Raw genomic sequence first — 112571 nt, forward strand, 5'->3', positions numbered from 1 at the left:
CACGGAGTGCAGGACGACCTCGTTGCCGTCCGCGTCGATCCCGGCGGCGTCGCAGCCGAGGATCATCGGCAGCCGGCCCTCGGGGAGGCCGACGCCACGCAGGGACCACAGGTCGTGATGGTTGAGGGAGGCGGCCCTGACATCGACGACGCTCCAGCCGGGCCGGGCCTCGGGAGCCGGAAGCTCTCCCAACTCCAGGCCGGCCAACGGCTGGTCGCGGTCGATTCGGGCGGCATAGACAGCGAACATGACCTTGACGATAGGTTCCCCACCCCCCAACCGGAACCACAGCCCCGTGTGACACACCCCCTCTTGCCAGCCACCCCCGGCCCCAGCTGCGATCAGCCGCGCCTGCCAGCCCCCACCCTCCTCCCCCCCCAGCTGCGGGCAGTCGTGCCGCTGGGGCGGCACGGGTGGGCGCAGCGGCACCCGCCCAGCGCCGGTCAGCGCCCCACCCCGCGCCCAGCACCAGCGCACCCGCACTCGCACCGGCCCCCGCACCCGCACCGGCCCCCGCACCCGCACCCGCACCCGCACCCAAAAGACAAGCGGCCCCGCCCACCAAGGACGAGACCGCTCACCACACCGCAGGGATCACCCCGCAGGCGTCACACCGTCACCGGCGCGCAACCCCCTCCGCCCGGGCCGCCGCGGCCACCGCCGCCGTCACGGCCGGCGCGACCCGCTCGTCGAACGGGGACGGAATGACATAGTCCGCGGCGAGGTCGTCCCCCACCACGGCGGCCAGCGCCTCGGCCGCCGCCAGCTTCATGCCCTCGGTGATCCGCGACGCCCGCACCTGGAGAGCGCCCGCGAAGATGCCGGGGAACGCCAGCACGTTGTTGATCTGGTTCGGGAAGTCCGAACGCCCGGTCGCGACGACCGCCGCGTACTTGTGGGCGACCTCCGGATGCACCTCCGGGTTCGGGTTGGCCATCGCGAAGACGAAGGCACCCTCGGCCATCGAGGCCACCGCCGGCTCCGGCACCGTACCGCCGGAGACGCCGATGAAGACGTCGGCACCCGCCAGCGCCGCCTCCAGCGGGCCGGAGAGCCCGGCCTTGTTGGTGAAGGAGGCCAACTCCTGCTTGACCGGGGTCAGGTCCTCCCGGTCGGCCGAAACGACACCCTTGCGGTCGGCGACCGCGACGTCCCCGATGCCGGCCTCCACCAGCATCTTGGCGATGGCGACCCCGGCCGCGCCCGCACCCGAGATCACCGCCCGCAGCTCACCCAGTGTCCGCCCGCTCAGCCGCGCCGCGTTCCGCAGGGCGGCCAGCGTCACGACGGCCGTGCCGTGCTGGTCGTCGTGGAAGACCGGGATGTCCAGCCGCTCCTGGAGCTTGCGCTCGATCTCGAAGCACCGCGGCGCCGAGATGTCCTCCAGGTTGACGCCGCCGAAGGAGGGCGCGAGCCGGACCACGGTCTCGACGATCTCGTCGGCGTCCGTGCAGTTCAGGGCGATCGGGACCGCGTCCACACCGCCGAACTGCTTGAAGAGGATGGCCTTGCCCTCCATCACCGGGAGGGACGCCTCGGGCCCGATGTCACCGAGCCCCAGCACCGCCGTGCCGTCCGTCACGACCGCGACGACCGACGACTTCCAGGTGTAGTCGTGGACGAGGTCGGGCTGCTCGGCGATCGCGCTGCACACTTTCGCGACGCCGGGCGTGTACGCCAGGGACAGGTCTTCCTTGTCGCGGACCGGCACGGTGGCCTGCACGGCCATCTTGCCGCCGCGGTGCAGCGCGAACGCGGGGTCGAAGGAGTCGAGCGCCTCGACGCCCGCCCCCTGCTCCGCACCGGCTTCGCTGTCGCTGCGAGGATTGACGATCTCCGCTGCCACTTTGTCTTACCCCTTAAGAGTTCATGGTTTGAGGGTTTGTCCACTCCTGGTGAGGAATGGGCGGGCACCGCACAGGGAGATGGCTGTCTGGGCCACGTGGACCCCCGCGCGACGGGCGCGCCGCACACGCGCCCTGAGCCCCTGATGAGGGGTGTAAAGAACCTTCTTACCCGACGGACGCCCCCGGCGACGAGTCCGATAAGCGCAAGCCCACATGCCGGACCCCGAACGCCGCATGTCGGTGACATGGCTCATAGCCAGGGTTCCGGACAACCTCTCCCGACCCCTTGACAGACCCGCGCACGACACCCGCAACAGCCCTGCTCACCCGCGATCCATGGTCGGATAACGAGAAATTCCGCAGATCTTCCGGCCGGATGGGCAGATTCCCGCAAAGGTTCGGTCGTGATGTACCGACCTGGTGCGGTTCGGGGGGTGACCCGTTATCCGATTTTGACATGGCGGCCCCCCTGAATGGCCGAGTCCGAATGGCAAGATGCCGTAATCACACAAGGTCGCGGCACTCGAAGGTGTGTGCTCTCGTCGACCCACGGCACCGGCCGGACCCCGGCCGGCGTCCCGTCCCACCGGAACTCCACCGTCCCCATCGGCAACTCCCTCATCCGCCGGAGGAACCACCATGACCGCACGCTCCACCCGTCGTACGACCGCCGCGCACTCCCGGCTAGCAGCGGTCGGTGCGATCGCGGTCGCCGGCGCCCTGCTGCTCACCGGATGCGGCGACCAGACCGAGAACGGCGACTCCGGCAGCGGCGACAACCAGTCCGCCGGCGGTGCCCCGCTGGCCGACAAGCTGCCGCAGTCGATCCGCGACAAGGGCACCATCAAGGTCGGCTCGGACATCGCGTACGCGCCCGTCGAGTTCAAGGACGACTCCGGCAAGACGGTCGGTATCGACCCCGACCTCGCGGACGCCCTGGGCAAGCAGCTCGGGGTGAAGTTCGAGTTCGAGAACGGCACCTTCGACACCCTGATCACCGGCCTGCGCTCCAAGCGGTACGACATCGCCATGTCCGCGATGACCGACACCAAGGACCGCCAGGAGGGCATCGACGCCGACACCGGCAAGAAGGTCGGCCAGGGCGTCGACTTCGTCGACTACCTCACCGCCGGTGTCTCGATCTACACCAAGAAGGGCGACGACCAGGGCATCAAGACCTGGTCCGACCTGTGCGGCAAGAAGCTCGTGCTCCAGCGCGGCACGGTCTCCGAGGACCTCGCCAAGGCCGAGAACGAGAAGTGCCCGGCCGGCAAGAAGATCTCCATGGAGGCCTTCGACAACGACCAGCAGGCCCAGACCCGGCTGCGCGCGGGCGGCGCGGACGCCGGTTCCTCCGACTTCCCGGTCGCGGCTTACGCGGTGAAGACCTCCGGCGGCGGCAAGGACTTCGAGCTCGTCGGCGAGCAGGTCGAGGCCGCGCCGTACGGCATCGCGGTCGCCAAGGACAACACGCAGCTGCGCGACGCCCTGAAGGCGGCGCTGGACGCGGTGATCGCGAACGGCGAGTACAAGAAGATCATGGACAAGTGGGGCGTGTCGGAAGGCGCCGTCACCGAGGCCGCCGTCAACGGCGGCAAGTGACCGCGCGGCGGGCGCTGAAAGGCAACATCCGTGACTGTTGACATCGACAAGACGGCGGGCGGCCCGGCCGGCACCCCGCCGACCCCGCCCGAGGCCATCAAGGCCATCCCGGTGAGGCACTACGGGCGGTACGTCTCCGCGGTCGTCGCGATCGCGCTGCTGGCCGCGGTCGTCTACGCCTTCTCCCAGGGCAAGATCAACTGGGGCGCGATCCCGGACTACTTCTTCGACGACCGTGTCCTGACCGGCATGGGCAAGACACTCCTGATCACCGTCCTCGCGATGCTGATCGGTGTCGTCGGCGGCATCCTGCTCGCCGTGATGCGGCTGTCGAAGAACCCGGTGACCTCGTCCATCGCGTGGTTCTACATCTGGTTCTTCCGCGGCACGCCGGTCCTGGTGCAGCTGGTCGTCTGGTTCAACCTCGGCCTGGTCTTCGAGTACATCAACCTCGGCCCGTTCTACCGCGACGAGTGGTCGGACTTCATGACGCCGTTCCTGACGGCGCTGCTCGGCCTCGGCCTCAACGAGGCGGCGTACATGGCGGAGATCTGCCGTGCCGGCCTGCTCGCGGTCGACGAGGGCCAGACCGAGGCGGCGCACGCGCTCGGCATGAGCCACACCAAGACGCTGCGCCGGATCGTGGTCCCGCAGGCGATGCGCGTGATCGTGCCGCCGACGGGCAACGAGGTCATCAACATGCTGAAGACGACCTCGCTGGTGTCGGTCGTCCAGTACGCCGAGTTGTTCAGAGTCGCCCAGGACATCGGCCAGACCTCGGGCGCACCGGCCGAGATGCTGTTCCTCGCGGCGGCCTGGTACCTGCTGCTGACCTCGGTCTTCAGCGTCGGCCAGTACTACCTGGAGCGCTACTACGCCCGCGGCTCCAGCCGCAGCCTGCCGCCCACCCCGATGCAGAAGATCAGGGCGAACCTGTTCTCCCTGTCGAACCGCTCCAGCACGACGGGAGGTGCGGCATGACCGCCATGGTCAAGGCCGAGGGCGTGCACAAGTCCTTCGGTGCCGTCGAGGTCCTCAAGGGCATCGACCTGGAGGTGAAGCAGGGCGAGGTGTTCTGCCTCATCGGCCCCTCCGGCTCCGGCAAGTCCACCTTCCTCAGGTGTATCAACCACCTCGAGAAGATCAACGCCGGACGTCTTTACGTCGACGGGGAGCTGGTCGGCTACCGCCAGAAGGGTGACAAGCTCTACGAGCTGAAGGACAGCGAGGTCGCCCTCAAGCGCCGGGACATCGGCATGGTCTTCCAGCGCTTCAACCTGTTCCCGCACATGACGGCCGTGGAGAACGTCATGGAGGCGCCGGTCCAGGTCAAGGGCATGAGCCGGGGGCAGGCCAGGGACCGCGCACGGGCCCTGCTGGAGCGCGTGGGCCTGGGCGACAAGGCGGGCAACTACCCCTCGCAGCTCTCCGGCGGCCAGCAGCAGCGCGTCGCCATCGCGCGGGCCCTGGCGATGGACCCGAAGCTGATGCTGTTCGACGAGCCGACCTCGGCGCTCGACCCCGAGCTGGTCGGTGACGTCCTCGACGTCATGCGCGACCTCGCGGAGTCCGGCATGACGATGGTCGTCGTCACCCACGAGATGGGCTTCGCCCGCGAGGTCGGCGACAGCCTGGTCTTCATGGACGACGGCGTGGTGGTCGAGTCGGGCAACCCGCGCGACGTGCTGACCGACCCGCAGCACGACCGGACGAAGGCGTTCCTGTCCAAGGTCCTCTGACCGTCCGCACGATTGCGCGCCGAGGGGCGGTACGGATCTCCGTACCGCCCCTCGGCGTGTGGTCCTACTTGACCGCCAGCAGCAGCGTGTCGGACGGCGAGCACCACACCGGCCGCGCCTCGCCGAAGCCCTTCTCGCGCAGCACGCGCGCGTGCCACGCCGCCGAGGGCATCTCGCCGTCGGCGTGCTCGCCGTAGATCTCGAAGCGGCGGGCGGTGGGCCCGGCCAGCACCGGGTCCTCGGCGGCGAGCTGCCACCACTCGGCCCAGTCCAGGGCACCCTGCCCCTTGGCGGCGTCCATCCGCGCGTGCCGCTGCGCGCGCTCGGCCGCGTTGATCCGGGGCGTCGCTTCGTCGATCATGTGGTCCGCGTTCATGAAGACACCGCCGTCGCGGACCAGCTCCGCGGTCCGGCCGTAGAGATCCGCGAGGGGTTCGGCGTGGAACCAGTGCAGGGCCGTCGCGGTCAGCACGGCGTCGTACGCGTCGTACGGCAGCTTCGCCGGCCAGTCGGGGTCCTTGAGGTCGGCGGTGACGAAGGAGACCCGGTCGTCGCCCGCGAAGGTGCCCTCGGCGATGGCGAGGAGCGCGGGGTCGAGGTCCACGCCGGTGCTCGTGGCGTCCGGGAACCGGTCGAGCAGCCGGGCCGTGATGGTGCCGGTGCCGCAGGCCAGGTCCAGCACGCGCGGCGCGGGACCGACGAGCGCCTCGACCATGTCGAGCATGATCCGGAACCGTTCCTCTCGGTCCGGCATGTACCACTCCTGCTGCCGGTCCCAGCTCTGCTGCCAGGCCTGCCAGTCGGCACCGGCCGCGGTGGTCGTGGCCGTGGTGGTGGCCGTGGTGGCCGTGGTCGTGTCCGCGTTCGTCATCGAGCCCCTCCGCACTGCGTCGCGTAATACCCTGGAAGCACGATCAGCTGTTACCTGACCGCAGGCACGACCCTAGAGCCCCGTCGTAAGGACTACAAGTGGAACTGGCCTATTACTCGGATTACGCCGTACGTCTCGTCAACACCGAGGAACCGTCGCGGGGACAGGACTCCCTGACCTCGGTGGAGGCCGTCCGCGAGCTCTTCGGCGCCAACCAGTCGGCGGCCCGGCGCGCGTCCGACGCCGACGTGACGCGGTTCCGCTCGGTCCGGGGACGGCTGCGCGCGGTCTTCGAGGCGGCCGACGGCGGCGACGAGACCCTCGCCGTGGACCTGCTGAACTCACTGCTCCTGGAGTTCCCGGTGAGCCCGCAGATCTCGGGCCACGACCACCGCGCGGAGGACGGCAGCCCGCTGTGGCACATGCACCTGGCGGACCACCCCTCCAACGCGACGGCCGGATTCGCGGCCATCGCGGCGATGGGCCTGGCCTTCCACCTCACCGAGTACGGGGTCGACCGGCTGGGCCTGTGCGAGGCGGCCCCCTGCCGCAACGCCTATCTGGACACCTCCACCAACCGCTCCCGGCGCTACTGCTCCGACCGCTGCGCCACCCGCGCCAACGTGGCGGCCTACCGCGCCCGCAAGCGCCTGGAGGCGGACCGGTCGGCCAGCACCGGCCTGACCGCCGACAGCGCCCAGCGGACCACGGCGAGCGGCGAACGCTGACCCGCCCGCGGCGGCCGGTACCGGAACCGGACCCGGCCGAGGACGAGGTCCTGCGGGACCACCCCGTAGTCGGTACTGTCCCCGCCCGCGAACGCGTTGTCCCCGAGCACCCACCAGCCGGCCCCACGCCGTTCGGCCGCCCGCTTGACCACGAGCAGGTCCTGCTGGAAGGGGTGCCGCAGCACGACTACGTCACCCGGCCGGACCCGGGCCCCCCAGTGCACGAGCAGCACGTCACCGTGGTGCAGCGTGGGCACCATCGACGGCCCGGTCACCTCGGCCGGCCCGAAGGGCAACGCCCCTCTGGCGCGCTCGGTCTCCTGCGACAGTTGCTCCGGCATCACCCGGCACCTCCCCGGTCTTTCCTCCACCAGTCTCAGTCTCACCCCGGACTTTTGTCCTAAGCCCACGGGGGCACCCGCGAAAACAGGTCTCCCAGGGAGTAATGTCCCCCCTGAGAAGACGATCACGAGGAAGGAACGCTTCATGCTTTCCCGCCTGTTTGCCCCCAAGGTCACGGTCAGCGCCCACTGCGACCTGCCCTGCGGCGTGTACGACCCTGCCCAGGCCCGCATCGAGGCGGAGTCGGTGAAGGCCGTCCAGGAGAAGATGGCCGGCAACGACGACCCGCACTTCCAGACGCGCGCCACGGTCATCAAGGAGCAGCGCGCCGAGCTCGCGAAGCACCACGTCTCCGTGCTGTGGAGCGACTACTTCAAGCCCCCGCACTTCGAGAAGTACCCGGAGCTGCACCAGCTGGTCAACGACACCCTGAAGGCCCTGTCGGCCGCCAAGGGCTCGAAGGACCCGGCGACCGGCCAGAAGGCCCTGGACTACATCGCCCAGATCGACAAGATCTTCTGGGAGACCAAGAAGGCCTGACGGACGTCAGCATCCCGGGGCCGGCGATCGGTGCACCATCGCAGGCCGCAGGGCAGCCCGAAGGGGCCCGGCGCCATCCTGGCCGGGCCCCTTCGGCGTTGTCGTGGTCAGGGGTTCTCGGTGACCGGTTCCCGGGAGTGATCCGGCCTCCCGGGCCGTGCCTCGCCTTCGGCGGCCCCGGCGCTCTTCCCGGGACCCGCCTCGCACTCCGGGTTGCCGCACGGGCCCGGGGCCCATTCCGGTACCCATATGCCCAGCGTCTTGTGGCGCCGGACGACCGCTTCGACTGGCTGTCCGCACACGGGACAGGCGTACGTGTCGCTGTCCATACCCCCAGGTTAGAGCGGCAGGCGGCTCAGCGCTTGCGGTGGTACGTACGCACCACGACACCGTTGCCGAAGGTCCGCACCGAGTCCGGCACGAATTCGGCCACCTCGAAGCCGGAGCCGAACATCGGCATACCGGTGCCGAGCACCACGGGATAGGTCTTGACGACCAGTTCGTCGACCTCGTCGACCAGTTCGCCGGCCACGGCCGATCCGCCGCACAGATAGATGCCGAAGGCACTGTCCTCGGCCTTCAGCTCCCGGACCCTGCCGACCAGATCCGTCGAGATGATCTCGACGTTCGGGTCGGGCGACTCCGTGAGCGTGCGCGAGGCGACGTATTCGCGCAGGTGGGCATAGGGGCTGGTGACGCCCTCCTTGAGGGCCAGGTCGTAGCTGGCGCGTCCCTGCACGATCGTGTCGAACCGCTTGTTCGGCAGGTCGTCGATGCCCAGCGGACGACGGCCGTGGGTCGGCAGTGTCTCCGGATACTCCGACTTCAGGAACTCGAAGAACTCCTCGTCGACGAACGGGACCATGAACGACGCGTCGCCGTCCGGGCCGCCGATGAAGCCGTCGATCGAGCAGGCGACGAAGTACGTGAGTTTGCGCAAACCGGTCTCCCCCTTCATGTTGACCACTACGATCACAGTACTCCATGCGTAGTTGTTTGGGGAACGGATTACGAGATCACGGAGTCCGCGGCTCGCGCCACATCGGCCACATGCGAGGGCCGTCCGGCAGATCCAGGGCCCGGCCGGTGAACTCGAAGCCGAGACGTTCGTAGAGCGCCTTCCCGCGGGCGCTGCTCGCCTCCAGATAGGCGGGCAGGCCCTCGCGGTCGCAGCGGTCGAGGACGGTGCCGATCAGCGCGGTTCCCAGGCCCTCGCCCTGCCGCTCCGGGACCACGCCGATCATCCACAGGTACGCGTGCGCCCGGCCGGAGGGGTGGATCCCGTCCGTGAGCCGGGCTATCAGCTCCACGCGCTCGTTCTCCGGGTCGACGGCCTCGCGGATCTGGGCGGGGCCGTCCTCGGCACCCTCGTGCTCCTCCGCCGGGACGGGGAGCCACAGCGCGCAGGCGGCGCCGTCCTCGGTGAGATCGACACGGCCGTCCGCGAAGACGGCGTCTGCGAACGCGGCCATGAGCCGATGATGGGTCCGGCGACGGTACTCCGCACCGGGAAAGACCCAGCTGCTCACCGGATCGTCCTGAAAGGCCTCGTCCAGCAGCCGGACGACCAGCTCCCGGTCACCCTCCCCCGCCGTGCGGATCACCACACCCATGCCTCGCCCCTTCGGCTCAACCCTGCTTGCCTGTACGGCGGTTGAGCCTAGCCGCTGGGCCTGGGCCCCACGGGGAGGGACAGGGGGGCGGGCCCCGCACACCGTGGGGAAGTGCGGGACCCGCCGGACCGGAGCCGTCGGCGGTGCGGCCGTACGTCGGTCAGGTGCCGTACGGCCCTGCACGGGCTCCGGGGTCTTGCGTGGCCGGCCCGGCGATCCACGACGCCGGGGCGGGCGAGGGGGCCGGGGCGGCGCTGAGGTGCTGCGCTCAGGTGCTGCGCCGCGTCACGAACTCGGCCAGGGCGAGGAGGCCGCCCGCCGCCTCCGGCTCGGGCACGGCACGCGCCAGCTCCTGCATGGCCCTTGCCATCCGGTCGGCCGCCTGGGCCTGTGCCCAGTCCCGGCCGCCGGCCCGCTCCACGGCCAGGGCGGTGCGCTCCAGGTCCTCCTTGTTCTCGTCGTACGGGCCGGTGTACAGCTCGGCCAGTTCGGCGGCGGCCGGGGTGCCGGAGGTGAGGGCGGCGACCACCGGCAGTGACTTCTTGCGGGCGGCCAGGTCCGCACCGGCCGGCTTGCCGGTGTGGCGCGGGTCGCCCCATATGCCGATGACGTCGTCGATGAGCTGGAAGGCCATCCCCGCCTCACGGCCGAAGGCGTCCAGGGCCTCGACGTCCTCCGTGGCGGCGCCCGCGTACAACGCGCCGACGGCACAGGCGCAGCCCAGCAGGGCACCCGTCTTGGCCTCGGCCATGACGAGCGTCTCGTCGAGGGTCACCTCACCCGGCGGGCGCCGCTCCATCGCCGTGTCCGCGTGCTGGCCCTCGCACAGCTCCATGACGCAGTCGGCGAGCCGGGTGGCCGCCGCCGCGGACGCCGGATGCGGGTCGGCGGCGAACATCCGCAGGGCGAGCGCCTGAAGTGCGTCCCCGGCGAGGATCGCGTCGGCGTCGCCGAACACGGTCCACGCGGTCGGCCGGTGCCGCCGGGTGGCGTCGCGGTCCATCACGTCGTCGTGCAGCAGGGTGAAGTTGTGGACCAGTTCCACCGCCGCCGCGGCACGGACGGCCGCCGCGCGGGCCGCCGGACCGCCGAGCGCGGCCGCCGCGGTGAGGACGAGGGCGGGGCGGATCGCCTTGCCCGCGTTGCCCGAAGCGGGCGTGCCGTCCGCGTGCTGCCAGCCGAAGTGGTAGAGCGCGACCCGGCGCATCGACTCCGGCAGCGTCGCGATGGCGGACCGCAGTTCGGGATCGACCGACGCTCGTGACTCGCTCAGGAGCAGCGCCGCCTCGTGCCCTTCGACCACCGCCTCCCCCGGTCCGTCGGACGGCTCCCCCGGCTCCTTCTCGCGCTGTGTGCCGATGGGCCCGTGCCTTTCCGGCGTCCCGGTGGGACGGCACGTCGCGGTGGCGCCGCGCCGGGTCTCCGTCATGGACTCACCTTCCCCCTGGGCCCGTCCGTACCCCGGGGGTGTACCCGCCCGGGAGGGCGGGAACACGGCGTTCGGGACAGTGACGTCACCGCCAGCGGCCGATCTCGACGTTCTCCAGCACACCGAGCGCGTCCGGCACGAGGACCGCGGCCGAGTAGTAGGCCGTGACCAGGTACTTGATGATCGCCTGCTCGTTGATCCCCATGAAGCGCACCGACAGACTCGGCTCGATCTCGTCCGGGATGCCGGTGGCCCGCAGGCCGATGACGCCCTGGTCCTGCTCGCCGGTACGCATCGCGATGATCGAGGACGTACGGGCCTCGGTGACCGGGATCTTGTTGCACGGGTAGATGGGCACACCGCGCCAGGTCGGGATGCGGTTCCCGGCGACGTCGATGGTCTCGGGGACGAGGCCGCGCTTGTTGAACTCGCGGCCGATGGCGGCGATGGCGCGCGGGTGGGCGAGGAGCAGCTTGGTGCCGCGCCGGCGGCTCAGCAGTTCGTCGAGGTCGTCGGGACCGGGCACTCCGTCGTGCGGCTGGATGCGCTGGTCGTACTCGCAGTTGTGCAGCAGCCCGAACTCCCGGTTGTTGATGAGTTCGTGCTCCTGGCGTTCCTTCAGCGCCTCGACCGTCAGGCGGATCTGCTGCTCGGTCTGGTTCATCGGCTGGTTGTACAGATCGGCCACGCGCGAGTGGATGCGCAGCACGGTCTGGGCGACGCTCAGTTCGTACTCGCGCGGCCGGGCCTCGTAGTCGACGAACGTGTGCGGGATGTCCGGCTCGCCGCTGTGGCCGGCCGCGAGGTCGATCTCCTTCTCACCGTGCCTGTTGGTGCGCTGCTCCGGGATCGAGCGCCGCTGCTCCAAGTGCTCGCGCAGGGAGTCGGCCCGCTCCGCGACCTGGTCCACCTCCTGGCGGGGCAGCACGAGCACCGTGCAGGCGGTGACGGTGCGGGCGGTGTACTCCCAGATGGCGTCCCCGTCGAGGAGCGCCTGGTCGCCGAAGTAGGCGCCGTCGGCGAGGACGCCGAGCACCGCGTCGTCGCCGTAGGGGCCGGTGCCGATCTTCTCGACCTTGCCATGCGCCAGCAGGTAGACCTCGTCGGCCCGCGCGCCGAACGAGGCGATCACCTCGCCGGGGCCGAACTCCTGCTGCTCGCAGCGCTGCGCGAGTTCCGACAGGACCTCGTCGTCCTCGTACGACCGCAGGGCCGGCAGCTCGCCCAGCTCCGCGGGGACGACCTCGACGCGGTCGCCGGTCTTCACGAACGTCACGCGGCCGTCGCCGACGGCGAAGGTCAGACGCCGGTTGACCCGGTACGTGCCGCCCTGGATGTCCACCCAGGGGAGCGAGCGCAGCAGCCAGCGAGAGCTGATCTCCTGCATCTGAGGAACGGACTTGGTGGTGGTGGCCAGGTTCCGCGCGGCCGCCGTGCCGAGGCTCTGCTGCGGCCTGGTCTGCTCGGTGCGGACCTCTTCGCCTACCGACATAAGGAATTGCCCTCCCGGTCATGCCGGACGGCTGCGCCCGGCATCGATGTGCGTGGACCAGCCTTCCTCACGGAGCGTGCCGGTGCTATTACACGAACGAGCGGGAATGGATCACACGCGGCCGGGGCAGATATGGGGGCTTGTTTCGACTTCGGCACCCCCTGGCCGGGATGAGATTGTCCGAAACGACTCGCACACGGGCCGAACAAGTAATAGGAGTTGGTCCGTTTCGGTACAAGCTCCGTACGAGGCGGTCGCGTCGGGCGGTCGTCGCGGAGCGTGAAGGAGCCCGGCCGTGGCCTCACCCATGTCCGCGAGCAGTTTCCTCAAGGCACTGAAGGCGGAGGGCCTCACCGTCGTCCAGGTCGGCGACTGGCGGGACCACAACCGCAACCACAAGGGCCCGTGGGGTCCCGTGCACGGTGTGATGATCCATCACACGGTCACCAAGGGCAGCGCGCGGACGGTGGACATCTGCCGCAAGGGATACGAAGGTCTGCCGGGCCCCCTGTGCCACGGGGTCGTCACCAAGGACGGCAGGGTCCACCTGGTCGGGTACGGCAGGGCCAACCACGCCGGTCTCGGCGACGACGACGTACTGCGCGCGGTGATCGCGGAGAAGGCGCTGCCCCGGGACAACGAGGCGAACACCGACGGCAACCGGCACTTCTACGGCTTCGAGTGCGAGAACCTGGGCGACGGCGACGACCCGTGGCCGGCGGCACAGCTGGAGGCGATCGAGCGGGCCGCCGCGGCCGTGTGCCGCCACCACGGCTGGAACGAGCGGTCCGTCATCGGCCACCTGGAGTGGCAGCCGGGCAAGGTGGATCCGCGCGGATTCACGATGGCGTCCATGCGAAGCCGCATCCGGGACCGCCTGAAGTGACCCGGGCCGACCGGGGTGGCCGGAACCGGCCGAGGTGCCCGGGACCGGTCGCCGTGCCCCGGGAGCGCGCCGGGGCGAGGTGGCCGGGACGCCCGGTGGCGTGACAATGGCGGGGTGACCGGCACCGATACCCGTGAGCTCGCCCCCCTGCGGCCCCGTCTGCCCTCTCCGCTGCACGAGGTGGCCGACGGACGGTTCGAGCGCCACGGTGTCCGGCTGCTGCTCAAGCGGGACGATCTGATCCATCCCGAGCTGGTCGGCAACAAGTGGCGCAAGCTGGCACCGAATCTCGCCACGGCCGACGGGCGCACCGTCGTCACGTTCGGCGGCGCCTACTCCAACCACCTGCGGGCCGCGGCCGCGGCCGGCCGGCTGCTCGGGCTGCCCACGGTGGGCGTGGTCCGCGGTCAGGAGCTGGCCGGCGCGCCGCTCAACCCCTCACTGGCCCGGTGCGCAGCCGACGGGATGCGGCTGCACTTCGTCGACCGCTCCACGTACCGGCGCAAGTCCGAACCCGAGACCCTGGCGGCCCTGCTGCGCGCGGCGGGCGCCGAGGGCGCCGTCGTCGTCCCCGAGGGCGGAAGCAACGCGGCGGCCGTCCGCGGCTGCCGTGCCCTGGGCGAGGAGCTGGGCACCCACGCCGACGTGGCCGCCGTCGCCTGCGGCACCGGCGGCACGCTCGCCGGCCTCGCCGCCGGGCTTCCCCGGGGGCGGCGGGCCCTCGGCATACCCGTGCTCAAGGGCGGCTTCCTGGAGGGTGACATACGGCGGCTCCAGGAGAGCGCGTTCGGCGGGCCCCGCGGCGACTGGAGCCTGGAGGACCGCTTCCACCACGGCGGCTACGCCCGCACGACGCCCGGGCTGGACGCCTTCGCCGCCGATTTCGAGCACCGCCACGGCCTCCCCGTGGAGCGCGTCTACGTCGCCAAGATGCTGTACGCCCTGCTCGCCCTCACCGAGGAGGGCGCCTTCCCGCGCGGGACGACCCTGGCGGCGGTCGTCACCGGCCGGCCCTTCCCCTGAGCGGGTCGAAACCGCCGCCCCGACGCGCCCGCGTGCCCCGGCGTCCGCTCACGTCGCCTCCCGGTACGCGGCGGCCTCCTCCAGGTCCAGCCGGCGCAGCAGGGTCCGGAGCATCTCGTCGTCGATGTAGCGGCCGTCCCTAAGCCGGACGAAGACCTCGCGCTCGGCGCTGATCATCTCCCGGGAGAGTCGCCGGTAGGTGTCGTCGACGGTCTCGCCGGTGACGGGGTTGACCTGGCCGAGCCGTTCCCAGACGGCGTTGCGCCGGCGCTCCAGGACCATGCGGAGGCGGTCGGCGAGCGGCGCCGGCAGCAGGTTGCGCTCGTCGGCGAGCAGGTCGTCCAGGCGCAGTTCCGCGACCCGCGAGGCCTGCGCCTGGGCGTTGGCCTCCGCCAGCGTCTCGGCCTGCACGTCGTGCCCCGGGAACTTCAGCAGGCGGATCAGCGGCGGCAGGCTGACGCCCTGGACGACCAGCGTGCCGATGACCGTGGTGAAGGTCAGGAACAGGATGAGGTTGCGCTCGGGAAAGGGCTCGCCCCCGTGCACGGTGAGCGGGATGGAGAACGCGATGGCCAGGGAGACCACGCCCCGCATCCCGGCCCAGCCGATCACGAACGGCGCCTTCCAGGAGAGCTCGCCCTCACGCGCGCGTACCCGTGCCGACAGCCGGGGCAGGAACGTCGCCGGGTACACCCACACGAACCTCGCCACGGCGACCACCAGGAAGACGGCGAGGGCGTACCAGGCGGCGTCGGCACCCTCGTACTCCCCCAGGCCCTTGAGGACGACGGGCAGCTGGAGTCCGATGAGGGCGAACACGGCCGACTCCAGGACGAACGCGACCATCTTCCACACCGCCTCCTCCTGGAGCCGGGTGGCGAAGTCGACCTCCCACGCGCGGTGGCCGAGGTAGAGCGCGACGACGACCACCGCGAGCACCCCGGAGGCGTGCACCTGCTCGGCGACCGCGTAGGCGACGAACGGGATCAGCAGGGAGAGCGTGTTCTGCAGCAGCGCCTCCGTCAGGTGGGTGCGCAGCCAGTGCAGCGGCACCATCAGGACCAGCCCGACGCCGACGCCGCCCACCGCCGCGATGAGGAACTCGCCGATCCCGCCGGCCCAGGTCGCCCCCTCGCCGACGGCCGCGGCGAGCGCCACCTTGAAGGCGGTGATCGCGGTGGCGTCGTTCACCAGGGACTCGCCCTGGAGGATCGTGGTGATCCGGGAGGGCAGCCCCACGCGGCGGGCGACCGCCGTGGCCGCGACGGCGTCCGGGGGCGCCACGACCGCGCCGAGGACCAGGGCCGCGGTCAGCGGCAGGCCCGGCACGATGAGGTACGCCGCGCAGCCGACGACGAAGGTGGCGAACAGGACGTAGCCCACGGACAGCAGCGCCACGGGCCGGGCCTGCGCCCGCAGGTCCAGGTAGGAGCTGTCGGTGGCCGCCGTGTAGAGCAGCGGGGGCAGCAGCAGGGGCAGGACGATGTGCGGGTCGAGAGTGTAGTCGGGCACACCGGGCACGTAGCTCACCGCCAGGCCGACCGCGACCAGGAGCAGCGGCACCGGCACCGGTACACGTCGTCCCGCCGCGGCGACCGCGGCGCTGCCCGCCACCAGCAACAGCAGCGGCATCACGTCCATCGTCCTCGCCCGCCCTCGTCTTCCGCGCGGTCATCCGCACTCCCGTCGTAACCTGGCAATCATGAAACAGTGCACGCACGCCGACGCGCTGCCGCACCCGGAACCCGAGCCGTGCGGCGAGACCTGTCCCGAGTGTCTGGCCGAGGGCACGGACCCGGTGCAGCTGAGGCTGTGTCTCATCTGCGGTCATGTCGGCTGCTGCGACTCCTCGCCGAACCGGCACGCGACGGCGCATTACAAGGAGAGCGGCCACCCGGTGATGAGGACCTTCGAACCCGGGGAGAGCTGGCGCTGGTGCTTCGTCGATCACGTCCTGGTGTGACCTGTGCCCGGGACGGTTCGACCGTCTGACGTCTGGGTACGTCAACCCGGCGCGCGCTCTTCCGATTTGAGCCCGCCGACCCCCTAGCCACTGTGCGTGTTCGCGTGTTTACTATGAGTGACAGCACGGGGTTGGGGTCTCGGGGACAGGAAACTTCGGAGCGCGATAACGTCACCGCTGAACCACGTGTCGCGTTATCCCGAGGGGTGTCCCTCGGCCCTGTAACGCTTGTACCACCTTGGAGGTGAGGGTGTCCCAGATCGCAGGCGAGCCCGCGACCCAGGACTTCGTCGAAGTCCGGCTGCCGGCCGCGGGTGCCTACCTGTCGGTGCTGCGTACGGCGACGGCCGGCCTCGCAGCTCGTTTGGACTTCACCCTCGACGAGATCGAGGACCTGCGCATCGCAGTCGACGAGGCCTGCGCGATCCTGCTGCAGCAGGCCGTGCCCGGCTCGGTGCTCAGTTGCGTCTTCCGCCTGGTCGACGACTCGCTCGAGGTCACCGTCTCGGCGCCGACCACGGACGGCCACGCGCCGTCCCGGGACACCTTCGCCTGGACGGTGCTCTCCGCCCTCGCGGGCAAGGTCTCCTCCGCCGTGGACGAGGACAAAACCGTTTCGATCAGCCTCTACAAACAGCGCGGCGCGGGACCCGGGCCGACGTGAGGGACGGGGACGGGCCGGTGCGGGACGAAGAGCGCGGTACACGGGAGCTGCCGGCCGAGGGCACACGTTCTCCGAACGAGGCGCGACGCACGGCGGACGGCACCGACGGCATCCCCGAGCAGGCCCGGCCGCACCCGGAGGACGAGACCTCGCCCGGGGCCGTCGTTCCGGGCGACGGGCCGCGGACCGGGGAGACCCCCGTCCGGCCCGTCCGAGCGGAGGCGCGGGCTCGGGAAAAGGCAACGGGCGGGACGATGAGCGAGCACGAGCGACACTCCGAGAGCCACGCGCCGGGCGCACGGGGCACGCAGGGCACACGGCACGACCCGCAGGACCGCAGCGGCGCGCGCCTCCTCTTCGCCGAGCTGCGCACGCTGACGAAGGACAGCCCGGAGTACGCGGAGCTGCGCAATCGGCTGGTCCGCATGCACCTGCCGCTGGTCGAGCACCTCGCGCGCCGCTTCCGCAACCGCGGCGAGCCGCTGGACGACCTGACCCAGGTCGCCACCATCGGACTGATCAAGTCGGTGGACCGCTTCGACCCGGAGCGCGGCGTGGAGTTCTCCACGTACGCGACGCCCACGGTCGTCGGCGAGATCAAGCGGCACTTCCGGGACAAGGGCTGGGCGGTGCGGGTCCCGCGCCGGCTCCAGGAGCTGCGGCTGGCCCTGACGACGGCCACGGCGGAGCTGTCCCAGCTGCACGGCCGCTCCCCCACGGTCCACGAGCTGGCCGAGAAGCTGTCGATCTCGGAGGAGGAGGTCCTGGAGGGCCTGGAGTCGGCCAACGCGTACTCCACGCTGTCCCTGGACGTCCCGGACACCGACGACGAGTCACCGGCGGTCGCCGACACCCTCGGTGCCGAGGACGAAGCCCTGGAGGGGGTCGAGTACCGGGAGTCGCTCAAGCCGCTCCTCGAGGACCTGCCACCGCGGGAGAAGCGCATCCTGCTGCTGCGCTTCTTCGGCAACATGACCCAGTCCCAGATCGCGCAGGAGGTCGGCATCTCCCAGATGCACGTGTCCCGGCTGCTGGCCCGCACGCTGGCACAGCTGCGCGAGAAGCTGCTCGTCGAGGAGTAACCGCCGGTCGGCGGGTGCCCTACGGCTGCTTCCCCGCGTTGCCGGGCCCGCGGATACCGAGGGCCTGGGTGGTCGTCGGATTGACGAGCAGCACCAGCGCGGTGACGGCCACGACACCGAGCACGATGCCCGCCGGTACGGCCAGGCTGTCGGCCCGCACCATGTTGTAGGCGACCGGCAGCGCCATGATCTGCGTGATCACGGCGGGCCCCCGGCTCCAGCCCCGTCGGGCGATCAGGCCGCGGGCGGCGAGCAGCGGCAGCAGGGCGAGGACGATCAGGGTGACTCCGCCGGTGACGGCCGAGGTCCGGTCGTCGGGGTGTCCGGTGAGGCCCTCCACGAGCATCCAGCCGCCGCCGACGAGGAGCGCCAGCCCCTCCAGTGCGGCGATCGCGGCCGCCGCGGTCAGCCGGCCGGGGCGAGGGCCCGTCTCTTCGGCGGTTGCGGGGGTGGGGGTGGGGGTCTGCTCACTGCTCACCCCGAAAGGGTAGCCCTCGGCGCGCCCGCGTCCGCCGCGGTGTCCCACGTATCACGCGTGCCGTCCGCCGGTGACCATCTTCACCTCGGTCTGGGCCGGGTACCACCCAGTAGGTACCCTGCACACCATGCGTGCACTTCTCGTGGTCAATCCGGCGGCAACCACCACGAGTGCGCGCACGCGCGACGTGCTGATCCACGCGCTCGCGAGCGAGATGAAGCTGGAGGCGGTCACCACCGGGTACCGCGGCCACGCGCGCGACCTCGGCCGGCAGGCGGCACAGAGCGACGACATCGACCTGGTCGTGGCCCTCGGCGGCGACGGCACGGTGAACGAGGTCGTCAACGGTCTGCTGCACGCGGGCCCCGACCCGGAGCACCTGCCCGGTCTCGCGGTGGTCCCGGGCGGTAGCACCAACGTCTTCGCCCGCGCCCTCGGCCTGCCCAACCACGCGGTGGAGGCCACCGGAGCCCTGCTGGACGCCCTGCGCGAGGGCAGCGAGCGGACCGTCGGCCTGGGGCTGGCGTCGGGTACGCCCGGCTCGGAGGACGAAGCGGTTCCGGCCCGCTGGTTCACCTTCAACGCCGGTCTGGGGTTCGACGCCGGGGTGGTCGGCCGGGTCGAGCAGCACCGCGAGCGCGGCAAGAAGTCCACGCACGCCCTCTACGTCCGCCAGGTGGTGCGTCAGCTCATCGGCGAGCCGCACCGCCGCAGCGGGACGATCACTCTGGAGCGGGCGGGCGAGGACCCGGTCACCGATCTGGTCCTGTCCATAGTTTCGAACACCTGCCCCTGGACGTTCCTCGGGAACCGCCCGATCTACGCCTCTCCCGAGGCGTCGTTCGACACCGCACTCGACGTGTTCGGCCTGAGCCGGCTGTCGACGGCCGCGGTTGCCCGGTATGGCACCCAGTTGCTCACTTCGTCCCCCGAGCGCGGGCCGCGGGGCCGCCACGCGGTCTCCCTGCACGATCTGACCGAGTTCACCTTGCATTCGAAGGTGCCCCTGCCCCTTCAGATGGACGGTGACCACCTGGGGTTGCGGACCAGCGTGACGTTCACAGGCGTACGCCGTGCACTGCGTGTGATTGTGTGAGCAGAAGGGGCGAAAGTCCTTTCACTCGAACGTTTAGACCAGGATCCACCCCATGGAAGTACGGCTGTGACCTAGTCGACACCGAAGAATCAAAAAAAACTTTCCGGAAGGGGTTGTATCCGCCGCCGAGGTTTGCGAGTCTCTTCTTGGCGATCGGGACAGCCCGCAGGACCGGCATCCACAGATCACCGGAACCCCTCTTCAAACCACAGGACCACGCCAGGGAACCTGGCGGTAGGCCCTTCCCTTGTTGAGGGATTCGTGAAAGCGTTCACATTCACAAGCATCCCAGCATGTAATACCAAGGAGAGGTAGCAGCCATGGACTGGCGTCACCGCGCCGTTTGCCGCGAGGAAGACCCCGAGCTCTTCTTCCCCATCGGCAACACCGGTCCCGCGCTGCTGCAGATCGAGGAAGCCAAGGCCGTCTGCCGTCGCTGCCCCGTCATGGAGCAGTGCCTGCAGTGGGCGCTCGAGTCCGGCCAGGACTCCGGCGTCTGGGGTGGTCTCAGCGAGGACGAGCGCCGCGCAATGAAGCGCCGTGCCGCCCGCAACCGGGCTCGTCAGGCCTCCGCCTGACAACCCACCCCTACTGACAGCCTCAGCTTGGCGGCGCGTACAGCGAGTACGCATCCCCCGCTCCCGAGCCGCAGCGCGCAGTACCCCCGATGCGCATCGGACGATGTATCGCACGAGCACTGGCCTCGGACCTTCACCGGTCCGGGGCTTTTTGCTGTGCCCACCGCCCGACGGCCGCTACTTCTCGGCGGGCACCGGGATGTCGAGGATCACGCGGCAGCCGCGCTCCGCCGCCTGGACCATGTCGAAGGCGCCGCCCAGCTCGCCCTCGACCAGGGTGCGGACGATCTGCAGGCCGAGGTTGCCGGAGCGGTGCGGGTCGAAGTCCTCGGGCAGGCCGACCCCGTCGTCCTGGACGGTGACCAGCAGCCGGGCCTCCTTGGTGGTGCCGCCGCGGACCGCCGAGACCTCGACCGTGCCGGTGTCGCCGTCCCGGAAGCCGTGCTCCAGGGCGTTCTGCAGCACCTCGGTCAGCACCATGGAGAGCGGGGTGGCGACCTCGGCGTCGAGGATGCCGAAGCGTCCGGTGCGCCGGCCGGTGACCTTGCCCGGCGAGATCTCGGCCACCATCGCCAGTACGCGGTCGGCGATCTCGTCGAACTCCACGCGCTCGTCCAGGTTCTGGGAGAGCGTCTCGTGCACGATCGCGATCGAGCCGACCCGGCGCACGGCCTCTTCCAGCGCCTCGCGGCCCCGGTCGGACTCGATGCGCCGGGCCTGCAGGCGCAGCAGGGCCGCCACCGTCTGGAGGTTGTTCTTCACCCGGTGGTGGATCTCCCGGATGGTGGCGTCCTTGGTGATCAATTCGCGTTCCCGGCGGCGCAGTTCCGTCACGTCGCGCAGGAGGACCAGCGAACCGATGCGGGTGCCCTTGGGTTTGAGCGGGATGGCGCGGAACTGGATCACCCCGTCGTGCGCCTCGATCTCGAACTCGCGCGGCGCCCAGCCGCTGGCCACCTTGGCGAGCGCCTCGTCCACCGGTCCGCGGGAAGGGGCGAGTTCCGCGGTGGTGCGGCCGAGGTGATGCCCCACCAGGTCGGCGGCCAGACCCATGCGGTGGTAGGCGGACAGCGCGTTCGGGGAGGCGTACTGGACGATGCCGTCGCCGTCCACCCGGATCAGGCCGTCGCCGACGCGGGGCGAGGCGTCCATGTCGACCTGCTGGTTCTCGAACGGGAAGGCGCCGGCCGCGATCATCTGGGCGAGGTCGGAGGCGCTCTGCAGGTAGGTGAGCTCCAGCCGGCTCGGCGTACGCACCGTGAGCAGGTTGGTGTTGCGGGCGATGACCCCGAGGACGCGGCCCTGGCGGCGTACGGGGATGGACTCGACGCGGACCGGGACCTCCTCGCGCCACTCGGGGTCGCCCTCGCGCACGATGCGGCCCTCGTCCAGAGCGGCGTCCAGCATGGGGCGCCGGCCGCGCGGGACGAGGTGGCCGACCATGTCGTCCTGGTACGAGGTGGGTCCGGTGTTGGGCCGCATCTGGGCGACGGAGACGTAGCGCGTGCCGTCGCGGGTGGGGACCCAGAGGACCAGGTCGGCGAAGGAGAGGTCGGAGAGGAGCTGCCACTCCGAGACCAGCAGATGGAGCCACTCGAGGTCGGAGTCGTCGAGCGCGGTGTGCTGGCGTACGAGTTCGTTCATGGAGGGCACGGGGCCGAGCGTACCTGGCGGTACGGACAGCGTTCGAAACCAGCCGCTCTCCACGGCGCCCCAGCCTCCGAAGCGGCCGGCGAGCCCCCCGGAAGCACCCGCGGGCCGCGGCGCCTGAGAGGGACCCTCAGCCCTCTCGGCACCGCAGCCCGGAGCAACATCGGCCGTGGGGTGTGCGGTCCCGGTCGGCCGAAGGATGAGGAGCCGGAGCAGTCAGGGCAGAGAGCGCCGGTTCCTCGGTCCGTCCTCCTGTGCGGGGAGGACGGAAGCCTGACGATCACCTTGCGTGAGCGACACGGTCAGTTCCTCAGCAACCATTGTGGACTAGACCACTAACCGTGTCCATGCGGTGGACGTTGTTTGTTGTTGGTACTTGTGCCGACCGCACCGCCGTCCGGGCAGCCGCCAGAAGCCTAACCCCGTTGGCTCAACCTCGGGGCCAGACCGCCAGGGCAATTTCCGCGAGCGCCTCCAGCTCCGCCCGGCTCGCACCGTCGCGCGCCTGCTGGGACATGCCCTGGATCATCGCGCCGGTGTACCGGGCGAGCGCGGCGGCGTCGGTGTCCGGCGGCAGCACTCCCCCGTCCACGTCGGCACCGATCCGGCTCTCGATGGCGGCGATGTTCGCGTTGCGCCGCTCCCGAAGGGACTCCTCCACCTCGGCGGTCGAGCAGTTGGCGGCCGCGTGGATGACGAGGCAGCCGTGCGGCCGGCCCGGGGCCGTGTACTCGGCGGCGGCCTCGCGCAGCATCCTCTCTATGCCCGCACGCGCGGTCGGCTCCTCGGCGAGGGCGCGCTCGCCGAACGAGCCGTACCGCACCCCGTACTCCTGGACGACCTCCTCGAAGAGCGACCGCTTGTCGCCGAAGGCGGCGTAGAGGCTCGGGGCCCCGATGTCCATGACCCGCGTCAGGTCGGAGACGGACGTGGCCTCGTACCCGTGCTCCCAGAAGGCCAGCAGCGCCGCCTCCAGCGCCGTGGCCCGGTCGAAGGAGCGCGGACGGCCGCGGGTCCTGGCCGTGCCGCTCCGAGCAGGCGCTCCGGACCGTTCACTCTTCTCACCGCTCACCATGGAGTGCATTTTATAGCGACCACTAGAAAAAGTCGCCGGGTCGCTGTACGGTCATTTCTGTAGCGACCACTAGTGAAATAAGGGGGCGCCGGGATGGGCGTGCTTGCGGGCAGGACGGCACTCGTCACGGGGGCGAGCAGGGGCATCGGGCGGGGCATCGCGGAGCGGCTGGGCCGCGACGGCGCTCGGGTCGCGGTGCACTACGGGAGGAACGAGGCAGCGGCGAAGGAGACGGTCGCCGCGATCGAGGCCGGGGGCGGCTCGGCGTTCACGATCAGGGCCGACCTGAGCGCTCCGGGTGCCGCCGAGGAGTTGTGGGAGCAGTTCGACAGACACGCCGACGGGCTGGACGTGCTGGTGAACAACGCGGGGATCGGCAGCACCCGCGCCATCGGGGAGATAGGGGAGGCGGAGTACGACGCGGTCTTCACGGTCAACGTGAAGGCACCGTTCTTCATCCTCAAGCACGGCATGGGGCGGCTGCGCGACGGCGGCCGGGTCGTCAACATCTCGTCGGGCCTGGCCCGCACGGCGGTGATGCCGGACAACATGGCGTACGCGATGACGAAGGGCGCGCTGGACGTGTTCTCCCGCGACCTCTCCAAGGTGCTCGGCACCCGGGGCATCACGGTGAACTCGGTGGCGCCCGGCATCATCGACACGGACAACACGGCCGGGATGCTGCACGGGAGCGAGGGCGGCTGGGAGCGGGCCGCGGCGCTCTCCGCGCTGGGCGGGGTGGGGACGACGGCCGAGGTGGCCGACGTGGTCGCGTTCCTCGCCTCGCACGGGGGCCGGTGGGTCACGGGCAGTTGGGTGGACGCCACGGGAGGTTCACTGACCTGACACCACCGCCGGCACAGCACCACTCGCCTGACCGTTTCAGCGCGACCGCGCGGCTCCGCTCTGTTAGATTGGTCTAAACCACATAGCCAGTCCCGGGCCCCGGGTGAGTCCTCTCTTCGAAACGGCAGGCCAGCGTGGAAGTTGTCATCGTTCCCGATGCCAAGGCGGGCGGCGAACTCATAGCCGAAGCCATGGCGCAGCTGCTCCGGCGCAAGCCCGACGCCCTGCTCGGGGTGGCCACCGGCTCGACGCCGCTGCCCGTGTACGAGGCGCTGGCGGCCAAGGTGCGCTCGGGTGCCGTGGACACCGCGCGGGCACGGATCGCCCAGCTCGACGAATACGTGGGGCTGCCCGCGGACCACCCCGAGTCGTACCGCTCGGTGCTGCGGCGCGAGGTGCTCGAACCGCTGGGCATCGACATGGACGCGTTCATGGGCCCCGACGGGACGGCCGCGGACGTGCAGGCCGCGTGCGAGGCCTATGACACGGCGCTGGGCGGGAGCGGCGGGGTCGACCTGCAGCTGCTGGGCATCGGCACGGACGGGCACATCGGCTTCAACGAGCCGTGCTCCTCGCTCGCCTCGCGGACGCGGATCAAGACCCTGACCGAGCAGACCCGGGTCGACAACGCGCGCTTCTTCGACGGCGACATCGAGCAGGTGCCGCACCACGTGATCACCCAGGGCATCGGCACCATCCTGGAGGCGCGGCACGTGGTGCTGCTCGCCACCGGTGAGGGCAAGGCCGACGCGGTCGCCGCGAGCGTCGAGGGTCCGGTCGCGGCCGTGTGCCCGGCCTCCGCGCTGCAACTGCACCCGCACGCCACGGTCGTCGTCGACGAGGCCGCCGCGTCCAAGCTGAAGCTCGCCGACTACTTCCGGCACACCTACGCCCACAAGCCGGACTGGCAGGGCATCTGACCTGTCCCGCCCCCGGTCTGCGGGGCGGACCGACACGCGCGCGGAAGGCGCCGGATCCCGTCACAGGGCCCCGGCGCCTTCGTCGTACCCGCACCACCACCGGCACGGCGCCCACGCCCCAGCCGCACCGTCCCGGGGCCGCGGGCCCGACCGCCGTGCCCGTACTCCCGTCGGCGCCGGGGGGCACCAGCCGCCGTACCCGTACTCCCGTCGGCGCCGGGTCGCGGCACCAGCCGCCGTGTCCGCACTCCCGTCGACGCCGGGGGCACCGACCGCCGTACCCGTACTCCCGTCGGCGCCGGCGCTCGCCCCGCGCCCGCCTGGCGACGGCCCGCCCCGCCCTCCGTCCGGGCCCGCGTGTCCGCCCTTCGCCGGAGCCCCGCGCGGCCACCCACGCTGAAGGCGCCGGCCCCGTCCGGGGACCGGCGCCTTCAGTGGGCGACGGGTGGTCGTCAGACGCCCGCGATGGCCTCCGCCGCCGCTCGGCCGCAGACGCGGGCCGCGCCGTGGGTGGCCAGGTGGAGGGCACCGCGGGGCTCCGCACGCGGGACGCCCATCTCGACGACGACCGTGTCAGGGCGGGCCGCCAGCAGGACGTCGAGGGCCGCCGCCATCCAGGGGTGGCGGTGCTCGTCGCGGACGACGGCGACGATGCGCCGGGAGCCCGCCGCGGCCAGCGCCTCGGACCCCGCGTCGGCGCCGTTGAAGCTGCCGGTCTCCGTGCCCGGGAGCAGACGGCCCAGTTCGGCCGCCACGCCCCACGGGGTCTCGTCGCCGACCGCGATGTTCGCCACCGGGGTGAGCGCGGCGACGTACGGCGCCTCGGTGAGCGGCGCGGGCTCCCCCGCGACGGTGACGCGTAGCGCACGGCGGGCCGCACGCAGGCCGACGTCGCCGTCGGCGGTGTCCGAAGCCCCGTCGGCGGGACGGTTCTCCGCCGCCCACCGGGACAGGGACCGGACGCGTTCGGCCGCGTCGGCCAGGCGCTCCTCGGGCAGTTCGCCCGCGCGGACCGCCTCGACCAACGCGTCGCTCAGCCGCCGTACGGTGCCCTCGTCGTGCAGGCCGCCGCCCACGCAGATCGCGTCGGCACCGGCGGCGATGGCCATGACGGTGCCGCGTTCGATGCCGTAGGTCCCGGCGATGGCCTGCATCTCGATGCCGTCGGTGACGATGAGCCCGTCGTAGCCCAGCTCGCCGCGGAGCAGGTCGGTCAGGATGCGCCGGGACAACGTTGCCGGAAGCTCCGGGTCCAGGGCCGGGACCAGGATGTGGGCGCTCATCACCGCGCGGCTGCCCGCGGCGATGGCGGCCCGGAACGGGACCAGATCGCGTTCGGCCAGCACGTCGGCGCCCACGTCGATGCGCGGCATGGCGTGGTGGGAGTCGATGCCCGTGTCGCCGTGGCCCGGGAAGTGCTTGGCGGAGGTGGCCACGCCCGAGGACTGCATCCCGGTGATGTAGGCGGCGGTGTGCCGGGCGACCAGGTCGGTGTCGGAGCCGAAGGCACGCACCCCGATCACCGGGTTGTCCGGGTTGGAGTTCACGTCGGCGGAGGGCGCCCAGTTGAAGTTGACGCCCGCGGCGGCGAGCCGGCGGCCCAGTTCCGCGGCCACCGCCCGGGTGAGCCCGACGTCGTCCACCGCCCCGAGGGCGTGGTTGCCCGGGAAGGAGGAGCCGGTGCGCACCTCGAGCCGGGTGACGTCGCCGCCCTCCTCGTCGATCGCGACCAGCAGGTCCTCGCGCTCGGCGCGCAGCTGTGCGGTCAGGGCGGCCACCTGCTCGGGCGAGGTGACGTTGCGCCCGAACAGGGCGACGGACGCCAGCCCTTCGCCGATGCGGCGCAGCAGCCAGTCGGGGGCGGTGGTGCCGGCGAAGCCGGGCTGGAGGACGGCGAGCGCGTCGCGCGTGAGGGTGTCGGTGGCCCTGGCGAGGGTCGTCATCGGTGGTGCTATCCCTTCACGGCGCCGGCGGTCAGGCCGCTGACGGCCTTGCGCTGGAGGTAGACGAAGAGGATCAGGATCGGGACGGCGAACAGGGAGGAGGCGGCCATGGTCGCGCCCCAGTTGTCGCCGAAGACGGTCTGGAAGCTGGTCAGCCACAGCGGCAGGGTCTGGGACTCCGCCTCCTTGTTGACGACCAGGACGAGCGGCAGCTCGTTCCAGGCGGTGATGAAGCCGAACATCGAGGTGGACATCAGGCCCGGCGCGAGCAGCGGCAGGATGACGCGGCGGAAGGCCTGGACCCGGGTGCAGCCGTCGACCATCGCCGACTCCTCCAGCTCCTTCGGCACGGCGGCGACGAAGCCGCGCAGCGTCAGGATGGTGAAGGGCAGGATCATCATCATGTAGAAGAGCGTGAGCGGCACCAGGCTGTTCAGCATCGACGCGTCGCGCACGATCATGTAGATCGCGATGACCATGACCTCCCAGGGCGCCATCTGGGCGAGCATGAAGCCGACGATGAAGCCCCGCCGGCCCTTGAACCGCATCCGCGCCAGGGCGAAGGATCCGGCCAGCGCGATGATCAGCGAGAAGACGACCGCGCAGACGGTGACGATGAGCGAGTTGCTCACGTACGTCCAGAAGTGGTCGGCCTCGGTCGCGGTCTTGAAGTGCTCGAAGGTGACGTCGGTCGGGAACCAGACCGGGTTCTCCGAGATGATGTCCCCGGTCGGCTTGAAGGCCGTGGCGAACATCCAGTAGACGGGGAAGACCAGGCCGATGAACAGGACGACGGCTGTGACGTTGGGCCACACGCGGCCGAAGAGCGAGCGCTTCACAGCTCGTCCTCCTCTTGCTTGAGCACGATCCTGAGGTAGTACGCGGTCAGGCCGAGCAGGATCAGGATGGTCAGGACCGCGATCGCCGCACCCATGCCGTAGTGCTGGTTGCCGACGCCCTCGATGTAGGCGTAGACGGGCAGGATCTCGGTGAGACGGTCCGGTCCGCCGCCGTTGAACGTGTAGACCTGGACGAAGGCCTTGAAGATCCAGATGACCTCGAGGAACGTCGTCGCGTAGAGGAACGGGCGCAGGAACGGCAGGGTGACCGAGGTGAAGCTGCGCCACATGCCGGCCCCGTCGAGGGCGGCGGCCTCGTACAGCTCGTCGGGGATGGTGGTGGTCGCGGCGTACAGGTTGATCGCGACGAACGGGACGGACATCCAGACGATCAGCACGGTGACGACGAAGAAGGTCGAGAACTGGCTGCCGGTCCAGCTGAAGTCGGCCATGGAGTGCCAGCCGAGCTTGTCGAGCACCCAGTTGACGACGCCGAAGCGCTGGGCGAAGAGCCACTGGTAGACGGTGGTCGCGGCGACCACGGGCATGGCCCACGCCAGTACCAGGCCGATCATCAGCACGAACCGCATCACCCTGCCGAGGCGGGCGAGCAGCAGGCCGATCAGACCGCCCACCACCATGGTGAGGACGACGTTGACCGCGGTGAAGATGATGGAACGGAGGGTGACGCGCCAGAAGTCCTCGCCGGTGAGGACCTCCTTGTAGTTGTCGAAGCCGGTCCACTCGGTGACGTGCTGGATCAGCTGCGCCATGTTGAGGTTCTGGAAGGACAGCAGGCCGTCCTTCACCAACGGCCAGCCGAGCAGCAGCACGGTGGCCGCGGCGGCGGGCAGCAGCAGCAGATACGGGGCCAGCGCCCCGGCGCGCGACGCGGCTCTCGCTCTGGGCCCGCCGGTTCCCCCACCGTCCGCCTTGCGGACGTCCGACGGGCCTGAGGGCGGCCGTTCGGTCTGCACGGTCATGCTCGCGGTCTCTCTCTTCTCGACCTGTTCACCTCGACGCCGGGGCGGGGGCCGTCGTGTGTCAGCCCCCGCCCCGGCTCACCCGGTGCTACTGCTGCTGCGCCAGGCGCTTGTTGAACTCGCCCTCGACCTGCTTGGCGGCCTCGGCCGGGGACTTACCCTTCATGACGGCCGTCAGGTACGTCTTGATCGGGTTCGGGTCGTTCTCGACGGCGGCCCACTCCGGGATCAGCGGCGTGGTGTCACCGGTACCTGCGGCCGGCGCGGCGGCCTCGGCGGCGGCGTTGCCCTTCAGGTTGCTCTGCAGCGCCTCCTTGTTCGGGATGACGCCGTTGGCCTTGGCCAGCCCGCCCTCGAACTTGTCGGAGAGCGCGATCTTCAGGAACTCCTTGGCCAGCTCCTGCTTCTTGCTGCCCGCGGCGACGGCCAGGTTGGAGCCGCCGAGGAAGACGCCCTCGGGCTTGTCCGCCGTGGGACCGGGGATGGTGAAGTAGCCGAGGTCCTTCTCGATCGCCGGGTTGGTGGCGATCGCGGTGGCGCCCTCCCAGCCCATGCCGATGAACGAGCCGGTCTTGCCCTTGGAGAAGATCTCACCCTGCTGCGGGGTGGCCTCGTCCTTGTCCTTGGGCGCCTTGGACAGGGCCTGGAACTTCTTGTAGGTCTCGGTGGCGGCGGCGACCTTCGGGTCGGCCAGGTTGGAGACGTACTTGTCGCCGTCCTTCTTGACCAGCTCGCCGCCCTCGCCGATGACCAGGCCCACGAAGTGGTACCAGTTCTGGCCGGGCAGGTAGATCGGCTCGGCGTCGGTCTTCTCGCCGATCGTCTTGAGGTCGTTGTAGAACTCGTCGCGGGTCTTGGGCAGTTCCTTGATGCCCGCGTCCGCCCAGATCTTCTTGTTGTAGACGACGACGCGGTTGACCACGAACCACGGGGCCGCGTACTGCTTGCCGTCGAACACGGCGGACTTGTTGAGGGACTCGGACCAGTCGGTGCCGATCTCGCCCTTGAGGTCGCTCAGGTCCGCGAGGCCGCCGGTCTTGGCGTAGGCCGGGGTCTGGGTGTTGCCGATCTCGAAGACGTCGGGCGGGTTCTCCTCGGAGAGGGCGGTGGTCAGCTTCTGCTGGATGCCGTTCCACTTCTGGATCTCGAACTTGACCTTGGCCTTGGTCTTCGCCTCGAACTCCTTGGCGAGGTCCGCCTGCCAGTCGTCCGGGGAGGAGCCGTCCATCACCCAGACGGTGAGCGTCTCGCCGGCGTAGCCGTCGGCGCCGGCCTTCTTGCCGTCGTCGTCGCTGTCGCCCCCGCACGCGGCGATCGAGACCATCATGCCCGCGATACCGATCGCGGCTATAAGCTTGCGCTTCACGCCAACCCTCCTCAGGGATGCCACACAACCCCCCTGCCTCCCCGCGGTTGCTCGTCGACGCGGACCGCCCATGGGGCCGGGACCTGGACCAATGGTGTAGACCAGTACGGGGAGCTTGGCCCAGACCAATAGGACTGTCAAGGGTGTTCAAACCCAGTCGTCGCCTCCGTGATGGGACCGAGATATGCAGGGACCTTTCATTGCGCAAGCGACAGATCGGGCGGACCGGGACCGGGTGTACCACCTCCCACCGAATGACGTGCCGCGACGGCTCCGAACGCGCGTACCAGCGACGCCTGACCACTCTGTGGACTAGACCAAGGGTGTTCCCGCGGGTATACAGAAGGGATCACGGAGCGTGCGGGGGCCATCCCGGCACGAAGCCGTGCCACGATGTGAGCCGTGGCCGACAGGGATAGCGGTCGCTTCGGCACCCGGAGCCGGGAAGGCAGAGCATGAGCACCGACGTCAGCAGTGCGGAGAACGAGGGTGGGGCGACCGTCCGTACCGCGCGCGTGCCCAAGTACTACCGTCTGAAGAAGCATCTGCTCGACATGACCCGGACCCAGACGCCGGGCACGCCGGTCCCGCCGGAGCGCACCCTGGCCGCCGAGTTCGACACCTCGCGCACGACGGTGCGCCAGGCCCTGCAGGAGCTGGTGGTCGAGGGCCGCCTGGAGCGCATCCAGGGCAAGGGCACCTTCGTCGCCAAGCCCAAGGTGTCGCAGGCGCTGCAACTCACCTCGTACACCGAGGACATGCGGGCCCAGGGCCTGGAACCGACCTCTCAGCTGCTGGACATCGGCTACATCACCGCCGACGACCGGCTCGCCGGGCTGCTGGACATCACGGCCGGCGGCCGGGTGCTGCGCATCGAGCGGCTGCGCATGGCCAACGGCGAGCCGATGGCGATCGAGACCACCCACCTCAGCGCGAAGCGCTTCCCGGCCCTGCGCCGCTCCCTGGTGAAGTACACGTCCCTCTACACCGCGCTCGCCGAGGTGTACGACGTCCATCTCGCCGAGGCCGAGGAGACCATCGAGACCTCCCTGGCCACCCCGCGCGAGGCCGGTCTGCTCGGTACCGACGTGGGCCTGCCCATGCTGATGCTCTCCCGGCACTCCCAGGACCGCACCGGCCAGCCGGTGGAGTGGGTGCGCTCGGTGTACCGGGGCGACCGCTACAAGTTCGTGGCCCGCCTCAAGCGGCCCCAGGACTAGACCAGAGCCCGCTCACCCGGGCCCCAGATTGCGGTTGAGGACCGATATACGGACGAGGTCTTCCGCTGTCTTGACACCGTCACCTACATTTCGTGCGCACTGCACGAGGTGATCAGCGAGGGGACGGAGCCGCGCATGTCAGAAGACACAGAAGTGAGCAGAGAGCCGGTGGTGACGCCGGTGCGCGTCGTCATCGGGCTCTGTCTTGTCGCACCGTTCGTCGCCATGCTGTGGGTCGGTTCGTACACCAAGACGGACCCGACCTTCATCGGCATCCCGTTCTTCTACTGGTACCAGATGGCCTGGGTGCTGATCTCCACCCTGCTGACGGTGACCGCGTACAAGCTGTGGCAGCGCGACCAGCGCGGGCGCGCCGCCCACTCCACGGCCGCCCCCGCCGCCCCGAAGGGCGGTGAGTCGCGATGAACGACGGCGTGAACGGCGTCGCACTCGCCGTCTTCATCTTCTTCTTCGTCCTCGTCACCGCCATGGGCTTCCTGGCCGCCCGCTGGCGCCGGGCCGAGAACGAGCACAGCCTCGACGAGTGGGGCCTCGGCGGCCGCTCGTTCGGCACCTGGGTCACCTGGTTCCTGCTGGGCGGCGACCTGTACACCGCGTACACCTTCGTGGCCGTCCCGGCGGCGATCTACGCGGCGGGCGCGTCCGGCTTCTTCGCGGTGCCGTACACGATCCTGGTCTATCCGCTGATCTTCACCTTCCTGCCCCGCCTGTGGTCGGTCTCGCACAAGCACGGGTACGTGACGACCTCGGACTTCGTGCGCGGCCGGTTCGGCTCCAAGGGCCTGTCGCTGGCGGTGGCCGTCACCGGCATCCTGGCGACCATGCCGTACATCGCGCTCCAGCTGGTCGGCATCCAGGCCGTGCTCGACGTGATGGGCGTCGGCGGCGGCGAGGACACCAACTGGTTCGTCAAGGACCTGCCGCTGCTGATCGCCTTCGGCGTGCTCGCGGCGTACACGTACTCGTCGGGACTGCGCGCGCCCGCGCTGATCGCGTTCGTGAAGGACACGCTGATCTACATCGTCATCGCGGTGGCGATCATCTACATCCCGATCAAGCTGGGCGGCTTCGACGACATCTTCGCGTCGGCGAGCGACAAGTTCACCGAGGCGGGCAAGGGCGGGGTGGTGCCGGACGCGGGGGGCCAGTGGACCTACGCGACCCTGGCGCTCGGCTCGGCCCTGGCGCTCTTCATGTACCCGCACTCGATCACCGCCACGCTGTCCTCGCGCAGCCGTGAGGTGATCCGCCGCAACACCACGATCCTGCCGCTGTACTCGCTGATGCTGGGCCTGCTCGCGCTGCTCGGCTTCATGGCGATCGCGGCCGGGGTCAAGGTGGACAACGGCCAGCTGGCGATCCCGCAGCTGTTCGAGAACATGTTCCCGGACTGGTTCGCGGGCGTGGCGTTCGCGGCGATCGGCATCGGCGCCCTGGTCCCGGCGGCGATCATGTCGATCGCGGCCGCCAACCTCTTCACCCGCAACATCTACAAGGACTTCATCAAGCCGGACGCCACGCCGCAGCAGGAGACCAAGGTCTCCAAGCTGGTGTCGCTCCTGGTGAAGGTGGGCGCGCTGATCTTCGTCCTGGGCATGGACAAGACCGTCGCGATCAACTTCCAGCTGCTGGGCGGCATCTGGATCCTGCAGACCTTCCCGGCCCTGGTCGGCGGCCTGTTCACCCGCTGGTTCCACCGCTGGGCGCTGCTCGGCGGCTGGGCGGTCGGCATGGTCTACGGCACGGTCGCCGCCTACGGTGTCGCCTCGCCGACGCAGAAGCACTTCGGCGGCTCCTCCGACGAGATCCCCGGCATCGGCGAGATCGGCTACATCGGCCTCACCGCCTTCGTGCTGAACGTGCTGGTCACCGTGGTCCTGACCTTCGTCCTGAGGGCGGTCAAGGCGCCCGACGGCGTCGACGAGACCAGGCCGAGCGACTACACGGCGGACGCCGGCGACCCCGGCGTCCAGGTGGAACTGCCCCCGGCCACGGCGGGCAGCTCGCACTGATCCCCGGTTCGAGGCGGGCCGCCGGAGAAATCCGGCGGCCCGTTGTCGTACCCGTCGGGCACACTCGGCGTCATGGACTTCACGATCCGGCGGGCGACAGCCGAGGAGTACGACACCCTCGGCGAGATCACCGCGCAGGCCTACCTGCGCGACGGCCTCCTCGACTTCGGGGAGAGCGACTCCTACCTGGACGAGCTGCGCGACGTGGCCAAGCGGGCGGCGGCCGCCGAGGTGCTGGTCGCCGTGGCCGACGGCCGGGTGCTCGGCGGCGTGACCTTCGTGCCGTCCGGCGGCCCCATGGCGGACATAGCGCGACCCGGCGAGGCCGAGATACGCATGCTCGCCGTCGCCCGCGAGGCGCGCGGCCGCGGGGCGGGCGAGGCGCTCGTGCGGGCCTGTGTCGACCGCGCCCGGACGGTGGCCGGTTGCACGGGCGTCGTGCTGTCGACCCAGACCGCCATGCGCACCGCCCACCGCCTCTACGCGCGCCTGGGCTTCGTCCGCACGCCCGACCGCGACTGGAATCCCCTGCCGGAGCTGGACGACATCATGCTGCTCACCTACGAACTGACGCTCTGACACGGCCGCGGCACCCCGTCACTACACCCCGCCGGGACACAACATCTGGGGGTGCTCGCGTCCCCCGGCACAAGATGTATGCTCGTGCTCGCTGTCGCCGCAGGGGAATCCGGTGTGAATCCGGAACTGTCCCGCAACGGTGTACTTGCGTGCATCCGTACGTCTTCGCACGTGCGCGCACGCCTGTCCAGTCCGAGGACCTGCCGACAGTGCGCCCGGCCGCCCTGGCCCGGGTGCCATGACGTCCGGGCCTCGTGGAGTGGGCCGGTGGACGCGACGCCGCGTGCGCTCGTGAGCTGCCCCCCTGCCCTCCCTCCGCCGGGCCCCGTGCCGAGCGAGGGAGTGCTCCACGTGACCATCGCGCCAGCCGATCCGGCTTCAGCGACCCCGGTGACGGCGACCGGGGAACCCGACGGACCCGGTGCCGCCCTGCTGCGGACCCTGACCGGGCTGACCGCCGACCTCCAGGGCGCCGACCCCGGCCGGGTGGCCGCCGCCGTACTGCGCGGCCGGTCCGCCCGCGCCGACGAGGCCGAGCTGCGCGAGCTGGCCACCGAGGCCGCCGCCGGCCTGATCTCCGAGGACCCGGCCTACTCCCGGCTGGCCGCCCGCCTGCTGACCATCGGCATCCGCGCCGAGGCCGCCTCCCAGGGCGTCGTCACCTTCACCGAGTCCGTCGCCACCGGCCACCGCGAGGGCCTGATCGCCGACCGCACCGCCGACTTCGTACGGCTGCACGCGGACCGCCTGGACGCGCTGATCGACCCGGACGCCGACGACCGCTTCGGCTACTTCGGCCTGCGCACCCTCCACAGCCGCTACCTGCTCCGCCACCCGATCACCCGCAAGGCCGTCGAGACGCCCCAGCACTTCCTGCTGCGGGTCGCCGCCGGACTCGCCGAGGACGACACCACCGGGTCCGTGGACGAGGTCGCCGCCCTCTACGGCCTGATGAGCCGCCTGGACTACCTCCCGTCCTCCCCCACCCTCTTCAACTCCGGCACCCGGCACGCCCAGATGTCGTCCTGCTACCTCCTGGACTCCCCCAAGGACGAGCTGGACTCCCTCTACGACCGCCTCCACCAGGTGGCCCGCCTGTCCAAGCACGCCGGCGGCATCGGCATCGCCTACTCCCGCGTCCGCGCCCGGGGTTCGCTGATCCGCGGCACCAACGGGCACTCCAACGGCATCGTCCCGTTCCTGAAGACGCTGGACGCCTCGGTGGCGGCCGTGAACCAGGGCGGCCGGCGCAAGGGCGCGGCCGCGGTCTACCTGGAGACCTGGCACGCGGACGTCGAGGAGTTCCTGGAGCTGCGGGACAACACCGGCGAGGACGCCCGCCGTACGCACAACCTGAACCTCGCGCACTGGGTGCCGGACGAGTTCATGCGCCGGGTGGACGCCGACGGGACCTGGTCGCTGTTCTCCCCCGCCGACGTGCCGGAGCTGACCGACCTGTGGGGCGAGGAGTTCGACGCCGCCTACCGCAGGGCGGAGGAGGCGGGGCTCGCCCGCAGGACGCTGCCCGCCCGTGAGCTGTACGGCCGCATGATGCGCACCCTCGCGCAGACCGGCAACGGCTGGATGACCTTCAAGGACACCGCCAACCGCACGGCCAACCAGACCGCGGCCCCCGGCCACGTCGTCCACTCCTCCAACCTCTGCACGGAGATCCTGGAGGTCACCGACGACGAGGAGACCGCGGTCTGCAACCTGGGCTCGGTCAACCTCGGCGCGTTCGTCGACCCGGCGCACGGGGACATGGACTGGGAGCGCCTGGACGCCACCGTCCGCACCGCGGTCACCTTCCTGGACCGGGTCGTCGACATCAACTTCTACCCGACCGAGCAGGCGGGCCGCTCCAACGCCCGCTGGCGTCCGGTGGGCCTCGGCGCGATGGGTCTCCAGGACGTCTTCTTCCAGCTCCGGCTGCCCTTCGACTCCCCCGAGGCGAAGGCCCTGTCCACCCGCATCGCCGAGCGGATCATGCTCGCCGCGTACGAGACCTCCGCCGACCTCGCCGAGCGCAACGGCCCGCTACCCGCCTGGGAGAAGACCCGTACGGCCCGGGGTGTGCTGCACCCGGACCACTACGGCGTCGAGCCCGCCTGGCCGGAGCGCTGGGCCGCGCTGCGCGAGCGCATGGCGACGACCGGGCTGCGCAACTCCCTGCTCCTGGCCATCGCCCCGACCGCGACCATCGCCTCCATCGCCGGCGTCTACGAGTGCATCGAGCCGCAGGTGTCCAACCTGTTCAAGCGCGAGACGCTGTCGGGCGAGTTCCTCCAGGTCAACTCGTACCTGGTGGACGACCTCAAGCGGCTCGGCGTGTGGGACGCCCGCACCCGTGAGGCGCTGCGCGAGGCGGGCGGCTCGGTGCAGGGCTTCACCTGGATCCCCGAGGACGTGCGGGCGCTGTACCGCACCGCCTGGGAGATCCCGCAGCGCGGCCTGATCGACATGGCCGCCGCCCGCACCCCGTACCTCGACCAGGCCCAGTCGCTGAACCTGTTCCTGGAGACGCCGACCATCGGGAAGCTCTCCTCGATGTACGCGTACGCCTGGAAGCAGGGCCTGAAGACCACCTACTACCTGCGCTCGCGCCCGGCGACCCGGATCGCCCGCGCCGCGGCCCGAACCACCACCGTCCCCGTACAGGCCGCCCCGGACCCCGAAGCGGTCGCCTGCTCCCTGGAAAACCCCGAGTCCTGCGAGGCCTGCCAGTAATGACCACCGAGACCCCCGCACAGCCCACCACGAAGAACCTGCTCGACCCGGGCTTCGAACTGACCCTGCGCCCCATGCGCTACCCGGACTTCTACGAGCGCTACCGGGACGCCATCAAGAACACCTGGCACGTCGAGGAGGTCGACCTCCACTCGGACGTCGCCGACCTGGCGAAGCTCAGCCCCGAGGAGCAGCACCTGATCGGCCGGCTCGTGGCCTTCTTCGCCACCGGTGACTCGATCGTCGCGAACAACCTGGTGCTGACCCTCTACAAGCACATCAACTCCCCCGAGGCGCGGCTGTACCTGTCCCGCCAGCTCTTCGAGGAGGCCGTCCACGTCCAGTTCTATCTGACGCTCCTCGACACCTACCTGCCCGACCCGGAGGACCGCGCCGCCGCCTTCGCGGCCGTGGAGAACATCCCGTCCATCCGGGAGAAGGCCGAGTTCTGCTTCAGGTGGATGGACTCGGTCGAGTCGATCGACCGGCTGGAGACGCAGGCCGACCGGCGCCGCTTCCTGCTCAACCTGATCTGCTTCGCGGCCTGCATCGAGGGCCTGTTCTTCTACGGCGCCTTCGCCTACGTCTACTGGTTCCGCAGCCGGGGCCTGCTGCACGGCCTGGCCACCGGCACCAACTGGGTGTTCCGGGACGAGACGATGCACATGTCCTTCGCCTTCGACGTCGTCGACACCGTGCGCAAGGAGGAGCCGGAGCTGTTCGACGACGCGCTCCGGCAGGAGGTCACCGACATGCTGGGGGAGGCCGTCGAGGCCGAGCTGCAGTTCGCGCGCGACCTGTGCGGTGACGGCCTCCCGGGCATGAACACCGACTCGATGCGGCAGTACCTGGAGTGCGTGGCCGACCAGCGTCTGACGCGGCTCGGCTTCGCCCCGGTGTACGGCTCCGAGAACCCCTTCTCCTTCATGGAGCTGCAGGGCGTTCAGGAGTTGACCAACTTCTTCGAGCGGCGCCCCTCGGCGTACCAGGTGGCGGTGGAGGGCACGGTCGACCTGTCCGAGGACTTCTGAGTGCTCCGGGTCTCCTTCCCGTAGCGGGTCCGGGCCTCCCCGTCCTCCTGGGCCTCCCTGATCTGGCGGTCGATGCGCCGGTCGCGCACGATGCCGATCACCGAGGGGAGGATCATGAGGACGAGGAGTCCGAAGGTCGCGGTCATTCCGACAAGGGCTTCGATCTGGTTTCCGGTCATGACACCACTGTCACGCCGGATACTCCTTACCGTCAGTGGCAGGACTGCCGTAAGGCCTCGATTTCCTGCCACCGGCGAGGCACACTGACGGCATGCTGCAGAACGTGGCCGCCGTCCTGCTGGACGGTGCGCATCCCTTCGAACTAGGCGTGATCTGCGAGGTCTTCGGCATCGACCGGAGCGACGAGGGCCTGCCGGGGTACGACTTCGCGGTGGTCTCCGCGGAGGGCCCCACGCTGGGCACCCACGTCGGCGGGCTGACCGTCTCCACGCCGTACGGTCTGGAGCGGCTGGAGGAGGCCGACCTGATCGCGGTGCCGGCGGGCAGCGACTTCGTCCGCCGGGAGTACCCGCCCGACCTGCTGGACGCCCTGCGCAGGGCGACGGAACGGGGCACCCGCGTGCTGAGCGTGTGCTCCGGCGTCTTCGTGCTGGGCGCCGCCGGCCTGCTGGACGGCCGGCGGTGCGCGGTGCACTGGCACCACGCGGCCGAGCTGGCCCGCCAGCACCCGCGGGCCCGGGTCGCGCCGGACGTGCTCTACGTCGACGAGGACCCGGTGATCACCTCGGCCGGGACCGCCGCCGGCATCGACGCCTGCCTGCACATCGTGCGCAAGGAGCAGGGGCCGGAGGTCGCCAACCGGATCGCCCGGCGCATGGTGGTGCCTCCGCACCGGGACGGCGGGCAGGCGCAGTACATCGAACGGCCGCTGCCGCGCTCCTCCTGCGACACCGTGGGCGAGGTTTTGGCCTGGATGGAGCAGCACCTCGACGAGGAGGTCACGGTCGAGCAGCTGGCGGTCCGGGCGCACATGTCCCCGCGCACCTTCGCCCGCCGCTTCCAGCAGGAGACCGGGACGACCCCCTACCGCTGGATCCTGCGCCAGCGCGTACTGCTGGCCCAGCGGCTGCTGGAAGCGACGGACGAGACGATGGACACGATCGCCTGGCGTGCCGGTTTCGGCACGGCGGCGGCCCTGAGGCACCAGTTCACCAGGGCCCTGGGCACCACCCCGCACGCCTACCGGCGCACCTTCCGGGGTCCGGAGGCCGCCGCCTGACCCGTCCGGGTCGTCACCGCGCCACGGGCCTGACCAGCAGGTCGTGCGGACGCAGCGTGATGCCGACCCGGACCGCGTCGTTCGAGCCCGCCACCTGTTCGAAGCGGTACTTCGTGGCGAGCGCGGCCGTGATCAGCGTGAGCTGTGCCATCGAGAAGTGGTCACTGGGGCACTTCCGCTTGCCCGCGCTGAACGGCTTCATGGCGTATTTCGGCACATTCGCCGCACGTTCCGGGAGCCACCGGTCGGGATCGAACTCCAGGTTGTCGTCGTACGACTTCGGATCGCGTTGGATTGCGTACGGACTGTAGATGATGTCCGCACCGGCCGGAATGCGATAGCCACCGAGTTCGCTCTCGGCCACCGCGCGCCGGGTCAATACCCATACGGCCGGACGCAAACGCATGGCCTCCACGATGACATTGCCGGTGTGCCTGAGCTTGCGGACGTCCTCGAATGCCACGGGGCGTCCACCGGTGACCGCTTCGACTTCGTCGCGTATGCGGTCGGCATGTTCCGGATGGGCGGCAAGTGCCTGGAGCAACCACATGATCGTGGACGCGATGGTTTCACTGCCCGGGGTGAGTATCGCGACCACCTGGTCGTGGATCTCCTGTTCCCCGATCGGGTCGCCATTGTCGTCCTTCGCCTCCAGCAATGCCGTGAGCAAATCGTCCGGCTTTTGACCGGATGCACGGCGCTCGGCGATGATCTCGTCGACCAGCAGGTGCAGATCGGCCAACGCGTCGTTGAATCGGCGGTTGGCCGGAAGCGGCAGCCGGTACAGCGGCCCGAGCGGCACCACCATCCGCCGGTACATGCCCCGGAAGACGGTGGCGAGCGCGACGCACAGCCGCTCGGCCCGCTCGTCCATGTACTGCCCGCGCAGCAGGCAGCGGGCCGCGACGCGCACGGCGACCCGGAAGGACTCGGAGGTGGCGTCGACGGTCTTGCCCGGCTGCCAGCGCTCGGTCAGCGCGTGCGCCTCCTCCTCCATGATCGGCCCGTAGGCGGGGATGGCGTCGAGCCGGAACGCCGGCTGGATGGTGCGCCGCTGGCGGCGGTGGAGCGGGCCGTTGGCGGTCGCCACGCCCTCCTTGCCGAGCAGGCCCTCCAGCGACTCCCACAGCGGACCGGCTATGTGGTAGTCGGGGTTCAGGGCGAGGGCACCGGTCAGCTCGGGGTTCGTGACGGCGTAGACGGTCTTCGGGCCGAGCTTGATGCGCACGATGTCGCCGTGGTCGCGCAGCTGGGACATGAAGGCCAGCGGGTCGCGGGCCAGCCGCCAGCCGTGGCCGAGCAGCGGCACGCCACCGCCCGCGACGGGCGGCTCGCGCAGCTCCGGTGCTCCCGGTGCCGCGGGTGCGCGGGTTTCGGGGTTGACGGACTCGACGGTCATTTCTCACCTGCCGCTTCGTTGTTGACGTACGGGGGCGTGGACCGGTCGTCCCAGCTGTCGACCATGTACCGGCCGGACTCGTGGTGGAACCAGTAGACGGAACTGAACCAGTTCCGCATATTGCCGACGTTGGCCCGCACGGCGCCGCTCAGTTCCTTTCCGCGTACGGTTCCGTCGGCGAGTTCGTCGGCGAACCGTAAGGCGTCCCGCTCGACGTCCAGGAATTCCGTGATGCATTCCTCGACGCGACGCCGGACTTCTCCGATTGCTTCTTCCAGGGTGAGTGAATGGTGGGTGATGAGACTGATGCCAAGATTGTGGACCTCGTCTCCCGCTATTTCCTTGGGCAGTGAGCAGAGGTCGTTGTACCAGGCGGCGAATTCCTGACTCAGCAACGCCGCCCGGCGATATGCCGGGTGTTTCCGTACGGCGTCGGGGAGTTCACAGCCCGAACTCGGCTCCAGTAGATCGGTCCAGATCCAGTGCGCGAACGTGAGCCGGCGCAGTTCGAGGTACTCCTCCACGCCGGGCACGATTCCGCGCGTGCGGTTGTGGAATTCACGGTCGTACGCCTCGATCACCGTGTGGAAGTGCCGGGCGAACCGGGCGTTCCAGGTGTCCGGCAGGAAGGCGTAGAGCCGCCGCACACTGTCGGCGAACCCGGCCACCAGCGTGTCCTCGTGGTGCAGGTGGTCCCCGGGTGAGTCGAGTGCCGCGTGCAGCAGGCCGCGCAGTCGCCGCCAGGCGCCGGCCCGGCCGTGGACGATGTCACGGTCGTGACGGTCGTCCCAGACGAAGAACCACGCGCTGTAGTCCGCTATCGCCTGCATGACCTCGTCGGGGGCGCCCAGGTAGTAGCCCGCCATGAGGTCCGTGTAGCACAGGCCGTCGGCATATTCCTCGACCTTGTCCGCCGGCATGAGCCGCTTTTCGAGCAGCCAGGTCCGGGTTGTCTCCTGGAGCTTCGGCCAATACGGGTGCAGTTGCCGGGGAAATGCCGCCTCGATCACCGGGAGACGGAGCGATGGCGGTACTGCGATCGCGGTCGGTGTCGCTGTGGTGCCGTGTGGGAAAGCATGCACGAACAAACCCCTCTCAGCCGCCGGTGGCGCACCCCTCTCGCTGAGCGGGGCGTGCGCCGTTGCGTATCCCCGCACTTCCCATTCAGCACCACAACTGACCGTTCTGGGAACGGATTTGCTTCATTCACTACCCCCCGGTGCCGGAATTCTCCTGTTGTGTGGCGGCTTTCCATGCGCGCGCACAGACGAACGGCGCCCGCTCGGGGAAGACCCGAACAGGCGCCGTGCGCAAGGGGGATGTGGGACGGGTGAGGCGGTGTCAGTCGTTCGCGACCACGGGGTAGCGCGGCTCGTTCTCGGCCATCTGCCGCAGCGCGTCCTTGCGTTCGCGCTTGGAGAGCCGGTCGATGTACAGGTACCCGTACAGGTGGTCCGTCTCGTGCTGCAAACACCGAGCGAAGTAGCCCGTGCCGCGCACCTTGACCGGGTTGCCCTTCTCGTCCTGCCCGGACACCTCGGCGTAGTCGGGGCGGGCGAGCGGCGCGTAGGCGGTGGGCACGGACAGGCAGCCCTCGTTGCTGTCGTCCAGGCGGCGGCGGTCGGCCGGCAGCTCGACCAGCTTGGGATTGCAGACCACGCCGACGTGGCGGACGCCCTCGTCGTCGGGGCAGTCGTAGACGAAGACCTTCTTGGAGACGCCGATCTGGTTGGCGGCCAGGCCCACGCCCTCGGCGGTGCGCTGGCTGGCGAACATGTCGGCCACCAGCTGCTGGAACTCCTCGCCGAAGTCGGTGACGTCCTCGCACTCCTTGTGCAGCACCGGGTTGCCGACCACCGTGATCGGACGGGAGGTGCCGCGCCCGCGCCAGTCGGCCTCACGCTCCTCGCAGTCCTGGCTGTCGACGACGAATCCCTCGTCGTCCACGGGGAGCACGCCCGGGTGCTGCTGATCGGTGTCCTGCTGGGCCATGACCGACGTATGCCTTCCTCGTACAACCAAAGGTGATGCTGACGCTGCTGAAGTGTCCTGGCAAAGACTACGGGGCTGCTCAGCAGACCTCTTCCAGGTCCCGCCAGTCCCGGGAATCAGGACTGTCGGCCACCCACCCGTCGAGCAACCCCTTCACCAGCCCGGCCGGCGCGGCCACCCCGCACTCCCGCTCCGGCACCCACAGCTGCCCGTCGGTGCGGTGCCCCAGGGGCCCGGGGTGCCCGGGTTCGCTGTGGTCGTGCGGATCGAGGTGCTCGCCCTCGCCCTCGTCGGACGGCATCCGGGACTCCGAGCACATCCGGCACAGCAGCCGGACGGAGGACGACCAGTCCTCGGCGGCGAACCCGGCGTCGGCGGCCAGCTGCTCCAGGGCGTCGCGGTCGGACTCGGTGGCGGCCTCCAGGAGGACCACCCAGGTGGGCACCGGCGAGGGCGCCCACAGCTCGATCTCGTCGAAGACGGGGTAGGAGTGCCCGGCCGAGGTCGTGCGCTCCCCGTGCGGTACGCCGTCGTGCAGGACGACCTCGCCCCAGCGCCGCCCGGAGGACGGCAGCGGGATGGACAGCACCTCGACGCGGGCGGGGTCGAGCCGTCGCCCCCACACCACCTCGGCCTCGCCCTCCGGGGACAGCCGTACGGCCGCGCTGCCGAGGTCCATGCCGAGCGGCTCACCCGCGTCCGTGGCTCCCCCGGGGGTGCGCAGCCCGTAGGCCTGCCAGGCGCGACGGGCCAGCGGCCAGTCCTGGAGGGCGGTCGCGGCGATGCCGACGTTCCACCAGTCGGGGGCGCCGACGTCCCGGTCGAGCAGCGCGACGGCCCGCAGACCGGCCGCCCTCGCCTGTTCCCAGTCGTGCCGGAACTTGTGCAGCAGCGCCAGGTTGAACCAGGACTCCGACAGCCAGGGCTCCAGGTCGGCCGCCCGCGTCAGCAGCGCGCCCGCGTCCTCGTAACGACCGTCGCCGATCAGCGTGAACGCGCGGTCGGTGGCCTGCCGCCAAGAGGCGGAGGGCCGGTGCCGTGCCTTGCCGAAGATCCTCACGATTCCCGCCTGCCAGTTCCGTTCTGTGGGCTGGCTGTGCCTTTTCGCGCCCCCGGACACCCTCTCCCGGGCATCAAACCACGTACGGCTGCGGAGGCGCTCATTACCCATGGGTTACCCAGCCGCGGGCTCGGTAAGGCTGCCTCGGGAAAGGACCCGGGCCAGCGCTTCCACCACCTCGGGAGCGTAGTCGCCCGCGGTGGCCAGGCGCAGCTCCTCCAGCGCGGTCAGGACGCCGCCGGGACCCGCGTCCCGCGCCTTCTCCTCGTAGGCGTTCACGACGCGTACGATCCGCGCGGCGACCGGCTGCTCCCGGCAGGGGTCGGCCTGCCGCTCCACCACCACCGCGACCGCGGCGTCGACCCCGGTCTGGCGGACGACGGCCCCGCCGAGCAGCGCGATCCGCCGCTGTTCGGTGACCGGCAGGCCGGCGGTGGCACCCGACGGGACCGGGTCGACCAGGCTCAGCTGGCCGATGTCGTGCATGAGGGCCGCGTACTCCAGCACGGTCAGCTCGGCCCCCGACAGCCCCAGGTCCCGGCCGACGGCCACCCCGAGCCCGGCGACGCGGCGCGCGTGCCCGGCCGGGGTGTATCCGGCGATCTCGGTGGCGCGGGCCAGGGAGGCGATGGTCTGCCGGTAGGTGGCCCGGACGGCCGCGTACCGCCGGTAGGACAGCTGGGCGAGCAGCAGGGGCACGGAGAAGACGGGGAGCGCCCACAGTCCCGCGACGCTCACCGCGAGCGCCATCACCGCGCCGGTCGCGCACACCGCCGAGGTGATCCCGACCATGCCGCGCAGCTCGTCGCGAAGCAGTGGCCCGAAGGGCCAGCCGGTGCGCGCGTGCGCGGGTGCCGCGGCGAGCACCGCGTCGCACAGCGTGGTCAGGGCGAGCAGTCCGAGCAGCAGCAGCGCGTAGGCGGGGCCGCTCCAGTCGTCGAAGACGCCCTGGTTGGACAGCGGCCGGAAGCACACGGCGGCGAAACCGACGGTGAGCACGCGCCGCGCCAGGTGGTCGAGGACGGGCCCGCTGCCGCGCGCGACGTAGGGCACGCTGCCGAGCAGCGAGGCGGCGAGCACGACGGTGACGGTCTGGGCCACACCGTGGTGCGCGGGCTGCCCGGCGACGTCTCCGAGCAGCGCGTACGCCAGCGCGCCCGCGGCGCCGAGCGGGGCGGCCTCCCGGGCCTCGGCACCGGTCCGCCGGGTCAGCTCACCGAGGACGACCAGTCCCCCGAAGGCCAGCGCGACGGGCCGCTGCGCGGTCTCCGACCCCAGCACAGAGGCCAGACATCCGAGCGCGAGGAGCCCGGCACAGCCGGGTACGAGGAGAACGGCCGCCGGCGGCGGGGACTGGGCCGGCGGTCGCGAGGGCGTCATGGCGCTCCCCTGCCGACGCTGTCCCGCGCGTCCTCGCCCCGGCCCGACGCCGGTCCGGCGGGGCGGGAGTGCGGGCCGTCCGCCGTGACGGACGGGCGCCAGCCGTGCCGGCCGAGGGCCCTGACCAGTGCCCGCACCATCCGCGGGTCGAACTGTCCGCCGGCACACCGCTGGAGCTCCGCCAGCGCCGTCGCGACGGGCCGGGCCCTGCTGTAGGAGCGCGTGGAGGTCATCGCGTCGAAGGCGTCGGCCACGGCCACCACCCGGGCCGACTCGGGGATCCGGTCGCCGGCCAGCCCGTAGGGATAGCCGCTGCCGTCCAGCCGTTCGTGGTGGTGCAGGACGGCGGCGCGGGCTTCTCCCAGGAAGCGGATGCCGCGCACCATCTCGTGCCCGTACTCGGGATGCAGTTCGATCACCCGCCGCTCCTCGGGCGTCAGCGGGCCGTCCTTGCGCAGCAGCCGGGTGGGCACGCCGAGCTTGCCCACGTCGTGCAGGATCCCGGCGAAGCGGAGGGTCTCGACGCGCTCGTCGTCCATGCCCAGCTCGCGGGCGATCATCATGGAGGCCTGGCCGACGCGTTCGCTGTGGCCGCGCGTGTAGCCGTCCTTGATGTCGACGGCCTGCACCAGGGCGCGGATGGTCGCCTGGTGCGCGGCCCGCTCACGGTGGTACTGGGCGAAGGCCCACCAGGCCACGCACATCGGCAGCAGCACGAGCAGCGCGGCCACCGGACCGTACGGGCTGCGCCACAGGACGGCCATCATCAGCCCGGCGAGTCCGTGCACGGCGATCGGCGCGAGCGACCGGGAGAGCAGTCCCCGCCACGCCCGGCTCGGCGGCACGTGGTCGGCGAGGGTGAGGATGCCGCCGTCCAGCACGGTGAGGACCAGGCAGAAGGCGAGTACGGCCGCCCCGGCGGGCACGAGGACGTACGGGAAGGCGGGCTCGACCACCGCGTCCCGGCCCCCGAGCCGCCAGTGGACACAGGCCGCGGCCCACACGGCGAGGGTCAGCTGCGCGGCCCGCCACACGCGCCGCAGACCGAGGGGGCGGCGCGGCACCGGGGCCAGCAGGGCTCCCGGCAGTGCCACGAGCGCGGCGGCGGGCGGCGGCAGCAGGAAGGCGCCGGCGAGCAGGACGGGGTAGCAGGTCCCGACGAAGCGGGACCGCGCGACCAGTTCGGACCCCGCGTACAGCCCCGCCAGCAGCAGCACCGCCCACCAGGGGGCGTGCACCGCGGGCAGCGGTCGTAGGCAGAGCAGGGCGGTGAGGGCGACGACGGCCACGTACACACGTGCCCGCGCCGGTACCGCGTCCATCAGCCCCTCCCCTGGCCACGCCTGTCAGGCTCAGGAGCCTAGGACGGCAGTGGGGAGGCCGCGGGCAGATAACCCGCGGATTAGCACGTACGAGTGACGTCTGGCCGAGTCGCGACGCTCAGGGCGGCTCAGGACTCCTGCGGAGCCGACGACGACGGCGCGGCCGTGACGTCGTGTTCCGGCACGGACTGTCCGGACCGGATCAGGTCCAGCCGTCCCATGACCTTGGCCCGCAGGTCACCGGGCACGTCGTCCTGCCCGCAGCACCGCTTGACCAGCTTCTTCACGGCCTGCTCCAGCCCGTACTTCTCCAGGCAGGGCGAGCACTCCTCGAAGTGGTGCTCGAACTTCACGCAGTCCGAGTCCGGCATCTCTTTGTCGAGAAACTCGTAGAGATGATCGAGGATTTCGCTGCAATCCGTCTCGTGCGGCTCTCCGCAGCTCATGACCCCGAGCCTTTCGCTTCGTTCGACTCTCCGGCGCCGGCGGGGACCAGACCGCGGTCGCGGGCGTAGTCCTCCAGCATGCCGCGCAGCTGACGGCGTCCACGGTGCAGCCGGGACATCACCGTACCGATGGGTGTCCCCATGATGTCCGCGATCTCCTTGTAGGCAAAGCCCTCGACGTCCGCCAGATACACGGCGATACGGAATTCCTCGGGGATCGCCTGGAGCGCCTGCTTCACGTCCGAGTCGGGCAGGTGGTCGAGCGCCTGCGACTCCGCGGAGCGCAGACCCGTCGACATGTGCGACTCGGCACGGGCGAGCTGCCAGTCCTCGATCTCCTCGGCCGCGCTGCGCTGGGGTTCGCGCTGCTTCTTGCGGTACGAGTTGATGAAGGTGTTGGTGAGGATGCGGTACAGCCACGCCTTGAGGTTGGTGCCCTCGCGGAACTGGTGGAAGGACGCGTACGCCTTGGCGTAGGTCTCCTGCACCAGGTCCTCGGCGTCGGCCGGATTACGCGTCATGCGCAGCGCGGCCGAGTACATCTGGTCGAGGAACTCCAGCGCGTCCCGCTCGAAGCGCGCGCTGCGCTCCGCGGTCGACTCCGCGCCCGTACCCCGGCCCTCGGGCTGCTCCGCCTGGCCGTGTTCGGTCCCTGCGTCGGTCCCAGTGACCGGACCCACCTCCTCCGATGTCGTCGTGAAACCGAGACCGGTCTCACTCGAATCGGAGGATAGACGACGATCCGGTCCGCCCGCCGCCCGAATAGGGGCGGTCTTGGCAGCGTGCAGCACGGTCCAGTCCAGGTCGGCGCGGCTGCTGCGACTCGGGCAGAAGGCTGAACCCATGCGGCGGACTTCCTCTCCTACGGCGTCGGTGCTGATTCTCAGCAACGTACGAACGGCACAACAGTGGCCGTCCGCCGGTCATTCCCGGGCGTTCAGCCGAGTGAGCCGGTCCACTTCAGGACGCCGTCGGTGATCAGCGCCAGCGCCTCCTCCTGGCCGATCTCCGCCCGTTTGGGCACGGCGAAGCCGTGGTCGCCGTACGGCACCTCGATCAGGTCGTAGGTCCCCCCGGGCGCCTCGGGGAACTCGCGCGGCCTGCCGAAGGGGTCGTTGCCGCCCTGGACCACGAGGGTGGGCACGCCGGCGCCGAGCAGCTCGTCTGCGCGGGACTTCTCCGGCTTGCCCGGCGGGTGCAGGGGGAAGCTGAGGGCGAGGACGGCACGGGCGCCCAGTTCGCCGGCGGTGCGGCAGGCGACGCGGGCACCGGCGCTGCGGCCGCCGGAGATCACCGGCAGGCCGGGCGCGGCGAGCGCGGGCCAGACGCCCCGCCACCCGGTGTCGAGGGTCTTCGGCGCGGGCGCCAGCTTCCGGCCCGCCACCCGCCAGGGCTGCTCGACGAGGGCGACGCTCACCCCGTGGGCGGGCAGTGCGGCCGCCAGCGCCTTCAGGTCGCGCGCCTCGATGCCGCCGCCGGCCCCGTGGCCCACGGCGAGCACCAGCCGGGGCCGCTTCGCCCGGTGCCAGGTGACGCGGGCGGGGCCCGCATCCGTCTCGACCGGCTCTGTCACGACCTCTGTCACAACGTCCGTCACAACCTCTGTCGCATCCGTCACATCAGAAAAGTGTGCCCTCTTCCGGTGCCTCCAGCTCCTTGAGCAGCTCCGGTCCGTTGTTGCGGACGTTGCTCACGGCCGTGGAGACGGGGAAGGCCCGCATCAGCCCGGCGGGCGGAGGCGCCAGCAGGGAGGTCAGCCCGTCGGGGTCGGTGCGCGCCGGGTCGAGCCAGTCGTCCCAGCGGTCCGGCGTGAGCATCAGGGGCATCCGGGGGTGGATGTCGGCCAGCGCGTGCGGGCCCTCGGCCGGGGCGACGGCGAGTGGTGTGGTCTCGGCCTCGGTGGTGATCACCGAGCACGTCACCCACCAGGCCTGCGGGTGGTCGTCGGGCAGCGTCCTGTCCCGCCAGAACTCGTAGAGCCCGGCCATGGCGAACACGGAGCCGTCGGCGGGGGTCACGAAGTACGGCTGCTTGCGCGGCCGCTTCTTGCGCCCCTCGACCTCCAGGTCCCGCTCCTGCGAGCCGGTGACCCACTCGTAGTAGCCGTCGGCGGGCAGGATGCAGCGCCGGGTGCTGAAGGCGCGGCGGTAGGAGGGCTTCTCGTGGACGGTCTCCGCGCGGGCGTTGATCATCCGGGCGCCGCCCTCGGGCGTCTTGGACCAGGAGGGGACGAGCCCCCACTTCAGCTTCCGCAGCTGGCGAACCGGCTTCGGGTCCTCGACGTCTTTCAGGGGACGGTCCAGGACGGCGTAGACCTCCTTGGTGGGGGCCACGTTGTAGTCGGGTTCCAAGCTCTCGTTGGGCTCCCACTTCTCGATCTCGAAGATTCCCGCGAGATCCTCGGGTCGACGACTCGCCGCATACCGTCCGCACATACGTGCCACACTGCCAGACCCCGCGCGCAACCGAGGAGCCCTTACCGAACATGGACCACCTCGCATCGGCCTCACTCACCTCCCTGTGGGACGAGGTCTCCGGCACCCAGCCCGATCCCGACCTGTGGGTGGTGGTCGCGACCCTGGTGGCCGCGCTCGCCGTCGTCGCGACGCGCGGATCGTGGCGGATAGCGCGCAACGCGATCACCATCGCCCACGAGGGCGGCCACGGCCTGGTGGCCCTGCTGACCGGCCGCACCCTCACCGGGATCACCCTGCACTCGGACACCAGCGGTCTGACGGTGAGCCGGGGCAAGCCGCACGGCGTCGGCATGATCCTCACCGCGGTCGCCGGTTACACCGCTCCGCCGCTGCTCGGCCTCGGCGGCGCCGCGCTGCTGGCGGCGGGCCGCATCACGCTGCTGCTGTGGCTGGCGACGGCGCTGCTGGTGGCCCTGCTGGTGATGGTCCGCAACGCGTACGGGGTGCTGACGGTGGTGGTCACCGGCGGCACGTTCGTCCTGGTGTCCTGGCTGGCCGGGCCGCAGGTGCAGGCGGCGTTCGCGTACGCGGTGGTCTGGTTCCTGCTGCTCGGCGGAGTGCGTCCGGCCTTCGAGCTGCAGGCCAAGCGGTCGCGGGGCGGCGCCGGCGACTCGGACGCCGACCAGTTGGCACGGTTGACGCACGCACCGGCGGGAGTGTGGTTCTTCCTCTTCCACGCGGTGTCGCTGTGCTCGCTGATCGGCGGGGCGCGCTGGCTGCTGGAGCTGTGAGACGCCGGGCGCCCTCCACCCGCTCCGCATATATGCACGGCAAGTGCACTGTTGCGCTTTCGGTCAGGTTTCGGCGCTTTTGATCAAGATCTCCGATCGTCCTCAGCCATTAAAGTGGGCCCCATGACCGTGAACCCCACGCACACCGCCCTCTGGCCCGCCCCGCACGCGAGCGGGGCCGTCGACGCGACCGTCCACGTGCCCGGGTCCAAGTCGGTCACCAACCGCGCCCTGGTGCTGGCCGCCCTCGCCTCCGAGCCCGGCTGGCTGCGCCGCCCGCTGCGCTCCCGCGACACCCTGCTGATGGCCGAGGCGCTGCGCACGCTGGGCGTCGAGATCGAGGAGGGCGTCGGCCCCGAGGGCACCGGCGAGTTCTGGCGGGTCATCCCGGCGGGCCTGCGCGGCCCGGCCACGGTCGACGTCGGCAACGCCGGCACGGTCATGCGCTTCCTGCCCCCGGTCGCCACGCTGGCCGACGGCGCCGTCCGTTTCGACGGCGACCCGCGGTCGTACGAGCGTCCGCTGCACGGCGTGATCGACGCGCTGCGCGTCCTGGGCGCCCGCATCGACGACGACGGGCGCGGCGCGCTGCCGCTGACCGTGCACGGCGGCGGGGCCCTGGAGGGCGGCCCGGTCGAGATCGACGCGTCCTCCTCCTCCCAGTTCGTCAGCGCCCTGCTGCTGTCCGGGCCGCGCTTCAACCAGGGCGTCGAGGTGCGCCACACCGGTTCCGCGCTGCCCTCCATGCCGCACATCCGCATGACGGTGGACATGCTGCGCGCGGTCGGCGCCCAGGTCGACACCCCCGAGTCCGGCGGCGAGCCGAACGTGTGGCGGGTCACGCCGGGTGCGCTGCTCGGCCGGGACCTGACCATCGAGCCGGACCTGTCGAACGCGCAGCCGTTCCTGGCGGCGGCGCTGGTGACCGGCGGCAAGGTGGTGATCCCCGACTGGCCGTCCCGCACCACCCAGCCCGGCGACCGGCTGCGCGAGATCTTCACCGAGATGGGCGGCTCCTGCGAACTGACGGACTTCGGACTCGCGTTCACCGGATCGGGTGCGATCCACGGCATCGACGTCGACCTCGGCGAGGTCGGCGAGCTGACCCCGGGGATCGCGGCCGTCGCCGCCCTCGCGGACTCCCCCTCGACCCTGCGGGGCGTGGCCCATCTGCGGCTGCACGAGACGGACCGGCTGGCCGCGCTCACCAAGGAGATCAACGAACTCGGCGGTGACGTCACCGAGACCGCCGACGGCCTGCACATCCGCCCGCGCCGGCTGCACGGCGGCGTGTTCCACACCTACGAGGACCACCGCATGGCCACCGCGGGCGCCGTCATCGGCCTCGCGGTCGAGGGCGTGCAGATCGAGAACGTGGCGACCACGGCCAAGACCCTGCCCGACTTCCCCGACCTGTGGACCGGGATGCTCGGGGCGTAGGGACGGATCGCCATGCGCCGCTACGGCAAGCACACCGACGAGGACGACATCCGTTCCCGCCCCAACCGCAAGGGCAACCGACCGCGCACCCACATCCGGCCCAAGCACGAGGACGCCGCCGAGGGCCTGGTCCTCACCGTGGACCGCGGCCGGCTGACCTGCCTCGTCGACGACCGGGTCGTCATGGCGATGAAGGCGCGCGAGCTGGGCCGCAAGGCGGCGATCGTCGGTGACCGGGTGGCCCTGGTCGGCGACCTCACCGGCAAGAAGGACACGCTCGCGCGCATCGTCCGCATCGAGGAGCGCACCTCGGTCCTGCGCCGCACGGCCGACGACGACGACCCCTACGAGCGGGTCGTCGTCGCCAACGCCGACCAGCTCGCCATCGTCACCGCCCTCGCCGACCCCGAGCCGCGCCCCCGCCTCATCGACCGCTGCCTGGTCGCGGCGTTCGACGGCGGCCTCACCCCGCTGCTGGTGATGACCAAGTCGGACCTGGCGCCGCCGGACGAACTCCTGGAGCTGTACGGCGCGTTGGACATCCCGTACGTCGTCACCAGCCGGGAGGAGCTGGAGAACGGCGCCGCCGCCGACCTGGTGCGCGAGCACCTGGACGGGAAGATCACGGCCTTCGTCGGCCACTCCGGCGTCGGCAAGACGACCCTGGTCAACACCCTGGTGCCCGAGGACCGCCGCCGGGTGACGGGTCACGTCAACGCGGTGACGGGCCGCGGCCGGCACACCACGACCTCGGCGCTCGCCCTCCCGCTGTCCTCGGCGGAGGGCGGCTGGGTCGTCGACACCCCGGGCGTACGGTCGTTCGGGCTGGCGCACATCGATCCGTCCCGGGTGATCAACGCCTTCCCCGACCTGGTGCCCGGCACCGAGGGCTGTCCGCGGGCGTGCAGCCACGACGAGCCCGACTGCGCGTTGGACGCCTGGGTCGCCGAGGGCCACGCCGACCCGGCCCGGCTCTACTCGCTGCGCCGGCTGCTGTCGACGCGGGAACGCAAGGAAGGCGACTGACCATCGCGTTGTTTGGCGTGCCGTGCAGCCGGTAAGTGCATAATCGCACCAAGCCGGAACCAAGCCTGAGCAAAGCCGGACGAAGTCGTTGTCGCACGAGTCGTCGTCGGACGGGGTCGTGGTCCGACGAAGTCGTTGTCGGACGAGGCCACTGACCGGCATCGACACAGCGGTCGCGGTAGGGACCACGGGAGGACAAGACATGGCGTGGCTGCTGGTCATAGTGGCCGGAGTGCTCGAAACCGGCTTCGCCGTCTGTCTGAAGCTGTCGCACGGTTTCACCCGGCTCTGGCCCACCATCGCCTTCTGCGCCTTCGCGCTCGGCAGCTTCGGCCTGCTGACGATGTCTCTGAAGAAGCTCGACGTCGGCCCCGCGTACGCGGTGTGGACCGGCATCGGCGCGGCGGGCACCGCCATCTACGGCATGATCTTCCTCGGCGACCTGGTCTCGACCCTGAAGATCGTCTCGATCAGCTTCGTCATCATCGGCGTGATCGGTCTGCAACTGTCGGGCTCGGCGCACTAGGGCTCCTCCCCTGCGCCTGCACCCGCCCCTGCGCAGGCGGCCGCTATGCCGTCAGGCGGCGTGGCAGGGCGGTGCGTACGAGGTCCGCCACCCCGCCCTCGGCGGGCGGCGCGGCGACGCAGGAGAGGGCGAGGCGCACGGTCAGTTCGCAGGAGCGGGCCAGTTCGGCGGCGTCCGGCGGCGGGAGCGGACCGGCCCCGCCCAGGACGGCCACGGCACGGTCGCGGACGAGGCCCACGAATTCGCCGGGCGAGGGCAGTGGACCGTCGGCCCGTCGCTGGGCCGGCACCGCGGAGGAGGAGGGCACCGCCGTCAGGGCCGGTGCGGGCAGCCGCTCGTTCCAGCACCCCGTGAGCATGGCCCGGACCAGCACGTTGTCGTGGGCCGCCGACATCATCCACTCGGCGGTGGCGGTGAGTCGTTCACGCGGGTCGCTGGGCCCGGAGAGCGCGCGCTCCACTCCGGCGAGATAGCCGTCGGCCTCCCGCCTCACGAGTGCCCGGGCGAGCCCCTCCTTGCTGCCGAACTCGTTGTAGAGGGTCTGCCGGGACACTCCGGCGGAAGCCGCCACGTCCACCATCCGTACGGCGGACCACGGCCGGCGTGCCAGCGCCGTGTACGCGGCGTCGAGCAGGGACTCCCGGGCTGCGGGCACCCTCGCCTCCCTCGGACCGAGCGAACGCTGCCGGACGTGCCGAGCGACTTGCTGCCAGATTTGACGGGTATGGGAGCACTGTCAAGGGTCCTCGCACCCGCGGGGCGGAGCCCCCGCAGCGCTTCTCCCGCCCCGCCACGCCCGTCAAAACCCTGGTGGCCCCGCCCCGCCCGCGACAGATAGCGTGACGGCATGCCCGATTATCTCGACGACCTCCGCCTCGCCCACGTGCTCGCCGACGCCGCCGACGCCGCGACGATGGACCGCTTCAAGGCCCTCGATCTGAAGGTCGAGACGAAGCCGGACATGACCCCGGTGAGCGAGGCGGACAAGGCCGCCGAGGAACTCATCCGCGGCCACCTCTCCCGCGCCCGCCCCCGCGACTCGGTCCACGGCGAGGAGTTCGGCGTGGCGGGCACCGGCCCGCGGCGCTGGGTCATCGACCCGATCGACGGCACCAAGAACTACGTACGCGGTGTCCCCGTGTGGGCCACCCTCATCGCCCTGATGGAGGCCAGGGAGGGCGGCTACCAGCCGGTCGTCGGCCTCGTCTCGGCGCCCGCCCTCGGCCGCCGCTGGTGGGCGGTGCAGGACCACGGCGCGTTCACCGGCCGCAGCCTGACCTCCGCCTCCCGGATCCACGTCTCCCAGGTCTCCACGCTCTCCGACGCCTCCTTCGCGTACTCCTCGCTGAGCGGCTGGGAGGAGCAGGGCCGCCTCGACGGCTTCCTGGACATGACCCGCGAGGTGTGGCGCACGCGCGCGTACGGCGACTTCTGGCCGTACATGATGGTCGCCGAGGGCTCGGTGGACATCTGCGCCGAACCGGAGCTCTCCCTCTGGGACATGGCCGCGAACGCGATCATCGTCACGGAGGCCGGCGGCACCTTCACCGGCCTCGACGGCCGCCCCGGCCCGCACAGCGGCAACGCGGCGGCGTCGAACGGCCGGCTCCACGACGAACTGCTCGGGTATCTCAACCAGCGCTACTGAGCGCCCGCCGACTCGCCCTCCGCGCCCCCTTGTTGACCCCTGCTTTACCTGCCACTCTGAGAGTTCCCTCACTTGTGAACTTGTGAATCCATGAACTAACTCATGGATCACCGGCAGGAGGTGCCTCCACCCATGCTCGTCCGCGAAGTCATGAGCACGGTCGTCCTCACCATCGGTCCCGCCCACACACTCCGCCAGGCCGCCGCCCTGATGTCCGCACGCCGCGTCGGCGCGGCCGTGGTGTACGACCCCGACGCCGGCGGCATCGGGATCCTCACCGAACGCGACGTCCTGGTCTCCGTCGGCCGGGGCCAGGACCCGGACACCGAGCGCGCCCACGGCCACACCACCACCGACGTCGTCTTCGCCACCCCGACCTGGACCGTGGAGGAGGCGACGGGTGCGATGGCGCACGGCGGCTTCCGCCACCTCATCGTCCTGGACGGCGGCGAGCCCGTCGGGATCGTCTCGGTGCGCGACATCATCCGCCGCTGGGCACCGGCGCGCTCCCCGCACAACGCCCCGGCGGTGACCGCCTGACGGGCCCGAGCGAGGTGCGGGCCGGTACAGGGCGCCGGCCCGCACGAGCCGTACCTCTTGGCCAATGCCGCCCCGGTTCCTACAATGGACAGTGTCTAAGTCGAGCAGGACTCCAAAGTCACACCCATTCGGGACCTGGTCCCCCTTGCTGTTAGGCTGATGTGTATGAGTGACCTTTTGGAACGGCTGCGCGGGCGCGGCTGGCGCATGACCGCTCAGCGGCGGGTCGTGGCCGAGGTCCTCGACGGCGAACACGTCCACCTGACGGCCGACGAGGTGCACTCCCGGGCCGTGGACAAGCTCCCCGAGATCTCCCGGGCGACGGTCTACAACACCCTGGGCGAGCTGGTCTCGCTCGGCGAGGTGCTGGAGGTCGCGACGGACAAGCGCGCCAAGCGCTACGACCCGAACGCGCACCGGCCGCACCACCACCTGGTCTGCGCGCGGTGCGGCGCGATCCGCGACGTGCACCCGACCGGCAACCCGCTGGCCGACCTCCCCGACTCGGAGCGCTTCGGCTTCACGGTGTCGGACGTCGAGGTGACGTACCGCGGCACCTGCCCGAACTGCGCGGCGGCGTGAGCGGGGATTTGCCTCACGTCTTCATCGTGACGTAGTGTTCCATTCATCGACGCGGGGTGGAGCAGCTCGGTAGCTCGCTGGGCTCATAACCCAGAGGTCGCAGGTTCAAATCCTGTCCCCGCTACTGAAGGCCTGGGGCCGGGATCCGCAAGGATCCCGGCCCCAGGTGCATTGCCACCGTATCTGCGGGGCGATCGTGCCTCCCCCAGTGCCTGAACAACCTGGGAGGTACCCCCAGGGCGGCACGGGTGGGCGGTGGGGGCACCTCACCTCCCGCTCGAGCGAAGCCGAGAGCGTGGCGTCACGCCGACAGCTCCTGCCGCAACGCGTCCCGCAGCCGAGCCGCCCGCTCCCCCACCTCCCGCGGCCCCAGTGACACCGCCAGGTCCGCCCACCGCTGCCCCTCGGCCAGCTCTCCCCGCCGCGCACAGACCAGCGCCAGCCGCAGCGCCGCCCGCCCGTGCCCGGCGTCGGCAGCCCTGCGCCACCACACGACGGCCTCGGGCTCGCTCCCCTCGCGGGCCAGCAGCAGCCCTAGGTTGAACGCACCGTTGCGGGACCCGGCCTCGGCCGCCTCGCGGTACCACCGCGCGGCCTCCACCACGTCGCCCCGCGCCGCGGCGAGCATCCCGACCCGCACCTGCGCGCGCCGGTGTCCCTGGGAGGCCGCCCGCTCGTACCACTCCTCGCACTCGGACTTGTCCTGCGCGGGCTCACCCAGCTCGTGCGCGGGCTCCGGCGGCCGACGCGCGTCCAGCACCGTCGCCAGCCGGTACGCGGCCTCCGCGCTGCCGCCCCCGGCCGCACAGCGCAGGAACCGTTCCGCCTCGCGCTCGTCCCCGCCGCGCAGCCGCGCCATCCCGACCTGGAGCGCCGCCTCGGTGTGCCCGGCGGCGGCGGCCCGCTCGTACCAGCGCAGCGCCGCCCGCTCCTCGCTCCGCCCGGCGTGCAGGATCCCGAGGTTGAAGGCGGCGTCGACGCTGCCCGCCTCTGCGGCCTTGGAGAACCACGGCTCGGCGCCACTCTCGTCCCCGGCGCGCAGCAGCAGGATGGCCAGCGCGTTGGAGGCCTCCCGGTGCCCGGCGTAGGCGGCCCTCCGGTACCACTGCTCGGCCTGCGTGGTGCGCCCCTGCTCGGCGCAGAGCAGCCCGAGGTTGTACGCCCCGTTGTCGTCGCCCGCGTCCATCGCGGCCCGGTACCAGCGCTCCGCGGTCTGGGTCTCGCCGCGCTCGGCGTGCAGCGCGCCCAGGGCGTTGGCGGCGTTGCCGTCGCCGTCCTGGGCGGCACGCAGCCACCACACGGCGGCGCTCTCGGTGTCCCCGGCGTCCCGCAGCAGGAAGCCGAGCGCGCAGGCGGCGCGGGCCTCGCCGTCCTTGGCGGACGTGAGGTACCAGCGGCCCGCCTCCTTGAGCTCGCCGCGCCTCTCCAGGATCGTCCCCAGGTGCAGCGCGCCGCGCCGGTGACCGCGCGCGGCGGCCTGCCGGTACCACTGCTCGGCCTCGTCGGCCGCGCGTGCGGCGGCCTTGTCGTCGCCGTCCTGCCCGGCCCGCCGGTCCAGCGTCCGCGCCAGCCGGTACGCCGCTTCCCGGTGCCCGCGTTCGGCCGCGGCCCGCATCCACCGCTCGGACCCGGTGTCGTCGCCGCGGTGCTCCAGCAGGTCGGCGAGCGCGTAGGCGCCCAGCACGTGCCCCTGTTCCGCGGACTGGCACAGCCAGTACTCGGCGGCGGGCTCGTCCCCGCGTTCGCGGAAGTGCCGGCCGAGCGCGTGCGCGGCGGCGGCGGATCCGGCGACGGCGGCGATACGCCACCAGCCGGCGGCCTCGTCGGCGTACCCGCGCTGGTGCAGCAGGACGCCCAGGTTGTTGGCGGCGGCCCGGTCGCCTGCCGCGGTGGCGGCACGCAGGTGCGACTCGGCTCCGTCGAAGTCGCCACGGCGCAGCAGCATCGCGCCGAGCACGCTCATCGCCTCGACGTCACCACAGTCGACGGCGAGCCGCAGGCGCACTTCCTCGGCGGCCTCGTCGGCGGCTTCCTGAGCCTCGTCCGTGGCCTCCTCCTGACCGGAAAGCTGACCGGACGGCTGCGCAAAACGCCCTGTCCCGAACAGATTTGCCATGTCCCCCATAACGTTCATCGTCGCACCACCCGCAACCTCGGTACATCCGGTATACCGCAGTCAGTGAGGTCACTTCAGCGTTTTGTCGACATGCCCACAGGGAGACAAGTCAAACACAGATCTGCCCAACTCCCCTTGGCGGCGCGGCCGTCGCGTTCTCCGGTACATGCGTTCGCACATCACGAAGGCCCGGATTCCTTGTGGGAATCCGGGCCTTCGTGGTCGCTCGCACACAGCTCACGACTTCAGTAGCGGGGACAGGATTTGAACCTGCGACCTCTGGGTTATGAGCCCAGCGAGCTACCGAGCTGCTCCACCCCGCGCCGTTGTGTTCACAACCCTAGCACGGCGCGGGATGGGCTTTGACCAGCTCGAACGCCCGGCGCGGACGCCCGACGAGGCTCTCGGTCAGCCGGTGTCCGATCCTCCCCCGGCATCACCGGTCGGTGTCGCGTCCGGACTGGCCTTGTCGTCTCCGGCCTTGTCCCCGCTGTTCTTGTCACCCGCGTTCTTGTCGTCGCCGTTCTTGCCGCCGGCGCTCTGGTCGGCCTTGGCCTGTGCGTCCTCGGCCCGCTGGAGTGCCTCCTCGAGGTCCTTCTGCGCCTCGGCGTACGCGGCCAGGTCCTTCTGCTCCAGGGCCTTCTGCCCCGCGTCGAAGGCCTTCTGCGCGTCGCTCAGCGCTTCCCGGACCGTGGGGTTGGTGGACGTCGGCGGCGGCTCGGTCGTGTCGTCGCCCTCGTCCGGTGGCTGCTCGGTCTCGGCGGCCTGCGCTCCGAAGACCTTGTTGAGGGCCGCGTCGAGCGTGTTCTCGAAGGCGGTGTTGCCCCCGTAGCTCACCAGGACCTTGCGGAGCAACGGGTACTTGAGGTCGCCGCCGCGGACGTAGACGGGCTCGACGTACAGCAGCCCGCCGTCCAGCGGCACCGTCAGCAGGTTGCCGTACTCCACCTCCGAGTCGCCGCCTCTCAGCAGCCTGATGGACTCGGCGATATCCTGTTCGGAGTTGAACTGGCTCTGTACCTGTTTGGGCCCGTCGACGGTCGTGCTCGTCGGCAGTTTCAGAATTCTGATCTTGCCGTAGTCGCTGGTGCCCGCCTCGGCGTCGACCGCCATGAACGCGCTGAGGTTGTCACGCCCGTTGGGTGTGAACGTCGTCGTCAGCGAGAACGCCTGGGACTTCTGGTCGGGCATCTTCATGCTCAGGTAGTACGGCGGTACCGCGTCGCCCGACTTGTTGGTCGGGTCGTCCGGGACCTGCCAGACCTCGCTGCCGCTCAGGAACGTGTTGGCGTCCTTCACGTGGTAGCGCGTGAGCAGCTCGCGCTGGACCTTGAACAGGTCCTGCGGATAGCGCAGGTGCGCCATCAGCTCCTTGGAGATCTCGCCCTTGTCCTTCACCGTGCCCGGGAACGCCTTCTTCCAGGTCTTCAGGACCGGATCCTGGGTGTCCCACTCGTAGAGCTTCACGTCGCCGCTGTACGCGTCGACGGTCGCCTTCACGGAGTTGCGGATGTAGTTGACCTGGTTCTGCTGGGCCACCACCGCGCGCGAGTTGTTGTTGGCGGTGAGCGAGTCGGCCGTGGTGTCGCCGAGCGTCGTACGGGAGGCGTACGGATAGCCGTTCGTCGTCGTGTACGCGTCGACGATCCACTGGATACGGCCGTCCACCACCGCCGGATAGGCGTCGCCGTCGATGGTCAGCCAGGGGGCGACCGCCTCGACGCGTTCCTTCGGTGTGCGGTTGTAGAGGATCCGCGAACCGTCGCCGATCGCGCCGGAGTAGAGGATCTGCGGCTCGCTGAACGCGGCCGCGTACGCCGCCCGGTTGATCGGGTTGGACAGGTCGACGCCGCCGTCGCCCTTGTAGCTGAAGGTCTTCTCCCCGGTGTCGTCGGAGTAGTCGATCTCCTTCTGGGGACCGCCGACGATCGAGTAGGTGGTGGTCTTCTCGCCGTAGTAGATCCGCTGCTCGTACTTTCCGAGGTCGCCCTCGGACGGCAGGTTGGACTCGGTGAAGACCGGACGTCCCTCGGAGTCGACCTGGGTGCCCTTCGCCGCGACCACGCCGTAGCCGTGGGTGTAGCGGAAGTGGTTGTTGATCCAGTTCTTCTTCGGGATGCCCGCCAGGTTCAGCTCGCGCAGGCCGATGACCGTGTCCTGGTCCTTGCCGTCCTTGACGTACCGGTCGACGTCCAGGTTGGTCGGGAAAGCGTAGTAGTTACGCATCTGCTGGAGCTGCTGGAACGTCGGCGAGATGACGTTCGGGTCCATGATGCGGATGGACGCGGCGGCGTCCACGTCGTCACGGAGCTTGGTCTTGTCCTTGGTCTCGCTCTTGCCCGGATACTCGGACACCTGGGTGCCCTCGATGCCGTAGGCGTCACGCGTTGCCGCGAGGTTCTTCTCGACGTACGGCGCTTCCTTGGCCTGCTCGTTCGGCTGGACCTGGAACTTCTGGACCAGCGCCGGGTACAGGCCGCCGATGAGGATCGCGGAGAGCACCATCAGGCCGAAGCCGATCACGGGCAGCTGCCAGGTGCGCCGCCACAGGGTGGCGAAGAACAGCAGGGCGCAGATGACCGCGATGCAGAACAGGATCGTCTTGGCCGGCAGGTAGGCGTTGGCGTCGACGTACCTGAGGCCCGTCCAGTTGTCGGTGGCCTTGAAGTCGCTGGACTTCACCGCGAGACCGTACCGGTCCAACCAGTAGGCGACCGCCTTGAGGGCGACGAAGACTCCGATGAGCACCGAGAGGTGCCCGGTGGCCGCCGCCGTGGCGCGCGCGCCCGGGCTGGTGACGCGGAGCCCGCCGTACAGGTAGTGGGTCAGCGCGGCGGCGATCACGGAGATGATCACGGCGGCGAAGCCGAAGCCGAGCAGGAACCGGTACCAGGGCAGATCGAAGGCGTAGAAGGAGACGTCCAGCTTGAACTGGGGGTCCTTCTGCCCGAAGGGCACGCCGTTGACCCACATCAGCCAGGTCCGCCACTGGCCGGACGCCGAGGCGCCGGCGATCAGGCCGACCAGGGCGGTGATGCCGAGCAGCAGCCACTTCTTGTACGGGGCGATGCCCATCCGGTACCGGTCGAGGTTCTGCTGCTCCATCGACATGGCGCTCAGCGGCGGGCGCAGGCGGTGGGCCAACCAGATGTTGAACCCGACGGCGAGCGCCATCAGCAGGCCGAAGACGAAGAAGAGACCGATCTTGGTCCACAGGGTCGTCGTGAACACCGACGAGTAGTGGACCGACCTGTACCAGAGCCAGTCCGTCCAGAATCCCGCGAACATGGTGAACGCCATGGCGAGCACGGCGAGGACACCAAGTGTCAGCAGCAGGGTTCGGACACGCCGGGACGGGCGGCCCACTCTGATCCGCGGCCCCGTCGGGGGGCCTCCGCCGCGGTCCGGCATCTGGAAAGCCAAGGTGCGCACCTCGAAGTTCGCTGTTGATCCGTCAGGCCCTCGGGTTCGCGGGCCCCCCGTGCGCCCCCGTGATCGCGGGCCCACACTTATGCAACTTACTCATCGTTTACTCGGTTCCCGATTCCGGCCATGAACGAGGCAGGATTGTGACCATGTCCAACACCCCCATGGCAGCGAGCCCCCTCACCCGGGCCGTGCTCGAGATCGACGAGTACGTCTCCGGCCTCGGCTGGGACCAGCCCGCACGCCTCTTTGCACTTGTCGACACCGCACGGCTGCGGGCCGACCAGCCCTCACTCGCGGACCGGCTCGGTCTGCAGGAGGAGCCGGAGTCCTCCGGCCTCACCCCGATCGAGCAGGACGAAGTTCCAACGGACCAGGCGCTCGACGAGTTCCTGGGCACCATCGCCTGGCCCGACGCCGTGGTCGGCTGCGCGCTCGCCGTGGAGCGCCTGATGCTGCCGCCCTCGGCCGAGGCCCAGGTGCCTTCGGGCCTGAACGAGAAGAAGCTCGCGCAGTGGGTGGCGGAGCACCCGGACCGTCAGGAGGTCCGCATGACGGTCGCGGTCCTGCGCGACGGCAGCCGTGACTCCGCGCTGCGGCTGCGGGAGAAGGACGCGGCCACGGAGGTCCTGACGGGGTCCGACCTGGTGCCGGGTCTGGCCGCGGCGCTGACGGCGACCTTCGAGGAGTAGTCCCGCCGGACGCGGGACGGCTGCGCGGGGGCTACCCCTGCGTGCACTTCGGCAGGTCGGCGGTCTTTCCGGAACGGATGTCCTTGAGCGCGCCGAGGGCGTCGTCGATGGTGTCGACCTTCACGAGGGTGAGCCCGTCGGGGGTGTCCTCGGCGGCCGCCGCGCAGTTGTCCGCGGGCGTCAGGAAGTACTGGGCGCCCTTGTCGTGCGCGCCGATGGTCTTCATGCCGATGCCGCCGATCGGGCCGACCTTGCCGTTGTCGTCGATCGTCCCGGTGCCGGCGACGAACTTGCCGCCGGTGAGGTCGCCGGGGGTGAGCTTGTCGTAGATGCCGAGGGCGAACATCAGACCGGCGCTCGGGCCGCCGACGTCGGCCAGCTTGATGTCGATCTCGAACGGGAACGTGTGGTCGGTTCCGGCGGAGATCCCGACGACGGCGCGCTTCGCGCCCGCGTCCTGGGAGGTCTCGGTCCTGATGGTGATCTTCTGGGTCTTCGTCGCCGTCCGGCCCTCCTTCTCCGCGGCGGCCTGCTCCTTGGCGGGCACGATCGTGAAGACGGTGTCCTGTCCCGGTTCGTGCTTGGTCACCAGCTCGGCGACGTCCGCGGGCTTCTTGACGGTGGTGCCGTCCACGGCCTTGATCACGTCGCCGGCGTGCAGCCGGCCCTGCGACGGGGAGTCCTTGACGACGGCGGAGACGACCACCCAGGACTTCACCGAGATGTCGAGCGCCTTCAGGGCGGCGACCTTCGCGCTCTCCTGGGACTGGCTGAACTCCTCGGCGTTCTCCTGGGTGGCCTCTTCCTCGGTCTTGCCGTCCGGGTAGAGGGTCTCGTGCGGAACCACGCTGTTGTCGTGTGCCAGCCAGCCGTAGACGGCCTCCACGAGGTTCATCCGGTACTCGGCGCTGGTGACCCGGACGGTGGTCATGTTCAGATGACCGCTCGCCTCGTAGGTCTTGTGACCGGAGATCTGGAGCACCGGCTCGCCGTCGTGGTCCCCGAGGGTGTTCACCGTCGGCCCGGGCGACATCTCCGAGTACGGCACGGGGATGAAAACACCCGCGCACAGGAGCGCGATCAGCATCAGGGTGGAGGCGAGCATCGTCGCGGTGCGGCGTGGCATGGCACGACAGTACGGGACGCGGCTGTCGGAACACCGTCAGGGCGGGCCGTCGCCGGACCACCGTCGGGCGGCCGTCAGGCACCCGTGCGGGGCTTCTCCATGGCCTCACGGAACCGGGCGTACCCGTCCAGCTCGGGGCCGTCGCTCCGGGCCTTGCGGGTCCGGTTGGCCCAGCTTCCCCACAGGCCCGCACCGACAGCGGCCACCAGCGGAATCAGCAACCAGGCGAGCGCTCCCATGCCGACCTCCCAACCCCATGAGTGTCCGCGACTGACTGATCAGCAGATTAACCATTCGCAGTGACAACGCTCACGCCGGGGGGCGGGTTACGCAACCGGAGGTGTGCCCCGGTGGAAGCGCTACGCGCCCACCCATTCCTCGGTTCCGTCGGAGAACGTCTGGTGCTTCCAGATGGGCACCTCGTGCTTGAGGTCGTCGATCAACTTGCGGCAGGCGTCGAAGGCCTCGCCCCGGTGCGGACAGGACACGGCGACGACCACCGCGAGGTCCCCGACCTCCAGGTCACCCACACGGTGCAGTGCCGCGAGCGCCCGTACGGGGTACTCCGCGACGACCTTCTCCGCGATCCGGCGCATCTCCGCCTCGGCGCTCGGGTGGCACGAGTACCCGAGCCGGTCGACGTCGGTGCCGCCGTCGTGGTTGCGCACGGTCCCCACGAACAGCGCGGTGCCGCCCGACGCGTCGTCCCCGACCGCGCGGAAGACCTCGTCCACGGACAGGGGCGTCTCACGGATGCCGATCAGCTTCACGGGGTCCGCTGCGGCCCGTTCACCGGGGTGGTCGTTCGTGGTTGCCATACGCCCATCGTGCCCCACGGCGCCGACGACGCGGAATAGCGTGATCGCCCCGCACGCGCGCGTGCCGCGTTGGAGCCTCCTACAGAGGCAGCCGCCACTCCGGGATCGTCCTCAGATGCGGCGCCGAGCCTTGCGCGCGCGACGCACCACCGCGGCCGCGCCCAGCAGCGCCACCGTCGCGCCCGCGGCGCCCGCCGCCGTCGCGTCCTTGCGCCCGAGACGGCGGCCTGCGACCGTGTGCCGGCCCGAGACCTCCTCGAGCAGCTCCGCCAGGACCTCCTCGTTGGTGTGCTTCGGACGCCATCCGGCATCGTGCAGGCGGCTGCCGCTGACGACCCAGGGGTACATCGTGTACGCCAGGTCCCCGGCCGGGGAGGGCGTCAGGCCGATCCGGTGCAGCCGGGCCGCCGCGCCGAGCGCGACGGCGGAGGGCAGCTCCATCCGCCGGATGCCGCTGAGCTCCTCGACCTCCTCCTGCTCCAGCCAGCCGTCGCACCCGACGGCCAGCTCTCCGTCGGCCTTCTCCAGGACGGCGTACTCCAGGGCACTGCACAGGTCGTCGACGTGGCAGAACTGCCAGGCGGGTCGCGATCCGGCCACGACCAGCAGCCGGGGCGACTCGAAATACCTGGTCAGCGCGGTGTCCATGCCTCCGACCAGGACGGCGGGCCGCACCACGGTGACGTTCAGGCCGGGGTGGGCCCGGGGTGCGCGCCGGGCGAGCCGCTCGATCTCCAGCAGGTCTCCGACGCCCGTGGCCTCGGCCGTGGCGCGCAGCTCGGCGTCCTCGGACAGCGGCAGCTCGTTGTCCGGGAGCGCGCCGTAGACCATCGCGGAGGTGCACAGCACCACCCGGTGCACGCCGGCCGCCGCGGCGGCGGTCAGGACGGTCTGCGTCCCCCGGACGTTGTAAGCCGTCCGGGCGGCCGCGTCGGTCTCCAGGTCGAGGTCGAGCGCCAGGTGCACCACGACGTCCGCACCACGCAGTTTCTCGGCGATGGCCGGGTCCCGTACGTCCAGGATCTGCCACTCGGCCGCCTCGCACCCGCCGCGCCGCTCGTCGATGGCCACGACCTGTCTGACCTCGTCGGACGCGGCGAGCCGCGCGGTGAGTAGCGCCCCCACCCCGGACGCGGCACCGGTGACCGCGACGACGGGTCCGCGCGCGCCGGGGCGGGCGGAACTGGTTGACTGGTTTCGCGCTGCGCGAACCTGCGGATCTGGGGAACTCACCGGGCGTCTCCAGAGGTTGTCTTCAGTACGAGCGCGAGCGACGCGTGCGTACCAGGTGGCATCCATCCTGCCGCAGGCCGTCAGTCGGCGAAGCACCGAGGCCCGATCGGCTTCGGGTGTCTACGCTGGGTGGTGAAGTCGGGCAGCCGTGCCGCCGGAAAGAACCGGCGGCCCTACCAGCCGAGGAACCCCGTGAGTGACACCCCATTCGGATTCGGCCTTCCGCCGGAGGAGCCGGACGACGGCGACGAGGGCAAGAAGAAGGACCAGCAGAGCGGCGGTGGTCAGGGACCGGCCAACCCGTTCGGTTTCGGGATGTCCGGAGCCGGAGGCCTGGGCGGCCCCGGCGCGGACAACCCGTTCGCTGCCATGTTCGGTTCCATGAACCCCAACGACCTGGGCGCCGCGTTCCAGCAGCTGGGCCAGATGCTCTCCTACGAGGGCGGCCCGGTGAACTGGGACATGGCCAAGCAGATCGCCCGCCAGACGGTCTCCCAGGGCACGCCGGACGGCCGCAAGGACGCCAGCGTCGGTCCCGCCGAGCGCAATGCCGTCCAGGAGGCGGTGCGCCTGGCCGACCTGTGGCTGGACGACGCGACGGCCCTGCCGTCCGGCGCGGGTACCGCCGTGGCCTGGAGCCGCGCGGAGTGGGTCGAGGCGACCCTGCCCGCCTGGCGCGAGCTGGTCGACCCGGTCGCCGAGCGCGTCGGCAACGCCATGGGCGACGTGCTGCCGGAGGAGATGCAGGCCATGGCCGGCCCGCTGATCGGCATGATGCGGTCCATGGGCGGCGCCATGTTCGGTACGCAGATCGGGCAGGCCGTCGGCGTGCTCGCCGGTGAGGTCGTCGGCTCGACCGACGTGGGTCTGCCGCTCGGCCCGGCGGGCAAGGCCGCGCTGCTGCCGGCGAACATCGAGTCGTTCGGCAAGGACCTCGGCGTGCCCCAGGAGGAGGTGCGGCTGTACCTGGCGCTGCGCGAGGCCGCCCACCAGCGCCTCTTCGCGCACGTGCCGTGGCTGCGCTCGCACCTGTTCGGTGCCGTCGACGGCTACGCCCGTGGGATCAAGGTCGACACGGCCAAGCTGGAGGACGTGGTCGGCCAGTTCGACCCGCAGAACCCCGAGCAGCTGCAGGAGGCTCTCCAGCAGGGCATGTTCCAGCCGGAGGACACGCCGGAGCAGAAGGCGGCCCTGGCCCGGCTGGAGACCGCTCTCGCGCTCGTCGAGGGCTGGGTGGACGCGGTGGTGCACACCGCCGCGAAGCCGCGCCTGTCCTCCGCCGACGCGCTGCGCGAGACGCTGCGCCGCCGTCGCGCCTCGGGCGGTCCCGCCGAGCAGACGTTCGCGACGCTGATCGGTCTCGAGCTGCGCCCGCGCCGGCTGCGCGACGCCTCCCGCCTGTGGGCGTCCCTGACGGACGCGCACGGTGTCGACGGCCGGGACGGGCTGTGGGCCCACCCGGACATGCTGCCGACCGCGACCGACCTGGACGACCCGGACGGCTTCGTGCACCGTGAGCAGCTCGACTTCTCCGAGCTGGACAAGATGCTCGGCGAGGCGGCGGGCAAGCCCGACCTGAAGAAGAAGGACGACGGCGACCGGGGCGAGAACCGGTCCGACGACCGGGACAAGCCCAAGGGCGACGACGGCGAGTGAGCCTCCACGACGACGCGGTCCTGGTCCTGAAGGCGTACGAGGGCCAGGACGAGCTGCGACAGGTCTACCTGGACCATCTCGCGACGCACCCGGACGGGATGTGGAAGGCGTGCGCGGACGGACACGTCACGGCGAGCGCCTTGGTGATCGATCCGTCGCGCGAGCGGGTCCTGCTCACCCTGCACAAGAAGATGCGCATGTGGCTGCAGATGGGCGGTCACTGCGAACCGGTGGACGAGACGCTGGCCCGGGCGGCCCTGCGCGAGGGCACGGAGGAGTCGGGCATCGCCGGACTGGCCCTGCTGGCCGGCGGCCCCGTGCGGTTGGACCGGCACCACACGCCCTGCGCCTGGCACCTGGACGTCCAGTACGCGGCCGTGGCTCCGCCGGGTGCCGTGGAGGCGATCAGCGACGAGTCGCTCGACCTGCGCTGGTTCCCCTACGCCGAGGTCGCGGACGTGGCCGACGACTCGGTCGTACGCCTGCTGGAGGCGACCCGCGCCCGCCTGTGACCGGTAAGGGGTGACCGCCAAGGCGATCACCCCTTACCGGACAGTGGCGGCCGGGCGGCTCAGCTCCAGACGTTGCCCTGGTTCTGACCGCGGGCGCCGTGCTGCCCCATGCCGTACTGCGCGGCGAGACCCTGCCCGACCTGGGCGTTCTGCGGCGGCAGCAGCTCGCTGGGCTGGACCAGCGCGAAGCCGCTGCCCATGAAGCTCAGCTCCCAGCCCTCGCCGGTGTTCCCGCGGCGCCGCCACACCCCGGAGGAGTGCGTCTGGGCCTGCATCTGCACGCGCAGACCGGTGGACCAGGCCACGATCGCGTCGGCGTCGCAGTTGACGTACTTGTCGGGTGTCACCTGCATGAACAGCGGCGAGCCCGAGGTCATCAGGGCGACCTTCCCGCGGCCCGTGATGTTGAGCTGGTACTTCCCCGAGCCGGAGATGCCGTAGAGGCTGTCCACCGCGATGACCTCGTGGTGCAGGTTCGAGTCCATCGCGAGCACGTAGCTGCTGTCGACGGTGAGGCCGTCCTGGTCGACGTCCACCACGTGGACGCACTGGGCGAGGTTGGAGAAGTAGACCGTGCCCTGCCCGTGGCAGCGCATCAGGTCCAGGCCCTCACCGGTGTGCGCACGCGAGCGCGACTGGCTGTTGCTCTGGTACTCGGCGTCGAACTCGACGAGCCCCTGGTAGGCGACCATCGTGCCCTTGCGGGCGAGCACGTCGTCGTGGCCCGTCAGGGCGACACGGAGCATGTGCTTGTTCTGCAGGCTCCAGGCTTCCTGGGTCTGCTGGTCGTTGTAGGCGAAAATCGGGCTCTGCATGATGTTCTGGCTCCCCCTCAGCCCCGGACCCGGAGGCGGTCGGTGCTGTCCTCGCTGGGCTGGACGACGACGATGCCCTGACCGGAGAAGGCCATCTGGAAGGCCTCGCCGCTGCCGCGGCCGATCAGCGACTGCGCCTTGAAGCTGCGCTTGCCCTTCACCTTGAGGTTCGGGGACCAGGCCACGAGCGCGTCCGGGTCGACGTAGGTCTCGTCCTCGCCGCCGCCGCAGTCGACCACGATCGGCTTGCCCCGGGAGGTGAGCGCGACCCAGCCCTGCCCGGAGATCTTCGTATTCCACAGGCCCTGCCCGGCGAATTTCGCCAGGCCCTTGACGCGCTCCACGCCCCACGTGAGGTGGGCGTCGAAGGCGAGCAGGTTGGTGGCGTTGACGGAGATCCCGTCGCCGTTGAGGTTGATCACGACGACGTTGGCACCGTAGTCGGCGAGGTAGAGCAGCCCGTCGCCGGAGCACTTCATCAGGGGCGCGCCCTCGCCGGTCATCCAGTCCTTGGCGATCTGGCGGACGGCCGGCGGGTTCGGCTCGTACTGGACGAAGCCCTCGTAGGCGGTCATCGAGCCCACGCGCGCGAGGAGGTCGTTTCCGGTCTGCATGGCGACCTTCAGCATGTGGTTGCCGTGGTTCTCCATGCGGGCGCCGGCAGGAGCGGGAGCGTAGCCCGCGAGCGGCTGGTTCATGTCGGGCTCTCCCTCAGATCTCGTACGGCTGGACGACGACGAAGCTGCCGGGCGCGGCCCGGAACTGCAGGTTGACGCTTTCGCCCGTGTCGCCCGCGTAGGAGTTGCGGCGCATCCGCACCTGGCTGGAGACGACCACCTGGGCGGCGGCGGACCAGGCGACCACGGCGTTGCAGTCGGCGAAGGTCGTGGGCGTCACCGGCAGCACCACGGGCACGCCGCGCGTCTTGACGACGATCGTGCCGGTGCCCTGGAACTGCATCGTGAACAGCGCGCCGCCCGGGATGCCGTGGCCCTCGATGCGGCGAACCTCGTACTGGAGGCTCTCGTCGAAGGCCAGGACGTTCTCCGCGGAGACGCAGACGGCGTCGCCCTGGAGCTCGATGGGGTGCAGCATCGCGGAGTTCTCCGCGAGGAACACCTGTCCCTTGCCGGTGCAGCGCATCAGCTGCATCTCCTGGCCGGTGGCGTTGCCCACGACCCGGCCGGCGAATCCGGCGCCCTTGTAGCTGAAGTCGACCTTGCCCTGGTAGAGCACCATGCTGCCCTGGCGGGCGAGGACGGGCTGGCCTTCCGCGCCGAGGTCGACGCGGACCAGCTTCTTGTTCTGCTGGGTCCAGCGCTGGCCGGTCGGGGTCTCCCGGAACTGCTGGAGCGCGGCGGTCACACCGGCGCCCTGCGGCGCGGCCTGGGGCATGCCCTGGGGAGGCTGCTGCCCGTACCCGGGCGGGGGCGCCGGCTGGCCGTAGCCCGCGGGCGGGCCGGGCTGCTGCCCGTAACCGGGAGGGGCGGTCGGCTGGCCGTAGCCGGGCGGCGGGGCCGGGGCCTGGGGGCTTGCGGCTGACCGTAGCCGGGGGCGGCGGGGCGGTCTGGCCGGGGACCTGGCCGTAGAGCGGCTGCTGGCCCGGCTGGCCGTACGGCGCGGGCGCCGGGGCGGGGGCGGCACCGGGGCGCCGCCGGGCGGCGTGTTCATGGGCGCGACGATGGTCTGCGCGGCGTGCACGTCCGGCCCGGGCGCCGGAGCGGGCGCGGGTGGCGGCGGGGCGGCTGGCGGCGGGGCGAAGCCCTGCGGTGCGGGCTGCGGCACGGGAGCCGGGGCGGGGGCCGCGGGAGCGGGGGCGGCGGGCGCGCCGAGGCCGGCTGGCGCCGCGGCCTGGGCGGGCGGGGCGAAGCCCGGGGCGGCACCGGCCTGCGGCTGCGGGGCCTGCTGCGGTGCGGGAGCCTCGTCCTCGGCCACCTCGCCGCCGAAGTTCCTCAGCAGCGCGTCGAGACCGCCGTCGAATCCCTGCCCGACGGCGGCGAAGCGCCACACGTCCTTCAGGTAGAAGTCGCCCAGCATCACGGCGCGCTCGGTGGAGAACTCCGAACCGCTGAACGGGTACCGGGCCACCTCCTCGCCACCCGCGACGATCCGGATGTATCCGGGCCCCACCTGCGACATCTGTCCCGCGCCGTCGATCGTCGCGGTGAAGGAGAGCTTCTGGATCTGCTGCGGGATCCGGTCGAGGGTGACCCGGAAGGACTCGGTGTCACCCGCCTGCGCACCCAGGAGCTGGATGGACTCCTCGGGGGTCTTCGGTTGGTTGAAGAACACGAAGTACCGGTCGTCCGACAACCGCTCGTCGGCGTCGAGACCGAAGCAGCTGATGTCGAAGCTCAGCCCGGGGCCGGAGATCTGCACACCTACGTACAGATCCGTGCCCGAGGTGAGGTCACTGATCCTGGCCTTGTGGCCGCGTTGAAATTCCCTGGCCATGCGTTACGACCGTCCCCCATCCGAATGTGAGTGCGTCGCGACAGGCTAACGGCAAACGCGGACACCGGCGGAAGTCGGTACAGACCCGGTACGAAACCCGTGCGCGACCGTGTCGGACCCCCTTCGGGGCGGCGCGGGCTACTCGCTGCGGGCTCCGGGAACGTGCGGCAGCCGGTCCGCGGCGACCACGCCCTCCAGGTAGCCCCTGGCGCGCTCGGTCCGCGGATACGCCTCCAGGAGCCGCCAGAATTGGGGCCCGTGCCCGGGGACCAGCAGGTGCGCCAGCTCGTGCAGGAGGACGTAGTCGACGACGTACTCGGGCATGCCCTGGAGGCGGTGCGACAGCCGGATGCTTCCCTCGGACGGGGTGCACGAGCCCCAGCGGGTGTTCTGGTTGGTGACCCAGCGGACCGAGGCGGGCCGGGCCCGGCCCTCGAAGTACTGGCCCGACAGGCGCTCGGCGCGCTCGGCCAGCTCGGCGTCGCCGAGGACGCGCTTGCTCTCCTGGGCGGCCAGCTTGTCCAGCATGACGCTCACCCAGCGTTGCTCCTCGGCCTCGGACATCCGGGCGGGGATCAGCACGACCGTGCGGTCACCCTCCCGGTACGCGGACACCGTCCGGCGTCGTCGGGCGCTTCTGCGCACCTCGATCGGGCTCGTCCCCGGGCCGCTCGGCAGTGGATTCGTCGGTGTGCGCGGGGGTGCCCCGGCGCGGTGCAGTGGGTCGGCGGACACGCCACGACGTTACCCGCTGCACACGGGGAAGTCCCGGCTCCGGGACGCATCGGTGCCGATCCACCACTCGTCCTGGGAGACGGGCGGCTGATTCGTACGACGAATACCCACCGCCTGTGGACAACTTTCGACGCCTCTCCGCGCAGCCGGGCATGCTGGCACTCGCCGGCGGATTCGCGACCGACGGCGGGGCCGCACACGGACACCGCGAGACATACGGGGGACCTGGCATGCATCCGATGGTGAAGCCCGCGCTCAGGCGCGGCTGGCGCGACCTGAACACCGTGCAGTTCGGAATGACTCCGGCGCACGCGCTGACCCTGGCACCGGTGGACACGGCGACGGGCAGCTTCCTCGAACTGCTCAACGGCACCCGTGGCCCGGCGCTGCTGCGCGAGGCGGGGCATGGCATGGACCTGCCGGACGGGCACGTCGACCGGGTCGTGGAGCGCCTGGCGCTGGCCGGTCTGCTCGACGACTCCCGGGGCGGCGGGCCGGCCGCCGACGCGCTGCGCGCGAAGAAGGAGGTCCTCGACCGGCTCCGCCCCGATCTGGCCTCGCTGTCCCTGACGACCTCGGAACCGGGCGACGCGATCAGACACCTGGCCGCCCGACGCGCCCTGCGGGTGGGTGTGCGGGGCGCCGGACGAGTGGGCGCGGTGCTGGCCGGCCTGCTGTCGGGCGCGGGCGTCGGCGAGATCGACGTGCGCGACGGCGGACGCGTCGAGCCGTGGGACGTCGCTCCGGGCGGCCTGCCCGCCGAGGCGGTCGGCGACCGCCGGGACGAGACGGCCCGCCGCCTCGTGCGCCGGGCCGCTCCCGACCGGCCTCCCCGCCGGAGCCCGACCGCACCGCCCGAGGGGAGCGCCCCGGGCCTCTCCCTGGTGATCGTCGCCCCGCGCGACGACGTCGCGGTGCACACGCCCGACCCCACCGCCGTGGAATCCCTGATGGCCTCCGGCACTCCCCACCTCTACGCCGGTGTCGTGGAGGGAACCGGTGTCGTCGGCCCTCTGGTCCTGCCCGGCGAGACGGGGTGCGCCGGCTGTCTGCACGCGGAGCGCACGGACCGGGACCCCGCCTTTCCCCGGCTGGTGGCGCAGTGGCGCTCCGGCCGGCAGCACCGGGTACCGCCGCCCTGCGACCTCGCTCTCGCGACGACCGTCGCCGGGTTCGCGGCGGCTCAGGCGCTCGCCTTCCTGGACGGCAGGACGCCCTCCGGCACCGGAGCGCGCTGGGAGGTGTCGCTGCCCGGCCTGCGATGGCAGGTGCGGCCGGTCCGGCCACACCCCTCGTGCCCGTGCGGGGCGGCCCGGAAAGGTAAGCAGGAACACATCCCCGAGGACGGGGGGTGGCGCGCGACAATGGCTGGGCAAGGGCCGTCAGCGGAAGTACGCCAGGAGGCGGAACCGGCGCGGCCGGCTGGGACTTGGAGGGCGCATGTCTGATCTTCCGCGCAAGGCGGTCACCCGGACCGCCAAGCTCGCCGCGCTCCCGCTCGGCTTCGCCGGGCGGGCCACCTGGGGGCTGGGCAAGCGAATCGTCGGCGAGTCCGCGGAGATCGTCGGCCAGCAGCTGCAGCAGCGCACCGCGGAGCAGTTGTTCAAGGTGCTGGGCGAGCTCAAGGGCGGGGCGATGAAGTTCGGGCAGGCCCTGTCCGTCTTCGAGTCGGCACTGCCCGAGGAGGTCGCCGGCCCCTATCGTGCGGCGCTGACCAAGCTGCAGGAGGCGGCACCGCCGATGCCGACCCGCACCGTGCACTCCGTGCTGGCGGAGCGGCTCGGTGAGGACTGGCAGGAGCTGTTCCTGGAGTTCGAGGACAAGCCCGCCGCGGCCGCCTCGATCGGCCAGGTGCACCGGGGGGTGTGGCAGGACGGCCGCGAGGTGGCGGTCAAGGTGCAGTACCCGGGCGCCGGCGAGGCCCTGCTGTCCGACCTGAACCAGCTCAGCCGCTTCGCCCGCCTGCTCGGCCCGCTGGTCCCCGGCATGGACATCAAGCCGCTGATCACGGAGTTGAAGGACCGGGTCTCGGAGGAGCTGGACTACGACCTGGAGGCGCAGGCCCAGCGGACGCATGCCGAGGTCTTCGACGACGACCCGGACATCGTGGTGCCGGACGTCGTCCACCAGTGCGACCAGGTACTGATCACCGAGTGGATCGACGGCATCCCGATGTCGGAGATCATCTCGAACGGCACGCAGGAGCAGCGCGACCGGGCGGGTCAGTTGCTGGCCCACTTCCTGTTCTCCGGTCCCGTGCGCACCGGGCTCCTGCACGCCGACCCGCACCCCGGCAACTTCCGGCTGCTGCCCGGCGGGCCTCTGGGCGAGGACGACTGGCGCCTGGGCGTCCTGGACTTCGGCACGGTCGACCGCCTTCCGGGCGGTCTGCCGGAACCCATCGGCGAGGCCCTGCGCATGACGCTGGACGGCGAGGCGGAGGCCGTCTACGAGATGCTCTGCACGGAGGGCTTCGTCAAGGAGTCGATAGAGCTGGACCCCGACGCCGTTCTCGAGTACCTGCTTCCGATCATCGAGCCGGCCAGGGTCGACGCGTTCACCTTCACCCGCGGCTGGATGCGGAGCCAGGCCGCCCGCATCGGTGACCCCCGCTCCCCCGCGTACCAGCTGGCCAAGCAGCTCAACCTGCCGCCGGCGTATCTCCTGATCCACCGCGTGACCCTGAGCACCATCGGTGTGCTCTGCCAGCTGGGCGCCACGGTCCGGCTGCGCGACGAGTTGGAGGAGTGGCTGGTCGGGTTCGTCGCCGAGAGCGAGGCCGAGGCGGAAGAGGCCGAGGAAGCGGAAGAGGACGTGTACGAGGCGGAGGGGACGGCCGCGGAGGCCTGATCCACCGATCGACTGATCCACCGGAGCCGAACGCGCGGTGGGGGCCGGTCCGTTCGGACGGACCGGCCCCCACGCGCGGAGAGCTTCGTCTCCCGTAGGGAGACCACTGCTTCAGGTGTTTCAGGTGTGTCGGTTACTGCATGACCGCCATGGCCAGCGCACGCCGAGCACGCATCGAGGCGCGCTCCGCCCGGCGCTGCATCCGGCGAGCGGTCGCCAGGCGCAGCGCCCGGCGTTCCTGCTCGGCCTCGTGCAGGCGGTCGTGCATATGCGCACGTGCCAGGGCTTCTGGGATGAGTTGCATTTCACGGGTCCTGTTCTGACGCGAGTCCTTCGCGCCACTGGTGGTGAAGTCTTCAGGCGCGGTGCCTGCGATGTCGTGGGTGGACGGCTTCATCGGGGCCTGCTTCTGGGGGTCGTACGTCAGGGGGCGGTCGATCGTTCCTGCGGTGTTCATGCCGAAACCGGGTTCTTGCGCGGGCGACCGCGGGGCCGCTTCCGGGCGACGACGACACCCTGGACGAACAGCTCGCCACCCCAGACACCCCAGGGCTCACGCCGCTCCTTGGCACCGGCGAGGCAGGCCTCCATCAGCGGGCAGGTGCGGCAGAGGGACTTGGCGTACTCCACGTCCGCCGGGGACTCGGCGAAGAAGACCTCCGGGTCGTAGGAGCGGCAGGGGACGGGTACGCCGAGGTTCTCGATGGCGTCGTCGAGCGCGGTGAGCGCGGTGAGCGGGGTCAAGGTGGAGTCCTCCGTGGAACAGGGCTTGGGGATCGTGTCGGAAGGCGGTACGGACGGGGCGTGCGCTTCGAGTTGCACGGGGTGGTCTTCCTCGTCTGTTCGTTCCGGCCGGTTGACCGGGTGGCGGCTTGGTACCGGGTTCTTTTCTTGTCCCGAGGCTCCTTCGTGCTGTTGCCCCCGTTCGGGGACAAACAGAAGGGCCGCGGATCCCGGGTGGGGTTCCGCGGCCCTGAAGGCGCCGGCCTGATCGGCGATCAGGCTGGATCACTCCAGGGTTCTGGCCCACGGAAGGCCCACATCAGGTGGTGCTGCGTCGTCTGCTTCCGGAATCCGGCACCGGTCGCGGTAAAGGCATAGGCCTGCGCCTGTGCCGCTACTGCTGCTTCCAGTGCCTTGGTCGGTCGCTCATTGCGCTCCCGGACGGGAAGGCCCGCGGGAGCAGCAGCGGCGGCAGCCGGACGCACGGCACGAATGCCGGACAGACCGGTGTCCGAGTGAGAAGCGCCGAGCGTGCACAGGGAGACGGCCGAGCGATCGGTCATTTTGGCGGTGGAGCTGACGACGAAGCTGCTGTTGATGCTGATCACTGGGCTCGCCTCCTCTCGGCGTCTCGGGGGACTGGGACGAACCAGTCCGCGGATATGCAAGTACAACACGGATTCAGGGCCTCCGGGAAGGCCGCTGTTCCCGTGACCAAGAACCTATGGGGATTCCCGGGGCATGCGCAAACTATTTTTTCGACGAGTTTGTATCAGTCGTCCTCGTCAAGCCCCACACCTTCCTGGCCTGCGCAGATGGCCAGCACGTCGGTCCCGTAGCGATTGAGCTTGCGCATCCCGACCCCCGGGATCCTGGCCAGCTCCCGCTCGTCCTCCGGGACGGACTCGGCGATCGCCATCAGCGTCTTGTCGGTGAAGACGCAGAACGCGGGCTGTCCGCTGCGCCCCGCCTGCACCGCCCGCCACTCGCGCAGCCGCTCGTAGACGCCCTCGTCCATGTCCGACGGGCACCCCTCGCAGCGCATCAGCTTCATCTCGCCGGCGTCGGTGAGCGTGCGCCCGCAGACCCGGCAGCGGGCCGGCGTCCGCTGGGTCCGTCTCGGCGCGGCAGCCGCGCCACCACCACCGCCGCCGCCTCGGAACCCGCGCTCCACACCTCCGGCACCCCCCGCGGTCGCCTGCCCGCCCGCCGTGCCCGAACCGGGCCGCAGCCCCTTCAGAAAGCGGCTGGGCCTGCGGTTCGGCCGGCCCCCGGGCGACCGGGCCAGTGCCCAGGACAGGTGCAGGCGTTCACGGGCGCGGGTGACACCGACGTAGAGAAGGCGGCGTTCCTCCTCGATCTGCTCGTCGGTCTTTGCGTAGGTGATCGGCATCATGCCCTCGGCGACGCCGACCAGGAACACGACGTCCCACTCCAGGCCCTTGGCCGAGTGCAGGGAGGCGAGGGTGACGCCCTGCACCGTCGGGGCGTGCTGGGCGCCCGCGCGCTCGTCGAGTTCCACGACGAGGTCGCTCAGCGTGGCTCCCGCTCTGGCCGCGGCGAAGTCCTGGGCCAGTCCCACCAGGGCGGCCAGCGACTCCCACCGCTCCCGGACGGCACCCGACCCGGCCGGGGGCTCGGTCGTCCAGCCCTCCCCGGACAGCACCGCGCGCACCTGCGAGGGCAGGTCGACGGCGTCGTCGAGGAGGGAGTCGTTGCCGCCGAAGCGGGCGGCGGCCCGCAGGGCACTGCCGGCCTTGCGCACCTCGGGCCGGTCGAAGAAGCGCTCCGCGCCCCGCAACTGGTACGGGACCCCGGCGTCGGCGAGTGCCTGCTCATAGGTCTCCGACTGGGAGTTGGTCCGGAACAGGACCGCGATCTCGGCGGCCGGAACGCCCGAGTCGATGAGCTCGCGGATGCGGCGGGCGGCTCCCTCGGCCTCGGCCGGCTCGTCGGAGTACTCGGCGTAGCCGGGCTCGGGGCCCGCGGGCCGCTGGGAGACCAGCTCCAGGCGGTGATCGGCGGCCCGGCCCCGGGCCTGGGCGAGCAGGCCGTTGGCGAGGTGGACGACCTGGGGGGTGGAACGGTAGTCGCGGACCAGCTTGACGACGGTGGCGCCGGGGTGGCGGCCGCGGAAGTCGAGCAGATGGTCGGGGGTTGCTCCCGTGAACGAATAGATCGTCTGGCTGGCGTCGCCGACCACGCACAGGTCGTCGCGGTCCCCGAGCCACAGCTCCAGCAGACGCTGCTGGAGGGGGCTGACGTCCTGGTACTCGTCGACCACGAAGTGCTGGTACTGGGCGCGGACCTGCTCGGCGACATCGTGCCGGTCCTGGAGGACGGCCACCGTCAGCAGCAGCACGTCCTCGAAGTCGATGACGGAGCGCGCGCGCTTGAGGTCCTCGTAGGCGGCGTACAGCTGCGCGATCTCCGCCGGGTCGCGGGGCGCCTCACGGCCGGCCTTGGCAGCCGCCGGGGCGTAGTCGGCGGGCACCGTCTGGGTCACCTTGGACCACTCGATCTCCGCGGTGACGTCGCGCAGCTCGCCCCGGTCGAGGCGGATGCGGCAGGCGGCGGCCGCGTCGGCGACGAGCTGGATCTTGCGGTCGACGAGCCTGGGCAGGGAACCGCCGATCGCTTTCGGCCAGAAGTACTGGAGCTGCCGCAGCGCCGCCGAGTGGAAGGTGCGGGCCTGCACACCGGCGGCGCCGAGCTGGCGCAGCCGACCGCGCATCTCGCCGGCCGCACGGTTGGTGAAGGTGACGGCGAGCACACTGGAGGGCTGGAGGATCCCGGCGCGCACCCCGTAGGCGATGCGATGGGTGATCGCGCGGGTCTTGCCCGTGCCGGCTCCCGCCAGCACGCACACCGGCCCGCGCAGGGCGGTCGCCACCTCGCGCTGCTCGGGGTCGAGCCCTTCGAGCACCGCGTCGGCCGAGTCCGGTACCTGCGGGAAGAGGGTGGAGTGCGTTGCTGCTGTCACACCGCCATGCTGCCAGGTCTCGCGGGACGGGTGCGTCGGTTGTCCACAGGCACGGACCGACAGTCGTACCAATGCGACAGGCATCACGCGGTGGGAGTGCGCGACGGGAATGGTCGTGCCGCCGCGGACGTTCACTTCGTGCGACCTCATCCCCGAGCCGCCGCTTTCCGAGTCGCCTAAGGAGCACGAGAGACATGTCGGGCACTGTGACGATGTACAGCACCACCTGGTGCGGCTACTGCCGTCGGCTGAAGAGCCAGATGGACCGCGAGGGCATCGCGTACACCGAGGTCAACATCGAGCAGGACCCGGAGTCGGCCGCGTTCGTGGAGAAGGCGAATGGCGGAAACCAGACGGTGCCCACCGTGCTCTTCCCCGACGGCTCCACTCTGACGAACCCGTCGCTGGCGCAGGTGAAGCAGAAGATCGGCGCGTAGCCGGCCGGCCGGACAGCACGACGAGAGGGGAGGCCCTCCCCCGACGGGGGAGGGCCTCCCCTCTCGTGGCGTCTACGGCGCCCGGGCTCAGAAGGCGTTGCGCGTCGGCAGTGGCCTGCCGTACCAGAGCTCGATGAGACGGGCCGCGATCGAGATGCCGTAGGGCGGCAGGACCTCGCCGGACTCGAAGGCGGCGCCCAGCTCCTCGCGGGAGAACCAGCGGGCCTCGTGGATCTCGTCGCCGTCCACGTTGATCTCGGTCGAGGTGGCGTGGGCCATGAAGCCGAGCATCAGGCTGGACGGGAAGGGCCACGGCTGGCTCGCGACGTACTCGACCGGGCCGACGGTGACGCCGACCTCCTCCTGGACCTCGCGGCGCACCGACTGCTCGATGGACTCGCCGGGCTCCACGAAACCGGCGAGGGTCGAGAAGCGGCCCTCGGGCCAGTGCACCTGGCGGCCGAGCAGGATGCGGTCCTCGCCGTCCGTGACCGCCATGATCACCGCGGGGTCGGTGCGCGGGTAGTGCTCGGCGCCGCAGGCGGGGCAACGGCGGATGTGGCCGGCCGCGGCGATGACGGTGCGTTCTCCACAGCGGGAGCAGAACCGGTGCAGACGCTGCCAGTTCTCCAGGGCGACCGCGTGGGCCATCAGCCCGGCGTCGCGGGGGGACAGGAGCAGGCCGGCCTCGCGCAGGCCGGCGGGGCGCGCGGACTGGTCCATGCGGCCGGGCAGGGAGTCCTTCTGGAGGGCGAAGTAGCTGGTCCCGTCCTCGTCGGTGCCCAGGAAGTAGCGGTGGGCCTCGGTGAGCGGGGCCTCGAAGGAGGGGGTCATGACGAGTTCGGTGGCCCCGTCGGGCGTCTCGTCGATGAGGACCTGGCCGCCGGAGACCACGAAGCAGCGCGTCGAGGGGTGACTCCACGCCGCCGCGAGCCAGGCCTCGTCGAGGCGGTGGTGGGCGGCGCGGTCGATGCCGCTGGGGGCGGTGAGCGAGATGGGACGGTCGGCGGTGTGGTCGGTCCAGGTGGTCACGGGTGCTTCCAACTCCCCCGGTGAGCGGTTCGGTTCGGCAGGCGGTTTCGGCGGTTCGTACGGCGGGTGGTGACCGGGTCCGGGTGGGCTCGGCGGGTGCGGGGCGGCGTTTCCAGTGTGCCGCGCGCCGTGCCGGTCGGGTCCCGGACCGGGCACGGCGCTCAGGGCGCGTGACGCCAGTGCTCCCCCAGGTCGCCCCAGAGGTGGGCGGAGGTTTCGACGCCCTTGAGCAGGAGGTCCAGTTCCACCTTCTCGTCGGGGGCGTGCCAGCCGTCGGACGGGACCGAGATGCCCAGGAAGAGCACCGGGGTGCCGAGCACCTCCTGGAGGTCGGCGGCCGGGCCGGAGCCGCCCTCGCGGGTGAAGCGGACCGGTTTGTCGAAGGCCCGTCCCATCGCGCGGACGACCGACCGCAGCGCCGGGTGGTCCAGCGGCGTCAGGCACGGGCGGGTGGCGGAGCCGAAGACGACCTCGCAGCGGATGCCCGCGGGTACCTGCTCGTCGGCCCAGGCGCGGACGGCCTTCTCCACCTGATCGGGGTCCTGGCCCGCAACGAGGCGGAAGGAGAGCTTCACCATGGCGGACGACGGGATGATCGTCTTGCTTCCGGGGCCCTGGTAGCCGCCGCCGATGCCGTTGACCTCGGCGGTGGGGCGGGCCCAGATGCGCTCCAGGGTGGTGTGTCCGGCCTCGCCGTGGGCGGCGTACGACTTGGCCGTGCGCAGCCACTGCCGCTCGTCGAAGGGCAGCTCGGCGAAGAGCTCGCGCTCGCGGTCGGTGAGCTCGGCCACTCCGTCGTAGAAGCCGGGTATCGCCACGCGCGCGTGCTCGTCGTGCAGGGCGGCGACGAGGCGCGCGACGGCGGTGGCCGGGTTGGGGACCGCGCCGCCGAAGGAGCCCGAGTGGATGTCCTGGTCGGGGCCGTGCAGCCGGATCTCGCACTCGGCGAGGCCCCGCATGCCGGTGCAGACGGTGGGGGTGTCCTCGGACCACATGCCCGTGTCGGAGACGACGACCGCGTCGGCGGTGAGCCGCTCGGCGTGCTCCTCGACGAGGGCACGGAAGTGCGGGGAGCCGGATTCCTCCTCGCCCTCGATCAGCAGTTTGAGGTTCACGGCGGGAGTCGTACGGCCGGTGGCGGCGAGGTGGGCGCGGACGCCGAGTGTGTGGAAGAACACCTGCCCCTTGTCGTCGGCCGCCCCGCGCGCGTAGAGGCGGTTCTCGCGGACGACGGGGTCGAAGGGCTCGCTGGTCCAGCCGTCCTCGCGGGCGGCGGGCTGTACGTCGTGGTGGCCGTAGACGAGGACCGTCGGTGCCTGCGGGTCCCCGGAAGCCCACTCGGCGAACACCGCGGGGGCGCCCCGGGTCGGCCAGACCTCGGCGGTCGGGAAGCCGGTCTCCTTCAGCTTGGCGGCGAGCCAGTCGGCGCTGCGGCGCACATCGGTCGCGTGGTCGGGCTGGGCCGACACGGACGGGATACGCAGCCATTCGGCGAGGTCGTCGAGGAAGGCGGCGCGGTGCTGCTCGATGTACGTGCGGACAGCGCTGACAGCATTGTCAACGGGGTGGCTCATGCTTACGAGCCTATCGGCCCGCGCGGACACCCCGGTCGTGCGGTTCGTCACCGACCGGCTCGGCCAGCAGCAGCTTCTCGAGCGCCGCGCGGTCCGGCAGCCCCTCGGGCCGTACGACCTCTCCGGTGCGCACGTACAGGAAGGCGGCCGTCACCGAGGCGGGCGGCACGCCCTGCTGCTCGGCCCAGGCGAGGCGGTAGAGCGCGAGCTGGAGCGGGTCGGCGGTGGCGGCGCGGTTGGTCTTCCAGTCGACGATCTCGTACGTAGCGGTGTCGCCGTCGCCCTCCTTGTAGACGGCGTCGATGCGGCCGCGTACGACCCGCCCGGCGAGCGAGAGCTGGAACGGCGCCTCGACACGGAACGGGGTGCGGCGGGCGTACTCGGTGCGCTCGAAGGCGTCCTTCAGGAACTCCAGGTCGTGGTCGTCGGCGATCTCGGCGTCGCCGCCGGGCAGCTCCTCCGGTTCGAGCAACGGCAGGGTCAGCGGTTCGAACCGGGCCTCCACCCAGGCGTGGAACCGGGTGCCGCGGCGGGCGGCGGGCTGGGGCGGGCGGGGCATGGGCCGGGCCAGCTCCTGGGCGAACCCGTCCGGGTCGGCGGCCAGGCTCAGCAGCTGGGAGGCGGTCAGCGACGCCGGAAGGGGCACTTCGGTGACGCTCTCGCGGGCGCGCAGGAGCTCTCCGGTGAGCGCGTCGAGGTCGCGGTCCCAGGAGGCGACGGTGCGGGCCTCCTCCGGTGTGAGGCGAGCGGGAGCGGGGACGGGCGCGGTGCCCGGGGGCTGTTCGGGGGGCGGTGCCTGGTGCGGGACGGTGGGGCCGGCCTGCGGGGCGGCAGGGCTCTGCGGTGCGTTGGGGGCCTCCCGCGCGGCCTCGGGGCGGTCCGTGGTCCAGCTGTCCCAGTCGGCGGGGTCCCCGGCCCAGCCGGGCTCCGCTTCCTCCGGGAGACCCTCGTCGTCCTCCGGGGGCGGCGGCCAGTCCGGGTCCTCGTAGGCGGCTGGGACGGAGGGGAGACCGCCTTCCTGGGCGGCGAGTCCGTCCAGGTGGGCGAGGACCGTCTCGGCGGCGGCCCGGCGCCGCGCGAGTGCCGCGTCGTCCAGGGGCAGGGGCCAGACCTCGTCGGCGGTCGCCCGGTGCAGGGCGGGGTTCTCCTCGTCCTCCGCCGGTTCGTCCGCCCAGACCTCGATCTCGCCGTGTCCGGCCGCGCAGTGCTCGTACAGGGCCGTCAGGAAGTCGGACGGACCGCGGGGCTTCTTCTGGCTGGGCCCCCACCAGTGGCCGGAGCCGAGGAGCAGGGAGCGGGGGCGCGTGAAGGTGACGTAGCCGAGGCGGAGCTCCTCGGTGTGCTGGTGGTCCTTCATGGCCTCGTGGAAGGCCTTCAGACCGCGGGAGTCCCAGGAGGCGACGTCGGGCAGGGTCTCCGCGTCGCCGCGCAGGCCGTGCGGCAGCACCTTGCCCTGGGCGGTCCACTTCTCCCGGCCCTGACCGCTGGGGAAGGTGCCGGTGACGAGACCGGGCACGGCGACGACGTCCCACTCGAGGCCCTTGGACTTGTGCGCGGTCAGTACCTTGACGGTGTTCTCCCCGCCGGGCAGCGCGTTGTCCAGGCCCTTCTCGTACTGCGCGGCGGTGCGCAGGAAGCCCAGGAAGGCGAGCAGGGTGGCCTCGCCGTCGCCCGCGGCGAAGGACGCGGCGACGTCGAGGAAGTTCGACAGGGTCTCGCGGCGGCGGGCCGCCAGCGCGTGCGGGGACGCCGACAGCTCGACCTCCAGGCCGGTGACGGCGAGGACGCGGTGCAGGACGTCCATGAGCGGGTCGGACAGGGCTCGGCGCAGCTCGCGCAGTTCGGTGGCGAGCCGGGCGAACCGCACGCGCGCGTCGGCCGAGAAGGGCAGCCCGTCGTCGTCGCCGGTACCGTCCAGCGGCGTCTCCAGGAAGGTGTCGAGGGCGTCCGCGAGCGATATCACCTCGGACGGGTCGACCCCCTCGACGGCCTCGGCGAGCCTCCGGTCGGGGTCGTCGCCGCCCTCCACGCGCGCGTGGCTCACCAGCAGCCGGGCGCGGCGTCCCAGGAGGGCGAGGTCGCGCGGGCCGATGCGCCAGCGCGGGCCGGAGAGCAGCCGGACCAGGGAGGCGTTGGCACCCGGGTCCTGGAGGACTTCGCAGACGGCGACCAGGTCGGCCACCTCGGGCAGGTGCAGCAGCCCGGACAGGCCGACGACCTCCACGGGGACGTCACGGGCCACCAGCGCGCCCTGGATCTCCGCGAAGTCGGTCGCCGTGCGGCACAGGACGGCGATCTCACCGGGCGCCTTGCCGGTGCGCACGAGGTGGGCGACGGAGTCGGCGGTCCAGTCGATCTCCTCGGCGTGGGTGCGCAGCAGGGCGCAGCGGACCATGCCGTCGCGTTCGGCGCCCGGGGCGGGTCGCAGGGCCTCCACGCCCGCGTGCATGGCGCGCAGGGGCTCGGCGAGGCCGTTGGCGAGGTCGAGGAGGCGGCCGCCGCTGCGGCGGTTCTCGCTGAGCGCCTGGCGGGCCGCGGGCCGTCCGTCGGCGTGGGCGAAGTGTTCGGGGAAGTCGTCCAGGTTGGCGACGGAGGCGCCGCGCCAGCCGTAGATCGCCTGGCAGGGGTCGCCCACGGCGGTCACGGGATGGCCGGTGCCGCCGCCGAACAGGCCCGCCAGGAGGATGCGCTGGGCCACGGAGGTGTCCTGGTACTCGTCCAGCAGCACGACCCGGTAGTCGTCGCGCAGGACGCGGCCCACCTCGGGGAGTCCGGCGAGTTGCGCGGACAGGGCGATCTGGTCGCCGAAGTCGAGCAGGTCCTGCCGGCGTTTGGCGGCCCGGTAGCGGATCACCAGGTCGGCCAGTTCGCGGCGGGCGGCGGCGGCCTCGGGGACCTTGCGCAGGTCGGCGTTGCTGAGCCGGACGCCGTCCAGGGTGTCCAGGAGGCCGGCGTCCCAGGCGCGCAGGTCTTCGGGGCGCACGAGGTGCTCGGCCAGTTCGCCGTCGAGGGCGAGGAGGTCGCTGACCAGGTCGGCGAAGGACCGGGTGAGCGCCGGGTAGGGCCCGGGGGCCTCGCGCAGGACCCTCGCGGCGAGCTGGTAGCGGGTGGCGTCGGCGAGCAGGCGGGAGGTCGGCTCCAGTCCGAGGCGTAGACCGTGGTCGGTCAGGAGACGGCCCGCGAAGGCGTGGTACGTCGAGATCGCGGGCTCGCCCGGCGGGTGGTCCGGGTCGATCACGTCCGGGTCGGTCACGCCCGCTCGGATCAGGGCCGTGCGCACGCGTTCGGCTAGTTCACCGGCCGCCTTGTTGGTGAAGGTGAGCCCGAGGACCTGCTCCGGGGCGACCTGGCCGGTGCCGACCAGCCACACCACGCGTGCCGCCATCACCGTCGTCTTGCCGGACCCGGCTCCGGCCACGATCACCTGCGGCGCGGGCGGCGCGACGATGCAGGCCGTCTGCTCGGGGGTGAAGGGGATGCCGAGGAGCTCCTTGAGCTGTTCGGGATCGGTGATGTGGGCGGGCACGTCAGAGAGGCTAGCGGCGGCCACTGACAGCGGGTGCCGGATCTCCTCCCGGGTCGGAGGGAAGCGCAGGTCAGCCCGCGTGGTGCGACGTGTCACACCGGCCGCTCGGCGCGGCGGCTCAGGCCGGCCGGGGGCGGCCAGGGCGGCTGGGGCGGCCGGGGCGGCTCCGGTCCACCCCCACGCCCGCCTGGCGGCACCCGTCGCTCACTCCACGACGTGCCGCCCCTCGGGGCGAGCGCTGCACGACGCGCGGAACGAGCAGTGGGTGCAGTGCTGGCCCGCGGTCGGGGTGAACCGTTCGTCCAGGACCTTGCCGGCGGCCGTGGCCAGCAGGTCACCGACCCACTCGCCCTCCGGCCCCTCCTGCGTCCCCTGTGCCTGCACCTTGGGCAGGGTCTCGCCGCCGTCCCGCTTGGGCGCGCCCTGGCGCAGGTGGACGAGCTCGGCGCCGCCCGGTTGCGGGCGCACGCCGTCGAAGGCCTCGTCGACGGCGCCCTCGCGGACGGCGAGCTGGTACACGGCGAGCTGGGGGTGGTGGGCCACCTCCGAGGAGGTGGGCGCCTGCTTGCCGGTCTTGAAGTCCACGACGTAGGCGCGGCCGTCGCCGTCGGCCTCCACGCGGTCCATCTGGCCCCGGATGCGCACCTCGTAGTCGCCCGCTTCCAGGGTCACGTCGAAGTCGTGCTCGCTCGCCACCGGGGTGCGTCCGGCGCGGTCCATGACGTGCCACTTCAGGAAGCGTTCCAGCGCCACGCGCGCGTTGGCCTTCTCCTGGGCCGACTTCCACGGCGCGTCGAAGGCGAGCGCGTTCCACACGGAGTCCAGACGCTCCATGAGGACGGCGAGGTCGGCCGGGGTGTGTCCGGAGGCCACCTCGTCGGCGAGCACGTGCACCACGTTGCCGAAGCCCTGGGCGGTCGTCGCGGGCGTGTCGGCCTTCACCTCACGGCCCAGGAACCACTGCAGGGCGCAGGTGTTGGCGAGTTGGTCCAGGGCACTGCCGGAGAGCGTGACGGGCTGGTCGCGGTCGCGCAGCGGCACCTTGCTCTCGGTCGGGTCCCACATGCCCCACCAGCGGTAGGGGTGGGCGGACGGCACCAGGGGACGGCCGTGCTCGTCGGTCAGGGCGGCGAGGCGGGCCAGACGGCGCGCGGCTGCCTCTCTCAGCGGCTCGGAGACGCGGGGGTCGACGGTGGTGGCGCGCAGTTCCGCGACGAGCGCCGCGACGGCGAGGGGGCGGCGCGGACGGCCCGTGACATCGGCGGGTTCGACACCGAGTTCGGTCAGGAAGCGGGACGGCTTGTCCCCGTCGTCGGCCGGTGCCTTCACCGCGGTCACGACGAGCCGTTCACGCGCGCGCGTGGCGGCCACGTAGAACAGGCGGCGCTCCTCGGCGAGCAGGGCTCCGGGGCTGAGGGGTTCGGCGAGTCCGTCGCGGCCGATCCGGTCGGCCTCCAGGAGGGAGCCGCGGCGGCGCAGGTCCGGCCACAGGCCCTCCTGGACGCCGGCCACGACGACGAGCCGCCACTCCAGGCCCTTGGAGCGGTGCGCGGTCATCAGGCGGACGGCGTCGGGGCGTACCGCGCGCCGCGCGAGCGTGTCGGCCGCGATGTCCTCGGCGTCGATCTCCTCCAGGAAGTTCAGGGCGCCCCGGCCACCGGTGCGCTCCTCCGCGCGGGCGGCGGTCGCGAACAGGGCGCACACGGCGTCCAGGTCGCGGTCGGCGTTCCGCCCGGCGGCGCCGCCGCGCCGGGCGGAGCGTTCCAGGCGGGTGGGCCAGGGGGTGCCGTTCCACAGGTCCCACAGCGCCTCCTCGGCGCTGCCGCCTCCCGCCAGGCGCTCACGGGCCTTGCGGAGGAGCGCGCCGAGCCGCTGGGCGCCGCGCGCGTACGCGGGGTCGTGCACGGCGAGCCGCTCCGGCTCGGCCAGCGCCCGGGCGAGCAGTTCGTCCGAGGGCGGCGGCAGCGGGTTGCCCGCGGCGCGCTGCTCGTCGCGCAGGGCGCGGCCGAGGCGGCGCAGGTCGGCGGCGTCCATCCCGGCGAGGGGCGAGGTGAGCAGGGTGAGAGCGGTCTCGGTGGACAGCCAGCACGGCTCGTCCGCGCGGTGCCCGCGTTCACCGCGCGGGGGCTTCGTCGCCGCGTCTCCGCCCTCGTCCTCGTACGCGTCGGCGTCGGCGTCGGGACCGATCTCGGGATCAGCGTCGGGATCGTCACCGGCGTCGGCGTCAGCGTCGGCGTCGGTGCGCGGACCAGCGTCGGCCTCGGACCCGACCGCCCCTGGCCCCTCACCCGCCCAGGCCCCCGTGTCGGCCTCCGCCTCCGCCACGGCTCGCAGCGCCATCAGCAGGGGCGCCACCGCGGGCTCGTGGCGCAGGGGGAGGTCGTCGCCGTCGATGTCCAGGGGGACGCCGGCCGCGGTGAGGGCACGGCGGAGCGTCGGGATGGTGCGCGAGCCGGCGCGTACCAGGACGGCCATGTCGCGCCACGGAACGCCGTCCTCCAGGTGCGCCCGGCGCAGGATGTCGGCGATGTTGTCCAGTTCGGTGCCGGAGGTCGGATACGTGTACGCCTCGACCCGCCCGCCGTCCCGCACCGGAGTCAGTTCACGGTGGGCACGCACCTTGTCGGCGGGGAGGCGGGTCAGCGGCATGCGCTGGGTCAGCAGCCTGGTGGCGGCCAGCAGGCCGGAGCCGGACCGGCGGGCGGTCCGCAGTACCCCGACCGGCGCCGGACGACCGTCCGCGCGCGGGAAGGCGGTCGGGAAGTCCAGGATGCCGTTCACGTCCGCGCCCCGGAAGGCGTAGATCGACTGGTCGGGATCGCCGAAGGCGACGAGGGTGCGCCCACCGTCCGCCAGCGCGTGCAGCAGCCGTACCTGGGCGGGGTCGGTGTCCTGGTACTCGTCCACGTACACCGCGTCGTACTGGGCGGTCAGGTGTGCGGCGACCTCGGGACGGCGGGCGAGGAGCACCGCGCGGTGGACGAGTTCGGCGTAGTCGAGCACGCCCTGGAGGTCCAGCACGTCGAGGTACTCGGCGAGGAAGACGGCGGCGGCGCGCCAGTCGGGGCGGCCGATGCGGCGGGCGAAGGCCGCGAGCGCGTCCGGGCCGAGTCCCAGTTCGCGGCTGCGGGCGAGCACCGCGCGGACCTCGTCGGCGAAGCCGCGGGTGGTCAGGCAGGCCCGCAGCTCGTCGGGCCAGCGCACATGGGCGAGCCCGAGCCGCTCCAGGTCCACCTGCCCGGCGAGCAGCTCGCGCACCGTCACGTCCTGCTCCGGGCCGGACAGCAGGCGCAGCGGCTCCACGAACAGCTCGCTGTCCTGGTGGGCGCGGACCAGGGCGTAGCCGAACGAGTGAAAGGTCGTCGCCCTGGGCGCCCGCGCGGCGCCGATGCGCAGCGCCATCCGGTCGCGCAGCTCGACGGCCGCCTTGCGGCTGAAGGTGAGCACCAGGATGCGCTCGGGGTCACCGCCCCTGGCGATCCGGTCCGCCACCGATTCGACCAGGGTGGTGGTCTTCCCGGTGCCCGGCCCCGCCAGGACGAGCAGCGGTCCGGACCGGTGGTCAACCACGGCGCGCTGTGCGGCGTCCAGACGAGGGGGGTCCGTGCGAGCCGGCGGGGTACGCACCAGTCGGTAAGCGCCACGGCTCCCCCGTCGCACCTGGGGGTGCGACGGGTGTCCGGTGGAGGAAGAGGAGCTCACGTGGTTCGCCGGTCCTGGTGGGTGTGCTGGTGGGCCGTCCGCGCCGTGGGCGGGGCGGTGGCCACGGGATGAGGGGCACGCGTGCGGCCGACGCTACGCCGGGGAACGAGGCGGAAGCGGTGCTTCCTCTTCTTCCCTCGGGTCACTCGCGGCACGAGCGCCCCCTGTCCCACGAACGTACGTCATGCCACGGACATGCCCGAAGTGCGTGGTTTACCTCATACGGATCACCCGTCGCACATCGGCCGGTCACATGGCGGAAGCTGTCAGGTGTGACCCTGTGCGCGTCCGCCGTGCCCCTGTGGGCGTCCGTCGCCGTCCCACCGCGCCCGCTTCAGGTCGAGCCGCGGCAGGTGCCCCGCTGCGGCCCTGCTCGCCTCCTTCAGGGGCGTGCCCTCCTCCCGGTAGCGGTCGAGCGCCTCCAGTTCGCGCCCCGCGAGCAGGACCCCGTCCGCGCGGACGACACGCCACCAGGGAACGCCTCCCCCGTAGAGGGACATCACCCGGCCGACCTGGCGGGGTCCCCCCTCCTCCAAGTACTCGGCGACGTCTCCGTAGGTCATGACGCGGCCCGGCGGGATCAGTTCGGTCATGTCGAGGACCCGCTCGGCGTACTCGGGCAGCGCATCCGCGTTCTCCGGCCGGACGCCGTCCGGAAGGCTCTGCTCGCTCATCCGCCCCATCCTGCCGCACCCGGCCGACAACGCGGCGCACTCCCGAGAGCCCACGTCCCTCGCCCACAGGCGGCGCTTCGGGCAGACTGTGCGGCCCGCACGGGCACCCTGATGCCTGCCGAGGCCGACGCGGCATGCCACCATCGTGCGGGCGGTGACCAGTGATACGAGAGCAAGAAGAGGCGATGAAGCAGCAGGGTGTGCACCCCGAGGACGCCGAGGGCACCTCTGACGCTTCGTCGCGCCCGGACACCGCGGACGCGGGCGACGGGGCGGCCGGCGAGCGCGCGGCCGAGGGCCCGTCGGCGACGGCCGCCGACCCCGACGACGTGGCGCACATCGACGAGGTCGAGGGCGACGAACCACTGCTCCCCGCGCGCGTGCACCGACCCTCCGACCTGGTGCGCCTCCTGGTGGGCGTACTCGCCGTCGCCGTACTCCTCGCCATCGCGGCCTTCGCGCACGGCACCACGTCCGGTCTCGAACAGGACATCAACAAGGGCACCGGGCAGGCCCCCGACCTGCTCATCAAGATCGCCGGGCTGGCCTCCAGCATCGCGATCCTCCTGGTGCCCGTCGCGTTCGCGATCGAGCGGCTGATCAAGCGGGACGGCCTGCGGATCGCCGACGGCGTACTGGCGGCGGTCCTCGCGCACGGAGTGACCCTCGCCACCGACCTGTGGGTCGCCAAGGCCGCTCCCGGCTCCATCCAGGAGGCGCTCACCCAGCCGTCCCCGGGTGACATCCACGCGCTGACCGACCCCGTGCACGGCTACCTCGCTCCGGTCATCGCGTACATGACGGCCGTCGGCATGTCCCGCAGACCCCGCTGGCGCGCGGTGCTGTGGATCGTGCTGCTCCTCGACGCCTTCTCGATGCTCGTCACGGGCTACACGACGCCGTTCTCGATCATCCTGACCGTCCTCATCGGCTGGACCGTCGCCTACGGCACCCTCTACGCCGTCGGCTCCCCCAACGTGCGCCCCACCGGCCGGACGCTGATGGCGGGCCTGCGGCACGTCGGCTTCCGGCCGGTGACCGCCGCCCGGCAGGAAGCGCCGTCCGACAACGTCGAGACGGGTGACCGCGGACGCCGCTATTTCGTCACGCTGGAGGACGGCCGGCCGCTCGACGTGACGGTGGTGGACCGCGAGCAGCAGGCGCAGGGCTTCTTCTACCGCGCGTGGCGCAATCTGACGTTGCGCGGCTTCGCCACCCGCAGCAGCCTCCCTTCGCTGCGGCAGGCGCTGGAGCAGGAGGCGCTGCTCGCCTACGCGGCCATCGCGGCCGGCGCCAACGCGCCCAAGCTGATCGCGACGTCGGAGCTGGGTCCCGACGCCGTGATGCTCGTCTACGAGCACACCGGCGGGCGCTCCCTGGACTCGCTGGCGGACGAGGAGATCACCGACGACCTGCTGCGCGGGACCTGGGAGCAGGTACGGGCCCTGCAGTCCCGGCGCATCGCGCACCGCAGGCTGGTGGGCGACGCGATCCTGGTGGATCGTTCCGGCACGGTGATCCTCACCGACCTGCGCATCGGTGAGATCGCCGCCGGCGACCTGCTGCTGCGCATGGACATCTCCCAGCTCCTGGTGACGCTCGGCCTGCGGGTCGGTGCCGAACGCGCGGTCGCGTCGGCGGTGGCGGTCCTCGGTCCCGACACGGTGGCGGACTGCCTGCCCATGCTCCAGCCCATCGCGCTCAGCCGTTCCACCCGCGCGACCCTGCGCAGGCTGGCGCGGGAGCGGGCCCAGCGCGAGCGCGAGGCGGTGCTGGAGTCGTCCCGGCAGGCCAAGCTGGCCCGCGCGGAGGCGGCCGGTCACGACGCCACGAGCCACCCGGCGGAGCAGACCGACAAGGCCACTCAGACCGACAAAGCGGACAAAAAGGCCGTACGTGCCGAGCAGCGGGCCGAGAAGCGGGCCGTGGACGAGGCCATCGAGGAGGCTCGCGAGGAGGACCTGCTCACCCAGATCCGCCACGCGGTGCTGCGCATCAGGCCGCAGGCCCCCGTCGAGCCGGCCCGGCTGGAACGGGTACGGCCGCGCACGCTGATCAGCTTCATCGCCGGCGCGATCGGCGCCTACTTCCTGCTCACCCAGCTCACCCACATCGAGTTCGGCCCGCTGATCTCGAACGCCCAGTGGGGGTGGGTGGCCGCGGCCGTACTGTTCTCGGCGGCGAGCTATGTCGCGGCGGCGATGTCCCTGCTGGGTTTCGTGCCCGAGCGGGTGCCGTTCCTGCGGACCGTGGCCGCGCAGGTCGCCGGCTCGTTCGTGAAGATCGTCGCCCCCGCAGCCGTCGGCGGCGTCGCCCTGAACACCCGCTTCCTGCAACGCGCGGGCGTGCGCCCCGGGCTCGCGGTGGCGAGTGTCGGCGCGTCCCAGCTGTTCGGGCTCGGCTGCCACATCCTGATGCTGCTGTCCTTCGGCTATCTGACGGGCACCGAGAAGACACCGTCGCTGTCGCCGTCCCGGACCGTCATCGCGGGTCTGCTGACGGTGGCGGTGCTGGTGCTCGTGGTGACGTCGGTGCCGTTCCTGCGCAAATTCGTCGTCACGCGCGTGCGGTCGCTCTTCGCCGGGGTCGTGCCGCGCATGCTGGACGTGCTGCAGCGGCCGCAGAAGCTGATCACCGGCATCGGTGGCATGCTGCTGCTCACCGCCTGTTTCGTGATGTGCCTGGACGCCTCGATCCGCGCCTTCGGCGACGAGTCGTCGTCCATCAGCCTGGCCAGCGTCGCGGTCGTCTTCCTCGCGGGCAACGCGCTCGGGTCCGCCGCGCCGACGCCCGGCGGTGTCGGCGCGGTGGAGGCGACGCTGACGGTCGGTCTGATCGCCGTCGGCCTGCCCAAGGAGGTCGCCGCGCCCGCGGTGCTGCTGTACCGGCTGCTCACCCTGTGGCTTCCGGTGCTGCCGGGCTGGCTGGTCTTCAACCACCTCACGCGCAAAGAGGCTCTGTAACCCGGTACGAGAACGGCGCTCCGTACCTCGTACGGCCCTGGCCCCGCGCGGGTGCTCGCGCGCGACCGCACGATGGACGCATGCCGAATCCCTCCCGGCTGCGCGCCGCCGCCCTGACCGCCACCGCCGCCGCGCTGTCCGTCCTGCTGGCGGGCTGCGGCGGCGGGTCGCAGGAGGACGACGAGGACCTGTCGGGCCAGAAGCTGCACTGGAAGGACTGCCCGGCACCGTCCGAGGCCGAGGGCGGCGGCGCCGCCCCCTCCCCGCTGCCGGACGGCGACGAGTGGCAGTGCGCCACCATGAAGGCGCCGCTCGACTGGGACGACCCCGGGGGCGACACGATCGGCCTCGCGCTGATCCGGGCCGAGGCGAGCGGCGCGGCGGACCGGCGGATCGGATCGCTCGTCTTCAACTTCGGCGGTCCGGGCGGATCGGGCGTCACCACACTGCCCGCCTTCGGCCAGGACTACGCGAAGCTGCGCACCCGCTACGACCTGGTCAGCTTCGATCCGCGCGGTGTCGGCCGCAGCGACCCCGTCGAGTGCCTGGACGACAAACAGCTCGACACCTATTTCCAGCAGGACGCCACGCCCGACGACCGGGCCGAGCGCACCGAGTTCGTGGACAACACGGAGGAGTTCAACGCGGCCTGCGAGAAAAACTCGAAGAAGATCCTTCCGCATGTCCGCACGACCGACGCCGCCCGCGACATGGACCTGATGCGCCAGGTACTCGGCGACGAGAAGCTGCACTACTTCGGCATCTCCTACGGCACCGAACTCGGCGGCGTCTACGCCCACCTCTTCCCCAAGCACGTGGGCCGCGCCGTCTTCGACGCGGTCGTCGACCCGACGCAGACCGCGGAACAGGGCTCGTTGGGCCAGGCCAAGGGTTTCCAGCTGGCGCTCGACAACTTCGCCGAGGACTGCGTGTCGAAGGTCGAGGACTGTCCCGTCGGGGACACGGCCGAGGACGTCGAGGCGCGCATCGCCCGCCTGTTGAAGGACCTCGACCGCAAGCCGATCCCGGGGGTCTTCCCCCGCGAACTCACCGAGACCGCCGCGACCGGCGGCATCGCGCAGGCGCTGTACTCGAAGGACTTCTGGGAGTACCTCACCGAGGGCCTGGAGCAGGCGTACGACGGGGACGGGCGGGTCCTCATGGTGCTGTCGGACGCGTTGAACGGACGCAACGAGGACGGCGAGTACAGCAACATCACCGCCGCCAACGTCGCCATCAACTGTGCCGACGACAAACCGCGGTACGACCCGGCTTACGTGGAGGACAAGCTCCCCGAGTTCCGGGACGCCTCCCCGCTGTTCGGCGACTACCTCGCCTGGTCCATGCTCAGCTGCACGGACTGGCCGGTCGCCGGAGCCGCCGACCACCCGGACGTCCACGCGCCGGGCGCGGCGCCGATCCTGGTGATCGGCAACACCGGCGACCCGGCGACGCCCTACGAGGGCGCCGGGAGGATGGTGGACGCGCTCGGCAAAGGCGTCGGCGTCGAACTCACCTACAAGGGCCAGGGCCACGGTGCCTACGACAGCAAGAACAGGTGCGTGCAGGACGCGGTGCACGGCTACCTGCTCGACGGAAAGGTGCCGGCGGCCGAGACCGTGTGCTCCTGACCGCGGGCGCCGCCACAGGTCGACAGAAGCAGCGGGTCGACAGAAGTAACAGGTCGACAGAAGTGGCAGGTCAGAGCGTTATCCACAGGCGTCGGCGGGTGCTGCCCGCGCCACCTACCATGGCAGGAACGCCATCCGCCGCACGGCGCGGACGGCTTGCCAGGGGGGAGAGGACATGGCGCGTCTCGTCCGGTGGACGGCTCTGACGGCCGCCGCCGCACTGCTGACGGCGGGCTGCAGCGGCGGCTCGTCCGACGAGGACAAGGACGACGGGGGCAGGAGCAGCGCGGGACCTTCGGCGGCGGCCCCGTCCGGAGTGCCCAAGGCACTGGCGTCCCAGACGCTGGACTGGGCCCGTTGCGAGGGCACCGACGATGCCCCGGCACCGGACGGCGACTGGCGGTGCGCCACGCTGAAGGCACCGCTGGACTGGTCCGACCCGGACGGCGAGACGATCGATCTCGCGCTGATCCGGTCCCGGGCGAGCGGGGACGACCGCATCGGCTCCCTGCTGTTCAACTTCGGCGGCCCGGGCGCTTCCGGCGTCTCCACGATGCCCTCCTACGCCGACATCGTCTCCTCCCTGCACCAGCGGTACGACCTGGTGAGCTGGGACCCGCGCGGGGTGGCCGCCAGCGAGGGCGTCCGCTGCCGCACCGACGAGGCGATCGAGGCCGCCGAGTCGGTGGACTCCACACCGGACACACCGGCCGAGGAGCAGGCCTACCTGAAGGACGCCGCCGACTTCGGCAGGGGCTGCGAGAAGGCCGCCGGCAAGCTCATGGGACACGTCTCGACCACGGACACCGCCCGCGACATGGACCTGATGCGGCACGTCCTGGGCGACGAGAGAATGCACTACTTCGGCATCTCCTACGGCACCGAGCTCGGCGGCGTCTACGCCCACCTCTTCCCCAAGCACGTGGGCCGCGTGATCCTCGACGCGGTGGTGGACCCGGCCGCCGACACGATGGGCCACGCCGAGAACCAGGCCAGGGGTTTCCAGCGCGCGCTGGACGACTACCTGGAGTCGACCGGGCAGGAACCCGAGCAGGGGTCGCGGAAGATCGCCGACCTGCTGGAGCGGCTGGACGCCGAGCCGCTGCCCACGTCCTCGCCGGGGCGGGAGCTGACGCAGACCCTCGCGTTCACCGGCATCGTGCTGCCGCTGTACAGCGAGAGCGGCTGGCCGGCCCTGACCAGTGCGCTGAAGGCGGCCGAGGAGGGCGACGGCTCGGAGTTGCTCGCCCTCGCCGACGGCTACAACGAGCGTGATGCCTCGGGGCGCTACGGCACGACGACCCACTCGCAAAGGGTCATATCGTGCCTGGACGACAAGCAGCGGCCGACCGCGGAGGAGACGAAGAAGCTGCTGCCGAGGTTCGAGAAGGTCTCTCCCGTCTTCGGCGCCTTCCTCGGCTGGGACACGGCCGGGTGGTGCTACGACTGGCCGGTGGCCGGTCAGCACGAGACCGCGGAGGTGAGCGCGCCCGGCGCGGCCCCGATCCTGGTGGTCGGCAACACGGGCGACCCGGCCACGCCCTACGAGGGCGCCCGCAGGATGGCGGACGAGTTGGGCAAGGACGTCGGCGTGGTGCTGACCTGGAAGGGCGAGGGGCACGGTGCCTACGGGAACGGGAGCGACTGTGTCGACTCCGCGGTGGACGCCTACCTGTTGAAGGGGACGGTGCCGAAGGACGGCAAGGTCTGCTCATGACGGCGGCGGGGGCTTCGGGCACCTGCGGTGCGCGAAACCCCCGCCGTCCGGAAAGCGGGTTGGGGAGCCGGTCAGTAGACGGGCTTCTCCGGCTCGATCTGGTTGACCCAGCCGATCACGCCGCCGCCGACGTGGACGGCGTCCGAGAAGCCGGCGGACTTGAGGACCGCGAGGACTTCCGCACTGCGGACACCCGTCTTGCAATTCAAGACGATCTTCTTGTCCTGCGGGAGGTTCTCGAGGGCCGAACCCATGAGGAACTCGTTCTTCGGGATCAGCCGGGCGCCCGGGATGGAGACGATCTCGAACTCGTTCGGCTCGCGGACGTCGATGAGCTCGATGTTCTCACCGTCGTCGATCCACTCCTTGAGCTGCTTGGGAGTGATCGTGGAGTCGGCGGCGGCCGCCTGGGCCTCCTCGGACACGACGCCGCAGAAGGCCTCGTAGTCGATGAGCTCGGTGACGGTCGGGTTCTCGCCGCAGACCGCACAGTTGGGGTCCTTGCGGACCTTGACCTGGCGGTAGGTCATCTCCAGGGCGTCGTAGATCATCAGGCGGCCGACCAGCGGCTCGCCGATGCCCTGGAGGAGCTTGATGGCCTCGTTGGTCTGGATGGAGCCGATGGAGGCGCACAGCACGCCCAGGACGCCGCCCTCGGCGCAGGACGGGACCATGCCGGGGGGCGGGGGCTCCGGGTAGAGGCAGCGGTAGCAGGGCCCGTGCTCGGACCAGAAGACGGAGGCCTGGCCGTCGAAGCGGTAGATCGAACCCCAGACGTAGGGCTTGTTCAGCAGCACGCAGGCGTCGTTGACCAGGTAGCGGGTCGCGAAGTTGTCGGTGCCGTCGACGATCAGGTCGTACTGGCTGAAGATGTCCATCACGTTGTCGGCCTCGAGCCGCTCCTGGTGAAGGATCACCTCCACCAGCGGGTTGATGCCCTGGATGGTGTCACGGGCGGACTCGGCCTTGGGCCGGCCGATGTCGGCCTGGCTGTGGATGACCTGCCGCTGCAGGTTCGACTCGTCGACCTCGTCGAACTCGATGATGCCGAGCGTGCCGACACCGGCTGCCGCCAGGTACATCAGGGTCGGCGAACCGAGGCCGCCCGCGCCCACGGCGAGCACCTTGGCGTTCTTCAGCCGCTTCTGCCCGTCCATCCCCACATCGGGGATGATCAGGTGGCGGGAGTACCTGCGGACCTCGTCTACGGTGAGCTCGGCGGCCGGCTCGACCAGGGGTGGCAGCGACACGGGGACTCCGTTGGTCGGTCAGTAATTACGGTTGTTCTCCAAGTAACACTGCCATGGCCTTTTTCATTCCGAGACACCCGTCCCGACCCGCGAGACGATTTCGTCCCAGTAACCGGGCATCGTCTCCCAGGGGTCGGTCCGGCCGCCGTGATCCGTGCGGTCGGTGAAGCAGATCGTCGCGGCCCCCTGCCAACGGGCGATGCGCAGCGCTTCCTCCAGGTGCCCGCGCGGCAGGCCGTGCACGAAGTGGCAGAAGCGCTCGGGCGGATAGTCCGCGCTCCACTCGGCCGCCTGGGACCAGCGGTAGTCGGCCCAGGTGCCCGAGAAGGTGACGAGCTGGTCGGCGTTCTCGGCGTAGCCCGGGCAGGGGTGGGTGCCGTGACCGAGGACGATGTGGGCATCGTCACGGACCGCCCGCAGGGTGGTGACCGTACGGCGGACCTCGGGGAGGGCGGCCCGGTCGGAGGGGCAGTGGGCGAGGAGGAACCCGTCGACCTGGTACCAGTCGAGGTATCGGCGGGCGTCGGAGATCTGCTCGCCGAGGCTGCGGGCTCCGTACGCGGCGTCGAGGTGGCCGAGGACGCGGATGCCCGCGTTGCGCAGGCGGCCGGCGGCCTCCAGGCATCGCGGGTCGGGGTGCGCACCGGGTCCGTCGGCGATGTTGAGGACGACCCAGTGCAGCGGGGTGCCGGGGCAGGTGAGGCCGGCCCACTCGTCGGGGGCGACGAGGGGGTGGGCCAGCCCCGGGACACCGAGGCCGGTGTGGACGCCGGTGCTCGCGACGCCTGCTTTGGTGCTGGTCAGATACGACATGCCGCCTCCATCCAGATGTCGGCGAGGGACTCTTCGAGGGCGATCCGGGGCCGCCAGCCGAGCCGGTCGCGTGCGGTGCGCACATCGGCCTGCTGCCAGCTGCCGCAGCCGTCGGGGTACGGGTGCGGGGCCGGGGTCGCGTGCTCGGGGTCGGCGCGCTCGCCGCGGCTTTGCAGGGGGTCCGGGCGGTGATGACCGAGGGCGTCGCTCCGGTGGTGACCGAGGGCGTCGACACGATGGCCGAGGGACTCGGTACGGGGGTGGCCGATCGTGGGCCGCAGCGCGCCGGGGGGGCCGTCGAGTTCGTGCAGGGCACCGCCGTAGCCGGCGACCCTGGCGAGGGTGGCGGCGGCGTCGCGCAGCCGGACGGCGCGGCCGGAGCCGATGTTGATGACGCCCTGCGCGGCGGAGAGCGAGGCGGCGTGCACCGCTCGCGCGACGTCCCGGACGTCGACGAAGTCCCGCTGGGCGCCCAGGCCGCCGAGCCGGAGTTCGCCGTCGCCGGACTGCATCGCGCGGCGCATGGCCTCGGCGAGCCTGCCCAGCGGGGAGCCGGCGGGCGTACCGGGCCCCGCGGGCGAGAAGACCCGCAGCACGACGGCGTCCAGACCGGAGCCGAGGACGAGCTCGGTCGCGGCGAGCTTGCTGACGCCGTAGGGACCGCCGGGGCGGGGGACGGCGTCCTCCGCGGTCGAGGAACCGGGCTGGCTGGGTCCGTACTCCGCGCTGCAGCCGACCTGCACCAGGCGGGCGCCGCAGCCGCTGCGGCGCAGGGCCTCGCAGACGGTCGCGACGGCGACGGTGTTGTGCCGGGTGAGTTCGCGGGCACCGCCCCGGGTCGCGCCCGCGCAGTTGACGACCACTCCGGGATGGACCGCGTCCAGGAAGCGGGTGAGGGCGCCCGGGCTACCGGTGGCGAGGTCGAAGCGGACGTCGGCGTCGTCACCGCGGCCGAGGGCGGTGAGCTGGACGGCGGGGTCGGCGAGCAGACGGTCGGCGACGAAGCGGCCGATGTAGCCGTTGGCTCCGATCAGCAGGACTCTCATCGGGCGGCTCCCGGTGCCGAGGCGTCGGGTCGGGAGGTGGTCATCTGGGGGCTCCTTCAGGGGGTGATGCGAGGGTGTTGCGGACGGTTGAGGGGCTGTCCGTGTGCGCGCTCACCGCGTTCGCTCCGTCGAAGCGTGGGCCGAGGCCCTGGTCAGGCGACGGCACGCGTGGACGAGGAGGGTGAGGGCGCCGATGCCGCAGGCGGCCGTCGGGACACCGGCCGGGCCGCAGGCGGCGACGAGTGCCTCCACGGGGGCGGACAGGAAGCCGCAGCCGGGGAGGCGGCCGGCGAAGACCGTGGCCAGGGCGGCCGCCTCCGCCGCGGCCGTGGCGGTGAGGACGAGCGGACCGGCGTGGGTGTGGCCGTGCACGCCGAGCAGCCGGGCGAGCAGCAACAGGGCGCCCAGACTGAGGCCCTGGGACCAGTAGGCGGGTTCGCCGAGCACGGCGCCGGTCAGCGTGAGCAGAGCCGACAGGGCTCCCAGGTACAGGGCGAACGTGCCGAGCAGCAGGGGGCGCACGGAGGCGGAGAAGTCGGTGAGACCCCGGCTGGACGACAGCTTGCGGCGGGCACCCGCGGCGAAGAGGTGGGCGCAGCCGGCTGCGGGCGCGTAGGACAGCGTGAGCGCCAGGACGGGGGCGAGGGTGACGGGCCACGCCCCGTCGGGGGAGCCGTCCGGGAGGCCGTCGGGGCCGCCGCTGACCGCGGTCCGCAGGAGCCCGTCGCCGAGGAGGGCATAGCCGAGGAGCCAGCAGGTCCAGGTGCTGGTGGTGCGCGTCGCGGCGCTCAGCGGCCCGCGGCGCAGTGCCGCGCCCAGGGCCAGGCTCACCGCGAGGACTGCGACGGCGGCCGTGATCAGGCGCGGCCTGCCGTCGGTCAGGCGCAGTCCGGCCACGGCGGCGGCGCACAGCACGCCGGGCATCAGGGCGAGGACGAATCCGGCGGCGCGGGGCCCGACCGGCCGGGGCGCCGGCCCGTCCTCGGGGCGTGCGGGGGTGTCGCCGTCGCGCGGGACCCGGGCGTACATCTCCTCCGCGAGGGAGAAGACGTCCCGGTGGCGGAAGCGTGCGGCGGTCCGGTCGGTGACGCCGTGCGCCTCCAGGCCCGCCGCGATCTCCAGCGGGTCCACGGCACGTTCGCACAGTTCGCGGTGCCGGTGCAGCAGCCCTTTCACCGGGTCCGCGGCGGAGCGGCGGACTGCGGACGCGGGCGGCGACTGCCTGCCGCCGCGGCCCGCCCGGCCGGCGTCTTCACCACCGACGTCTTCGCCACTGACGTCTTCACCATCAACGCCTTCGCGAGGGCCCGGGCCGCGCGGGGTCTCGGGCCGGTCCAGTTCGCCGAGGCCGCTCATCGGGACGCTCCCTCGGCCGCCGAAACCGATGTCGTGGCCCGGACCGGGCCGTCGTCCGTCGCCCAGCCGGGACCGGTGCGGACCGCGCCGGGACCACCCCGGGCAGCGACCCGGGCCGTGGCGTCGCTCCAGCGACCGGGGACGTGGGCCTCGGCGGGGACGCCGAAGGGCAGGGGTTCGCCGGCGCCGTCGAGGACGACGCGGCGTACCGGTGTACGAGAGAGGATCTCCAGGTAAATGCCGTGAAATGCCGTGATGTTCTGCTCGACGGTGAACAGCTCCAGTGCGCGGGCGCGTGCGGCGGCGCCCAGGCGTTCGCGGCGCTCGGGGTCGCGCAACAGCGCGACGCACGCCTCGGCGAGCGCCCGCGGATTGCGCGGGGGCACGACGAGTCCGGTGCCGCCGATGGCCTCCACCACCGCGCCGACGTCCGTGGACACCGTCGCCCGGCCGCAGAACATGGCCTCGACGAGCCCGGTCGGGAACCCTTCGACGACGCTGGAGAGCACCACCAGGGCCCCCGAGGCGTAGGCGTCGGCGCGGGAGGGCAGTTCGGGTCCGCCGGTCTCCTCGAAGGAGACCGGGTTGCGGCCCACGGCGTGCGGACCGTCGGCCTCGTCCGGGAAGAGCTGCGCCGCCAGTCCCTTGCAGTGGGCCAGGTAGGCGACGCCCTCGGGGCCGGAGGGGGCACCGACGATCCTGAGCCGCGAGCCGGGCTCCGCCCTGCGGACCTCCGCGAAGGCGTGCAGCAGGGAGACCAGGTCCTTGGCCGGTTCGACGCGGCCGACCCAGACGAGGGTCTGCGGGTCGGCGCACTCCGGGGACTCCCCCGCCTCCGCGAAGGGAGCCGCGTCCATGCCCGGGTGGACCGTGCGCAGTTTGGCGCGGTCGGCGCCGCAGCGCTCCTGCCAGCGACGGGTATGGGTGTTGCCCGGGGTGATCACGGCCGCGCGCCGGTAGGTCTCGGCGGCCAGCCGACCGTGGAAGGCGGCGAGCAGCGACCGTATCGCGGGCGAGGAATCGGGTTCCGTGAGGTAGTGCGTCCGCAGCCGCACGCCGTACTCGGTGACGAGCAGCGGCACGTCGCAGAAGTGCCGGGCGAGCAGGCCCGGGAGGGCGCCGGTGCCTCCGGAGGCCGCGTGGCACAGGTCCACCGAACCGAGGTCGTCGTCCTCGTACCAGTCGAGGGACAGGGGGCGCAGGGCGCGTTCGAGGCGCGCGGCGACGGCCAGCAGATCGGGAACGCGCGCCTCGCGCGCGGAGCGGTGGGCGCCGGGCGCGCGACAGGCGCGTTCCAGGGCGCGTACGGCGGTCTCCGAGCGGAGCGCGGTGGGCAGTCCGCCCTCGTCGCGGGCGAGTTCGGCGAGGCCGTACAGCGCACTGGCGAAACGGTCCGCCTCAAGGGCCGACTGCCCCTCCGGCTCCCCGTCCGCGCTCCTGGACGGATCCCCGGGGGCGGCGCACAGAGCCGTGGCCAACTCGCCGTAGCACTCGGCGAAGCGCCGGCGCGCGCGCCGTCCGTGGACGATTCCGTCGTCCACGGATTCCCACAGCGGGGCGGTGCGCACCCGGCCGACCTGCGGCGGCAGCGGCACCCAGCCCCCGTCCTCCTCGCGCTCGCTGCGGCTGAGCGCGTAGACGTCGAACTCGTGGTGCTCCAGGCCGCGCACGAGCCGGTCGCACCAGAGCCCGGCCTCACCGCTCACATACGGATAGCCACCCTCCGTAAGCAGTCCGATGCGCACGCGCGCACCCCCGATCTCCCGTTTGGGGAGCCGCCGTTGGCCCGGCGGCTCGCAGCGGGACGAACGTATGCGGACAAGGAGGTGGCGCGATGGACGGTTGTCCATCGCGCCACCAAAAGGGGTGAACGGTCGTAACTTTCCCGTGCGAGGCGCGTTCCGTCGCGCTAAGAGATCAATCGGTCACCACGTGTGATGCGCGGGCCCGAACTGGCCGTCAGCCGTTCGGATAGGCCCAGGCGTTGGGGCGGCAGTCGATTCCGTCGTGGTCGACGAATTTCGTCTGCTGTTGCATGACCGGGGCGAGTTCGCCGTCCTTGTCGCAGGTGACGTGGTTGTAGCCGATGCGGTGACCGACCTCGTGGTTGATCAGCATCTGCCGGTACGCGTGGATCGCGTCGCCGTACGGCGCGGCGCCCTGGGCCCAGCGGTAGGCGTTGATCATCACGCGCTGGGTGGCGGCCGAGTCGCAGGAGACGTTGTCCTCGGTGGTGTCCAGGCCCGACTTGGCGCACCACTCGGCGGTGGTGCCGGGGCTGGCCAGTGTGATGACGAAGTCCGGCTGGCCCGATTCGACGCGCTCGAAGGTACGGGCGCCGTTGTGGGCCCAGCTCCGGTCGTCGTTGAGGGTCTTCTGCACAGCCTCCGCGAAGAGTCCGCCGTCGAGGCCGAGCCCCTGCTCCACGTCGATGCGGTAGGTGTACTTCTGCCCCTTCCCGGTCCCCTTGGCGATGCCCGGGACCGCGTCGAACTTCCCGGAGGCCTTGAGGGTGGCACCCAGCGGGTAGGTCTTGCCCATCTTCTGCTCGTACGTCAGCGGTTTCGCGGAGGCGGACGCGGAGGGCGTCGGCCGTTCGTCGTCCCGTGACGCCGGGTCGTGGGCACCGCGGGCCTGGTCGGTGGCGGACTGCGCGCGCATGTCGCTCCCGTCCGACCCGTCGGCGACCTGACCGGCCACGACGACGGCCAGCACGGTGGTGACGGCGGCCGCCGCGATACCGGTGAAGGTCCGGCCCCTGGCCCCCTTGACCGGTGCGGGTTCGCCCGTGGGCGGCTCGTCGTCGGCGTCCGCCTCGGCACCACCGGGGATGCCGCCGCCTCCGGAGGCGCCCCCGTCCGCGGCGCTCCAGTCGGTGACGGAGGCGTACGGGTCGGCGGGCCGGGCCGCACCGGGGGTACGTCCGCGTGGGCGGACCGCGAAGACGTCGCCGTCCGCGCCGAAGGCGTCCAGGTAGTCCTGCCGCGGCCCCTCCCCCGGCGCCTGCCGCTGCCTCGGAAAGGGCGAGGCCGGTCCGGAGGGCGAGACCGGTCCGGAGGGCGAAGGCGGCGCGAAGGACGCGGGGGCCCCGTTGCGCGGTCCCGTCACCGAGCCGTACCCGTCACCGGGCCGCCCGCCCGGCTCGCCCCAGCCTCCGCCGGGTTCCCGCTGCTCGGGGTGACCGCCCCGGACCCGCGGCACACCGTGCGCCGGGGTGCCGTCGGAGAACCTGGGAACGCCGCGCGCCGGAGTGCCGTCGGGGAACCCGGGGACGCCGTGCGCGGGCGTGCCGTCCGCCGTCCGCGGAAAACCGTGGGCCGGCGTCTCGTCGCCGGGAAATCGCGCCCCCGGGGCGGGACCCGGGCCCCGCCCCGGACCGGGACCGGGGCCCGCGTACCCCTGGCGGGCACCCGGGACGTCACCCGGAGCCGCCCCGCGTGGCGCCGCCCCCTCGCCCCCCTGTGACTGGTGGGGCCACTGCGCCTGATGAGGTCCCTGCGGCCGGTACGGCCCCTGTGGCTCCTGCGACGGCCCGTCCGTCCGGCGCGGGTCGGGCCGGACGGCCCGGCTCTCACGTGCGCGTGCTGCGGCGGTGTCCGCGGCGTCTGCCTTGGGAGCGGGCCCGCGGCGGCTGTGGCGTCCCACGTCGCGCCTCAGCCTCCTGATGTCTGGTTGGCGGGCTCGTCGTCGACGGCCCCGTCGGTCCTCTCGCCACCCGCCGGCTTCCCGGTACCCACCGCGTCCGCGGCGCCCCCCGTGTCCGAGGCAGCCGTGCTGTCCGCGGTGTCCGCGAGGAGTTCGCGGAACGCCGTGGCAACGGCCTCCGGATACTCCATCATCGCCACGTGCCCCGCGTCCGGCAGGGTCAGCAGCCGGGAGGCACGGAAGGCGCGGGCGGCCCGTAGGGCCATGCGGTAGCCGACGAGTTGGTCCCGTCCACCGTAGACCAGGAGCGTGGGTGCGAGAACCCGCTCGGCCTGTCGCCACAGTCCGTGCTGGCCGCCCACCGTGTACGCGTTGACGAGTCCCCGGGTGGAACGCGCCATCGCGTCCCAGAAGTACGGCAGCCGCAGCCGCCGCTCCATCTCCTCCACCGCGTTGCGGAAGCCTTCCGGCGTCACCCGCGCCGGGTCCCCGTGGCAGAGCGCCGTCACGCCACGGACCCGCTGCTCCGCGGTCCACTCCCGGGTGAGCCGGTTGAACAGCTGGACCACCCCTGGCAGCGCCAGCAGCCCCGTCGGTACGGCGCTGCGCTGCACGCGGATCTCCGGCAGCGCGGGCGACACGAGGGTCAGCGTCCGCACCAGGTCGGGACGCACGGCGGCGACGCGGGTGACGACGGCACCGCCGAGCGAGTTCCCGAACAGGTGCACGGGACCGCGCCCGGCCGCGTCGAGGTGGCGGACGACCGCGCGCGCGTGGCTCGTGATCGAGTAGTCGCCGTCGTCCGGTGGCGGGGAGTCGCCGAAGCCGGGCAGGTCGAGGGCCTCGCTGTGGACGACGCCGTCCAGCAGCGGCATGAGCGCCGACCAGTTCTGCGAGGAGCCGCCGAGGCCGTGGACGTAGAGAGCGGGCGGCAGTCCCTCGCGGGCGGGCCGTCTCGACCGCACCGTCAGGGTGATGCCGGGGAGGTGGACCGACCTGAGCCGCTCCCCGTCCGCGACCTTGACGGCCGCGACCTTCGGCAGCGCGTTGGCGGGCGGCACGGACGGCGGCTCGGTCGAAGGCATGCGGCAATATTACGAGATGATCACACAGTGGTTCGTGTGTTCGCAGTCACAAGCGGTGCTGCGGCGGCGCGTCGGCCGGGTACGGATGCCGTCGGCGCCGGAAGCGGGCGCGCAGGACCGGGACCGGCGACGCATGGCGTCCGGATCGGGTGTCTCCTAGGCTCGTGAAGTGGGCACCCGCCGTGTGACCCCTGCACCCCGGGGACGTCCGTAGGAAGGGAGCCCAGCATGACCGTCGACCCGACCGACCCCGACACCTTCGACGACGAGGCGCAGGCACCGGATCCGGAGGACCGCGACGTCGAGGCGCCCGACGCCGACGCCGCCGAGCAGCGGGCGGAGGTCGGACAGGAGCGCGACGAGCCGCTGACCGACGTCGAGCCGGACCGGGCCAACGAGGCCGACCTGGCGGAGCAGGCCCGGGTCGTCTCGCACGACGAGGACGACTACCGCTGACCACCGGAAGGGAGGCCGATCTTTGCCCGGTCTGACTCCTTTTGAAACCTGTTGTGCGGCTTTCGCCACCGTCCGGTCCGTGAAATTCTGCGCTCTCAGCACACACACCACGGTTACCGAAAAGTACGATGTCGACGCGGCGCACACCGCACGAGGACGACTATGGGAGGCGGCGTGACAGCCATCGAGCAGACAGAGGCGGTACGCCCGCGGGGCACACGCCTTCCCCGCCGAGCCCGACGCAACCAGCTGCTGGGCGCCGCACAGGAAGTGTTCGTGGCCCAGGGCTACCACGCGGCCGCGATGGACGACATCGCCGAGCGGGCCGGCGTCAGCAAGCCCGTGCTCTACCAGCACTTCCCCGGCAAGCTCGACCTCTACCTCGCCCTGCTGGACCAGCACTGCGAGGCACTGATCCAGTCCGTGCGCAGCGCGCTGGCGTCGACCTCCGACAACAAGCAGCGCGTCCGGGCGACGATGGACGCGTACTTCGCCTACGTCGAGGACGACGGCGGTGCCTTCCGCCTGGTCTTCGAGTCGGACCTGACCAACGAGCCCGCCGTGCGCGAGCGCGTGGACAAGGTGACGAACGAGTGCGCGGAGGCGATCTGCGACGTCATCGCCGAGGACACCGGCCTCTCGCGCGCGGAGTCGATGCTCCTGGCCTCGGGACTGGGCGGTCTCGCGCAGGTGGTGGCGCGCTCCTGGCTGCACAGCGACCGCAGCGTGCCCCGCGACCAGGCGGTGCAGCTGCTGACCTCGCTGGCCTGGCGGGGCATCGCCGGCTTCCCGTTGCACGGTACCGAGCAGCACTGAGGGCGGCGGCTCCGGTTCTGTTCCCGGCGGCTGTTCGCTCCTGGCGTTCTCCGACGCTGCGTGTACGTCCCCTCACCGGGCTAATGTGTGCTGGTACGGCGCGGAAGATCGCGCACTTACTGACCGTCGGAGGGACATAGCCGTGGAGGTCAAGATCGGCGTGCAGCACGCGCCCCGCGAGATCGTTCTGGAGAGCGGTCAGAGCGCCGAGGAGGTCGAGCGCGTGGTGAGCGAGGCACTGGCCGGCAAGTCGCAGCTGCTGAGCCTCGTGGACGAACACGGCCGCAAGGTCCTGGTGCCGGCCGACCGGCTCGCCTACATCGAGATCGGCGAGCCGGCCCCGCGCAAGGTGGGCTTCGGCGCGCTGTAGCCGCCGGACGCGGGACGACGGACGTAGCACGGGTGGGGCCCGGCGGTGACACACCGCCGGGCCCCACCGTTGCTACCCGCGCTACCCGTGCTACCTGTTCCACCCGTGCGTGGTACCTGGTCCACCCGTGCGTGGTACCTGTTCCACCCGTTCCACGTGTTCTCGCTCCCACCCCTGCTCCCGTTCACGGACGGAGCACAGTTCACCCACAGGGGGAGGATTGCATTCCGCAGGTCAGGGGTAAGTCGGCTGTGACCGTTTGGGGCAGGCCGGCCATGTGGGAGGGACCCCGACATGATCTTGGAAGCGCTCAGCGCCGCACTCCTCGGCCTCGCCCTGGCATGGGCGGCCGCGCGCCGTCTGCCCCACCGCCTGCCCGCCCCGCTCCTCGTCCTGCCGACCGGTGTCGCCGGGGCCCTCTTCGGGGCGTTCGTCACGCACACCGCGCTGGGTGCCGGGGGGCTCGTGCCGGTGCTGCTGGGTTCGGCGACGGTCTCCGCGGCCTCGCTGTCGCTGCTGCTGCGCCCCGCGGGAAGGCTCCGCCGCAGTTCGGCGACCGCCTGACCGGCGGGCCGCCGTACCACTCGGGCCCGGGTGACGGCGTCAGGCCGCCAGACCCAGCGCCGCCATCCGCTTGGTGTGCGCCTCGGTGATCCGGGAGAACATCTTGCCGACCTCGGCCAGGTCGAAGCCGTCCGCGACCCCGCCCACGAGCATGGTCGACAGCGCGTCCCGGTCGGCCACCACCCGCTGGGACTGCGAGAGCGCCTCCCCCATCAGCCGCCGCGCCCACAGCGCGAGCCGCCCGCCCACCCGCGGGTCGGCGTCGATCGCCGCGCGCACCTTCTCCACGGCGAAACCGGCGTGCCCGGTGTCGTCGAGCACGGCGAGCACCAGCTCGCGGGTGTCCGTGTCGAGGCGGGCGGCGACCTCGCGGTAGAAGTCGCTGGCGATGGAGTCGCCGACGTAGGCCTTGACGAGACCCTCCAGCCAGTCCGAGGGGTCCGTCTGCTTGTGGAAGCCGTCGTAGGCGGCCACGAACGGCTCCATGGCCCCCGTCGGCTCCTCGCCGATCTCGGCCAGCCGGTCGCGCAGCCGCTCGAAGTGGTGGAACTCCGCCGACGCCATCTTCGCCAGCTCCGCCTTGTCCGCCAGCGTGGGCGCCAGCTTGGCGTCCTCCGCGAGCCGCTCGAACGCCGCCAGCTCGCCGTACGCGAGCGCGCCGAGCAGGTCCACGACCGCGGCGCGGTACTGCGGGTCGGCCGCGGCCGCCGCCCAGTCGCGGGCGGCGACCGGGGTGGCTCCGGCGGTACCGGCGGTTCCAGCGGTCTCGGCGGGGGCGTCTGCGGCGGTGCCAGGCTTGTCAGAGCTCGTCATGCAGCGCACAATAGCCCGCTCTTCGGCGGTGGTAAGGCCCTGGTCAGTCAGTGTGACGACGACTACGTGAGCAAATCGGCCATCGCGTGTGCGCGAATCCGGGGTATGGTGGTAATGCGCCTGCCGAGTATGTGACGTACGGGTACGTGACATCGTCGTCGGGCCGCACGCATGAGGATGCCCGGTCGGTGGCCCGATCGGCTCCGACCCGACAGCCCTCCCTGCCGTACGCCACACCGCGTACGGAATCCGGAGGGGGACCCTCAGTGGTACGAGCGCTGGAGCGTCGACAGAGGTCCCGTGTCCTACGGCTCACCCGTAAGGGCAGCCGACGTCCCCGACACGGTCCGGCACGACCCGCGCGCTCGCCTCGCACCACGTACACAGAAGAGGCAGCACCCTGACTACGACGTTCCGATCCCTCGGGATCCTCCCCGAGACCGCCGAAGCCCTCGAAGCCGTCGGCATCACCACTCCCTTCCCGATCCAGGAGCTGACGCTCCCCGTGGCCCTCTCGGGCACGGACGTGATCGGCCAGGCCAAGACCGGCACCGGCAAGACGCTGGGCTTCGGCCTCCCGCTCCTCGAGCGCGTCACCGTCCCCGCCGACGTCGAGGCGGGCCGCGCGGCGCCCGAGTCCCTTACCGGCGCCCCGCAGGCCCTCGTCGTCGTCCCGACGCGCGAGCTGTGCCAGCAGGTCACCAACGACCTCCTGACCGCCGGCAAGGTCCGCAACGTACGCGTCCTCGCGATCTACGGCGGCCGCGCCTACGAGCCGCAGGTCGAGGCCCTGAAGAAGGGCGTCGACGTGATCGTCGGCACCCCCGGCCGACTGCTGGACCTCGCGGGCCAGAAGAAGCTGAGCCTCAAGCACATCAAGAGCCTGGTCCTGGACGAGGCCGACGAGATGCTCGACCTGGGCTTCCTGCCCGACGTAGAGAAGATCATCAACATGCTGCCGGCCCGGCGTCAGACGATGCTGTTCTCGGCGACCATGCCGGGTGCGGTCATCGGGCTCGCCCGCCGTTACATGTCGCAGCCCACCCACATCCGCGCCACCTCGCCGGACGACGAGGGCGCGACGGTCGCGAACACGAAGCAGTTCATCTACCGCGCGCACAACATGGACAAGCCCGAGATGGTGGCGCGCATACTGCAGGCCGAAGGCCGTGGACTGGCCATGGTCTTCTGCCGCACCAAGCGCACCGCGGCCGACCTCGCCGACCAGCTCAAGCAGCGCGGCTTCGCCTCCGGCGCGGTCCACGGCGACCTCGGCCAGGGCGCCCGCGAGCAGGCCCTGCGCGCCTTCCGCAACGGCAAGGTGGACGTGCTCGTCTGCACCGACGTCGCCGCCCGCGGCATCGACGTCGAGGGCGTGACGCACGTCATCAACTACCAGTCGCCGGAAGAGGAGAAGACGTACCTGCACCGCATCGGCCGCACCGGCCGCGCGGGCGCGAAGGGTACGGCGATCACGCTGGTCGACTGGGACGACATCCCGCGCTGGCAGCTGATCAACAAGGCGCTGGACCTGGGCTTCAACGACCCGCCGGAGACGTACTCCACCTCCCCGCACCTGTACACCGACCTGGGCATCGCCGAGGGCACCAAGGGCGTCCTGCCGCGCTCGGAGCGCACCCGCGCCGGGCTGGACGCGGAGGAGCTCGAGGACCTGGGCGAGCCGGGCGGCCGCGGTGGCCGCGGGCGTGGCGACCGAGGTGGCCGGGGTGGGCGCGACGACTCGCGTTCCGGCAACCGCGAGCGCGACCGTTCGTCCGGTACGACGCCGCGCCGCCGCCGTCGGATGCGCGGCGGTGCGCCGGTGGACGCGGAGGCCTCCGTGGCCCCCGCGGCCGAGGCCGTGACCGGTGGTGCGGCCGACGCGGGCACCGACACCGACAAGGGCCCCCGCACGCTGCGCCGCCGGCGCCGGACGCGGAGCGGTGAGCCCTCGCGCCGCCAGGAGACCGCCGCGACGCCCGCCGCCGACGGCCCGGCGGCGCAGGCCGCCGAGGACGCCGCGCTCGCGCCTTCCGCGGCTCCGGTCGTGGAAACGGTGGTGGCCGAATCGGTGGCGGCCCCGGAGGCCGTGGAGGCCCCGGCGAAGCCGCGCCGCCGCACCCGCACCCGCAAGACGGCCGAGACCCCGGCCGCCCCGCTGGAGACCGCTCCGACGGCGGCGCCGACGGCCACCGAGGAGTCGATCGTGGCTCCGGCGGTCGTCGAGACCCCGACGGTGGAGGCTCCCGCCGAGAAGCCGCGCCGCCGCACCCGCAAGGCCACGGCCGCCGAGGCGACGGTCGACACGGCCGAGGGAGCGGCCGAGCCCGCGTCCGAGCCGGCCGAGACCAAGCCGCGCCGCCGGACCCGCAAGGCGGCCGAGCCCGCCGTGCAGGCTCCGGACGTCGAGGCGGAGACCGAGGTCAAGCCGCGCCGCACGCGGAAGACGACGGCCACCAAGACGGCCGCCGCCAAGGCGGAAGCCGCCGCCGACACCGCCGAGGCAGCGGAGGCGAAGCCCAAGGCCCGCCGCACCCGCAAGGCCGCCGAACCGGCCGAGGTCACCGAGGCCGCAGCCGACGTTCCGGCGCAGCCGGAGCAGGCTCCGGAAGCGACCGAGGCCAAGCCGCGCCGGACCCGCAAGGCGGCCGCCACCAAGACGGCCGCCGCCAAGGCAGAGGCCGCCGCCGACACCGCCGAGGCGACGGAGGCGAAGCCCAAGGCCCGCCGCACCCGCAAGGCCGCCGAACCGGCGGTGCAGGCCGCTACGGACGCCGAGGCGGAGGCCGAGGCCAAGCCGCGCCGCACCCGCAAGACGGCGGCCACCAAGACGGCCGCCGCCAAGGCGGAAGCCGCCGCCGACACCGCAGAGGCAGCGGAGGCGAAGCCCAAGGCCCGCCGCACCCGGAAGACGGCCGCGGCCGTCGAGGCCGCCGCCGAGATTCCGGCACAGGCCTCGCAGGAGCCGGAGGCCGCGCCGCGACGCCGGACCCGTAAGGCCGCGGTTGCCGTCGAGGCGCCCGCGGTGGGAGCCGACACTGCGGAGGCGAAGCCGAAGGCCCGTCGTACCCGCAAGACGGCCGCCGCCGCGCAGCCCGCGGAGGCCGGCGAGAGCTGATCCGCGCCGCTCGTCCGAGACCGTCGGCCCCGTCCCGCCACTCACGCGGGACGGGGCCGACGGCGTTGGGCGTCGTCGCTCCCGTGCGCATCGCCCGATAGCCTCTGCCCGTGAGCAGGAACGCCGCCTTCAGCCCGCCCCCGGACGCCCGCGCGTACCGGCTGCGTACCGCACGCGGTGAGTTCGCCGTCGTCGACTCGCCCGTGGCCGCCGGGGTCGCGCCGAGGGGCGTGGTGATGATGCTGCCCGGCTTCACGGGGAGCAAGGAGGACTTCACCCTGCTGCACCGGCCGCTCGGGGCGCGCGGCTACCGCACGGTCGCCGTGGACGGACGGGGGCAGTACGAGTCGGACGGGCCCGAGCACGACGAGGCAGGGTACGCGCGGGCCGAGCTGGCCCGGGACGTGCTGGCGCAGGCCGCCGCCCTCGGGACGCGTGTGCACCTCGTCGGGCACTCCCTGGGCGGCCAGATCGCACGGGCCGCCGTCCTGCTCGACCCCGCCCCGTTCCTGTCCCTCACCCTGATGTCCTCCGGCCCGGCGCGGATCTCCGAGTCGCAGCGGCAGCGGGTGAAGCTGCTGCGGGACGCGCTGGAAACGATGACGATGGCGGAGGTCTGGGACGTGATGCAGGCCATGGGACCGCCGGAGGAGGCCGGCGCCCCGGCCCCCGCCCACGGACCGGAGGACCCGGTACGGCTGCGCGACCGCTGGCTGGGCACCAGACCGGCGCAACTGCTCGCCACGGGACGCCAGTTGTGCACCGAGCCGGACCGTGTCGCCGAGCTGGCCGCCGTGCCGCTGCCGTTCCACGTGCTGTCGGGCACCTATGACGACACCTGGCCCGTGCCGCTCCTGGACGAGATGGCCCTGCGGCTGGACGCGCGCCGGACGGTCGTCGCGGGCGCCGAGCACTCCCCCAACACCGACCAGCCCCTGCCGACCGCCCGCGCCCTCGCCGACTTCTGGGACGACCATCCCGTGCCGCCCCGGCCGTACGTGCGCTGAGACCGCGGCGGCGCTCCCGCGACCCGCTCCCCGCTCCCCGCTCCCCGCTCCCCGCCGGAACAGGCCCCGATACTCCGCTACTCGGCAACTCCGCGGACAGGCCCTAGTACTGCGCCCGCAGGTGCTCCCAGAAGCCGTCCCGCAGCGCCCGGCGCAGGTCGGCCTGGCCGCGCAGCGAGTACTGCAGCAGTCCCTCGGCCTCCACCAGCAGGTCCTGGTCCACTGAACCGGGGAGGTAGGGGTGGCCGGGGAGCAGCTCGACGAGGGACTCGCGCCCCCGGGACGCCAGCCATTTCGCCGCGATCTGCGCGCCCACGAAGCGGACGTCCTCCCGGGCCGGGCGGCTGAGGCCCGTCGCCTCGACGGCGGGGGCCGTGCGCCGGGAGACGTACGGCTTGAAGAAGTCGAGGTCGAGGGTGCGCTGGCTGTCGACCTCCCAGAGCAGCGGCTCGGCCTGGTTGCGGCCCTCGGGGGCCTCGATGCCCCACAGGTGGACGCGGGCGCCGAACCCCTGGGCGGCCTCGACCGCCGACACGAGGTCCTCGTCGCCGCCGAGCAGGGCCGCGTCGCTGATGGCGCGGTGCCGGGCGAGGGACTCCAGGTCGGTGCGGATGAGGGAGTCGACGCCCTTCTGCTGGTTGTTGGCGTTGAGGTTGCCCAGGCGCACCTTGACGTCCGGCAGCTCGGCGATGGACTGCTGCTCGGCGGTGTGGATGCGGCGGCGGGCGCCGTCGTACCAGTAGACGCGCAGCAGGCGGCTGTCCGCGAAGATGGTCCGGGCCCTGTCGATGAGGGCCTCGATGAGCCCCTCGGCGTCCAGGTCGAAGGCCCGGCGGTCCTCGGTCCCGGCCACCAGTCGCCCCGCCGCCGCGTAGAGGTACCCGGCGTCGACGAAGATCGCGTGCGTCGAGGGGGTCTTCGCCACCTCGGCGAGCATGCGCTGGAGCAGCTCGTTCGTGCGATCGATACGAGCGTTCAGGGGCGCGAGGTCGTCGTTCATCGCCTCCATTCTCCCGGCGGTCACGCTACGAATACAACCGGTCCCGGTCAGTCTTGTACCGGACACCTGTCGCGCCGTAACGAGCGGCTTACTTGTCAGTAATTAGTCGTGCGAAAATTTTCCTTAGCGTAGGGAATGTTTGCAGAGGGCATCCCGTTGACCATTACGGAAGCCCGGGCACCGACGACCCAGGAGCCACACCAGTAGTTCTCCGCAGGAGGATGACCAGATCAAGGGAGAGGCCATGCGCTTTGAAGTCATGCGACTCGACGACGTCGACGGGACCCCCGTGGACACGACTGTCGTGGACGCCGCCTCCGTGAACCGCATCGTTCAGCAGGCCGCCGCCATCGGGCAGCGCCTGTGGATCCGCCCCGCCGACACCTCGGCCTTGTAACGCGGACCGTTCGCACATGCTCAGGGCCCCCGCACGGAACACCGTGCGGGGGCCCTGCCGCTGCGCTCACGCGCCCTGGATCACCTGCGTGACGCCGTTGATGATCTGCTGCACGGCGATCGCGGAGAGCATCATGCCGGCCAGGCGGGTCACCAGGACCACGCCGCCGTCCTTGATGACCCGGATGATCAGCAGCGAGTACCGCATCACCAGCCACAGCACCACGTGGATGGCGAGGATCGCCGCCCACACCGAGACCTGCGTGGTCACGCTGTCCGCCTTCTGCACGGCCAGGATGACCGACACGATCGCTCCGGGCCCGGCCAGCAGCGGCATGCCCAGCGGTACGAGGGCGACGTTGACGTCCTTGGTCTGCTTCGGCTCGTCCGTCTTGCCGGTGAGCAGGTCGAGGGCGATCAGCAGGAGCAGCAGCCCGCCCGCGATCA

At 71.6% G+C, this 112571-nt stretch carries 101 protein-coding genes, 2 tRNA genes and 1 riboswitch (2 of these 104 only partly in view); of the genes, 45 read left to right on the forward strand and 58 right to left on the reverse strand.

The features are described from left to right. Both Sru02f_RS31600 and Sru02f_RS31605 read right to left on the reverse strand, forming a co-directional pair. Nucleotides 1-249, reverse strand: partial view of a zinc-binding dehydrogenase gene (locus Sru02f_RS31600; protein WP_109033373.1) — the start only. It extends 717 nt beyond the left edge of the window; only the first 249 of its 966 coding nucleotides appear in the window; its start codon is at nucleotides 247-249; the stop codon falls past the left edge of the window. Between the two features lie 367 nt (nucleotides 250-616). Next, entirely contained in the window at nucleotides 617-1846 is a 1230-nt protein-coding gene (locus tag Sru02f_RS31605; protein WP_109033372.1) for an NAD(P)-dependent malic enzyme, read from the reverse strand. 640 nt (nucleotides 1847-2486) lie between these two features. Between Sru02f_RS31605 and Sru02f_RS31610 the strand changes: the two genes are divergently transcribed. From Sru02f_RS31610 to Sru02f_RS31620, 3 genes are read left to right on the forward strand one after another with little or no spacing between them, the layout of a single operon-like run. Beyond that, nucleotides 2487-3449 carry an ABC transporter substrate-binding protein gene (locus tag Sru02f_RS31610; RefSeq protein ID WP_109033370.1) on the forward strand — a complete coding sequence of 321 codons (963 nt, stop codon included), beginning with the start codon at nucleotides 2487-2489 and terminating at the stop codon, nucleotides 3447-3449. Nucleotides 3450-3479: 30 nt separating this feature from the next. Continuing rightward, nucleotides 3480-4430: an amino acid ABC transporter permease gene (locus Sru02f_RS31615; RefSeq protein WP_003973711.1), complete on the forward strand. Its 951-nt coding sequence runs from the start codon at nucleotides 3480-3482 to the stop codon at nucleotides 4428-4430. Then, a complete protein-coding gene (locus tag Sru02f_RS31620; protein WP_109033369.1) occupies nucleotides 4427-5188 on the forward strand; it encodes an amino acid ABC transporter ATP-binding protein in 762 nt (253 codons plus the stop codon). The genes Sru02f_RS31615 and Sru02f_RS31620 overlap by 4 nt, the downstream gene beginning before the upstream one ends. A 64-nt stretch (nucleotides 5189-5252) precedes the next feature. Here Sru02f_RS31620 and Sru02f_RS31625 read toward each other — a convergent pair whose 3' ends face one another. Next, entirely contained in the window at nucleotides 5253-6059 is an 807-nt protein-coding gene (locus Sru02f_RS31625; protein WP_109033368.1) for a class I SAM-dependent methyltransferase, read from the reverse strand. A gap of 98 nt (nucleotides 6060-6157) precedes the next feature. Between Sru02f_RS31625 and Sru02f_RS31630 the strand changes: the two genes are divergently transcribed. After that, entirely contained in the window at nucleotides 6158-6787 is a 630-nt protein-coding gene (locus tag Sru02f_RS31630; RefSeq protein ID WP_052840746.1) for a CGNR zinc finger domain-containing protein, read from the forward strand. Here Sru02f_RS31630 and sodX read toward each other — a convergent pair. Then, nucleotides 6691-7128: a nickel-type superoxide dismutase maturation protease gene (gene sodX / locus Sru02f_RS31635; protein ID WP_164274157.1), complete on the reverse strand. Its 438-nt coding sequence runs from the start codon at nucleotides 7126-7128 to the stop codon at nucleotides 6691-6693. The genes Sru02f_RS31630 and sodX overlap by 97 nt on opposite strands. A 145-nt stretch (nucleotides 7129-7273) precedes the next feature. Between sodX and sodN the strand changes: the two genes are divergently transcribed. Then, entirely contained in the window at nucleotides 7274-7669 is a 396-nt protein-coding gene (gene sodN / locus Sru02f_RS31640; protein WP_003973716.1) for a superoxide dismutase, Ni, read from the forward strand. A 355-nt stretch (nucleotides 7670-8024) separates the two neighbouring features. Here sodN and Sru02f_RS31645 read toward each other — a convergent pair whose 3' ends face one another. The 4 genes from Sru02f_RS31645 to Sru02f_RS31660 form a co-directional block, all read right to left on the reverse strand. Then, nucleotides 8025-8609, reverse strand: a complete 585-nt coding sequence (locus Sru02f_RS31645; protein ID WP_109033513.1) for a dihydrofolate reductase family protein — start codon at nucleotides 8607-8609, stop codon at nucleotides 8025-8027. A gap of 76 nt (nucleotides 8610-8685) precedes the next feature. Continuing rightward, nucleotides 8686-9282 (reverse strand): GNAT family N-acetyltransferase, encoded by a 597-nt coding sequence (locus Sru02f_RS31650; RefSeq protein WP_109033365.1) that lies wholly within the window; start codon nucleotides 9280-9282, stop codon nucleotides 8686-8688. Between the two features lie 268 nt (nucleotides 9283-9550). Further along, on the reverse strand, nucleotides 9551-10711 hold the full coding sequence (locus tag Sru02f_RS31655) for a family 2 encapsulin nanocompartment cargo protein polyprenyl transferase (protein ID WP_109033364.1): 1161 nt from the start codon (nucleotides 10709-10711) through the stop codon (nucleotides 9551-9553). Between the two features lie 85 nt (nucleotides 10712-10796). Next, nucleotides 10797-12203, reverse strand: a complete 1407-nt coding sequence (locus Sru02f_RS31660; protein WP_109033363.1) for a family 2B encapsulin nanocompartment shell protein — start codon at nucleotides 12201-12203, stop codon at nucleotides 10797-10799. A gap of 307 nt (nucleotides 12204-12510) precedes the next feature. Between Sru02f_RS31660 and Sru02f_RS31665 the strand changes: the two genes are divergently transcribed. Next, the gene (locus Sru02f_RS31665) at nucleotides 12511-13089 is read left to right on the forward strand and encodes an N-acetylmuramoyl-L-alanine amidase (protein ID WP_109033362.1); all 579 of its coding nucleotides are present in this window, start codon (nucleotides 12511-12513) and stop codon (nucleotides 13087-13089) included. 114 nt (nucleotides 13090-13203) lie between these two features. Next, nucleotides 13204-14112, forward strand: a complete 909-nt coding sequence (locus Sru02f_RS31670) for a 1-aminocyclopropane-1-carboxylate deaminase/D-cysteine desulfhydrase (protein WP_109033361.1) — start codon at nucleotides 13204-13206, stop codon at nucleotides 14110-14112. Between the two features lie 48 nt (nucleotides 14113-14160). On the opposite strand, the gene Sru02f_RS31675 is transcribed toward Sru02f_RS31670, so the two are convergent. Next, nucleotides 14161-15753 carry a Na+/H+ antiporter gene (locus Sru02f_RS31675; protein WP_109033360.1) on the reverse strand — a complete coding sequence of 531 codons (1593 nt, stop codon included), beginning with the start codon at nucleotides 15751-15753 and terminating at the stop codon, nucleotides 14161-14163. A gap of 61 nt (nucleotides 15754-15814) precedes the next feature. Here Sru02f_RS31675 and Sru02f_RS31680 point away from each other — a divergent pair, with 61 nt between their 5' ends. The 3 genes from Sru02f_RS31680 to Sru02f_RS31690 all read left to right on the forward strand — a co-directional run bounded on the left by Sru02f_RS31680 (nucleotide 15815) and on the right by Sru02f_RS31690 (nucleotide 17821). Further along, complete coding sequence (locus Sru02f_RS31680) at nucleotides 15815-16075, forward strand: UBP-type zinc finger domain-containing protein (RefSeq protein ID WP_109033359.1); 261 nt, start codon at nucleotides 15815-15817, stop codon at nucleotides 16073-16075. 250 nt (nucleotides 16076-16325) lie between these two features. Further along, nucleotides 16326-16739 carry an ATP-binding protein gene (locus Sru02f_RS31685; RefSeq protein WP_003973726.1) on the forward strand — a complete coding sequence of 138 codons (414 nt, stop codon included), beginning with the start codon at nucleotides 16326-16328 and terminating at the stop codon, nucleotides 16737-16739. Nucleotides 16740-16756: 17 nt separating this feature from the next. Then, nucleotides 16757-17821, forward strand: a complete 1065-nt coding sequence (locus tag Sru02f_RS31690; protein ID WP_174855150.1) for an RNA polymerase sigma factor SigF — start codon at nucleotides 16757-16759, stop codon at nucleotides 17819-17821. A 19-nt stretch (nucleotides 17822-17840) separates the two neighbouring features. On the opposite strand, the gene Sru02f_RS31695 is transcribed toward Sru02f_RS31690, so the two are convergent. Further along, the gene (locus Sru02f_RS31695) at nucleotides 17841-18299 is read right to left on the reverse strand and encodes a hypothetical protein (RefSeq protein ID WP_109033512.1); all 459 of its coding nucleotides are present in this window, start codon (nucleotides 18297-18299) and stop codon (nucleotides 17841-17843) included. A 127-nt stretch (nucleotides 18300-18426) separates the two neighbouring features. Here Sru02f_RS31695 and Sru02f_RS31700 point away from each other — a divergent pair, with 127 nt between their 5' ends. Together Sru02f_RS31700 and Sru02f_RS31705 are read left to right on the forward strand one after the other, a co-directional pair. Beyond that, a complete protein-coding gene (locus Sru02f_RS31700; RefSeq protein WP_109033511.1) occupies nucleotides 18427-19395 on the forward strand; it encodes a diacylglycerol/lipid kinase family protein in 969 nt (322 codons plus the stop codon). 320 nt (nucleotides 19396-19715) lie between these two features. Then, nucleotides 19716-19973: a WhiB family transcriptional regulator gene (locus Sru02f_RS31705; RefSeq protein ID WP_003973730.1), complete on the forward strand. Its 258-nt coding sequence runs from the start codon at nucleotides 19716-19718 to the stop codon at nucleotides 19971-19973. A 177-nt stretch (nucleotides 19974-20150) separates the two neighbouring features. On the opposite strand, the gene Sru02f_RS31710 is transcribed toward Sru02f_RS31705, so the two are convergent. Both Sru02f_RS31710 and Sru02f_RS31715 read right to left on the reverse strand, forming a co-directional pair. Continuing rightward, complete coding sequence (locus Sru02f_RS31710) at nucleotides 20151-21626, reverse strand: PAS domain-containing sensor histidine kinase (RefSeq protein ID WP_003973732.1); 1476 nt, start codon at nucleotides 21624-21626, stop codon at nucleotides 20151-20153. Between the two features lie 427 nt (nucleotides 21627-22053). Continuing rightward, nucleotides 22054-22698 (reverse strand): TetR/AcrR family transcriptional regulator, encoded by a 645-nt coding sequence (locus tag Sru02f_RS31715; protein ID WP_109033510.1) that lies wholly within the window; start codon nucleotides 22696-22698, stop codon nucleotides 22054-22056. Between the two features lie 93 nt (nucleotides 22699-22791). On the opposite strand from Sru02f_RS31715, the gene Sru02f_RS31720 reads away from it, so the two are divergent. Together Sru02f_RS31720 and nagB are read left to right on the forward strand one after the other, a co-directional pair. Beyond that, nucleotides 22792-23544, forward strand: a complete 753-nt coding sequence (locus Sru02f_RS31720) for an SDR family oxidoreductase (protein ID WP_109033357.1) — start codon at nucleotides 22792-22794, stop codon at nucleotides 23542-23544. A gap of 134 nt (nucleotides 23545-23678) precedes the next feature. Beyond that, entirely contained in the window at nucleotides 23679-24464 is a 786-nt protein-coding gene (nagB, locus tag Sru02f_RS31725) for a glucosamine-6-phosphate deaminase (RefSeq protein ID WP_109033356.1), read from the forward strand. Nucleotides 24465-24916: 452 nt separating this feature from the next. Here nagB and Sru02f_RS31730 read toward each other — a convergent pair whose 3' ends face one another. The 4 genes from Sru02f_RS31730 to dasA form a co-directional block, all read right to left on the reverse strand. Next, entirely contained in the window at nucleotides 24917-26407 is a 1491-nt protein-coding gene (locus tag Sru02f_RS31730) for a glycoside hydrolase family 3 protein (RefSeq protein ID WP_109033355.1), read from the reverse strand. An 8-nt stretch (nucleotides 26408-26415) separates the two neighbouring features. Then, the gene (locus Sru02f_RS31735; protein WP_109033354.1) at nucleotides 26416-27246 is read right to left on the reverse strand and encodes a carbohydrate ABC transporter permease; all 831 of its coding nucleotides are present in this window, start codon (nucleotides 27244-27246) and stop codon (nucleotides 26416-26418) included. Beyond that, nucleotides 27243-28229 (reverse strand): carbohydrate ABC transporter permease, encoded by a 987-nt coding sequence (locus Sru02f_RS31740; protein ID WP_109033353.1) that lies wholly within the window; start codon nucleotides 28227-28229, stop codon nucleotides 27243-27245. The genes Sru02f_RS31735 and Sru02f_RS31740 overlap by 4 nt, the downstream gene beginning before the upstream one ends. Nucleotides 28230-28317: 88 nt before the next feature. Continuing rightward, nucleotides 28318-29595 carry a N,N'-diacetylchitobiose ABC transporter substrate-binding protein DasA gene (dasA, locus tag Sru02f_RS31745; RefSeq protein WP_109033352.1) on the reverse strand — a complete coding sequence of 426 codons (1278 nt, stop codon included), beginning with the start codon at nucleotides 29593-29595 and terminating at the stop codon, nucleotides 28318-28320. 455 nt (nucleotides 29596-30050) lie between these two features. Here dasA and Sru02f_RS31750 point away from each other — a divergent pair, with 455 nt between their 5' ends. The 6 genes from Sru02f_RS31750 to Sru02f_RS31775 all read left to right on the forward strand — a co-directional run bounded on the left by Sru02f_RS31750 (nucleotide 30051) and on the right by Sru02f_RS31775 (nucleotide 37185). Then, nucleotides 30051-30815 carry a GntR family transcriptional regulator gene (locus tag Sru02f_RS31750; protein WP_003973740.1) on the forward strand — a complete coding sequence of 255 codons (765 nt, stop codon included), beginning with the start codon at nucleotides 30051-30053 and terminating at the stop codon, nucleotides 30813-30815. A gap of 135 nt (nucleotides 30816-30950) precedes the next feature. Further along, nucleotides 30951-31241: a DUF3311 domain-containing protein gene (locus Sru02f_RS31755; protein WP_164270780.1), complete on the forward strand. Its 291-nt coding sequence runs from the start codon at nucleotides 30951-30953 to the stop codon at nucleotides 31239-31241. Next, nucleotides 31238-32848, forward strand: a complete 1611-nt coding sequence (gene mctP, locus Sru02f_RS31760) for a monocarboxylate uptake permease MctP (RefSeq protein ID WP_109033350.1) — start codon at nucleotides 31238-31240, stop codon at nucleotides 32846-32848. Before Sru02f_RS31755 ends, mctP begins: the two co-directional genes overlap by 4 nt. A 72-nt stretch (nucleotides 32849-32920) precedes the next feature. Further along, entirely contained in the window at nucleotides 32921-33427 is a 507-nt protein-coding gene (locus Sru02f_RS31765; protein ID WP_109033509.1) for a GNAT family N-acetyltransferase, read from the forward strand. A 78-nt stretch (nucleotides 33428-33505) separates the two neighbouring features. Beyond that, a riboswitch (cobalamin riboswitch) is annotated at nucleotides 33506-33649 on the forward strand. 129 nt (nucleotides 33650-33778) lie between these two features. Continuing rightward, a complete protein-coding gene (locus Sru02f_RS31770; protein WP_109033349.1) occupies nucleotides 33779-36154 on the forward strand; it encodes a ribonucleoside-diphosphate reductase subunit alpha in 2376 nt (791 codons plus the stop codon). After that, nucleotides 36154-37185 carry a ribonucleotide-diphosphate reductase subunit beta gene (locus Sru02f_RS31775; protein ID WP_109033348.1) on the forward strand — a complete coding sequence of 344 codons (1032 nt, stop codon included), beginning with the start codon at nucleotides 36154-36156 and terminating at the stop codon, nucleotides 37183-37185. Before Sru02f_RS31770 ends, Sru02f_RS31775 begins: the two co-directional genes overlap by 1 nt. Here Sru02f_RS31775 and Sru02f_RS31780 read toward each other — a convergent pair. Continuing rightward, nucleotides 37098-37364, reverse strand: a complete 267-nt coding sequence (locus Sru02f_RS31780; protein ID WP_109033347.1) for a hypothetical protein — start codon at nucleotides 37362-37364, stop codon at nucleotides 37098-37100. The genes Sru02f_RS31775 and Sru02f_RS31780 overlap by 88 nt on opposite strands. Nucleotides 37365-37456: 92 nt before the next feature. Here Sru02f_RS31780 and Sru02f_RS31785 point away from each other — a divergent pair, with 92 nt between their 5' ends. Continuing rightward, on the forward strand, nucleotides 37457-38425 hold the full coding sequence (locus Sru02f_RS31785; protein ID WP_109033346.1) for a GlxA family transcriptional regulator: 969 nt from the start codon (nucleotides 37457-37459) through the stop codon (nucleotides 38423-38425). A gap of 13 nt (nucleotides 38426-38438) precedes the next feature. Here the strand turns inward: Sru02f_RS31785 and Sru02f_RS31790 are convergent, their stop codons facing one another. From Sru02f_RS31790 to Sru02f_RS31835, 10 genes are all read right to left on the reverse strand, one after another. Next, nucleotides 38439-39824 carry a bifunctional albaflavenone monooxygenase/terpene synthase gene (locus Sru02f_RS31790; protein WP_109033345.1) on the reverse strand — a complete coding sequence of 462 codons (1386 nt, stop codon included), beginning with the start codon at nucleotides 39822-39824 and terminating at the stop codon, nucleotides 38439-38441. Next, the gene (gene cyc1, locus Sru02f_RS31795) at nucleotides 39821-40906 is read right to left on the reverse strand and encodes an epi-isozizaene synthase (RefSeq protein ID WP_109033508.1); all 1086 of its coding nucleotides are present in this window, start codon (nucleotides 40904-40906) and stop codon (nucleotides 39821-39823) included. The genes Sru02f_RS31790 and cyc1 overlap by 4 nt, the downstream gene beginning before the upstream one ends. A gap of 259 nt (nucleotides 40907-41165) precedes the next feature. After that, entirely contained in the window at nucleotides 41166-41816 is a 651-nt protein-coding gene (gene def / locus Sru02f_RS31800; RefSeq protein WP_109033344.1) for a peptide deformylase, read from the reverse strand. Between the two features lie 79 nt (nucleotides 41817-41895). Beyond that, the gene (locus tag Sru02f_RS31805; RefSeq protein ID WP_109033343.1) at nucleotides 41896-42876 is read right to left on the reverse strand and encodes a tetratricopeptide repeat protein; all 981 of its coding nucleotides are present in this window, start codon (nucleotides 42874-42876) and stop codon (nucleotides 41896-41898) included. 114 nt (nucleotides 42877-42990) lie between these two features. Continuing rightward, complete coding sequence (locus Sru02f_RS31810; RefSeq protein ID WP_109033342.1) at nucleotides 42991-44256, reverse strand: HD-GYP domain-containing protein; 1266 nt, start codon at nucleotides 44254-44256, stop codon at nucleotides 42991-42993. Beyond that, nucleotides 44253-45578 carry an HD-GYP domain-containing protein gene (locus Sru02f_RS31815; RefSeq protein WP_109033341.1) on the reverse strand — a complete coding sequence of 442 codons (1326 nt, stop codon included), beginning with the start codon at nucleotides 45576-45578 and terminating at the stop codon, nucleotides 44253-44255. The genes Sru02f_RS31810 and Sru02f_RS31815 overlap by 4 nt, the downstream gene beginning before the upstream one ends. Before the next feature lie 128 nt (nucleotides 45579-45706). Further along, complete coding sequence (gene rsrA / locus Sru02f_RS31820) at nucleotides 45707-46024, reverse strand: mycothiol system anti-sigma-R factor (RefSeq protein WP_109033340.1); 318 nt, start codon at nucleotides 46022-46024, stop codon at nucleotides 45707-45709. Then, nucleotides 46021-46704 carry an RNA polymerase sigma factor SigR gene (sigR, locus tag Sru02f_RS31825; protein ID WP_003973756.1) on the reverse strand — a complete coding sequence of 228 codons (684 nt, stop codon included), beginning with the start codon at nucleotides 46702-46704 and terminating at the stop codon, nucleotides 46021-46023. The genes rsrA and sigR overlap by 4 nt, the downstream gene beginning before the upstream one ends. 257 nt (nucleotides 46705-46961) lie before the next feature. Beyond that, entirely contained in the window at nucleotides 46962-47597 is a 636-nt protein-coding gene (locus Sru02f_RS31830) for an alpha/beta hydrolase family protein (RefSeq protein ID WP_109033507.1), read from the reverse strand. A 46-nt stretch (nucleotides 47598-47643) separates the two neighbouring features. Beyond that, nucleotides 47644-48459 (reverse strand): SOS response-associated peptidase, encoded by an 816-nt coding sequence (locus tag Sru02f_RS31835; RefSeq protein ID WP_109033339.1) that lies wholly within the window; start codon nucleotides 48457-48459, stop codon nucleotides 47644-47646. 50 nt (nucleotides 48460-48509) lie between these two features. Here Sru02f_RS31835 and Sru02f_RS31840 point away from each other — a divergent pair, with 50 nt between their 5' ends. The 4 genes from Sru02f_RS31840 to Sru02f_RS31855 all read left to right on the forward strand — a co-directional run bounded on the left by Sru02f_RS31840 (nucleotide 48510) and on the right by Sru02f_RS31855 (nucleotide 52224). Then, nucleotides 48510-49232, forward strand: coding sequence for a M50 family metallopeptidase (locus Sru02f_RS31840; protein ID WP_109033338.1), 723 nt, complete (start codon nucleotides 48510-48512; stop codon nucleotides 49230-49232). 123 nt (nucleotides 49233-49355) lie between these two features. After that, entirely contained in the window at nucleotides 49356-50672 is a 1317-nt protein-coding gene (gene aroA / locus Sru02f_RS31845; protein ID WP_109033337.1) for a 3-phosphoshikimate 1-carboxyvinyltransferase, read from the forward strand. A gap of 12 nt (nucleotides 50673-50684) precedes the next feature. After that, complete coding sequence (gene rsgA, locus Sru02f_RS31850; RefSeq protein ID WP_109033336.1) at nucleotides 50685-51698, forward strand: ribosome small subunit-dependent GTPase A; 1014 nt, start codon at nucleotides 50685-50687, stop codon at nucleotides 51696-51698. Between the two features lie 202 nt (nucleotides 51699-51900). Next, nucleotides 51901-52224, forward strand: coding sequence for a DMT family transporter (locus Sru02f_RS31855; RefSeq protein WP_003973762.1), 324 nt, complete (start codon nucleotides 51901-51903; stop codon nucleotides 52222-52224). Nucleotides 52225-52267: 43 nt separating this feature from the next. Here Sru02f_RS31855 and Sru02f_RS31860 read toward each other — a convergent pair whose 3' ends face one another. Continuing rightward, on the reverse strand, nucleotides 52268-52879 hold the full coding sequence (locus Sru02f_RS31860; protein ID WP_109033335.1) for a TetR/AcrR family transcriptional regulator: 612 nt from the start codon (nucleotides 52877-52879) through the stop codon (nucleotides 52268-52270). A 192-nt stretch (nucleotides 52880-53071) separates the two neighbouring features. Here Sru02f_RS31860 and hisN point away from each other — a divergent pair, with 192 nt between their 5' ends. The 4 genes from hisN (at nucleotide 53072) to Sru02f_RS31880 (ending at nucleotide 55118) form a co-directional block, all read left to right on the forward strand. Next, nucleotides 53072-53872: a histidinol-phosphatase gene (gene hisN / locus Sru02f_RS31865; protein WP_109033334.1), complete on the forward strand. Its 801-nt coding sequence runs from the start codon at nucleotides 53072-53074 to the stop codon at nucleotides 53870-53872. Nucleotides 53873-54004: 132 nt separating this feature from the next. Continuing rightward, nucleotides 54005-54412 carry a CBS domain-containing protein gene (locus Sru02f_RS31870; RefSeq protein ID WP_167469680.1) on the forward strand — a complete coding sequence of 136 codons (408 nt, stop codon included), beginning with the start codon at nucleotides 54005-54007 and terminating at the stop codon, nucleotides 54410-54412. A 165-nt stretch (nucleotides 54413-54577) separates the two neighbouring features. Then, nucleotides 54578-54994, forward strand: a complete 417-nt coding sequence (locus Sru02f_RS31875; protein ID WP_003973766.1) for a Fur family transcriptional regulator — start codon at nucleotides 54578-54580, stop codon at nucleotides 54992-54994. A 50-nt stretch (nucleotides 54995-55044) separates the two neighbouring features. Then, nucleotides 55045-55118 (forward strand) — tRNA-Met (locus tag Sru02f_RS31880). Nucleotides 55119-55295: 177 nt separating this feature from the next. Here the strand turns inward: Sru02f_RS31880 and Sru02f_RS31885 are convergent. The 3 genes from Sru02f_RS31885 to Sru02f_RS31895 all read right to left on the reverse strand — a co-directional run bounded on the left by Sru02f_RS31885 (nucleotide 55296) and on the right by Sru02f_RS31895 (nucleotide 60521). Beyond that, complete coding sequence (locus Sru02f_RS31885) at nucleotides 55296-57119, reverse strand: tetratricopeptide repeat protein (RefSeq protein WP_109033332.1); 1824 nt, start codon at nucleotides 57117-57119, stop codon at nucleotides 55296-55298. A gap of 240 nt (nucleotides 57120-57359) precedes the next feature. After that, nucleotides 57360-57433: transfer RNA gene (locus Sru02f_RS31890), tRNA-Met, on the reverse strand. An 85-nt stretch (nucleotides 57434-57518) separates the two neighbouring features. Next, nucleotides 57519-60521, reverse strand: coding sequence for a UPF0182 family protein (locus Sru02f_RS31895; protein ID WP_109033331.1), 3003 nt, complete (start codon nucleotides 60519-60521; stop codon nucleotides 57519-57521). A 164-nt stretch (nucleotides 60522-60685) separates the two neighbouring features. On the opposite strand from Sru02f_RS31895, the gene Sru02f_RS31900 reads away from it, so the two are divergent. Continuing rightward, nucleotides 60686-61228, forward strand: a complete 543-nt coding sequence (locus Sru02f_RS31900; protein WP_164277730.1) for a PPA1309 family protein — start codon at nucleotides 60686-60688, stop codon at nucleotides 61226-61228. Nucleotides 61229-61259: 31 nt separating this feature from the next. On the opposite strand, the gene Sru02f_RS31905 is transcribed toward Sru02f_RS31900, so the two are convergent. The 4 genes from Sru02f_RS31905 to Sru02f_RS31920 all read right to left on the reverse strand — a co-directional run bounded on the left by Sru02f_RS31905 (nucleotide 61260) and on the right by Sru02f_RS31920 (nucleotide 64405). Continuing rightward, on the reverse strand, nucleotides 61260-62354 hold the full coding sequence (locus Sru02f_RS31905; protein WP_109033329.1) for a YlbL family protein: 1095 nt from the start codon (nucleotides 62352-62354) through the stop codon (nucleotides 61260-61262). Nucleotides 62355-62428: 74 nt separating this feature from the next. Beyond that, nucleotides 62429-62593, reverse strand: coding sequence for a hypothetical protein (locus Sru02f_RS31910; protein WP_167469678.1), 165 nt, complete (start codon nucleotides 62591-62593; stop codon nucleotides 62429-62431). Nucleotides 62594-62713: 120 nt separating this feature from the next. Next, on the reverse strand, nucleotides 62714-63172 hold the full coding sequence (locus Sru02f_RS31915; RefSeq protein WP_059300679.1) for a molybdenum cofactor biosynthesis protein MoaE: 459 nt from the start codon (nucleotides 63170-63172) through the stop codon (nucleotides 62714-62716). A 111-nt stretch (nucleotides 63173-63283) separates the two neighbouring features. After that, nucleotides 63284-64405 carry an SDR family oxidoreductase gene (locus Sru02f_RS31920; RefSeq protein WP_030400681.1) on the reverse strand — a complete coding sequence of 374 codons (1122 nt, stop codon included), beginning with the start codon at nucleotides 64403-64405 and terminating at the stop codon, nucleotides 63284-63286. Nucleotides 64406-64597: 192 nt separating this feature from the next. On the opposite strand from Sru02f_RS31920, the gene Sru02f_RS31925 reads away from it, so the two are divergent. Together Sru02f_RS31925 and Sru02f_RS31930 are read left to right on the forward strand one after the other, a co-directional pair. Next, nucleotides 64598-66061 carry a zinc-dependent metalloprotease gene (locus Sru02f_RS31925; protein ID WP_109033328.1) on the forward strand — a complete coding sequence of 488 codons (1464 nt, stop codon included), beginning with the start codon at nucleotides 64598-64600 and terminating at the stop codon, nucleotides 66059-66061. After that, nucleotides 66058-66573 carry an NUDIX hydrolase gene (locus Sru02f_RS31930; RefSeq protein ID WP_109033327.1) on the forward strand — a complete coding sequence of 172 codons (516 nt, stop codon included), beginning with the start codon at nucleotides 66058-66060 and terminating at the stop codon, nucleotides 66571-66573. The genes Sru02f_RS31925 and Sru02f_RS31930 overlap by 4 nt, the downstream gene beginning before the upstream one ends. 59 nt (nucleotides 66574-66632) lie before the next feature. On the opposite strand, the gene Sru02f_RS31935 is transcribed toward Sru02f_RS31930, so the two are convergent. The 4 genes from Sru02f_RS31935 to Sru02f_RS31950 form a co-directional block, all read right to left on the reverse strand. After that, nucleotides 66633-67388, reverse strand: coding sequence for an AIM24 family protein (locus Sru02f_RS31935; RefSeq protein WP_003973779.1), 756 nt, complete (start codon nucleotides 67386-67388; stop codon nucleotides 66633-66635). Between the two features lie 17 nt (nucleotides 67389-67405). Further along, nucleotides 67406-68086 carry an AIM24 family protein gene (locus tag Sru02f_RS31940; protein ID WP_003973780.1) on the reverse strand — a complete coding sequence of 227 codons (681 nt, stop codon included), beginning with the start codon at nucleotides 68084-68086 and terminating at the stop codon, nucleotides 67406-67408. Between the two features lie 13 nt (nucleotides 68087-68099). After that, nucleotides 68100-69842 carry a TerD family protein gene (locus Sru02f_RS31945; protein WP_373103631.1) on the reverse strand — a complete coding sequence of 581 codons (1743 nt, stop codon included), beginning with the start codon at nucleotides 69840-69842 and terminating at the stop codon, nucleotides 68100-68102. Between the two features lie 138 nt (nucleotides 69843-69980). Next, nucleotides 69981-70577, reverse strand: a complete 597-nt coding sequence (locus tag Sru02f_RS31950) for a M48 metallopeptidase family protein (protein WP_164279233.1) — start codon at nucleotides 70575-70577, stop codon at nucleotides 69981-69983. A 230-nt stretch (nucleotides 70578-70807) separates the two neighbouring features. On the opposite strand from Sru02f_RS31950, the gene Sru02f_RS31955 reads away from it, so the two are divergent. Together Sru02f_RS31955 and Sru02f_RS31960 are read left to right on the forward strand one after the other, a co-directional pair. Beyond that, the gene (locus Sru02f_RS31955) at nucleotides 70808-72025 is read left to right on the forward strand and encodes a TOMM precursor leader peptide-binding protein (RefSeq protein WP_159107558.1); all 1218 of its coding nucleotides are present in this window, start codon (nucleotides 70808-70810) and stop codon (nucleotides 72023-72025) included. Then, nucleotides 72018-73427 (forward strand): ABC1 kinase family protein, encoded by a 1410-nt coding sequence (locus tag Sru02f_RS31960; RefSeq protein WP_109033323.1) that lies wholly within the window; start codon nucleotides 72018-72020, stop codon nucleotides 73425-73427. The genes Sru02f_RS31955 and Sru02f_RS31960 overlap by 8 nt, the downstream gene beginning before the upstream one ends. 133 nt (nucleotides 73428-73560) lie before the next feature. Here the strand turns inward: Sru02f_RS31960 and Sru02f_RS31965 are convergent, their stop codons facing one another. The 4 genes from Sru02f_RS31965 to Sru02f_RS31980 form a co-directional block, all read right to left on the reverse strand. Next, on the reverse strand, nucleotides 73561-73884 hold the full coding sequence (locus tag Sru02f_RS31965) for a hypothetical protein (RefSeq protein ID WP_109033322.1): 324 nt from the start codon (nucleotides 73882-73884) through the stop codon (nucleotides 73561-73563). Then, complete coding sequence (locus Sru02f_RS31970) at nucleotides 73881-74249, reverse strand: WhiB family transcriptional regulator (RefSeq protein WP_109033321.1); 369 nt, start codon at nucleotides 74247-74249, stop codon at nucleotides 73881-73883. Before Sru02f_RS31970 ends, Sru02f_RS31965 begins: the two co-directional genes overlap by 4 nt. Before the next feature lie 176 nt (nucleotides 74250-74425). Further along, entirely contained in the window at nucleotides 74426-74758 is a 333-nt protein-coding gene (locus Sru02f_RS31975) for a hypothetical protein (protein ID WP_167469677.1), read from the reverse strand. 164 nt (nucleotides 74759-74922) lie between these two features. After that, nucleotides 74923-77283, reverse strand: coding sequence for an ATP-dependent DNA helicase UvrD2 (locus Sru02f_RS31980; RefSeq protein ID WP_109033319.1), 2361 nt, complete (start codon nucleotides 77281-77283; stop codon nucleotides 74923-74925). Between the two features lie 44 nt (nucleotides 77284-77327). Here Sru02f_RS31980 and Sru02f_RS31985 point away from each other — a divergent pair, with 44 nt between their 5' ends. After that, nucleotides 77328-77570, forward strand: coding sequence for a mycoredoxin (locus Sru02f_RS31985; RefSeq protein ID WP_003973789.1), 243 nt, complete (start codon nucleotides 77328-77330; stop codon nucleotides 77568-77570). Between the two features lie 87 nt (nucleotides 77571-77657). Here Sru02f_RS31985 and nudC read toward each other — a convergent pair whose 3' ends face one another. The 5 genes from nudC to Sru02f_RS32010 all read right to left on the reverse strand — a co-directional run bounded on the left by nudC (nucleotide 77658) and on the right by Sru02f_RS32010 (nucleotide 88078). Next, nucleotides 77658-78602, reverse strand: coding sequence for an NAD(+) diphosphatase (gene nudC / locus Sru02f_RS31990; RefSeq protein ID WP_164278391.1), 945 nt, complete (start codon nucleotides 78600-78602; stop codon nucleotides 77658-77660). Nucleotides 78603-78763: 161 nt separating this feature from the next. Beyond that, nucleotides 78764-80176 carry a dipeptidase gene (locus Sru02f_RS31995; RefSeq protein WP_109033318.1) on the reverse strand — a complete coding sequence of 471 codons (1413 nt, stop codon included), beginning with the start codon at nucleotides 80174-80176 and terminating at the stop codon, nucleotides 78764-78766. 10 nt (nucleotides 80177-80186) lie between these two features. Beyond that, the gene (locus tag Sru02f_RS32000) at nucleotides 80187-83702 is read right to left on the reverse strand and encodes an ATP-dependent DNA helicase (protein ID WP_167469676.1); all 3516 of its coding nucleotides are present in this window, start codon (nucleotides 83700-83702) and stop codon (nucleotides 80187-80189) included. 204 nt (nucleotides 83703-83906) lie between these two features. Beyond that, on the reverse strand, nucleotides 83907-87404 hold the full coding sequence (locus Sru02f_RS32005; protein WP_109033316.1) for an ATP-dependent helicase: 3498 nt from the start codon (nucleotides 87402-87404) through the stop codon (nucleotides 83907-83909). A gap of 266 nt (nucleotides 87405-87670) precedes the next feature. Continuing rightward, nucleotides 87671-88078 (reverse strand): MGMT family protein, encoded by a 408-nt coding sequence (locus Sru02f_RS32010; protein ID WP_280524906.1) that lies wholly within the window; start codon nucleotides 88076-88078, stop codon nucleotides 87671-87673. A 185-nt stretch (nucleotides 88079-88263) separates the two neighbouring features. On the opposite strand from Sru02f_RS32010, the gene Sru02f_RS32015 reads away from it, so the two are divergent. The 3 genes from Sru02f_RS32015 to Sru02f_RS32025 all read left to right on the forward strand — a co-directional run bounded on the left by Sru02f_RS32015 (nucleotide 88264) and on the right by Sru02f_RS32025 (nucleotide 94389). Continuing rightward, a complete protein-coding gene (locus tag Sru02f_RS32015) occupies nucleotides 88264-91041 on the forward strand; it encodes a lysylphosphatidylglycerol synthase domain-containing protein (protein ID WP_109033314.1) in 2778 nt (925 codons plus the stop codon). Nucleotides 91042-91121: 80 nt separating this feature from the next. After that, on the forward strand, nucleotides 91122-92672 hold the full coding sequence (locus Sru02f_RS32020; protein WP_109033313.1) for an alpha/beta hydrolase: 1551 nt from the start codon (nucleotides 91122-91124) through the stop codon (nucleotides 92670-92672). Nucleotides 92673-92847: 175 nt separating this feature from the next. After that, the gene (locus tag Sru02f_RS32025; protein WP_109033312.1) at nucleotides 92848-94389 is read left to right on the forward strand and encodes an alpha/beta hydrolase; all 1542 of its coding nucleotides are present in this window, start codon (nucleotides 92848-92850) and stop codon (nucleotides 94387-94389) included. A gap of 71 nt (nucleotides 94390-94460) precedes the next feature. Here the strand turns inward: Sru02f_RS32025 and moeZ are convergent, their stop codons facing one another. The 7 genes from moeZ to Sru02f_RS32060 form a co-directional block, all read right to left on the reverse strand. Continuing rightward, entirely contained in the window at nucleotides 94461-95639 is a 1179-nt protein-coding gene (gene moeZ / locus Sru02f_RS32030) for an adenylyltransferase/sulfurtransferase MoeZ (RefSeq protein ID WP_109033311.1), read from the reverse strand. 63 nt (nucleotides 95640-95702) lie between these two features. After that, the gene (locus Sru02f_RS32035) at nucleotides 95703-96452 is read right to left on the reverse strand and encodes a spherulation-specific family 4 protein (protein WP_109033310.1); all 750 of its coding nucleotides are present in this window, start codon (nucleotides 96450-96452) and stop codon (nucleotides 95703-95705) included. Beyond that, complete coding sequence (locus Sru02f_RS32040) at nucleotides 96440-97498, reverse strand: NAD-dependent epimerase/dehydratase family protein (RefSeq protein WP_109033309.1); 1059 nt, start codon at nucleotides 97496-97498, stop codon at nucleotides 96440-96442. The genes Sru02f_RS32035 and Sru02f_RS32040 overlap by 13 nt, the downstream gene beginning before the upstream one ends. Nucleotides 97499-97609: 111 nt before the next feature. Next, complete coding sequence (locus tag Sru02f_RS32045; RefSeq protein WP_174855148.1) at nucleotides 97610-98854, reverse strand: hypothetical protein; 1245 nt, start codon at nucleotides 98852-98854, stop codon at nucleotides 97610-97612. Beyond that, nucleotides 98851-100599, reverse strand: a complete 1749-nt coding sequence (locus tag Sru02f_RS32050) for a glycosyltransferase (RefSeq protein WP_109033308.1) — start codon at nucleotides 100597-100599, stop codon at nucleotides 98851-98853. The genes Sru02f_RS32045 and Sru02f_RS32050 overlap by 4 nt, the downstream gene beginning before the upstream one ends. Nucleotides 100600-100813: 214 nt before the next feature. Then, nucleotides 100814-102499: a DUF3152 domain-containing protein gene (locus Sru02f_RS32055; protein WP_109033307.1), complete on the reverse strand. Its 1686-nt coding sequence runs from the start codon at nucleotides 102497-102499 to the stop codon at nucleotides 100814-100816. Nucleotides 102500-102507: 8 nt separating this feature from the next. Next, nucleotides 102508-103584, reverse strand: coding sequence for an alpha/beta fold hydrolase (locus Sru02f_RS32060; RefSeq protein WP_109033306.1), 1077 nt, complete (start codon nucleotides 103582-103584; stop codon nucleotides 102508-102510). A 228-nt stretch (nucleotides 103585-103812) separates the two neighbouring features. Between Sru02f_RS32060 and Sru02f_RS32065 the strand changes: the two genes are divergently transcribed. The 4 genes from Sru02f_RS32065 (at nucleotide 103813) to Sru02f_RS32080 (ending at nucleotide 105790) form a co-directional block, all read left to right on the forward strand. After that, the gene (locus Sru02f_RS32065) at nucleotides 103813-104040 is read left to right on the forward strand and encodes a hypothetical protein (protein ID WP_109033305.1); all 228 of its coding nucleotides are present in this window, start codon (nucleotides 103813-103815) and stop codon (nucleotides 104038-104040) included. Between the two features lie 174 nt (nucleotides 104041-104214). Beyond that, entirely contained in the window at nucleotides 104215-104856 is a 642-nt protein-coding gene (locus Sru02f_RS32070; RefSeq protein ID WP_030400709.1) for a TetR/AcrR family transcriptional regulator, read from the forward strand. Nucleotides 104857-104998: 142 nt separating this feature from the next. Next, a complete protein-coding gene (locus tag Sru02f_RS32075; protein WP_109033304.1) occupies nucleotides 104999-105226 on the forward strand; it encodes a DUF3107 domain-containing protein in 228 nt (75 codons plus the stop codon). A gap of 294 nt (nucleotides 105227-105520) precedes the next feature. After that, on the forward strand, nucleotides 105521-105790 hold the full coding sequence (locus Sru02f_RS32080) for a hypothetical protein (RefSeq protein ID WP_109033303.1): 270 nt from the start codon (nucleotides 105521-105523) through the stop codon (nucleotides 105788-105790). Nucleotides 105791-105829: 39 nt separating this feature from the next. Here the strand turns inward: Sru02f_RS32080 and Sru02f_RS32085 are convergent, their stop codons facing one another. Further along, nucleotides 105830-106603: a ferritin-like domain-containing protein gene (locus Sru02f_RS32085; protein ID WP_109033302.1), complete on the reverse strand. Its 774-nt coding sequence runs from the start codon at nucleotides 106601-106603 to the stop codon at nucleotides 105830-105832. 493 nt (nucleotides 106604-107096) lie between these two features. Here Sru02f_RS32085 and Sru02f_RS32090 point away from each other — a divergent pair, with 493 nt between their 5' ends. Together Sru02f_RS32090 and Sru02f_RS32095 are read left to right on the forward strand one after the other, a co-directional pair. Further along, nucleotides 107097-109721, forward strand: coding sequence for a DEAD/DEAH box helicase (locus Sru02f_RS32090; protein ID WP_109033301.1), 2625 nt, complete (start codon nucleotides 107097-107099; stop codon nucleotides 109719-109721). 110 nt (nucleotides 109722-109831) lie between these two features. Then, a complete protein-coding gene (locus Sru02f_RS32095; protein WP_109033300.1) occupies nucleotides 109832-110728 on the forward strand; it encodes an alpha/beta fold hydrolase in 897 nt (298 codons plus the stop codon). A gap of 103 nt (nucleotides 110729-110831) precedes the next feature. On the opposite strand, the gene Sru02f_RS32100 is transcribed toward Sru02f_RS32095, so the two are convergent. Beyond that, nucleotides 110832-111728 (reverse strand): NYN domain-containing protein, encoded by an 897-nt coding sequence (locus tag Sru02f_RS32100; RefSeq protein ID WP_167469674.1) that lies wholly within the window; start codon nucleotides 111726-111728, stop codon nucleotides 110832-110834. A gap of 244 nt (nucleotides 111729-111972) precedes the next feature. On the opposite strand from Sru02f_RS32100, the gene Sru02f_RS32105 reads away from it, so the two are divergent. Then, nucleotides 111973-112125 (forward strand): hypothetical protein, encoded by a 153-nt coding sequence (locus tag Sru02f_RS32105; protein ID WP_007444413.1) that lies wholly within the window; start codon nucleotides 111973-111975, stop codon nucleotides 112123-112125. 66 nt (nucleotides 112126-112191) lie between these two features. Here Sru02f_RS32105 and Sru02f_RS32110 read toward each other — a convergent pair whose 3' ends face one another. Next, nucleotides 112192-112571, reverse strand: the 3' portion of a protein-coding gene (locus Sru02f_RS32110; RefSeq protein WP_003973815.1) for a MarC family protein. The gene runs 226 nt beyond the window's last position; the window shows 380 of its 606 coding nt (coding positions 227-606); its start codon lies beyond the right edge, outside the window; it ends in the stop codon at nucleotides 112192-112194.

It is taken from the genome of Streptomyces rubrogriseus, assembly GCF_027947575.1.
Classification (GTDB): domain Bacteria; phylum Actinomycetota; class Actinomycetes; order Streptomycetales; family Streptomycetaceae; genus Streptomyces; species Streptomyces rubrogriseus.

What these genes read in the sequence shown, in the direction of transcription:
- sodN (WP_003973716.1), top strand. Translation starts at nt 7,274, where the DNA reads ATGCTTTCCCGCCTGTTTGCCCCCAAGGTCACGGTCAGCGCCCACTGC.
- hisN (WP_109033334.1), top strand. Translation starts at nt 53,072, where the DNA reads ATGCCCGATTATCTCGACGACCTCCGCCTCGCCCACGTGCTCGCCGAC.
- Sru02f_RS31960 (WP_109033323.1), top strand. Translation starts at nt 72,018, where the DNA reads ATGTCTGATCTTCCGCGCAAGGCGGTCACCCGGACCGCCAAGCTCGCC.
- Sru02f_RS31755 (WP_164270780.1), top strand. Translation starts at nt 30,951, where the DNA reads ATGTCAGAAGACACAGAAGTGAGCAGAGAGCCGGTGGTGACGCCGGTG.
- Sru02f_RS32105 (WP_007444413.1), top strand. Translation starts at nt 111,973, where the DNA reads ATGCGCTTTGAAGTCATGCGACTCGACGACGTCGACGGGACCCCCGTG.
- Sru02f_RS32060 (WP_109033306.1), bottom strand. Translation starts at nt 103,584, where the DNA reads ATGCCTTCGACCGAGCCGCCGTCCGTGCCGCCCGCCAACGCGCTGCCG.
- Sru02f_RS31915 (WP_059300679.1), bottom strand. Translation starts at nt 63,172, where the DNA reads ATGGCAACCACGAACGACCACCCCGGTGAACGGGCCGCAGCGGACCCC.
- Sru02f_RS31980 (WP_109033319.1), bottom strand. Translation starts at nt 77,283, where the DNA reads ATGAGGTCGCACGAAGTGAACGTCCGCGGCGGCACGACCATTCCCGTC.
- Sru02f_RS31750 (WP_003973740.1), top strand. Translation starts at nt 30,051, where the DNA reads ATGAGCACCGACGTCAGCAGTGCGGAGAACGAGGGTGGGGCGACCGTC.
- Sru02f_RS31775 (WP_109033348.1), top strand. Translation starts at nt 36,154, where the DNA reads ATGACCACCGAGACCCCCGCACAGCCCACCACGAAGAACCTGCTCGAC.
- Sru02f_RS31660 (WP_109033363.1), bottom strand. Translation starts at nt 12,203, where the DNA reads ATGTCGGTAGGCGAAGAGGTCCGCACCGAGCAGACCAGGCCGCAGCAG.
- Sru02f_RS31655 (WP_109033364.1), bottom strand. Translation starts at nt 10,711, where the DNA reads ATGACGGAGACCCGGCGCGGCGCCACCGCGACGTGCCGTCCCACCGGG.
- Sru02f_RS31895 (WP_109033331.1), bottom strand. Translation starts at nt 60,521, where the DNA reads ATGCCGGACCGCGGCGGAGGCCCCCCGACGGGGCCGCGGATCAGAGTG.
- Sru02f_RS31955 (WP_159107558.1), top strand. Translation starts at nt 70,808, where the DNA reads ATGCATCCGATGGTGAAGCCCGCGCTCAGGCGCGGCTGGCGCGACCTG.
- Sru02f_RS32100 (WP_167469674.1), bottom strand. Translation starts at nt 111,728, where the DNA reads ATGAACGACGACCTCGCGCCCCTGAACGCTCGTATCGATCGCACGAAC.
- sodX (WP_164274157.1), bottom strand. Translation starts at nt 7,128, where the DNA reads ATGCCGGAGCAACTGTCGCAGGAGACCGAGCGCGCCAGAGGGGCGTTG.
- Sru02f_RS31715 (WP_109033510.1), bottom strand. Translation starts at nt 22,698, where the DNA reads ATGGTGAGCGGTGAGAAGAGTGAACGGTCCGGAGCGCCTGCTCGGAGC.
- Sru02f_RS31620 (WP_109033369.1), top strand. Translation starts at nt 4,427, where the DNA reads ATGACCGCCATGGTCAAGGCCGAGGGCGTGCACAAGTCCTTCGGTGCC.
- Sru02f_RS31900 (WP_164277730.1), top strand. Translation starts at nt 60,686, where the DNA reads ATGTCCAACACCCCCATGGCAGCGAGCCCCCTCACCCGGGCCGTGCTC.
- Sru02f_RS31665 (WP_109033362.1), top strand. Translation starts at nt 12,511, where the DNA reads ATGTCCGCGAGCAGTTTCCTCAAGGCACTGAAGGCGGAGGGCCTCACC.
- Sru02f_RS31790 (WP_109033345.1), bottom strand. Translation starts at nt 39,824, where the DNA reads ATGACCGTCGAGTCCGTCAACCCCGAAACCCGCGCACCCGCGGCACCG.
- Sru02f_RS31780 (WP_109033347.1), bottom strand. Translation starts at nt 37,364, where the DNA reads ATGACCGGAAACCAGATCGAAGCCCTTGTCGGAATGACCGCGACCTTC.
- rsrA (WP_109033340.1), bottom strand. Translation starts at nt 46,024, where the DNA reads ATGAGCTGCGGAGAGCCGCACGAGACGGATTGCAGCGAAATCCTCGAT.
- Sru02f_RS31940 (WP_003973780.1), bottom strand. Translation starts at nt 68,086, where the DNA reads ATGAACCAGCCGCTCGCGGGCTACGCTCCCGCTCCTGCCGGCGCCCGC.
- Sru02f_RS31815 (WP_109033341.1), bottom strand. Translation starts at nt 45,578, where the DNA reads ATGGACGCGGTACCGGCGCGGGCACGTGTGTACGTGGCCGTCGTCGCC.
- Sru02f_RS31995 (WP_109033318.1), bottom strand. Translation starts at nt 80,176, where the DNA reads ATGAGCCACCCCGTTGACAATGCTGTCAGCGCTGTCCGCACGTACATC.
- Sru02f_RS31985 (WP_003973789.1), top strand. Translation starts at nt 77,328, where the DNA reads ATGTCGGGCACTGTGACGATGTACAGCACCACCTGGTGCGGCTACTGC.
- aroA (WP_109033337.1), top strand. Translation starts at nt 49,356, where the DNA reads ATGACCGTGAACCCCACGCACACCGCCCTCTGGCCCGCCCCGCACGCG.
- Sru02f_RS31610 (WP_109033370.1), top strand. Translation starts at nt 2,487, where the DNA reads ATGACCGCACGCTCCACCCGTCGTACGACCGCCGCGCACTCCCGGCTA.
- Sru02f_RS31875 (WP_003973766.1), top strand. Translation starts at nt 54,578, where the DNA reads ATGAGTGACCTTTTGGAACGGCTGCGCGGGCGCGGCTGGCGCATGACC.
- Sru02f_RS32025 (WP_109033312.1), top strand. Translation starts at nt 92,848, where the DNA reads ATGGCGCGTCTCGTCCGGTGGACGGCTCTGACGGCCGCCGCCGCACTG.
- Sru02f_RS31855 (WP_003973762.1), top strand. Translation starts at nt 51,901, where the DNA reads ATGGCGTGGCTGCTGGTCATAGTGGCCGGAGTGCTCGAAACCGGCTTC.
- mctP (WP_109033350.1), top strand. Translation starts at nt 31,238, where the DNA reads ATGAACGACGGCGTGAACGGCGTCGCACTCGCCGTCTTCATCTTCTTC.
- Sru02f_RS32040 (WP_109033309.1), bottom strand. Translation starts at nt 97,498, where the DNA reads ATGAGAGTCCTGCTGATCGGAGCCAACGGCTACATCGGCCGCTTCGTC.
- Sru02f_RS31870 (WP_167469680.1), top strand. Translation starts at nt 54,005, where the DNA reads ATGCTCGTCCGCGAAGTCATGAGCACGGTCGTCCTCACCATCGGTCCC.
- Sru02f_RS31680 (WP_109033359.1), top strand. Translation starts at nt 15,815, where the DNA reads ATGAAACAGTGCACGCACGCCGACGCGCTGCCGCACCCGGAACCCGAG.
- Sru02f_RS31840 (WP_109033338.1), top strand. Translation starts at nt 48,510, where the DNA reads ATGGACCACCTCGCATCGGCCTCACTCACCTCCCTGTGGGACGAGGTC.
- Sru02f_RS31650 (WP_109033365.1), bottom strand. Translation starts at nt 9,282, where the DNA reads ATGGGTGTGGTGATCCGCACGGCGGGGGAGGGTGACCGGGAGCTGGTC.
- rsgA (WP_109033336.1), top strand. Translation starts at nt 50,685, where the DNA reads ATGCGCCGCTACGGCAAGCACACCGACGAGGACGACATCCGTTCCCGC.
- Sru02f_RS31675 (WP_109033360.1), bottom strand. Translation starts at nt 15,753, where the DNA reads ATGGACGTGATGCCGCTGCTGTTGCTGGTGGCGGGCAGCGCCGCGGTC.
- Sru02f_RS32085 (WP_109033302.1), bottom strand. Translation starts at nt 106,603, where the DNA reads ATGACGAGCTCTGACAAGCCTGGCACCGCCGCAGACGCCCCCGCCGAG.
- Sru02f_RS31905 (WP_109033329.1), bottom strand. Translation starts at nt 62,354, where the DNA reads ATGCCACGCCGCACCGCGACGATGCTCGCCTCCACCCTGATGCTGATC.
- Sru02f_RS31700 (WP_109033511.1), top strand. Translation starts at nt 18,427, where the DNA reads ATGCGTGCACTTCTCGTGGTCAATCCGGCGGCAACCACCACGAGTGCG.
- Sru02f_RS32020 (WP_109033313.1), top strand. Translation starts at nt 91,122, where the DNA reads ATGCCGAATCCCTCCCGGCTGCGCGCCGCCGCCCTGACCGCCACCGCC.
- Sru02f_RS31765 (WP_109033509.1), top strand. Translation starts at nt 32,921, where the DNA reads ATGGACTTCACGATCCGGCGGGCGACAGCCGAGGAGTACGACACCCTC.
- Sru02f_RS32035 (WP_109033310.1), bottom strand. Translation starts at nt 96,452, where the DNA reads ATGTCGTATCTGACCAGCACCAAAGCAGGCGTCGCGAGCACCGGCGTC.
- Sru02f_RS31625 (WP_109033368.1), bottom strand. Translation starts at nt 6,059, where the DNA reads ATGACGAACGCGGACACGACCACGGCCACCACGGCCACCACCACGGCC.
- Sru02f_RS32065 (WP_109033305.1), top strand. Translation starts at nt 103,813, where the DNA reads ATGACCGTCGACCCGACCGACCCCGACACCTTCGACGACGAGGCGCAG.
- Sru02f_RS31730 (WP_109033355.1), bottom strand. Translation starts at nt 26,407, where the DNA reads ATGACGACCCTCGCCAGGGCCACCGACACCCTCACGCGCGACGCGCTC.
- Sru02f_RS31810 (WP_109033342.1), bottom strand. Translation starts at nt 44,256, where the DNA reads ATGACGCCCTCGCGACCGCCGGCCCAGTCCCCGCCGCCGGCGGCCGTT.
- Sru02f_RS31885 (WP_109033332.1), bottom strand. Translation starts at nt 57,119, where the DNA reads ATGGGGGACATGGCAAATCTGTTCGGGACAGGGCGTTTTGCGCAGCCG.
- Sru02f_RS31935 (WP_003973779.1), bottom strand. Translation starts at nt 67,388, where the DNA reads ATGCAGAGCCCGATTTTCGCCTACAACGACCAGCAGACCCAGGAAGCC.
- Sru02f_RS32010 (WP_280524906.1), bottom strand. Translation starts at nt 88,078, where the DNA reads ATGAGCGAGCAGAGCCTTCCGGACGGCGTCCGGCCGGAGAACGCGGAT.
- Sru02f_RS31835 (WP_109033339.1), bottom strand. Translation starts at nt 48,459, where the DNA reads ATGTGCGGACGGTATGCGGCGAGTCGTCGACCCGAGGATCTCGCGGGA.
- Sru02f_RS32045 (WP_174855148.1), bottom strand. Translation starts at nt 98,854, where the DNA reads ATGAGCGGCCTCGGCGAACTGGACCGGCCCGAGACCCCGCGCGGCCCG.
- Sru02f_RS31945 (WP_373103631.1), bottom strand. Translation starts at nt 69,842, where the DNA reads ATGGCCAGGGAATTTCAACGCGGCCACAAGGCCAGGATCAGTGACCTC.
- Sru02f_RS31720 (WP_109033357.1), top strand. Translation starts at nt 22,792, where the DNA reads ATGGGCGTGCTTGCGGGCAGGACGGCACTCGTCACGGGGGCGAGCAGG.
- Sru02f_RS31910 (WP_167469678.1), bottom strand. Translation starts at nt 62,593, where the DNA reads ATGGGAGCGCTCGCCTGGTTGCTGATTCCGCTGGTGGCCGCTGTCGGT.
- Sru02f_RS31785 (WP_109033346.1), top strand. Translation starts at nt 37,457, where the DNA reads ATGCTGCAGAACGTGGCCGCCGTCCTGCTGGACGGTGCGCATCCCTTC.
- Sru02f_RS32015 (WP_109033314.1), top strand. Translation starts at nt 88,264, where the DNA reads ATGAAGCAGCAGGGTGTGCACCCCGAGGACGCCGAGGGCACCTCTGAC.
- Sru02f_RS31705 (WP_003973730.1), top strand. Translation starts at nt 19,716, where the DNA reads ATGGACTGGCGTCACCGCGCCGTTTGCCGCGAGGAAGACCCCGAGCTC.
- Sru02f_RS31965 (WP_109033322.1), bottom strand. Translation starts at nt 73,884, where the DNA reads ATGAACACCGCAGGAACGATCGACCGCCCCCTGACGTACGACCCCCAG.
- def (WP_109033344.1), bottom strand. Translation starts at nt 41,816, where the DNA reads ATGGCCCAGCAGGACACCGATCAGCAGCACCCGGGCGTGCTCCCCGTG.
- Sru02f_RS32080 (WP_109033303.1), top strand. Translation starts at nt 105,521, where the DNA reads ATGATCTTGGAAGCGCTCAGCGCCGCACTCCTCGGCCTCGCCCTGGCA.
- Sru02f_RS31740 (WP_109033353.1), bottom strand. Translation starts at nt 28,229, where the DNA reads ATGACCGTGCAGACCGAACGGCCGCCCTCAGGCCCGTCGGACGTCCGC.